This window comes from Variovorax sp. FW305-3-2-15-B-LB1 (genome assembly GCF_058787635.1).
Map to the genome: position 1 here is coordinate 1 of NZ_JBYSZY010000017.1, position 112553 is coordinate 112553.

A 112553-nucleotide genomic window follows, 5' to 3' on the forward strand; every position below is an offset into this window, starting at 1 on the left:
ATCGAACTCGTGCAAAAGCGCATCACGCGCGACGAGGTGTACGTGGCCGACGAGGCCTTCTTCACCGGCACCGCCGCCGAAGTGACGCCCATCCGCGAACTCGACCGCATCGAGATCGGCAACCGTGGCGACGGCGGCGCGCGCGGCCCGGTCACCGAGAAGATCCAGTCGGCCTTCTTCGACATCGTGAACGGCAAGAATCCCAAGTACGCCCACTGGCTCACGAAGGTCTGATTCCCTGCCGTCGCCGATGGCATGAGCGCATGCGTGTCACATCCGCATGACACCGACATGCGTCGGCCTCGGCACCACCACCGCATCGCATCTTCGAACATGCCGGATCACGGCAAGGGAGCAGGACGTTGATCTTCGCCGCACGACCGGTCTCTTGGGGTGGACGCGACACTCATGCAGTCGGTGCCCTTTCCAGCGTCTTGCCGAGAGCGTTTGCAGCCGTATGGCGGTAGGGCGCATGGCGCAGCCGCACTCGACCTTCGAGGACCTGGTCGCCCTGGGGGTCGGTGCACTGCTCATATCGCTGGGGCTGTCCTTGCTGAGCAGTGCAAGCCTGCTCACCAGCGGCATTTCTGGGGTGGTCTTTCTCGCTCACTATGCCTTCGGCTGGGAGATAGGGAAGTCGTTCTTCTTGATGAACCTGCCCTTCTACTTGCTCGCGTTTGCCCGGCTGGGAAAAGTGTTCGCGATCAAGACCTTGGCAGCAGTTGGGCTCATCTCGGTGCTCACAGCCAATGCACGACAGATGTATGGCCTCCAGTCGGTGCATCCTGCCTTTGCCAGCCTGGCTGGCGGTGTGCTTGTCGGCATGGGACTGCTGGCGCTTTTCCGGCATGCGGCCAGTGTGGGTGGGTTCAGTGTGCTGGCCGTGTACCTGCAGAACCGGCGTGGCTGGCGGGCCGGCCATGTACTGATGGCCGTCGACTGTGCCGTCTTGCTGACAGCATTCATGGTGATCGACCCGGTCCACGTGCTGTGGTCGGTGGTGGGTGCGGTCGTTCTGAATCTGATGGTCATGCTCAATCACAAGCCCGGGCGCTACATGACCTTGTGAATGCGCTCCTGCTTTCAAGGGGAGAACGCCTGCCGCTTCAATCACTCCGGAAGACCTGGATTTCAAGATGCAATGCGTGGCCTCTCGCAGGCACGCTGTCTTGGGCATTCATGGCGGGAAAAAGCCTTCATGGACAAACGGTAATGAAGCGCAGGCCTTTCCCGTTTCCACCTGGGCTAGCATTTGCATTGCAGGCCCCCGCGTCCCAGGGGGCGCAACGTGAGCACAACCGCACAGCCATCCATGGGTATTTCTTGCCGTGGCCGCACCGACTGACGTGCTCGGCCCCACCGTCATCTGGAACTGCCTCATCGTCGAGGACGATGCCGACAACGCGCGCTACATCGCCGAAGGCTTCCGTTCGCTCGGCCATGTGGCGGTGATCAGCCGCGACGGCGCGGATGCGTTCGCGCGCGCGACGGGCGAGACGTGGGACCTGGTCATCCTCGACCGCATGCTGCCCAACGACGTGGATGGCCTGTCGATCCTCACCACGATGCGCGCCCTCGGCAAGAAGACGCCGGTGCTGGTGCTCAGCGCATTGAGCGCGCTCGACGAGCGCGTGCGCGGGCTCAAGGCCGGCGGCGACGACTACCTGGCCAAGCCCTTCGCCTTTTCCGAACTCGCGGCGCGCGCCGAGGCGCTGGTGCGGCGCTCGCGCAGCGGGCCCGAGATCCGCACGCTGCAGCTGGCCGACCTCACGCTCGACCTGGCGCGCCGCCACGTGGAGCGCGGCGGCCGGCCCATCGCGCTGCAGCCGCGCGAGTTCAGGCTGCTGGCCTATCTCATGATGCATCCGGGGCAGGTGGTCACGCGCACCATGCTGCTCGAAGCCGTGTGGGACTACCAGTTCGACCCGCAGACCAACGTGATCGACGTGCAGGTGAGCCGCCTGCGCGGCAAGCTCGATGCGGGCGGCGCGCCGACGCTGATCCACACCGTGCGCGGCGTGGGCTACACGCTGGCCGCGCCGCAATGACCCGGGCCCTGCGCCAGCTGTGGCGCTCGGTCGGCTTCCGGCTCGCCTTCTACTACGGGCTGCTCGTCGCGATCACCATGCTGGCCGCGCTGGCCATCGTCTACATGCAGACCGTGGGCGTGCTGCAGCAACGCATGGTGCGGCAGGTGGCCGCCAGCATGCAGCAGCTGGTGGTGCGCTACGAAGCGCGCGGCGCCGAGGGCGTGGCGGGCGAGATCGCCCATGCGCTTTCCGACGGCCGCAACTCCGACAACGAGATCTACCTGCTCACCGACCGCGAGGGCCGCAAGCGCGCGGGCAACCTCGACCAGATGCCCTCGCTGGCACCCGACGCGGGCGACGGCGTGCACCGCCGCGTGGTGCGCGCGGGCCAGACCGTCATCGCCTACCTCGTGATGCGCCCGCTGCCCGACGGCGGCATGCTCGTGGTGGGGCACGACCTGCGTGATCAGGAGTCGATCGAATCATTGGTGGCCAGCGCCAGCGCGGCGGCGGGCATCGTGGCGGTGTTGCTGCTCATCGGCGGCACCTTCGTCTTCCGCCAGGAGCTGGAGCGCAGCGTGGGCGCGGTGCGGCGCACGGCCGCGCGCATCGCGGCGGGCGAGCTGCAGGAGCGCGTGGTGCCTTCGGGCCAGGAGGACGAGTTCGCGCTGCTGGAAGGCGACATCAACGCGATGCTCGACCGCATCCAGTCGCTGATGGACGGCGTGCGCCATGTGTCCAACACCATCGCGCACGACCTGCGCACGCCGCTCACGCGCGTGTTGGTGCGCCTGCGTGCGGTGGAGGCAGGGCTCGGCGACGCCCACCATCCGCAGCGCGAGCCCGTGGCTACCGCCATCCGCGAGCTCGAGGAGCTGGCGGTGATGTTCGAGAAGCTGCTGCAGATCGCCGAGGTCGAGGCCGGCGCGCGGCGCCAGCAGTTCGCGCCGGTGGCGCTGCACGTCATCGCCGACGACGTGGCGGAGCTGTACGAGGCGGTGGCCGAGGTGCGGGGCATCGCGCTGCTGCGCGAGCCCGCCGACCGCGCCATCGCGCTGGGCGATCGCGACCTGCTCGCGGGCGCGGCGGCCAACCTGCTCGACAACGCGCTGAAGTACGGCGGGGCCGGCGCCACCGTGCGCATCGGCACGCACACGGTCGACGGGCGCGCGCAGCTGTTCGTGCAGGACGACGGCCCCGGCATTCCGAGCGCCGAGTACGAGCGCCTGGGCGTGCGCTTCCATCGGCTGGACCACAGCACGCCGGGCCACGGCCTGGGGCTCGCGAGCGTGCAGGCGGTGGTGGCGCTGCATGGCGGGCGCCTGCAGTTCGGCGATGCCTGTCCGGGCCTGCGCGCCTGCATCGACCTGCCGGCGGCGGACGGCTGAGCGACGCCTTCTTCGCCTCGTCGCGCCTCGAACATTGCCGAATGGCAATGCTTTGTTCATACACACCGCGGCGCTGAATTCCTAGGATCGCTGACGCACATCCTGTGCCGATCAACGCAGTTCCAGGAGACATCAACGGTGAGAATCAAGAGTCAGAGAGACTTCTGCTCGGGCGTGCTTTTCAGCGCCTTCGGCGTGGCCTTCGCATGGGGCGCCACGACCCACAACGTGGGCACCGGCGCCCGCATGGGCCCCGGCTACTTTCCGCTCATCGTGGGCATCCTCATCGCGTGCATGGGCGTGCTGATCACGTTCAAGGCCCTCACGGTCGAGACCGCCGACGGCGAACCCGTGGGCCGCATCGCATGGAAGCCGCTGCTGTTCATCATCGGCGCCAACCTGGTGTTCGGCGTGCTGCTCGGCGGCCTGCCGAGCATCGGCTTGCCGTCGATGGGGCTCATCGTCGCGATCTATGCGCTGACCTTCATCGCGAGCCTGGCGGGCGACAGCTTCGGCTGGAAGGGCGTGACCCTTCTGGCGACCGTGCTCGCGCTCGGCAGCTACCTGGCCTTCGTGGTGGCGCTGAAGCTGCAGTTCCAGGTGTGGCCCACCTTCATCGCCGGCTGACCCGCGCAGAACAACAAGAAATCCAAGAGAACAATGGACCTGATTACCAACCTCTCGATCGGCTTCGGCGTGGCCTTCACCGCGCAGAACCTTGTCTATGCCTTCGTCGGCTGCCTGCTGGGCACGCTGATCGGCGTGCTCCCGGGCATCGGCCCGGTCGCGACCATCGCGATGCTGCTGCCCGCCACCTACGCGCTGCCGCCCGTGTCGGCGCTGATCATGCTGGCCGGCATCTACTACGGCGCGCAATACGGCGGCTCGACCACCGCGATCCTGGTGAACCTGCCGGGCGAATCGTCGTCGGTGGTGACCGTGATCGACGGCTACCAGATGGCGCGCAAGGGGAGGGCCGGACCAGCGCTCGCTGCGGCGGGCCTGGGCTCGTTCTTCGCGGGTTGCGTGGGCACGCTCATCCTGGCCGCCTTCGCACCGCCGCTGACCGAGCTGGCCTTCAAGTTCGGCCCCGCCGAATACTTCTCGCTGATGATCCTGGGCCTGATCGGCGCCGTGGTGCTGGCCTCGGGTTCGCTGCTCAAGGCGATCACGATGATCCTGCTCGGACTGGCACTGGGCCTCGTGGGCACCGACGTGAACTCGGGCGTGGCGCGCTACAGCTTCGACATTCCCGAGCTCACCGACGGCATCGGCTTCATCGCGATCGCGATGGGCGTGTTCGGCTACGGCGAGATCATCGCCAACCTGGCCGTGCCCGAGCATGAGCGCGAGGTGTTCACCGCCAAGGTCAAGGGCCTGTGGCCCACCAAGGAAGACTTCCGGCGCATGACGCCCGCCGTGCTGCGCGGCACCGCGCTGGGCTCGGCCCTGGGCATCCTGCCGGGTGGCGGCGCGCTGCTGTCGGCCTTCGCGGCCTACACCATCGAGAAGCGCATCAAGCTCAAGCAGGGCGAGGTGCCTTTCGGCAAGGGCAACATCCGCGGCGTGGCGGGGCCGGAGTCGGCCAACAACGCCGGTGCGCAGACCTCGTTCATTCCGCTCTTGACGCTGGGCATTCCGCCCAATGCCGTGATGGCGCTGATGGTCGGCGCGATGACGATCCACAACATCCAGCCGGGTCCGCAGGTGATGACCAGCAACCCCGAACTCTTCTGGGGCCTCATCGCCTCGATGTGGATCGGCAACCTGATGCTCATCGTGCTGAACCTGCCGATGATCGGCATCTGGATCAAGCTGCTGACCATTCCCTACAAGTGGCTCTTTCCGTCGATCGTGCTGTTCTGCGCGGTGGGCGTGTACTCCGAGAACAACAACACCTTCGACGTGTGGATGGTCGCGATCTTCGGCATCGTGGGCTACCTGTTCCTCAAGCTCAAGTGCGAGCCCGCGCCGCTGCTGCTGGGCTTCATCCTCGGGCCGATGATGGAAGAGAACCTGCGCCGCGCGCTGCTGCTGTCGCGCGGCGACTGGAGCGTGTTCGTCATGCGCCCGCTGTCGGCGGGGCTGCTGGCCGCGGCGGTGCTGCTGCTCATCGTGGTGCTGCTGCCTTCGGTGAAGGCCAAGCGCGAAGAGGCCTTCGTGGAGGAGTGACGCTGCGGTGGCGCGGCGTCAGAGCCGCGTCACCCGCCGAACAGCCGCCGCATCCAGCCCATCTTGACCTGCCCCGCGGCGCCGCCTTGCTGCACCGCCTTGCGCACCTGCGCGTGCACCAGCACTTCCGCTGAAGAATCCGTCGTGTGCAGGTGCGCTTTCACGGTCGGCACGTACGCGCCGTCTTCATGGCGGATGTGATTGAACAGCCAGCGCGAGAGCATGTCGTGCAGCTCCGCCAGCACCTCTTCGCCGTGCTCGAAGCGCGCGCGGAATTCGGTGACGCGGCGCACGAAGATCTCGTGCACCTTCCGGTGCGGGCCGGTGAAGGGGTAGCCCGCGTCCTCGATCATGGCCTCCTCGAACGCGAAGTGCGAGGCGGTGTAGTCGATGGTCTCTTCGATGATCCGGCCCACGACCTGGCGGTCGTTCGTGCGGCGGGCATCGTCCAGCGCATTGATGTACTGCACGATGCGCTGGTGCTGCGTGTCGATCTCATGGATCCCCGTATTGAGCTCGGTCTTCCATACAAGGTGGGCCATGGTCTTCAGAACTTTGCAGGTGGATGTAAAAGTCCAGTATCGGCAGCCGAAAGCGGCGCGCGGTTGATCTGAATCAAGCGCGTCGGTGCGGTGAAAGAGAAAGAAAGACAATCGGCCCGTGACCCCCGCCGAAGACCCCCAGAACCCGCCCGCTGCCGTGGAGCCCCGGCCGTTGCCGCTGGTCGTGCGCTGGCTGCTGATGGTCTTTGCCGCGCTGTGCCTGGTGCTGGCCGCCATCGGCGTGGTCGCGCCGGGCATGCCGACCACGGTCTTCGTGCTGATGGCCGCCTGGGCCGCGGCGCGCAGCTCGCCGCGGCTGCACCGCTGGCTGCTGAACCACCGGCTCTTCGGTCCGCTGCTGCGCAACTGGGAGAACGGCCGCACCGTGAGCCGGCGCGCCAAGTGGAGCGCCACCGCGGCGATGGCGTTCTGCGCAGTCGTCATCGTGTTGACGGCGCGCAAGCCGTGGCTCGCGGGCGTCGCCATCGGCTCGATGGCGGTCGTGCTGGCGTGGCTGTGGCGGCGGCCGGAGCCGCCGCAGGGCGGCTGATCAGCCCTTGGCCAGCTCGGCGCAGATCGCCGGGTTCCAGTGGAAGCTGCGCGCCTTGTAGGCCGTGTCGAAGATCACCTTGTAGCGGCAGCTCGTCGCACCGCCGCCCGAGCGGAAGTGAAAGACGTAGTCCCACTCGCGCACGGCGGCCATGCCTTCGTCGAAGTGCGGGCGGCCGATGAGCGCGTAGAGCTGGTCCTTGGTCGCACCGGGGCCGATGGCGCGCAGGTTCTCGCGGTTCGGAAAGCTGCCTTCGGTCTGCCACGTTTGCTGTTGATCAGCGCCGGGCCAGACGAGTTCGGTGGCCTTGCCGTCGCTGTCGATGCCGCGGCTCACGTACGAGGTGCAGCCGGCGAGCGTGAGCAAGGCCAGCAGCGCGGCGGTGGGCAGAAAAAAGGTGCGTGTCATGAAGGAAGAATGCGTGGGGCCTGGAGCGATGGCGGTGCTGTGGTTCATGCGGCTCACCACTGGTAGCCCGCGCCGGCCGAGACGCCGACGTTGCCGCGCGAGTTGGCCGAGCCGGTGAACTTCATCACCCACTTGCCGTTGTCCGAGATGCTCGAGAAGCCGACCGCGAGCGCGCTCTGGCCCTCGTAGCCGGCGATGCCGGCCGCGATCATGTTCTTGCCCGGCATGTAGGCCTGCGGCATGCCGGCCATGGCCATCGCACCGGCGGTGCCGGCGTTGGCGTCGCGCTGGTTCACGCGGATGGCGTCGCGCCACTGCGCGCTCTGTGCGTTCAGCTGGTTGACGTTCACGGCGTCGGTGCCGGCCACGCCGGGCGCCACGTTGGACACGGTGGTGCCGTTGGGCGCCTGTCCGTTGCCCAGCACGATCTGGTTGTGGTTCACGCTGCCGTCCACGTTGGTCACGTAGTTGACCGCGCCGGCCTGCACCGCCTGCAGCTGGCGCACGTTGACCGCGTCGGTGGCCTGCGTGCCGCCCGCCACGTTTGTGATCTGCCGTTCGCCACCCGCGCTGCCGACCGAGACCGCGCCCTGCGTGGAGCCCACGGCGATGTTCGAGAAGCGCTCCTGCTGGCCGTTCATGCCCGCGCGGTCGGCGACGGCGCCGGCGCCGAGTGCCACGCCGTTGACGGCGCTCGCCGTCGCGCCCGTGCCGATGGCCACGGCGGAGGCGGCCGAGGCCGTGCTCTGGCGGCCCACGGCCACGGCCGATTCGGCGCCCGCGGTGGCGCGGTCGCCCACGGCCACGGCGCTGTCGGCCAGCGCCTGCGTGTTCGCGCCCAGCGCGGCGGCGTTGATGCCGTCGGCGATCGCCTTGTCGCCGGCCGCGAGGCTGCTCTTCTTGCGCGCCTGCGTGTTGGCGCCGAGCGCGGTCGAATTGATGTCGCTCGCGGTGGCGCGGTCGCCCACTGCGACGCTGCTGGTGGCCACGGCCGTGCTATTGGCGCCGATGGCGGTGGCGTTGGTGCCGAAGGCCTGGGCCACGTTGCCCACGGCCGTGCTGCTGACGCCCGCGGCCACGGTGGTGGAGCCGATGGCGGTGGCGTAGGTTTCGGTGGCGCGTGCGTCGGAGCCCGCTGCCACGCTGCCGAAGCCGGTGGCCTTGGCGGCCGTGCCGCCGAGCAGCAGCGCCTCGCCGCCGAGGTTGCCGCTCACCATGCCTTGCAAGGCCGCGGCATCGGGGCCGCCGTTCACGGGGTCGGTCGGCACACCGGTGATGAGCGCGAAGCCGCCGCTGCCGTTGGGCACCTGGCAGGCCCATGTGGGACCGGCGCCGCCCGAGCTGCAGACCGCGCCCGAGCCAGTGGTGTAGCTGGTGCCGCCCAGGCTCACATCGGCCCAGGCCGACGGGCCTGCGAGGCCGGCGGCCAGTGCGAGCACGGCGCCCGCGATGCCTCGGGTTTTCTTCTTGCAGACGAATGCGGCGCGCGCACCGCCCCCCACGTGCTGTGTGACGTGTTCCATGGTTCTCTCTTCTCCCTGAGATGGCGCCTGATGGCGCGCTTGATGTGTGACGCTTCGACTGTATGAACCGCAGGGCGCGTGAACCTAGGACCTAATTCACAATAAATGTGAAGGTACCGAAAGCAAATGTTGCTTTCCATCCCGCATTCACACTTCAGGAGATCGCATGAAACCCCAGCCCATCGAGCACGCCGCCGCTTCCGACGAGGTCCGCGCGGTGTTCGACGACATCAAGGCCTCGCGCAACGTGCCCGACGTCAACAATTTCTGGAAGTACCTGGCCAACGATCCGGCCACGCTGAAGCGCACCTGGGCCAGCCTCAAGGAGGTGATGGCGCCGGGCGCGCTCGACCCGGTGGTCAAGGAAATGATCTATCTGGCAGTGAGCGTCACCAACAACTGCGGCTACTGCATCGCGAGCCACCACGCGGGCGCGGAAAAGGCCGGCATGACGCCGGCCATGTTCGCCGAGCTGATGGCCGTGGTCGGCATGGCGAACGAGACGAACCGGCTGGTGAACGGCTACCGCGTGCCCATCGACCCGGCGTTCGACAAATAAGCCCGTTCACCCGATCGTCATCAGGCTCGCATTGCCGCCGGCCGCGGCGGTGTTGACGCTGAGCGCGCGCTCCAGCACCAGGCTTTCGAGCGGAATGCCGGTGTCGCCGGGCGCGAAGCCGCGCACGCCGACGATGGGGCCGGGCCGCGCCGCCACTTGCTGCAGCACGCTGGCAAGGGGGCCGGCGTCGCCGTGGTGCAGCACGGCATCGAACACCACGGTGGGCGCGCGCCAGTCGTTGGCGAGCACGACCGCGTGGCGTGCCTCGTCGGGCAATGCGGCCAGCAGCGCGAGTGCGCCGGGCGCATCGGCGGGCCAGATGGCGGTGCTGCCAACCGAGAGCACGGCCGCCAGCTGCACGAGCCGGTCGGCTTCCGCATCGGCGAGGCACAGCACGGCCTCGCGCGGCTGCAGCGTGTAGACGTTGCGCTCGCCGGTCGGGCCGGCCAGCGTGCGTGCGCGGCCCACGTGCGCCAGGCCGGCGAAGCGGCGGCACTGCGCGGCCAGCGCGTCGCGGCCTGTGTCGCGCGCCCAGCCTTCGAGCGCCGCGAGGCCGGCCGACGGTGAGACGGGTGCGTCGTCGGCCACGGCGCGCGCGAGCACGTCGTCGGGCCGCGCCGACAGCAGGCGCGCCATGTACAGCGGCCCGCCGGCCTTCGGCCCGGTGCCCGACAGCCCTTCGCCGCCGAAGGGCTGCACGCCCACCACGGCGCCGACCATGTTGCGGTTCACGTAGACGTTGCCCGCCTGCGCCTGCGCCACCACCTGCGCAATGGTCTCGTCGATGCGCGTGTGCACGCCCAGCGTGAGGCCGTAGCCGCTGCCGTTGATCTGGCCGATAAGCGCGCCCAGGTCGCGGCGGCGGTAGCGCAGCAGGTGCAGCACGGGGCCGAACACCTCGCGCTGCAGCTCGCCCAGGTGCTCCAGCTCGACCAGCGTGGGCAGCACGAAGGTGCCGTGGCGCGTGTCGTGGCCGAACTCGCGGCCCTGGCGAAACACGCGCCGGCCGCGCCCGCGCATGCCGGCGATGTGGCGCTCGATGCCGTCGCGCGCCTCGTCGTCGATGACGGGGCCCACGTCCACCGCGAGCCGCGCGGGGTTGCCGATGCAGCTCTCGGCCATCGCGCCCTGCAGCATCGCCACGAGACGGTCGGCCGCCTCTTCCTGCACGCACAGCACGCGCAGCGCCGAGCAGCGCTGGCCGGCGCTGTCGAAGGCCGAGGCCATCACGTCGGCCACCACCTGCTCCACCAGCGCGGACGAGTCGACGATCATCGCGTTCTGCCCGCCGGTCTCTGCGATCAGCGGCACCGGCGCGCCGTGCGCACCGAGGCGCGTAGCCAGTGTCTTCTGCAGCAGGCGCGCGACCTCGGTCGAGCCCGTGAACATCACGCCCTGCACGCGCGCGTCGCCCACCAGCGCGGCGCCGACGGTCTCGCCGCGCCCCGGCAGCAGCTGCACCGCCGCGCGCGGCACGCCGGCCTCCCACAGCACGCGCACCGCTTCGGCGGCGACCAGCGGCGTCTGCTCGGCCGGCTTGGCCAGCACCGGGTTGCCGGCCGCGAGCGCGGCGGCCACCTGGCCGGTGAAGATCGCGAGCGGAAAGTTCCATGGGCTGATGCACACCACCGGCCCGAGCGGGCGGTGCGTGGCGTTGGCGAAGTCGGTGCGCGCCTGCGCCGCGTAGTAGCGCAGGAAGTCGACCGCCTCGCGCACCTCGGCGATGGCGTTGGCGCCGCTCTTGCCGGCCTCGCGCATCAAGAGGCCGAGCAGGCGCGGCAGCTGCGCTTCGAGCAGGGCGGCGGCGCGCTCGAGCGCGGCGGCGCGTTCGGCGGGCGGCGTGGCGGCCCATGCGCCGGCAACGGCTTCGGCCTGCGCAATGGCCGAGGCCACGTCGCCCGGCACCGCATCCTGCACCTGGCCGACGAGGTCGCGGCGGTCGGCGGGGTTGCGCACCTCGGCCCAGGTGCGACTGGCTTCGTCTTCGGCGCGCGGCGCGGCGAGCATCGGCGTGGCGCGCCACGGCTCGCTCGCGCTGGCTTGCAGCGTGGCGGCGAGCGCATGCAACGTGGTTTCGCTCGCGAGGTCCAGGCCCTGCGAGTTGGCGCGCTGCGCACCGTAGAGCGCGGCCGGCAGCGGAATGGCCGCGTGCGGCAGGCCCATCGCGCCTTCCTCTGCAGCCATGCGCTCCACGGTCGCGACCGGGTCTTCCACCAGCGTGTCGAGCGGAATCGACGCATCGGCGATGCGGTTCACGAACGAGGTGTTGGCGCCGTTCTCCAGCAGCCGCCGCACCAGGTAGGCCAGCAGCGTCTCGTGCGTGCCCACCGGCGCGTAGATGCGGCATGGCCGCCCGAGCGGGCCCACCACCTGCTCGTACAGCGGCTCGCCCATGCCGTGCAGGCACTGGAACTCGTACTGGCCCGGCGTGTAGCGCGACGGGTCGGCCATGGTGTAGATCGCGGCCAGCGTGTGGGCGTTGTGCGTGGCGAACTGCGGGTACACCGCGTCGGGCGCATCGAGCAGGCGGCGCGCGCACGCGAGGTACGACACGTCGGTGTAGGCCTTGCGCGTGTAGACCGGGTAGCCCGCCAGCCCGTCGAGCTGCGCGCGCTTGATCTCGCTGTCCCAGTAGGCGCCCTTCACCAGGCGCACCATGAGCCGGTGGCCGCTGCGGCGCGCGAGGTCGATCACCCAGTCGATCACGAAGGGGCAGCGCTTCTGGTAGCCCTGCACCACGAAACCGATGCCCTGCCAGCCCGCCAGCGCGGGCTCGAAGCACAGGCGCTCCAGCAGGTCGAGCGAGAGCTCGAGCCGGTCGGCTTCTTCGGCGTCGATGTTCAGGCCGATGTCGTAGTGCAGCGCCAGCAGCGCCAGGTCGCGCAGCACCGGGTACAGCTCGGCCATCACGCGCGTGTACTGCGCGCGGCTGTAGCGCGGGTGCAGCGCCGACAGCTTGATCGAGATGCCCGGCCCGCCGTACACGCCACGCCCGTTCGAGGCGCGGCCGATGGCGTGGATGGCGTCTTCGTACGCGGCGCGGTAGCGGCGCGCGTCGTCGGCCGTGAGCGCGGCCTCGCCGAGCATGTCGTACGAATAGCGAAAGCCCTGCGCCTCCAGCGTGCGCGCATGCGCCAGCGCCTGGGCGATGGTTTCGCCGGTGACGAACTGCTCGCCCATCATGCGCATCGCCATGTCCACGCCCTTGCGGATCAGCGGCTCGCCGCCCTTGCCGATCAGCCGCGTGAGCGTGGCCGACAGGCCCGTCTCGCTGTGCGTGGCCACCAGCTTGCCCGTGAGCAGCAGGCCCCAGGTGGCGGCGTTGACGAACACCGACGGGCTGTGCCCCGCGTGCGCCTGCCACTGGCCCTGCGCGATCTTGTCGCGGATGAGTGCGTCGCGCGTGTCGGCGTCGGGAATGCGCAGCAGCGCCTCGGCCAGGCACATCAGCGCCACGCCTTCCTGCGACGACAGCGCGTACTCCTGCAGCAGGCCCTGCACCAGGCCCGAGCGGCCGCCGCCGTTTTTGCGCTGGCGCAGCTGGTGGGCGATGCGATGGGCCAGGGCGTGGGCTTCGGCCGCCTGGCCGGCCGGCAGCCGGGCCTGCCCGAGCAGCGGTGCCAGTGCCTCCGATTCGGGCGGCCGGCAGGCGGCCGTGATGCGGGCGCGCAGCGCGGACGGCGCGCCCGGGCCGTCGGCGAAGGTGACGAAGGTCGAGGGCAGGGGGGCGGGATCGTTGGCGCTCATGGTGCGTCGGTGGTGGTGATGTGTTGGATGATTTCAGCGATCGGCATGAATATTTCTCCAAAGAACAGTCACTTCGACGAGCAAGTCTCTGCGGACTGGACGGCCGGCTTTCAGCCCGGGGTTGACTGAATTTCTATTTAATTGGATATTTCATCCAATATGAAAGAAGAATCAGCGTCATCCCCCAGCCTCAACGACCGCATCGCCCAGCGTGTGCGCGCCCTGCGCGCCGCGCGCGATCTCTCGCTCGACGCCCTGGCCACGCACTGCGGCGTCAGCCGCTCCATGATCTCTCTGATCGAGCGCGGCGAGAGCAGTCCGACGGCCGTGCTGCTCGAAAAACTCGCGACCGGCCTGGGCGTGCCGCTGGCCTCGCTGTTCGAGTCCGACGCGCCGGCCGCCAGCCCGGTGTCGCGCCGCGCCGACCAGCTCGAATGGCGCGATCCGCATTCGGGCTACCTGCGCCGCAACGTCTCGGCCGGCGGCGACGCCTCGCCGATCCAGATCGTCGAGGTGCTGTTTCCGCCCGGCGCGCGCGTGGCCTACGAAACCGGCGCGCGCGAGCCGCGCATCCACCAGCAGGTGTGGGTGCTCGAAGGCTGCATCGAACTCGCGGTCGGCGACCAGCAACACCGGCTCGAAGCGGGCGACTGCCTCGCGCTCGTGCTCGACCAGCCGACGAGCTACTTCAACCCCACCCGCGAGACGGCGCGCTACGCGGTCGTCATCACCAGCGCGCCTTCTCACGCCAACCGGAAATGACCATGACTGCTGCCACCACTCCGCGCCTGCGCGCCCTTTCTTCCGTCACTGAGGCCGAGCTGAACGCGCTGGCCGACGTGCTCATCGACTGCGTCGACGGCGGCGCCTCGGTGAGCTTCATGCAGCCGCTCACGCCCGAACGCGCACGGGCCTTCTGGCGCCACGTGGCCGACGGCGTGGCGCGCGGCGAGCGCGAGTTGCTCGTGGCCGAGGACGACGCAGGCATCGTCGGCACCGTGCAGCTGGTGCTGGCGCAGCCCGAGAACCAGCCGCACCGCGGCGAGGTCGCGAAGATGCTGGTGCACCGCCGCGCACGCCGCCACGGCCTCGGCGCGCTGCTGATGAAGGGCGCCGAACAGCGCGCGCGCGACCACGGCAAGACCCTGCTGGTGCTCGACACCTCCAGCCCCGAGGCCGAGCGGCTGTACACCCGCTGCGGCTGGCTGCGCGTGGGCACCATCCCCGGCTACGCGCTGCTGCCCGACGGCACGCCGTGCGGCACCACCTACTTCTATCGCGCGCTCGGCGACTGACGGCCGTGCGGTCTACAGTCGGCCGGTCCGTTCATTTCCCGTCGCCATGAAACACCCCTTCGCCGAACTGATCGACCTGCACTGCGAGCAAGCCACCGCCGGCGCCAGCACCATGACGCTGGTCGTCGCGCCGCAGCACCTGAACCCGCACGAGGTGGTGCACGGCGCCGTGCTGTATGCGCTGGCCGACACGGGCATGGGCACGGCGCTGTACCCCACGCTCGAGGCGGGCGAGATCTGCGCCACCATCGAGATCAAGATGAACTACTTCAAGCCCGTGTTCGAGGGCCAGGTCGTCTGCAGGACCACGCTGCTCAACCGCGGGCGCACCGTCGCCAACCTGGAGTCGCGGCTGTACGTGGGCGAGGTGCTCGTGGGCATGGCGAACGGCAACTACGCGATCTTCCGGCGCAGCCGCGCCGAGGGCTGACCGTTGTTCATGGCGTGACGCCGCAGGTGCGCTGACCTGGCGCCGGCACGCGGACCGGGGCCACCGGCGTCGCCGCCCGCTTCGTTGCCGCCACATGCAGCAGCAGCGCCACCACCACCATCGCCACGCCAACGATCTCGTGCGTCGCGGGCGGCTTGCCCAGCGCCACGCCCATCAGCAACGCTGACACCGGCACGAAGTTCAGGAAGGCCGTGCCCGTGACCGCGCCGAGCGCGCGCACGCCGTGGTTGAAGGCCAGCACCGCGAGCGCCGACGGCACCAGCCCCACGTACAGCAGCACCTGCCACGACAGGCGCAGCCCCTGCGCGTCGGGCGCGGGCGAGGCGCCCAGCACGGTCATGCCCACCGCCACGGCCAGCAGCAGCGGCCACGAAGCCAGCACCGTGAGCGCGGTGTAGTCCACCGTGTCCAGCGTCGGGAAGCGCGCCGCGCCGCGCGTGTAGACGACCCAGCCCAGCGTGCCGACGAAGGCGATGGCGTCGCCGAACAGCGTGTCGTGCGACAGGCCTGCGCCACCGGGCGACAGCAGCCCGGCCACCGTCGCCACGCCGGCCAGCGCCAGTGCGGCGGTCAGCAAGGTCGTGCGCGTCGGGCGCACGCCGTCGAGCCACCAGCGCAGCAGCTGCGTGGTGATCGGCGTGGTGGCGATCAGCACCGCGCCGTGCGAGGGCACCGAGTGCGAGAGCCCGACGAACAGCAGGATGCTGAACACGCCGAAGCCCGCAAAGCCGTGCAGCGCCAGCGGCACCGCATGCTGTCGCAGCTTGTGCCAGCCGCCGCTGCCGCGCAGGCCCAGCAGCGCGGCGAACACCAGCGCCGACAGGGTGTAGCGGATGAGCGTGAGCCACACCGGCGCCACGTGCTGCAGCACGCCCTTGCCGACGAGGAACAGGCTGCCCCAGCTGGCGGTGGCGAAGAGCAGGGCCGCGATGCCCGGCAGGCGTGAGGAAGGGGAGGACACGGGAAAACCTTTCAAGGAAACGCTGAGTGCGTGACCTGGAGGATGGGGATGCGCCGCCGCGAAGGCCATTCGTTTCTTTGGACAGGGGCTTCCGAAAAAGCGAACGGACGACTGCGTCGCACGCGCTCACAATCCGCGGTCATGGAGCTGTACCAACTGAAGACCTTCGTTGCCATCGCGAAGGAGGGCAACCTGACCCGCGCCGCCGAACGCGTGTTCACCAGCGCCCCGGCCGCCAGCGCGCAGCTCAAGGCGCTCGAAGACGAACTCGGCGTGCGCCTGTTCGAGCGCACGCCGCGCGGCATGTCGCCCACTGCGGCCGGCCGGCGCCTGCTCGAGGAGGCCGAGCGCACGCTGGCCTCCGCGATGCGCATGCAGTCGGCCGCCGACCAGCTGCGCGGCGCGGCGCAGGGCGTGGTGCGCTTCGGCACGGTGGTCGATCCGGTGGCGCTGCGCCTGGGCAGCGTGCTGGTCACGCTGGCGCAGCAGCATCCGCAGGTCACGCTGCAGCTCAAGCAGGGGCTGTCGTACGAAACCCTGGCGGCCGTGCAGCGCGGCGAACTCGACTGCGCCTATGTGCTCAGCGATGCCGAGCGGCTCGAAGGCTTCGAGCTGCGGCGCCTGGGCGTGGTCGACCTGGCCGTGGGCCTGCCGCCGGCGGTGGCGCAGGCGCACCCCGAGCTCACGCTCGCGCAGCTCACCGACCTGACCTGGGTCGGCACGCCGCCCTCGTGCATCCTGCGTGCGCACCTCGAGAAGCTGTTCGCCTCGGCCGGGCGCGACTACCGCCAGGGCGTCACCGCCGACGGCGAGAGCGCCATCCGCAGCATGGTCGCCAGCGGCATGGGCGCGGGCCTGATGCGGCTGGACCAGGCCGAGCAGGGCGAGCGCCAGGGCGAACTGAAGATCTGGAACGGTTGGCGCTCACACACCTGGCTGTGCTGGATCGCGCCGGCCGGCGGCCAGCGCTCCGCGGCGGTCGAGGCCGTGCGCGGCGCGGTGTTCGACGCCTGGGCCTGATCCGGGTCTGACGCCGCCCCGGATTTCCGCAGTGGCAGGCCGCGCCGTGGCCTGTCATCATTCGCGGCGCATGACTCACCAAGCTCCCGTTCTCCTCGCCGATCTGTTGAACCGCGCCAGGCAGGCCCTGGCCACCCCGGACGGGGCGCTGCCCCCGGCCCCGCCCGCCACCGATGAGGCCGGCTGCGTGGTGTTCCTCGCGATGGGCGAGGGCGAAAGCCGCGCCCGCGTCGTCATGGGTCGCGGCCCCGACACCGAGGCCGCCTGGCAGGCCGCCGCCGAGGCGCTGGCCGTGAAGGCGAAGCGTGCCGAGCGACCGGCGCAGCGGCTGCGCGCGGAGATCGTCGAGCACGCCACGCCCATGACCTGGGGCGAACTGAAGGCGCGGCTGGCGCAGACCAAGCGCAACTACTTCAACGAAGGCATCGCGCTCGACGCGCGCTTCGAGACCGCGCTGCTCGCGCAGGAGATGCACGGCAGCGCCGTGCTCTACAACGGCACGGTCGACCACGCGGAGCCCAACAACGGCAACCTGCGCACGCACACGAAACGCCGCTTCGGCGACGAGCACGACTTTCCCACCGACGACGCCGCGCCCGTGTGGTGCTTCACCACGCGCGCCGTGTACGTCGACGCCGACGGCGCCTGGCCGCTCACGGCCGAAGGACAAGCCGCGGGCTTTCGCACGCTCACCGACTGGAACGCGGCGCAGGTGCGCACGCTGGTCGACTCGGCGAGCGATTACCTGGCCGAACAGGTCAAGCCCACGGGCGAGTTCCACTACGGCTGGTTTCCCTGCTTCGACCGCGCGATTCCCACCTACAACACGCTGCGCCACGCCAGCTCCACCTACGCCATGCTCGAAGGCTGGGAGCTCACGCGCAGCGACGTGCAGAAGGCCGCCATCGACCGCGCGCTGGCCTTCCTGAGCCAGCGGCTGATCCGCCGCGCCACGCTGGCCGACGGCACGCAGGCCGCGTTCCTGGTCGACATCGGCAACGAGATCAAGCTCGGCGGCAACGCCGTGTGCCTGCTGGCGCTGGTGAAGTACACCGAGCTCACCGGCGATGCGCAGTACCAGCCGCTGATGGAGCAGCTGGCGCTGGGCATCCGCTCCATGCAGGACCCCGAGACCGGCCGCTTCGTGCACGTGCTCAACCACCCGGGGCTCGACGTGAAGGAGCCCTACCGCATCATCTATTACGACGGCGAAGCGGCCTTCGGGCTGATGCGGCTGTACGGCCTCACGCGCGACGCGCGCTGGCTCGCGGTGGTCGAGAAGGCCTTCGAGCACTTCATCGCGGCGGGCCACTGGCGCGCGCACGACCACTGGCTGAGCTACTGCGTCAACGAACTCACGCGCTTCAAGCCCGAGACGCGCTACTACCAGTTCGGCCTGCAGAACATGGCGGGCCACCTGGACTTCGTGCTCGAGCGCATCACCACCTTCCCCACGCTGCTCGAGCTGATGATGGCCGCGCGCGAGATGGTGCTGCGGCTCGAAGCCGACCCTGCCCTGCGCCCGCTGCTCGCGGGGCTCGATCGCCACAAGTTCGACCGCGCGCTGGAGCACCGCGCGCGCTACCTCGCCAACGGCCACTTCTGGCCCGAGCTGGCGATGTTCTTCCGCCACCCCGACCGCATCGCGGGCTCGTTCTTCATCAAGCACCACAGCTTCCGCGTGCGCATCGACGACGTGGAGCACTACCTGTCGGGCTACGTGGCCTACCACCGCCTGCTCGAGGCGCGCGAGGCGCAGCAGCAGAGCGCGCAGCTCACGCAGGCCACGGCCGAGCCGGCCGCGCCGCGCGGCGCCGAGGGCATCGTGCTGTGGGGCGGCGACGTCAACCTGGGCCGGCGCCAGCACTACCGCATGCACGACCTCGGCGGCCCCGCCCGCATGCTCGGCGACATCGCCGCGCTGCGCGAGGCCGACCTGCGCATCGTGAACCTCGAATGCGTGGTCGCCACCACGGGCGAGCAGGGCGTCGAGAAGGACGAGGGCGGCCCTTATTACTACCGCGCGCGCCCCGAGATGCTGTCGGTGCTGACCGAGGCCGGCATCGACATGGTCGCCACGGCCAACAACCACAGCGGCGACTACGGCCCCGAGGCGCTGCTGGAGCAGCACGGGCTGCTCAACGCCGCCGCCATCGCGTTCGCCGGCACCGGGCCCGACCTCGATTCGGCGCTGCGCCCCGCCTTCCGGCAAGCCGGTGGGCTGCGCGTGGCGCTGTTCTCGCTCGACGCCACGCAGCCACGCTTTGCTGCCACCGCGAAGCTCCCCGGCGCCGCCTGGCTGTCGCTCGACGACCCGGCGGCCTGGCGCGCCACGCTCGCGCCACGCATCGCCGCCGCACGCCACGAGGCCGACGTGGTGCTGGTGGCCGTGCACTGGGGCGAGAACCTGGAGACCGCGCCCTCGCGCGCCGAGATCGCTGTCGGCCATGCCATCGTCGAAGCCGGCGCCGACGCGGTGCTCGGCACCTCGGCGCACGTGCTGCAGGGCATCGAGGTCCATCAGGGCCGGCCGATCCTGCACGACGCGGGCGACCTGCTGTTCGACGCCATCCGCAACGACCTCGCGGACTCCGGCGTGTTCTCGCTGCGCCTCGGGCCGCATGGCGTGGAAGAGGTGGTGTTCACGCCGGTGGGCGTGGGCTTCGGCTTCTCGCAGCAGCTCGCGGGCGAGGCGGCGCAGGCCGCGAGCGCGCGCTTTGCCGAGCTGTGCCGCGCGCTCGGCACCGAGATGACGGCGCAGCCCGACGGGCGTTGCGCGCTGCAGCTGTCGCCGCCCGAACGCACCGCGCCGGCCGGGCGCCCGCCGCTGGCGCCGCTGTCGGCCTCGCGCCCGCCCGCGCTGGTCGGCCCCGTGCTCGCGCCCCGGCCCGAGTGGTCGGTCGATGCCGTGCCCGAGGACGCCAGGATTCGCCCGCTGCAGTTCGGCCCGCTGCGCCTCGTGGGCATCCGCCTCGCGCCGACGCAGATCATCGGGCGGCGCCTGCTGTGGGTCGAGTCGTTCTGGACCGCCGATGCGCCCGTGAGCGCCGACCTGCGTGTGCAGTTCCGCGCGCTGCCGATGCGCAGCACCACCATGCCGGCCTGGGGCGAGGCCATGGACCACGACCCCTGCGACTGGATGTGGCCCACCAGCCGCTGGACGCCGGGTCGCATCTACCGCGACCGCTACGGCCTGCGCGCGCCGCGCCTGGGCCTGCTCGAGAACGACGTGCTGCAGATCGAGGCGCGCGTGCGCGGCAGCATGCCCGACCTGCCGGGCGCGCGCCGGCTGCCCGTGTGGTGCGGCCTGCGCGTGCCGAAGTTTCCGACGCCGCTGCCCGAGCGCCCCGCGCCCGTGCTCGCGGCGCTGCGCCCCGGTGCCCCGGCGCAGCCGTCGCCTGTGTGGACCGCCGACGATCTGCAGCGTGTCACCGGCGGGCAGTGGCTGGTGCCGCCGCCTTCGGGCTGGTTCGTCAACGCGGTGGTGCGCGGACCGACGCACATGGCGCGGCTGCCCAAGCCGGCGCTGTTCATCGCGTCCGACTACCGCACGCTCGCCAAGCACGAGAACTACAGCAAGCCGCGCGCCGACAACCCCGACCGCCACGAAGACGTGCCCGTGCTGCAGCACGCGCTCGCGGGCGCCGTGGTCGCGCACCCGGTGGACGGGCTCGACCCGTCGTTCCCGCTGCTGCAGGTGGAGGACCCGATCCGCGCCATGATCGACCTGGGCGTGGCCGCGCGTGCGCGCTTCAAGGGTCGCGTGGTGGGCGTGACCGGCACCGTCGGCAAGTCCTCCACCATCGCCATGCTGCGCGACCTGCTGCCCGAGGCGGCGCGCGTGCACACCACCATCGACAACTACAACTCGCGCGTCGGCGTGCCGGCGATGCTGGCCAACCTCGCGGCCGACGCCGACGTGTGCGTGCTCGAGATGGCGCAGAGCGCGCTGTGGATGGACCGCGGCCCGATCTCGCTCGTGGCGCGCCCGCACGTGGCCATCCTCACCGAGATCGGCCTGTCGCAGACCCGCCAGACCGCCACGCTCGAACAGACGGCCGAGTTCAAGTCGCGCATCTTCCTCGGGCTGGAGCCCGGCGGCGTGGCCATCGTGCCCGACCACATCCCCTGCCTGATGCAGGTGGTGCGGGCGGCCGCGCGCACGGCGGGCGCCATCTGGGTGGTGGGCAGCAGCCCCGACGCCAACATCCGCATCGTCGACACGCGGCCCGAGCCCGACGGCGGCTGCCGCGTGCGCATCGCGCTGCCGGGGCGCACGGTCGAGTACCTGTTCCCGATCGCGAGTGCGGGGCTGGTGCGCAATTCGGCGCTGGCCTTTGCGGCGCTGCTGGCGCTGGGCTTCGATGCCGAGGCCGCGTGCACGCGCATGCCTTTCGTGCGCCTGCCGGCCTCGGTGATGCAGCTGCGTCCGCTGCGCACGCAGGGCGGCGTGCAGGCCACGCTGATCGACGACAGTTGGAACGCCGAGGTCATGTCGATGCGCAACGCGATGGAGTTCGTGCGCACCTGCCAGCATGCGGCGCACGGGCCGGTGACGCGCAAGATCGGCGTGCTCGGGCGCATCATCAACCTCGACAAGGAAGCCGAAGCGATGCACCGCAGCCTGGCCGCGCCGCTGCTGGCCTCGGGCATCCAGCACCTCGTGACGCACGGCGCCGAGATGCGCTGGCTGCGCGAGGAGGTGCCGGCCGAGCTGCTCGGCCCGCACTTCGAAGACGCCGCGCAGCTCACCGGCTACCTCGGCGAATTCCTGCGCGACGGCGACCTGGTGCTGGTGAAGGGCGACCGCCAGCAGTCCGACTTCGGCCTCATTTCCGAACTGCTGCAGAAGCTATGACCCCGCGCGCGCGCCTGGCCTGTGTGCTCCTTGCCCTCGTGCAGACGGCCTGCGCGCAGCGTGCCGATGCGCCGAAGGCCGCAGCGCCGCGAGAGCCCGCAGCCTCCGCGTCGGCCGAGGGCGCACTGCTGCACTGGAACCAGTCCGCCGTGCGCGCCAACTGCCCCGACCGCCCGGGCTTTCTCTGGGTGCAGGCGGTCGAGGGGCCGTCGTGCATCCGCTACTTCGCGAGCCGCGACATCGACGACGCGCGCATCGCCATCGTGCAGTTCTCGGGCGACCGCGACAGCGTGATGAACTTGTCGCCCACGCGCATCCCCGGCAACACCGAACCGCTGCGCACGCTCGACGCGCAGGCCGCGAGCGACCGCGCGGGCATGCCGTGGATCTTCATGGCGCGCCCCGGCACCTACGGCTCCTCGGGCGACCACCGCCAGCGGCGCGAGGCGGTGGAGTTCCATGCGCTCGATGCGGCGCTCGAAGCGCTGATGCAGCGCCACCGGCTGCAGCGCGTGGTGCTCTTCGGCCACAGCGGCGGCGCCACGGCCGGCGCGGCGCTGCTCACGCTCGGGCGCACGCGCGTGGCCTGCGCGGTGCTCACCTCGGGCGCCTTCGACCTGCTGGAGCGGGCGCGGCTGCTCGGCCGCTCGAAGAACGGGCGCACCGACACCACGGGCAGCATGCAGGTCTACGACCCGCTGGACCATGTGGCAGGCATCCCGCGCGACCCGCAGCGGCGCATCGTGCTCATCGGCAATCCCGGCGACCGCAACACGCCGTTCGCGCTGCAGCAGCGCTTTGCCGATGCGGTGGGCAAGGCAGGCCACCGCGTCGAAGTGATGACGCACGACGCCGAGCCACCGACCTTCCACGACCTGAAAGACCGCATCGGCCTGCGCACCGCATCGCAGTGCGCGCGCGAGGCGCTGCAGTCGCAAGCCCGATGATCGAACCCCTCACTTCGCGCCCCTTCGGCGCCATGCCCGACGGCCGCCCCGTCACCGAATACACGCTCGACAACGGCCACGGCCTGCGCCTGAGCGCCATCAACCTCGGCGGCATCGTCACCGCGCTGCACGTGCCCGACCGGCAGGGGCGCAGCGCCAACGTGGTGCTGGGCTTGCCCTCGCTGGCCGACTACCTGAAGCCGCATCCGCACTTCGGCACCATCGTCGGCCGCTACGCGAACCGCATCGCGGCGGGCCGCTTCACGCTCGATGGCACGGCTCACCAGCTGGGCCTGAACGACGGCGTGAACACGCTGCATGGCGGCGCCACGGGCTTCGGCAAGCGCTACTGGGAGATCGTGCCGGTGCCTCACGAACTCGCCCTCGAACTGCGCTACACCAGCGCCGACGGCGAAGAGGGCTACCCCGGCGAGGTGCAGCTGACGGTGCGCTACACCTTGAGTGCCACGGCCAACACCTGGCGCATCGACTACCGCGCCACCACCGACCGGCCCACGGTGCTCAATCTGAGCCACCACGACTACTTCAACCTCGCGGGCAGCGGTTCGGTGATGGACCACGTGCTGACGCTGCCCGCGAGCCGCTACTGCCCGGTGGACGCCACGCTCATTCCGCTCGGGCTTGACGAGGTGGCCGGCACGCCTTTCGATTTCCGCACGTCGACGCGCATCGGCGAGCGCATCCACGACGGCCACGAGCAGCTGCTGCGCGCGCATGGCTACGACCACAACTGGGTGCTCGATCGCAGCGGCACGGGCCTGGCGTTTGCGGCGCGCCTCGCCCACGAAGCGTCGGGCCGCGTGATGGACGTGCACACCACCGAGCCCGGCGTGCAGTTCTATTCGGGCAACTTCCTCGACGGCAGCCTGCTCGGCAGCGCGGGCGCGAGCCTGCGCCAGGGCGACGGCCTGTGCCTGGAGACGCAGCACTTTCCCGACGCGCCGAACAGGCAGGAGTTCGCGTCGACCGTGCTGCGCCCCGGCGAGGTGTTCGCCAGCGCGACCGAGCACCGCTTCGGCATCGGCTGACCACGGATCAGCGCTGCGGGCTCTGCACCGTCGCCGCCACGATCCGGCGCACCACCGGCAGCACCACGAGCAGCGAGGGAAACGCGGCCAGCCACGACACGCCCCATGCGGCCATCCACATCTGGAAGAGGCCCGAGGCCAGCCCCACGCTCTTGAGCGTGGAGATGCCCGCCACGATGCACGACATGAAGATCGACAGCAGGAAGGGCATGGCGATGCCCGCATAACGGGCTGGCAGTTTTCGGGTGGTCATGATGGGGCAAGCTCCTGGATGTCGTTGTTGTTCAAGGTGCGCGGATGAGGTTGCAGCCCCTCTGCGCCATCTGCGCCATCTGCGCCGTCGGCGCCGACCACCCGCACGGTGGGTCTGTGTCGTTGTTTCATGGAATGATTCCTTCGTTTGTGGCCATGCGGCCTGCGACCGCGAGGCCTCGAAGATACGAACGGCAGGCGCCATCGGGAAGCCACGCGCGCCGCCATAGACCTTCATCCAGACCGAGAGAATCCATGGACCAGATTCAGGACATCCGGGCCTTCGTGGCCATCGTCGACCACGGCAGCCAGAGCGCGGCGGCCCGGCACCTGGGGCGCTCGGTGCAGTCCATCAGCCGCTCGCTGAGCATGCTCGAGCGCAGCCTGGGCGTGCAGCTCCTTCGCCGCACCACGCGGCAGTCGTCGGTCACCGAAGTGGGGCTGGCCTACCACCGCCGCGTGCAGGCCGCGCTGGCGGAGTTCGATGCGGCGGCCGTCGAGGCCAGCAGCCAGCTCGCCTCGCCGAGGGGCCTGTTGCGCGTGGCCGCGCCGGTGCAGTTCGCGCCGGCCTTCGTGGTGCCGCTGATCGGCGCGTTCATGCAGCGCTACCCGGACATGGAGGTCGAGCTCACGGCCTCCGACCGTTTCGTGGACCTGATCGAAGGCGAGCTGGACCTGGCCATCCGCATCGGCGAGCTGCCCGATTCCGAACTGGCGGCCAAGCCGCTCGGCGAGCTGCGGCTGGTGGTGTTCGGCTCGCCGGCGTACTTCGCGCGGCACGGGCGGCCGCAGCGGCCCGAAGACCTGGCCGACCACCAGTGCGTGGTGCGCACCCCCCCCCCCCACGGCAGCGACGCGCACTGGCCCTTCACGGTCGACGGCACGCTGCAGCGCGTCAAGGTGACGGGGCGCTTCCGGGCCGACAACACCGCCGCGATCTATGCGGCCGTGCTGAGCGGGCTGGGCCTGTTCTTCACGCCGCTGTGGCAGATCCGCGACCTGCTCGACAGCGGGCAGGCCGAACTGGTGCTGACCGAGTTCGAGTCGCCGAGGATTCCGGTCCACGCGGTGTGGCCTTCATCCCGCGGCAGCTTCGCGCGGGCCCGGCTGTTCGCCGATTTCGCGGCGGCGCACCTGCCGTCGCTGCAGCCGCGCGAGGGGCCCGGGGCGGCCTAGCCCGCGAACAGCGCCGCCGGCACGCCCGGGCTGTCGATGCGCACCGAGAAGAGCCCACCGGCCAGCGGCTCGCTCTTCAGTTGATCTTCGGTGCGGCCGTTGCGCGCGGTCGTGATGTAGAGCGTCTGCATGTCGGCACCGCCGAAGGCGCAGTCGGTCACGTTGCTCGCGGGCAGCGCGATGCGGCACAGCTCGGCGGCGCTCACCGGGTCGTGGCAGGTGACGCAGGCGCCGTCCCAGTGCGCGATCCACAGGCAGCCGGCCGCGTCGGTGGTCATGCCGTCGGGCAGGCCGTCGCCCTTCGGGAAACGGTGCCACACACGCTTGTTCGACACCGCGCCGGCGTCCATGTCGAAGTCGTAGGCGTACATCGTGTTGATCGCCGTGTTGTTGAAGTACATGGTGCGGCCGTCGCCCGACCACGTCGGCCCGTTGGTCACCTCGAAGCCGTCGTCGTGCCGGGTGCATCGGCCCTCGGCGTCGAAGCGGTAGAGCGCGCCGGTGGGCGCCTTGCAGTCGAAGTCCATGCTGCCGGCCCAGAAGCGGCCGCGGCTGTCGCACTTGCCGTCGTTGAAGCGGTTGCCGGTGCGCTCGGGTTCGGGCTGGTGCAGGTAGCGCGGCTTCGTGGTGTCGCCGGGCGCGGTGGTGTCGAACAGCGCGAAGCCGCGGCGCAGCGTGAGGAACAGGCCCGGCGCCGACGCGCGCTCGGCGATGGCGGTGATCTCTTCGTCGAAGTGCCAGGTGCGCTGCGCGCCCGTGGCCGGGTCGTAGCGGAACAGGCGCGGCTGCAGGATGTCGATCCAGTACAGCGCCTGCTCGCGCACCGACCACAGCGTGCCTTCGCCGAGGTCGGCGGCGGCCGGCCAGAGGCATTCGGGGGTGCCGAGCACGCGGGGCGCTGCGAGCGGCGAAGAAGGGGCGCTTGTCTCTTGCATGTTCATTTGTTCTTTCTGTAGGTCATGTCGCCTTGACGCGGCGGATCGTATCAAGGCATATTGATAATAGAAATTGAAAATAACTGCATCGATTGATATGTGTTTTGCAATGTCATGAGATGCCTCCTGGAGACCTTTTCCTTGAATTCCCCCCAGCTTTCCATCCATCCCAGCCTGAAGGGCCGCACCGTGTTCGTCACCGGCGGCGGCAGCGGCATCGGCGCGGCCATCGTCGCTGCTTTCGCGGCGCAGGGCGCGCGCGTGGCCTTTGTCGATATTGCAGAAGCTGCCAGCGCGGCGCTCGCCGCGCAAATCGCCGAAGCCGGCCACGCCGCGCCGTGGTGGCGCGCCTGCGACGTGCGCGACATCGGCGCGCTGCAGCAGGCCATGGCCGACGCGGCCGCCGAGCTCGGCGACTTCGCGGTGCTGGTCAACAACGTGGCCAGCGACGACCGCCACACGCTCGCATCGGTCACGCCCGACTACTACGACAACCGCATGGCCATCAACGAACGGCCCGCGCTGTTCGCGATCCAGTCGGTGGTGCCGGGCATGAAGCGCCTGGGCTTCGGCTCGGTGATCAACCTCGGCTCCACGGGCTGGCAGACCAAGGGCTCGGGCTACCCCTGCTACGCGATCGCCAAGTCGTCGGTGAACGGCCTCACGCGCGGGCTCGCGGTGGAGCTGGGCCGCGATCGCATCCGCATCAACACCGTGTCGCCCGGCTGGGTGATGACCGAGCGGCAGGTGGCACTGTGGCTCGACGAGGAGGGCGAGAAGGCGCTGCACCGCAACCAGTGCCTGCCCGACAAGCTGATGCCGGAAGACATCGCGCGCATGGTGCTGTTCCTCGCGTCGGACGACGCGAAGATGTGCACGGCGCAGGAGTTCACGGTGGACGCCGGCTGGACCTGATCAGTCCATCTCGAGCTTGCGTCCGTAGACGCTCATGCTCGCCGTTTTCAAGGCCTTCATCATCACCTTCGCCGCCGGCGACAGCAGCCGGTCGGTGCGCGTGATGATGCCGAAGGCGTCCATGTGGCAGGGCATGTCCAGCGGCAGCAGCGACACGATGCCGTGCGCCGCGTAGTAGCGCGCCACGTCGGTCGCCAGCACCGCGACCATGTCGCTTTGCTGCAGCATGCGCGTGATGAACAGCAGCGCCGGGCTCTCGATGATGTTGCCCGGCGGCGCCAGGCCTTCCTCCTGGAACATCAGCTCGAAGCGGTGGCGCAGCACGCTGCCCGCGGGCGGCACGATCCAGCCGGCGCCCACCACGTCGCGCAGCGTGAGGCCGCTCACGCCCAGCAGCGGATGGCCGGGGCGCACCAGCGCGCACACGGGTTCCTCGGTGAGCGCCTCGTAGCGCAGCTGCGACTTGTCGTGCTCGGCGAACAGCCGCGCCACGAGGATGTCGAGCTTGCCCTGCTCGAGCCGCTCGAGCAGCACCGGGCTGGTCTCGATCTCCAGTGACACGCGCAGGTCGGGCTGCTCGCGCTTGACCATCGCCACGGCCGGCGGCATCAGCGTGAGTCCCGGCGCGGTGATGGCGCCCACGTTCACCTGGCCGAGGCGCCCGGCCTTCAGCGCGGTGAGCTCGTCGTGCGCCTGGTTCAGGCTGGCCAGCGCCACGCGGGCGTGGCGAATCATGGTCTCGCCGTACCAGGTGGGGCGCATGCCGCGCGGCAGCCGCTCGAACAGCGGCACCTCGAGCACGTCTTCCAGGTCCTTCAGCAATTTCGACGCGGCGGGCTGCGTCATGTTGAGCACCTGCGCCGCGCGGTGGATGTTGCCTTCCTCGGCCAGCGCCACCAGCAACAGCAGCTGGCGGGTCTTGAGGCGGGCGCGGATGAACCAGTGGTTGTAGGTGTTCATGAAGAGGGTGCGAACGAAGGTCTGACGGGGTTTTCCAGAATCCACCGATTGATATGCATTTTGTCTAAAAAACGATTGGATCGATATCGAAATCATTCCTAGACTTCCGCCCCAGTCCCATAACAACAGAGACAAGGCAACGCCACGGTGATCCACGGCGAGCTTCGGCAGAGCGTGCGCCAGTACATCAACGGCCGCTGGGAAACCAGCGCGACCACCGGTGTCAGCGTCAATCCATCGGACACCAGCGAAGTGGTGGCCGAGTACGCACGTGCCGACCGGCGCCAGGTCGAGCTGGCGATTCGCGCGGCCAGCGAAGCCTTCGTGCACTGGAGCCACAGCGCGCCGCAGCGGCGCGCCGACGTGCTCGACCGCATCGGCGCCGAGCTGCTGGCCCGCAAGGACGAGCTGGGCCTGCTGCTGGCGCGCGAGGTCGGCAAGACGCTGCCCGAGGCCGTGGCCGAGGTGGCGCGCGCGGGCCAGATCTTCAAGTTCTTCGCGGGCGAGGCCCTGCGCGGCGGCGGTGGCGAGAACGTGGCCTCGGTGCGCGCCGGCGTGCAGGTCGACGTGACGCGCGAACCGGTCGGCGTGGTGGGCCTCATCACGCCGTGGAACACGCCCTTCGCCGTGCCGGCCTCCAAGATCGCCGCGGCACTGGCGCACGGCAACAGCGTGGTCTTCAAGCCGGCCGAGCTGGTGCCGGCCTGCGGCTGGGCGCTCACAGACATCATCGGCCGCGCCACGCTGCCGGCCGGCGTGTTCAACCTCGTGATGGGCAGCGGGCGCGAAGCCGGCCAGGCGCTGGTCGACAGCCCGCTGGTCGATGCGCTGAGCTTCACCGGCTCGGCCGCCAATGGCGAACGCGTGCTGCAGGCCGCGGCCGCACGGCGCGCCAAGGTGCAGCTGGAGATGGGCGGCAAGAACGCGCTGGTGGTGCTGGCCGATGCCGACCTGGACCGCGCCGTCGATTGCGCGGTGCAGGGCGCCTACTTTTCCAACGGCCAGCGCTGCACCGCATCGAGCCGCCTCATCGTCGAAGCCGCCGTGCACGACGCCTTCGTGGCGCAGCTGCGCCAGCGCCTGAAGACGCTGAAGATCGGCCACGCGCTGGAGCGCGGCATCGACATCGGCCCCGTGGCCGACGAAGAGCGGCTGGCGCAGAACCTCGCGTGGATCGACATCGCACGCGAAGAGGGCGCGGAACACGTGTGGGGCGGCGAGGCGCTGCAGCGCGCCACCGCCGGCCACTACATGAGCCCCGCGCTCTTCCTGGCCCAACCCGAACACCGCATCGCACGCGAAGAAATCTTCGGGCCGCTGGCCTGCGTGCTGCGCGCCGCCGATTACGACGAAGCGCTCGTGCTGTGCAACGACACGCCCTTCGGCCTGTGCGCGGGCATCTGCACCAATTCGCTGAAGCACGCGATGCACTTCAGGCGCCATGCCGTGGTCGGCATGACGATGGTCAATCTGCCGACCGCGGGGGTGGACTTTCATGTGCCCTTCGGCGGCCGCAAGGGGTCGGGCTACGGGCCGCGCGAACAAGGGCGCCACGCCGCGGAGTTCTACACGACGGTGAAGACCGGCTACATGCTGGCCTGACCGAACACATCACAGACTCATCAAGAAGGAGACAACCATGACCATGAATCGCCGCACCCTCAACACCGCGCTCGCCGCCGCAGCCCTGGGCAGCCTGCTGCCCGTGTCCGCCCTCGCGCAGAAGAAACTCGTGCTGGGCTTCGCGCAGGTGGGCGCCGAGAGCGAATGGCGCACCGCCAACACCGAGTCGATCAAGTCCTCGGCCAAGGAGGCGGGCATCGAACTGAAGTTCTCCGATGCGCAGCAGAAGCAGGAGAACCAGATCAAGGCCATCCGCTCGTACATCGCGCAGAAGGTGGACGTGATCGCGTTCTCGCCCGTGGTCGAGTCGGGCTGGGAAACCGTGCTGCGCGAGGCCAAGGCCGCCAAGATCCCGGTGGTGCTGACCGACCGCTCCGTGAACACCAAGGACGACTCGCTCTACGTGACCTTCATGGGCTCCGACTTCACCGAGGAAGGCCGCAAGGCCGGCCGCTGGCTGGTCGAGAAGATGAAGGACCAGAAGGGCGAGGTGAACATCGTCGAGCTGCAGGGCACCGTGGGCTCGGCGCCGGCCATCGACCGCAAGAAGGGCTTCGAGGAAATCATCAAGGCCGACCCGAAGTTCAAGATCACCCGCTCGCAGACCGGCGACTTCACGCGCGCCAAGGGCAAGGAGGTGATGGAAGCCTTCCTCAAGGCCGAGGGCAAGAAGATCAACGTGCTCTACGCGCACAACGACGACATGGCCATCGGCGCGATCCAGGCCATCGAAGAGGCCGGCCTGAAGCCCGCAAAGGACATCACCATCATCTCCATCGACGGGGTGAAGGGCGCCTTCGAAGCCATGATCGCCGGCAAGCTCAACGTGTCGGTCGAATGCAGCCCGCTGCTCGGGCCGCAGCTCATGAGCGCGGTGAAGGACATCAAGGCCGGCAAGACGCTGCCCAAGCGCATCGTCACGGAAGAAGGCATCTTCCCCATGGAAGTCGCCGCCAAAGAGTTCCCCAACCGCAAGTACTGAGGACCGACCGACATGAAACGCAACTTCCTCAAGGCCTCGCTCGCGGGCCTGGCCTTCGCCGTCGTCGGCTTCACGCCGCTGGCCCACGCGCAGGACAAGGGCCTGATCGCCATCTCGATGCCCACCAAGTCGTCGGCGCGCTGGATCGCCGACGGCGCCAACATGGTCAAGTACTTCAAGGACAAGGGCTACAAGACCGACCTGCAGTACGCGGACGACGACATTCCGAACCAGCTCGCGCAGATCGAGAACATGGTGACGAAGGGCTCGAAGGTCTTGGTCATCGCGGCCATCGACGGCACAACGTTGTCCGACGTGCTGCAAAAGGCGGCTGACAAGGGCGTGAAGGTCATTGCCTACGACCGGCTCATCAAGGGCTCGAAGAACGTCGACTACTACGCCACCTTCGACAACTTCCAGGTCGGCGTGCTGCAGGCGCAATCCATCGAGGCGGCGCTGGGCCTGAAGAGCGGCAAGGGCCCGTTCAACATCGAGCTGTTCGGCGGCTCGCCGGACGACAACAACGCCTTCTTCTTCTACAACGGCGCGATGTCGGTGCTCGACCCGTACATCAAGAGCGGCAAGCTCGTGGTGCGCAGCAAGCAGATGGGCATGGACAAGGTCGGCACGCTGCGCTGGGACGGCGCGGTGGCGCAGGCGCGCATGGACAACCTGCTGTCGGCCTACTACACGAAGGACCGCGTCGATGCGGTGCTGTCGCCGTACGACGGCCTGTCGATCGGTATCCTGTCGTCGCTCAAGGGCGTGGGCTATGGCTCGGGCTCGCAGGCGATGCCGGTGGTGTCGGGGCAGGACGCGGAGATTCCCTCGGTCAAGTCGATCCTGCGCAAGGAGCAAAGCTCCACCGTGTTCAAGGACACGCGCGAGCTGGCGAAGGTGACGGTGGCGATGGTCGACGCCATGCTCTCGGGCAAGGCGCCCGAGGTGAACGACACCAAGACCTACAACAACGGCATCAAGGTCGTGCCCTCGTACTTGCTCAAGCCGGTGAGCGTGGACGGCTCCAACTGGAAGCAGGTGCTGGTGGACAGCGGCTACTACAAGGAAAGCCAGGTCAAGTGAGCCCGGCCGGCGAAGCGCGCACGATCCTCGCGATGCGCGGGATCACCAAGACGTTCCCGGGCGTGAAGGCCCTGAGCAACGTCAACCTCGCCGTGCGCGCGGGGGAGATCCACGCGGTGGTCGGGGAGAACGGCGCGGGCAAGTCGACGCTCATGAAGGTCTTGAGCGGCGTCTACCCGTGCGACTCCTATACCGGCGAGATCCATTTCGAAGGTGAGCTTCGCCGCTTCAAGGGCATCGCCGACAGCGAGAAGCTGGGCATCATCATCATTCACCAGGAGCTCGCGTTGGTGCCGCTGCTCTCGATTGCCGAGAACATCTTCCTGGGCAACGAGATCGCGAGCGGCGGCGTGATCGACTGGTTCGCCGCCTATGCGAAGACGCGCGAGCTGCTCGCCAAGGTGGGCCTGAAGGAGCTTCCCACGACGCTGGTGACCGACTTGGGCGTCGGCAAGCAGCAGCTCGTGGAAATCGCCAAGGCGCTGGCGAAGGAAGTGAAGCTCCTGATCCTCGACGAGCCCACCGCGAGCCTGAACGAGAACGACAGCGATGCGTTGCTCGCGCTGCTGCTCGAACTGAAGCGCCAGGGCATCGCGTCGATCCTCATCTCGCACAAGCTCAACGAGATCGCCAAGGTGGCCGATTCGATCACCGTGCTGCGCGATGGCTCGACGGTGGAAACCATCGACTGCCGCAGCGACCCGATCAGCGAAGACCGCATCATCCGCGGCATGGTGGGCCGCGACATGGAACACCGCTACCCGCAGCGCTCGCCGAAGATCGGCGAGACGGTGCTGGAGGTGCGCGACTGGCGCGTGCACCACGCGCTGCATGCCGACCGCGAGCAGATCAAGGGCGTGAACCTGCAGGTGCGCCAGGGCGAGATCGTCGGCATCGCGGGCCTCATGGGCGCGGGGCGCACCGAGCTGGCGATGAGCGTGTTCGGCAAGTCGTACGGCCAGCGCATCAGCGGCTTGGTGCTGATGCACGGCCAGCCGGTGGACGTGAGCACCGTGCGCAAGGCCATCGACCACGGCATCGCCTACGTCACCGAAGACCGCAAGGGCCTCGGGCTGGTGCTGGAGGAAGGCATCCGCAAGAACATCAGCCTCGCGAACCTCGATGCGATTGCCGAACGCGCGGTGATCGACGACGGCCGCGAGTTCAAGGTGGCCAACGACTTCAGGAAGGCGCTGAACATCCGCTGCGCGGGCGTCGAGCAGCTGGTGGTCAACCTGTCGGGTGGCAACCAGCAGAAGGTGGTGCTGAGCAAGTGGCTCTTCACCAAACCCGAGCTGCTGATATTGGACGAACCCACGCGCGGCATCGACGTGGGCGCCAAGTACGAGATCTACACCATCATCGACCAGCTCGCGAGCGAGGGCAAAGGCATTCTCATGATTTCTTCCGAACTGCCCGAGCTGCTGGGCATGTGCGACCGCATCTACGTGATGAACGAGGGGCGCTTCGTGGCCGAGTTCACCGCGGCCGAGGCGTCGCAGGAGCGCATCATGCATGCGATCGTGAGCGCAGGGAGTTCTGTTCATGTCGCCGCCTGAAGCCAACGCGGTGCAGGGCGCCGCACCCGTCACCCCGAAGCTCCATGTGGGCTTCCTGAAGAACAACCTGCGCGAATACGGCATGCTGATCTCGCTGGTCGCGATCATGGTGCTGTTCCAGGTGCTGACCGACGGCACGCTGCTGCGGCCGCTGAACCTCACCAACCTGCTGCTGCAGAACAGCTACGTCGTCATCATGGCGCTGGGCATGCTGCTGGTGATTGTGGCGGGGCACATCGACCTGTCGGTGGGTTCGGTCTGCGGCTTCATCGGCGCGCTCGCGGCGGTGCTGATGGTGGAGTACGAGTGGCACTTCGTGCCGACCGCGATCGTCAGCATCGCAGCCGGTGCGGTGATCGGCGCCGCGCAGGGCTGGTTCGTCGCGTTCCGCAAGATCCCGTCGTTCATCGTCACGCTCGCGGGCATGCTGGTGTTCAAGGGGCTCACGCTGGCGCTGCTGGCGGGGCAGTCGGTGGGGCCGTTTCCGGTCGAGTTCCAGCGCCTGAGTTCGGGCTTCATTCCCGATCCGCTCGGCGGCGACACCTTGCGCACCACCTCGCTGATCGTGGGCGCGCTGGCGGCCGCGGCGCTGGTGTTCTTCAAGCTGCGTGGGCGCGCCAAGCTCAAGGCGCACGGCATGGAACAGGAGCCGTATGCCTTCTTCCTCGTGAAGAACCTGTTCTTCGCGGCGATCATTCTTTTCTTCAGCTACCTGCTCTCCACCTACAAGGGCCTGCCCAACGTGCTGGTGGTGATGGCGGTGCTGATCGTGGTGTACGACTTCGTCACGAATCGCACGACCATCGGCCGGCGCATCTATGCGCTGGGCGGCAACGAGAAGGCGGCGCGGCTCTCGGGCGTGAAGACGCAGCGCCTCGCGTTCCTCACCTTCGTGAACATGGGCGCGCTGGCGGCGTTGGCAGGGCTCGTGTTCGCGGCGCGCCTCAACACGGCCACGCCCAAGGCGGGCCTCGGCTTCGAGCTCGATGTGATTGCTGCCTGCTTCATCGGCGGCGCCTCGGCCTCGGGTGGCGTGGGCCGCGTGATGGGCGCGGTGATCGGCGCCTTCATCATGGGCGTGATGAACAACGGCATGTCGATCCTCGGCATCGGCATCGACTACCAGCAGGTCATCAAGGGGCTGGTGCTGCTGGCGGCGGTGTTCATCGACGTCTACAACAAGAACAAGTAGCCGCATGACCGACAGCACCACCACCCCCGTGCTGGAGCTGCGGGGCATCCACAAGCAGTTCGGCGGCATCTCTGTGCTGAACGACGTGCAGCTGAAGCTCTACCCGGGCGAGATCCATGCGCTGATGGGACAGAACGGCGCGGGCAAGTCCACGCTCATCAAGGTGCTGACGGGCGTGCTGCCTTCGAGCGGCGGCGAGATGTTCCTGGGTGGCCAGGCCATCCGTCCCGCCTCGCCGCTGGAAGCGCAGAAGCTGGGCATCAGCACGGTCTACCAGGAGGTGAACCTGTGCCCGAACCTCTCGGTGGCGGAAAACGTGTTCGCGGGACGCTATCCGCGCTGCGGCGCGCTGCAGGGCTTTCGCATCGACTGGGCGGCGGTGAACCGCAGGGCGTCGGAGCTGCTGGCGCGCATCGGGCTCGACATCGACGTGACGCGGCTCCTGTCGAGCTATTCGGTCGCGGTGCAGCAGATGGTGGCGATCGCACGGGCGCTCGGCGTGTCGTCGAAGGTGTTGATCCTCGACGAGCCGACGTCGAGCCTCGATGACGATGAAGTCGAGAAGCTGTTCGAGGTGTTGCGGCGCTTGCGTGGCGAAGGCCTTGCCATCGTCTTCGTGACGCACTTCCTGAACCAGATGTACGCGGTGTCCGACCGCATCACCGTGCTGCGCAACGGCAACTGGGTCGGCGAGTGGAAGGCTGCGGACCTCGGCCCGCAGGCGTTGATCGCGGCGATGCTGGGTCGCGAGTTGGCGGCGCAATCGGCACGATCTGCCGCGCTGCCCGCGTTCGACGAAGCGGCGCCCGCGTTGCTGCAATCGGAAGGACTGGGGCAGGCCGGCCAGTTGCAGGCGACCGATCTGCGTGTGCGTGCCGGCGAGGTCGTCGGCATCGCCGGCCTGCTCGGCGCGGGCCGCACCGAACTGGCGCGCCTGTTGTTCGGCCTCGAATCGCCCGACCGTGGCGTGCTGAAGATCGACGGCCGCTCCGTCAGCTTTTCGAATCCCGCCGACGCGATCCGCGAAGGCCTCGCGCTGTGCCCCGAAGAGCGCAAGACCGATGGCATCGTGGCCGAGCTGTCGGTGCGCGAGAACATCGCGCTCGCGCTGCAGGCCCGGCTCGGCACGCGGAAATTTCTCTCGCATGCGGAGCAGACCGCGATGGCCGAGCGCTTCGTCGCCTCGCTGGGCATCAAGACCGCGAGCGTCGAAACCCCCATCGGCCTGCTCTCGGGCGGCAACCAGCAGAAAGCCATGATCGCGCGCTGGCTCGCCACCGAGCCGCGCCTGCTGATCCTGGACGAACCCACGCGCGGCATTGACGTGGCTGCCAAGCAGGAAATCATGGAAGAGATCCTGCGGCTCGCGCGCGCGGGCATGGCGGTGATCTTCATCTCGTCGGAGATGAGCGAGGTGGTGCGTGTCGCGCATCGCATCGTGGTGCTGCGCGACCGGCAGAAGGTGGGCGAACTGCCGGGCGGCTCGACCGAGGACGAGGTCTACGAAATGATTGCCGCCGCATGAACCGCCTTTCGTCCCTCATGAGCCACCGGCTCGCCTGGCCCGTCATCACGCTGCTGTTGCTGCTCGCCATCAACACCGCATTCAACGCGAGCTTCCTGCACCTCGAATGGCGCGACGGCCATCTCTACGGCAGCCTGATCGACATCGTGAACCGCGCGGCGCCGCTGGTGCTGGTCTCGCTGGGCATGACGCTGGTGATCGCCACGCGCGGCATCGACATCTCGGTGGGCGCGGTGGTGGCCATCGCGGCGGCGGTCGCGGCCTGGATGATCGGCGGCTCGGTGTCCAGCGACGTGAGCCGCTTCCCGATGCCGCTCGCGATCCTCGCGGCGCTCGGTGTCGCGCTGCTGTGCGGCCTGTGGAACGGCCTCTTGGTCGCCAAGGTCGGCATGCAGCCGATCATCGCGACGCTGATCCTCATGGTGGCGGGGCGCGGCATCGCGCAGCTGGTCGCGGACGGCCAGATCATCACGATCTACTACAAGCCCTTCTTCTTCCTCGGCAGCGGCTACCTGCTGGGGCTGCCGTTCTCGCTGTTCATCGTGGCGGCGGTGTTCGCGCTGCTGTATCTCGCGATCACGCGCACGGCGCTCGGCCTGTTCATCCAGGCGGTGGGCATCAACCCGACGGCGGCGCGTGTCGCGGGCATCCAGGCGCGGCGTCTCGTCGTCGGCGCGTATGCGTTCTGCGGCGTGTGCGCGGGCGTGGCGGGCCTGTTGATCAGCTCGAACGTGAAGAGCGCGGACGGCAACAACGCCGGCCAGCTGCTGGAGCTCGATGCGATCCTCGCCGTCACGCTCGGCGGCACGGCGCTCACGGGCGGGCGCTTCAGCCTCGTGGGCAGCGTGATCGGCGCGCTCATCATCCAGACGCTCACCTACGCGATCTATTCGCTGGGCGTGCCGCCGGAGATCAACCTCGTGGTGAAGGCGGTGGTGGTGTTCGTGGTGATGCTGATGCAGTCGCCGGAGTTCCGGGCGGAGGTTCGCACACTGGTGCTGCGGCCGGTGCATGACGGGAGCAGGGCATGAGCGCGGTGATCGAGGCCGCACCCTCGGCGCCAACCGCTTCCGCGCGTGGGAGCAAGGCAAGGCTCAATCCGAAATACCTGCCGCTCACCGCGACCATCTCGCTGTTCGTGCTGATGGCCACGCTGGGCTCGGTGTTCTACGACGGCTTCTTCTCGGCGCAGGTGTTCCTCAACCTGCTGATCGACAACGCCTTTCTCATCGTCGTCGCGGTCGGCATGACCTTCGTGATCCTCTCGGGCGGCATCGACCTCTCGGTGGGCTCGGTGATCGCGCTCACGACGATGGTGTCGGCCTCGCTGGTCGAGAAGCACGGGTGGAGCCCGACCATCGTGATCCCGCTGGTGCTGGCGATGGGCACGGCCTTCGGCGCATTCATGGGCCTGCTCATCGAACGCTTCCGGCTGCAGCCCTTCATCGTCACGCTCGCGGGCATGTTCCTCGCGCGCGGGCTGTGCTACCTCATCAGCATCGACTCGATCAGCATCACCAACGATTTCTATTCGGAGGTCTCGCAGATCCGCATTCCGATCTGGGGCGAGGCCTCGGTGTCGGTCAGCGCGGTGATCGCCATCGCCGTGCTGCTGGCCGCGGTGTTCATCGCGCACTGCACGCCGTTCGGCCGCGCGGTGTACGCCATCGGCGGCAGCGAGCATTCGGCGATGCTCATGGGCCTGCCGGTGCGCCGCACGCTGGTGGGCGTGTACACGCTCTCGGGTTTCTGCTCGGCGCTGGCGGGTGTGATCTTCACCTTCTACATGCTCTCGGGCTACGGCCTGCATGCGCTCGGGCTGGAGCTCGACGCCATCGCGGCGGTGGTGATCGGCGGCACGCTGCTCACGGGCGGCGTGGGCTACGTGGCCGGCACGCTCTTCGGCGTGCTGATGCTCGGGATCATCCAGACGCTGATTTCCTTCGACGGCACGCTGAGCTCGTGGTGGACGCGCATCGTGGTCGGCGCGCTGCTCTTCGTGTTCTGCCTGCTCCAACGCTTCTTCACCTCGCGCGCCCCGCGCCGCTGACCACTTCCCCATGACAAAGAAACTGCGCTCGACCGAATGGTTCGGCTCCGCCGACAAGAACGGCTTCATGTACCGCAGCTGGATGAAGAACCAGGGCATCCCCGACCACGAGTTCGACGGCCGCCCCATCGTCGGCATCTGCAACACCTGGTCGGAACTCACGCCCTGCAACGCGCACTTCCGCAAGATCGCCGAGCACGTGAAGCGCGGCATCTCGGAGGCGGGCGGCTTCCCGGTCGAGTTCCCGGTGTTCTCGAACGGCGAATCGAACCTGCGGCCCACCGCGATGCTCACGCGCAACCTCGCGAGCATGGACGTCGAAGAAGCCATTCGCGGCAACCCGGTCGATGCGGTGGTGCTGCTCACGGGCTGCGACAAGACCACGCCCGCGCTGCTGATGGGCGCGGCCAGCTGCGACATCCCGGCCATCGTGGTCACGGGCGGGCCGATGCTCAACGGCAAGCTCGACGGCAAGGACATCGGCTCGGGCACGGCCGTGTGGCAGCTGCACGAATCGCTGAAGGCGGGCGAGATCAACCTGCACCAGTTCCTCTCGGCCGAAGGCGGCATGTCGCGCTCGGCGGGCACCTGCAACACGATGGGCACGGCCTCCACCATGGCCTGCATGGCCGAGGCGCTGGGCACCTCGCTGCCGCACAACGCGGCGATTCCGGCGGTCGATGCGCGGCGCTATGTGCTCGCGCAGATGTCGGGCGCGCGCGCGGTGCAGATGGCCAAGGACGGGCTCACGCTGTCGAAGATCCTCACGCGCGAGGCCTTCGAGAACGCGATCCGCGTGAACGCGGCCATCGGCGGATCGACCAATGCGGTGATCCACCTGAAGGCGATCACGGGGCGCATCGGCGTCGAGCTCGAACTGGAAGACTGGACGCGCATCGGCAGCCACACGCCGACCATCGTCGACCTCATGCCGTCAGGGCGCTTTTTGATGGAAGAGTTCTATTACGCGGGCGGCCTGCCCGCCGTGCTGCGCCGCCTCGGCGAGCACGGGCTGCTGCCGCACCCCGGCGCGCTCACCGTCAACGGCCAGTCGCTCTGGGACAACGTGCGCGAGGCGCCGAGCCTCAACGACGAAGTGATCCGCCCGCTCGACAACCCGCTGATCGCCGACGGCGGCATCCGCATCCTGCGCGGCAACCTGTCGCCGCGTGGCGCGGTGCTCAAGCCCTCGGCCGCCACGCCCGAGCTGCTCAAGCACCGCGGCCGCGCCGTCGTGTTCGAGAACCTGGAGCACTACAAGGCGCGCATCGTCGATGAAGACCTCGACATCGACGCGAGCTGCGTGATGGTGCTGAAGAACTGCGGCCCCAAGGGCTACCCCGGCATGGCCGAGGTCGGCAACATGGGGCTGCCGCCGAAGCTGCTGCGCCAGGGCGTGAAGGACATGGTGCGCATCTCCGACGCGCGCATGAGCGGCACGGCCTACGGCACGGTGGTGCTGCACGTCGCGCCCGAAGCGGCCGACGGCGGGCCGCTCGCGGCGGTGCGCGATGGCGACTGGATCGAGCTCGACTGCGATGCGGGGCGGTTGCACCTGGACATCAGCGACGAGGAGCTGGCGTCGCGGCTCGCCTCGTTGTCCGCATCCGATGCGCAACCCATGAGCACGCGCGGCGGCGGCTACCAGAAGCTCTACGTGAACCACGTGCTGCAGGCCGATGAAGGCTGCGACTTCGATTTCCTCGTCGGTTGCCGCGGCGCCGCCGTTCCCCGCCACTCCCACTGACCCCACACCATGACCCCCCGATACCGCGGCATCTTCCCGGTGGTGCCCACCACCTTCACCGAACAGGGCGCGCTCGACCTGGAAAGCCAGAAGCGCTGCGTCGATTTCATGATCGACGCGGGCTCCGACGGGCTGTGCATCCTCGCGAATTTCTCCGAGCAGTTCGTGCTGTCCGACGAGGAGCGCGAGGTGCTCACGCGCACCATCCTCGAGCACGTGAAGGGCCGCGTGCCGGTGATCGTGACGACCACGCACTACAGCACCCAGGTCTGCGCCGAACGCAGCCGCCGCGCGCAGGACATGGGGGCGGCGATGCTGATGGTGATGCCGCCGTACCACGGCGCGACTTTCCGCGTGCCCGAGCCGCAGATCTACGAGTTCTACGCGCGGCTCTCGGATGCGGTGACGATTCCGATCATGGTCCAGGACGCGCCCGCCAGTGGCACGGTGCTGTCGGCGCCGTTCCTCGCACGCATGGCGAAAGAGATCGAGCAGGTCGCGTACTTCAAGATCGAGACCGCCGGCGCCGCGTCGAAGCTGCGCGAGCTGATCCGTTTGGGCGGCGATGCCATCGAAGGGCCGTGGGACGGCGAAGAAGCGATCACGTTGATGTCCGACCTCGATGCCGGCGCGACCGGTGCGATGACCGGCGGCGGCTACCCCGACGGCATCCGCCCGATCATCGAGGCGCACCGTTCAGGCGATCGCGACCAGGCCTTCGCGCTGTACCAGCGGTGGCTGCCGCTCATCAACTGCGAGAACCGCCAGGCGGGCCTGCTGGCCTGCAAGGCGCTCATGAAGGAAGGCGGCGTGATCGCCTGCGAAGCGCCGCGGCATCCGCTGCCCGCGCTGCATCCCGAGACGCGCGCGGGCCTCATCGAGACCGCGCGGCGGCTCGATCCGTTGGTGTTGCGCTGGGGGAAATGAAAAAAGGCGGGCCCGGGTACGCCAGGTACCGGACCGCCATGGGACGGGCTCAGGAAGCGGCGCTGTTGCCCGCTTCGAGCTCGGTGACTTGCAGCGAGAGATCGAACAGCTTGGACTTGCTGGCGTAGTAGCGGTCCAGGCGCCACTCCTTCAGGATGTCCATCGCAAGCTGGAAGCTCTTGTAGTCGAGGCTGTAGAGCGTGATCAACTCGAAGCTGCGTTCGGCTTCGAGCGCCAGCACGAGTTGGGCAAGGATCTTGGCCGATTCGTTGGCCGGGTCCGTTTCAATGAATCGGCGAGCGACCTTGATGGCATTCATGGGAAAGTGTTCCTCGGTTGGCAGGGACCGGGAACTATAGCTAGCACATGCCTGTATTTTGTGACGATTTGATGACAAACGAGGGCATCGCCCGCGAACGTGTCGTCGGTGTTATCACCGAGGCGCATTCCGGGCGATGCGCACCGGGTCACTGCACCGGCACGGGGCGCGGCATGGGCATGGGCATCGGTTCCGCAGGCATCGGGGCCGGCATCGGGGCGGCCATCGGCGGCGGCAATGTTGCGGCCGGTATGTTCACCACGCGGGTCGAGACCGATTCGCGGATCACGCCGCCGCCCATCACGCTGCCATCGACATTGCTGCGGATGTTGCCCGCGCTGCCCAGCACGCGGGCTTCGCAGTCGGCACGCTCGGCCGGCGGCTGCAGGCCGCAGCGGGCCACGGCGTTGGCGCGGTAGTCGGGCGCGGAGGTGAGGCCGCCGCGCGCCGCGGCCTGGCGCGCGGCGCCGGCTTCGCGGATGCAGGCGGCACGGTCCTGCTGGTTGTGGCCGCAGACCGCAATCTCCTGCTGGTAGGTGCTGCCGCCGCCGTCGCCACGGGCGGCCGTGGCGATGGTGGTGGTGGCCAGCCCGCTGAGTGCGAGCAGGGCAAAGATCATCGAACGCGCATTGTTTGGCATGGTGTGCTCCTTGTCTGGCGTATCGGGGTGAAGGCCGGCCTCGCGCGATCAGCGCGCCGGCTGCACGGGCTGCGGCGGCAGCGGGGTGACGGTTTCGCGGATCACGCCGCCGCCCATCACGCTGCCTTCGGTGGAAGTGCGCGCACCGCCGCGGATGCGCGCTTCGCAATCGGCGCGGTCGGCCACGGGTTGTTCGCGGCAGCGTGCGAGGGCGTTGGCGTCTTCGCGTTCCGCACCGGGGGTGGTCAGGCCGTGGCGACCGGCTTCCTGGCGCGCGGCGCCGGCTTCGCGCAGGCAGGCCGCGCGGTCCTGTTGCACGCCGTCACAGGTGGCGCGTTCCTTTTGCATCCGCGCGTCGCTGCCGGGCGCCTGGGCCGAGGCCAGCGGCGCGCCGGCCATGAAGAAGCCACCGACGGCCACGAGGGCAGCGGTTGAAAGCGTGGAACGGAAGGTGTGGGTCGTCATCGGGGCTCCTGAAGGGGCGCGCCGTGCGAACAGAAAACAGAAAACAAAAGAACGCAGGGCGCGACCGGTGACCCAGTGTGGGCCGGCCGGTGGCGCGGGGCTGTGGGACAAGCCGCACGCCGTGGAGCGGGCCGGACGCGCCCCTGCGTGTGGGACACGTCCGTCAGCGCCAGGAGGGCGGGCCTCCTGCGCTGCGGGGCGGGCGGATCAGCCCTGCGCGATGCGCTGCGCGAGGTGGGCCAGCGCCTCTTCGACCTGGTCGACGAGGATGAGCGACAGGTCGCCCGGCTGCAACCGCGCCAGCGCCGTGTCGATGGCGACGAACTCGCCGCGGATCTCGTCGATCTGGCGCGTGCGCGACGCGCCCTGCAGGCCCTGGCGCAGCAGCGCCATGACTTCGCCGTCGGCCCGGCCGCGCTGCGCCGCGTCCTGGTACAGGATCACGTCGTCGAAGGCCTGGCCGAGGATCGCGGTCTGGTCGCGGATGTCCGAATCGCGCCGGTCGCCCGCACCGCTGATGACCACCGAGCGCTTGTTGGCGGGCATGGTGTCCACGGCCGACACCAGCGCCTTCATGGCGTCGGTGTTGTGGCCGTAGTCGGCGATCACGGTGGCGCCGCGGTAGTCCATGACGTTGAAGCGCCCGGGCACGCCGGCCGCGTCGTTCATGAAGCTCGACAGGCCGCTGCGGATGGTGTCCCAGTCGAGGCCGACGGCCCACGCGGCGGCCACCGAGGCCATCACGTTGTCGACCTGGAAGCCGATGGTGCCGCCGCGCGTGATCGGCACGTCGCGCAGCGCGATGCGTTCGCGCCACGAGCCTTCGGCGGCCACCAGCGTGTCCTGGTCGACGTACACGGTGCGCTTGCCCTGCGCGCGGTGCGTGGCCATCACCGGGTGCATGCGGTCGGCGGTGAAGAAGATCACGTTGCCGGGGCAGCCGGCCGCCATGGCGGCGACGTTCACGTCGGCCGCGTTGAGCACCGCGTAGCCGTCGGGGGCCACGTTGCGCACGATCACGCGCTTGAGCACCGCGAGGTCTTCGACCGTGGTGATGTAGTTCAGGCCCAGGTGGTCGCCGCTGCCGATGTTGGTGACCACGGCCACCTCGCAGCGGTCGAAGCCCAGGCCTTCGCGCAGCACGCCGCCGCGGGCCACTTCGAACACGGCCGCGTCGACGTCGGGGTGCATCAGCACGTTGCGCGCGCTCTTGGGGCCGCTGCAGTCGCCGCTGTCGGTCTGGCGGCCGTTGACGTACACGCCGTCGGTGTTCGTCATGCCGGTGCGCAGGCCGCTGGAGGCAATGATGTGGTTGATCAGGCGCGCGGTGGTGGTCTTGCCGTTGGTGCCGGTGACGGCCACCACGGGAATGCGGCCGTCGTCGCCGGGGGCGAAGAGCGTGTCCATCACCGCTTCGCCGACCGCGCGGCCGCGGCCGAACGAGGGCGAGATGTGCATGCGCAGGCCGGGCGCGGCGTTCACTTCGACCACGCCGCCGTGCTGCTCTTCGAGCGGGCGCAGCACGTTCTCGCAGACCATGTCGACGCCGCAGATGTGCAGGCCGACCATCTGTGCCGCATCGACCGCGCGCGCGGCCACTTCGGGGTGCACGGTGTCGGTGACGTCGGTGGCGGTGCCGCCGGTCGAGAGGTTGGCGTTGTTGCGCAGCACCACGCGCTGGCCCAGCTCGGGCACGCTCTCGGGCGTGAGGCCCTGCGACTCGAGCCGGCCGATGGCGATGTCGTCCAGGCGGATCTTGGTGAGCGAGGTGGCGTGGCCTTCGCCGCGGCGCGGGTCGAGGTTCACGGTGTCGACCAGCTGGCGCACGGTGGAGCTGCCGTCGCCGATGACCTGCGGCGGGTCGCGGCGCGCGGCGGCCACGAGGCGGTCGCCCACCACCAGCAGGCGGAAGTCGAAGCCGGGCAAGAATTTCTCGACCATCACCTCGCCGTACACGGCGGCCGAGTCGTAGGCCGAATTCAGCTGCTCGCGCGTGGTGATGTTCACCGTCACGCCCTTGCCCTGGTTGCCGTCCTGCGGCTTGACCACGACCGGCAGGCCGATTTCTTCGGCGGCGGCCCAGCCGTCGTCGGCGCTGCTCACGGGGCGGCCCAGCGGCACCGGCACGCCGGCGGCGTTGAGCAGCTGCTTGGTGAGTTCCTTGTCCTGCGCGATCGATTCGGCCACGCCGCTGGTGCTGTCGATCTCGGCGGCCTGGATGCGGCGCTGCTTGGAGCCCCAGCCGAACTGCACCAGGCTGCCGCTGGTGAGGCGGCGGTACGGAATGCCGCGCGCCACGGCGGCGTCGACGATGGAGCCGGTGCTCGGGCCCAGGCGCTCCGATTCGTCGAGGTCGCGCAGCTCGGTGATGGCGGCGTCGGCGTCGAAGGCGGTGTCGGCCAGCGCGGCCTGGATCAGCTCTTCGGCCAGCGCGAGGGCGCGGCGGCCCACGTCTTCCTCGGTGTACTGCACGGTGACCTGGTAGACGCCTTCTTCGGTCGTGGGCGCGGTGTTGCCGAAGTTGACGGCGCAGCCGGCCTGGGCCTGCAGCGCCACGGCGGCGTTCTCGAGCACGTGGGCCAGCGCCAGCGGCTGGCCGAGCACCATCGGGTGCAGCTCGCCGATGGTCGGGAAGCGGGCGCGCAGGCGGGCTTCGAACCCGTCGAGCTTGCCGACGGCGTTCTCGTCGCCTTCGCAGGCCACGACGGCCTCGATGGTGGTGTGGCGGCTCCAGAGATTGGGGCCGCGCAGGGCGCGGATGCGGGTGACTTTCATGGGGCTACGGCACGGGGCGCGCGGTTGCGGTGATCTTGCGGTGTGACCAGGGCGCCGGCCCCGCGGGTGGCGGGGCGGCGCATCGTGTCATGCCAGTTGTAGTTGGGGCGAAAGGGGCGAGGCCTGCGACAGCTGCAGCGAGGCCAGGGCCGCCTGCAGGTCGGCTTCGAAGGCTTCGACACCGGCGCCGATCAGGTTGAGCGGAATGCCCATTGCCCAGGCGGCGGCCACGGCGGCCAGCAGGCTTTCGAGGCTCACGCCGACGTGGGTCGCGCGCCAGATGGTCAGGCGGCCCAGGCCGGGCAGGAACGATTCGCTCGTGCCGTTGGCCAGGACCACGCGGTCCTGGCGCACCAGCACGGCCTTGCCGCCTTCGGCCTGGTGCGCGGCGAGCGCGGCGGCCTGCGGGTCGGCCGCATAGAGGATGACGGCGCCATCGCACAGCGGCGCCAGCGCGGCGATGCGCGGCTCGTCGGCGTTGAGCACGGCCGTGCCTTCGCCCAGCACCACGTCGACCTGGGTGCGCAGAACCTTGACCATCTGGTCGCTCTCGGTAATGTCGTAGTCGGCCAGGGCTTCGCAGCCTTCGAGGTCGGTCACGATGCCGACTTCGCAGCGGTCGTAGGCCAGGCCGTCGCGCAGGATGGTCTCCGCGCCGTTCTCGATCACCACGGCCTCGACGGCGCGGTTCACGAGCAGGCGGTGGCCGGCGTCCCAGTTGGCGCTGTCGCGTGCGTCGACGCGGCGGCGTTCCAGGAACAGGCCGTCGCGGCAGGCCAGGCCGGTGTGGCGCCCGCCGAGGTTGATGAGCCATGCCACCAGCCGTGCGAGCACGGCGGTGTCGCGCGAACCGGCCACGCCGACCACGGGGATGCGGCCCGGTGCGTCGTTCGGGAACAGGTGGTCGCAGATGGCGCGGCCCACGGGGCGCGGCGAGCCGATGGCCGGCTTCAGGTGCATCAGCAGGCCGGGGCCGGCGTTCACCTCGACGATCGCGCCGCCCTGCGGGCCCAGCGGCTTGGAAATATCTTGCGCGACCATGTCGATGCCCGCGATGTCCAGGCCGACCACGCGGGCGGCGAGCACGGCGGCGTGCGCCACCTCGGGGTGCACGAGGTCGGTGCAGTCGTAGGCCATGTTGCCGTTGCGCTGGATCGTGACCACGCGCCCGGCGGCGGGCACCGAGTTGCCGTCCAGTTCCTGGCGCTTGAGCTCCAGCTGCAGCTTGGCGTCGGTGGCCAGCACGATCACGTCGAGCGGGAATTCTTCTTCGGCGCCGCGGCGCGGGTCGCTGTTGAGCTGCTTGTCGATCAGCCCGGCCACGGTGTTCGTGCCGTCTCCGGTCACGGTGATGATCTCGCCGCGCGCGGCTGCCACCACCTCGCCGCCTACCACCAGCAGGCGGTGTTCGTGGCCGCGGATGAAGCGCTCGACCATCACGTCGCTGCCTTCGGGCTCGGCGACCGCGAAGGCGGCCATGACTTCCTCGCGCGTGGTCAGCTCGAGCGACACGCCGCGGCCGTGGTTGGCGTCCGACGGCTTCACGACCACGGGCAGGCCGATGTCCTCGGCGGCTTCCCAGGCTTCTTCGGGCGACTCGACCACCTGGCCGTGCGGCACGGGCACGCCGCAGCTGGCGAGCAGCGACTTGGTGAGTTCCTTGTCGCTGGCGATCGATTCGCCGATGGCGCTGGTGTAGTCGGTCTCGGCGGTCCAGATGCGCTGCTGGTTGGCGCCGTAGCCCAGCTGCACCAGGTTGCCGCTGTTCAGGCGCATGTGCGGAATGCCGCGGTCGGTGGCGGCGGACACGATGGCCGCGGTGCTCGGGCCGAGGTAGCAGTCTTCGACCTTGGCCTTGACGGCCTCGACGGCGGTCTGCACGTCGGCCGCGGTGAACGGGTCGTTGTTGATGGCCGCCATCAGCAGGCGGTGGCCTTCGGTGAGCGCCACGCGGGCGACCTGCTCGTCACGCGCGCGGAACACCATGCGGTACACGCCGTGCTCCGAGGTGCTGCGGGTCTGGCCGAAGCCGGTCGGCATGCCGGCCAGGTTCAGCAGTTCGATCACGACGTGCTCCAGCACGTGGCCCGACCAGGTGCCTTCGGTGAGCCGCTGGATGAACCCGCCACGCTCGCCCACGCCGCAGTGGTGCTCGATGAGCGCCGGCAGCAGGGTGGTCAGCCGGTCGGTGAAACCGTCGATCTTGTTGGAGGGGAAGTCTTCCAGTTGGCCCAGGTCGAGCCAGACTTCGAGCACCGGACGGTAGGTCCAGAGGTTGGGACCGCGCAAATAGTTGATGCGCAGCAATTGGATGTCGTCGAAACGGGTCATGCAAACGTTCGATGTGCTTTGGCCGAGCACCACGGCGCCTTCAAGCGCACCCATGGCGATCGGTCAGAATCGGCGCCCGACCAAGGACGCCATGACGCGGTCCCAGCGGCCCGCGACGGGCAAGAGTCAAATAAACACAATGCAACATCACGATCCAGTCGGCGCCCAGGCGGGCGAAACGGAGGCGGTCTCAGGCGTGCTGAAAAGCCGACTCGCAGGCGCTGAAAACGTTTCGGTAACACTTGCGGTTGACCTCGACGACCAACTTCGCTTCGCCACGGGCCTCGTCGCCCTGACCGATCAGCGGCTCATCGCCCTGGAACCCGGCGGCGAGTGGCGTGAGTGGCCACTCACCGATCAGGCCTTGGAAATGCGTCTTTCCGACCATGCAGGCGTCGGAACCCTCGACCTCATCGGCCCCGCCGGACAGCTCGCCCGCTGGCGCTACACCCTGGCCGGCCAGCCGGCGGCGCTCAAGCTGCTCAAGCTGTTCGGCCAGCGCGCCGCGCCCGCTGTCGCGAAGGCGACAGAAGAGGTGCCCGAACTTCTCGACGTGGACGGCACCGACACCGAGCTGCAGACCCCGCCCTCGACCTGGGTGCTGCTGCGCCTGGGCCGCTTTGCCGGGCCGTACCGCAAGCAGCTGATCCTCGGGTTTGTCCTGACCCTGATCTCCACCGCCGCCACGCTGGTGCCGCCGTACCTGACCATCCCGCTGATGGACGACATCTTGATCCCGTTCCAGAACGGGCAGAAGATCGATTCCGGCCGGGTCGGCCTCTACCTGGGCGGGCTGCTGATCGCGGCGCTGGTCGGCTGGGGGCTGGGCTGGGCGCGCACCTACCTGCTGGCGCTGGTCTCGGAACGCATCGGCGCCGACCTGCGCACCACCACCTACGAACACCTGCTGACCCTGCCGCTGGACTACTTCGGCGGCAAGCGCACCGGCGACCTCATGGCGCGCATCGGCTCCGAAACCGACCGCATCAACGTCTTCCTGTCGCTGCACGCGCTCGATTTCGCCAATGACGTGCTGATGATCGTCATGACGGCGGCCATCCTCATTTCGATCAACCCGCTGCTGGCCGTGGTCACGCTGGTGCCGCTGCCCTTCATCGCCTGGATGATCCACGTCGTGCGCGACCGCCTGCGCACCGGCTTCGAGAAGATCGACCGCGTCTGGTCCGAAGTGACCAACGTGCTGGCCGACACCATCCCCGGCATCCGCGTGGTGAAGGCCTTTGCGCAGGAGCGCCGCGAAGCCGAGCGCTTCCGCGTCGCCAACGCCTACAACCTGCAGGTCAACGACAAGCTCAACCGCACCTGGTCGCTGTTCACGCCGACCGTGTCGCTGCTGACCGAAATCGGCCTGCTCGTGGTCTGGGCCTTCGGCATCTGGCAGGTGGCGCGCGGCAGCATCACGGTGGGTGTGCTCACCGCCTTCATCGCCTACATCGGCCGCTTCTACACGCGGCTCGATTCGATGAGCCGCATCGTCTCGGTCACGCAGAAGGCCGCCGCCGGCGCCAAGCGCATCTTCGACATCCTCGACCACGTGAGCAACGTGCCCGAGCCCGCCAACCCGGTGAAGGTGGAGCGCGTGCAGGGCCGCATCGAGATGAGCGGCCTCGGTTTCCGCTACGGCTCGCGCGCCGTGATCCACGACCTCGACCTGACCATCGAGCCCGGCGAAATGATCGGCCTCGTGGGCCACAGCGGCTCGGGCAAGAGCACGCTGGTCAACCTGATCTGCCGCTTCTACGACGTGACCGACGGCGCCATCAAGGTCGACGGCACCGACATCCGCCGCTTCGCCGTGGCCGACTACCGGCGCCACGTCGGCCTGGTGCTGCAGGAGCCGTTCCTGTTCTTCGGCACCATCGCGCAGAACATCGCCTACGGCAAGCCCGACGCCACGCGCGAAGAAGTCGTCGCGGCGGCCCGCGCGGCCCACGCGCACGACTTCATCCTGCGCCTGCCGCACGGCTACGACTCGCTGGTGGGCGAGCGCGGCCAGGGCCTGTCGGGCGGCGAGCGCCAGCGCATCAGCATCGCGCGCGCACTGCTCATCGACCCGCGCATCCTGATCCTCGACGAGGCCACTTCGGCGGTGGATACCGAGACCGAAAAGGAAATCCAGAAGGCGCTCGACAACCTCGTGCAGGGCCGCACCACCATCGCCATCGCCCACCGTTTGTCCACGCTGCGCAAGGCCGACCGCCTCGTGGTCATGGACCGCGGCGAGGTGGTCGAGGTCGGGCCGCACGACGCGCTCATGGCCAAGCAGGGCGCCTACTGGCGCCTCTACCAGGCGCAGCTGCGCCAGGGCGATGAAGACGACGTGAGCGAAGGCGCCGCCGATGAGCGCGCCAACGCCCAGGCGCCGCTGGCCGTGAGCCACGCCGCCCATCCGGCAGGGGACGTGTGATGAGCAGCACCAATACCAACAACATCAGCTTCGAACTCGCACGCGACACCTTCGGCCGCCTCGTGCTGACCGACGCGCAGGGCGAGCACCACGTGGGCGTGACGCCCGTGCGCGCCTTTCCGCTGAGCGCGCCCAACGAGGGCGTGTCGCTCGTCGGCAGCGAAGGCCGCGAACTCGTGTGGGTCGACCGCGTCGACCAGCTGCCCGCGCCCACCCAGGCGTTGCTCACCGAAGAACTCGCCGTGCGCGACTTCGCGCCCACCTTGCTGAAGCTGCACGGCGTGTCCAGCTTCGGCGTGCCCAGCACCTGGACCGTGAGCACCGACCGCGGCGACACCAGCTTCGTGCTCAAGGCCGAGGAAGACATCCGCCGGCTCGAAGGCGGCGCGCTGCTGATCGCGAGCGCGCATGGCGTGCAGTTCCGCATCCCCGACGCGAAGGCGCTGGACCGCGCATCGCGCAAGCTGCTGGAGCGCTTTCTCTAGAAGCAGCGCAGAACAGGGCGGCCCGCAGCATCGATCGGCTGCGAAAATCGCGCATTTGCACTACAACGGCCCCGCCGTTGACGGACATGCCCCTGCACACCACCGCCCTCGTTCTCTTCTCCGGCGGCCAGGACTCGGCCACCTGCCTGGCCGAGGCCCTGTCCAAGTACCAGCGGGTCGAAACCCTGGGCTTCGACTACGGCCAGCGCCACCGCGTCGAACTCGACGTGCGCGGCACCGTGCTCGCCAAGATCCGCGAGCGCTTTCCCGAATGGGCGCCGCGCCTGGGCGAAGACCACGTGCTCACGCTGGCCGCGCTGGCGCAGCTCGGCGGCTCGTCGCTCACCGAGGAAGTCGCCTTCGCCATGCAGGCCGACGGCCTGCCCAACACCTTCGTGCCGGGGCGCAACCTGCTGTTCCTCACGCTCGCGGGCGCGCTGGCCTACCGGCGCGGGCTGCAGGTGATCGTGACCGGTGTCTGCGAAACCGACTTCTCGGGCTACCCCGACTGCCGCGACGACACCATGAAGGCCATGCAGCTGGCGCTGTCGCTCGGGCTGGAGCGCCGCCTCGTGATCGAGACGCCGCTCATGTGGATCGACAAGGCCGAGACCTGGGCGCTGGCCCACCGGCTGGGCGGCCAGCCGCTGGTCGACCTGATCGTGGAAGAAACCCACACCTGCTACCTCGGCGACCGCGAACACCGCCAGGCCTGGGGCTACGGCTGCGGCGAATGCCCGGCCTGCGATCTGCGCAAGAAGGGCTGGGAGCGCTACGCCGCCGCCGCTGCGGGCTGAGCAGCCGCAGAGGTATCGAGCCGGTAGCGCGCGCCGCCGGCTGCACTTTCGTCCTGCGGCACCAGCGTCCACCGCTGGCCGTGGAAATCGCCCACCGCCGGGCGGTGCGCGATCGACACCATCGCGCCGCCGCCCGCGCGCACCGTGTCGGCCAGCCGCTGGTAGAGCACGGCTTCGGCCGGTGCATCGAGCGCGCTGGTCACTTCGTCGGCGAAGAGCCACGCCGGTTTCTTCAGCAGCACCCGCGCGATGGCCAGCCGCTGCTGCTCGCCGCCCGAGAGCTTCTGGCTCCAGGCGTCGCTGTCGTCGAGCCGGTTCACCAGGTCGGGCAACAGCGCATCGGCCAGGGCCTGGCGCAGCTGGTCGTCGCTGAAGCCGGCGGCCGGGTGCGGGTAGGTCAGCGCCTCGCGCAGCTTGCCGTCGGGCAGGTAGGGGCGCTGCGGCATGAAGACCGCGTCGGCCGGGGCCTGCACCTTGCCGCTCGCGAACGGCCAGATGCCCGCGAAGGTGCGGAACAGCGTCGACTTGCCACTGCCCGACGGGCCTTGCAGCAGCACGCTGTCGCCGGGGCGCACCGCCAGCGCGGCGCCGGCCAGCAGCTGCGTGCCGTTGGGCAGCGCGAGCGTGAGGTCGCTGGTGCCCAGCGCGGCGGCGCCTTCTTCGCGTTGCAGGCCGTCTTCGCGCGCGGCGTGGGCGCGCATCGCGTCGTCGAAGCTGATCAGGCGGTCGGTGGTGGCGCGCCAGACGGCCACCTTGTCGTAGTTTTCGACGAACCAGCTCAGCGATTCCTGCACCTTGTCGAAGGCCGAGGAAATCTGCATGAGGGCACCCAGCTGGATGGCGCCGCTGAAGAAGCGCGGCGCTGACACGAGGAACGGGAAGATCAGCGAGGCCTGACCGAACATCGCGGTGAAGGTGACCAGGTTCTTCCGCTTCTTGATCAGCTGCAGGTAGTTGCGCAGCACCGCGCCGAAGCGCGTGTCGAGCTGGCCACGCTCCACTGTTTCGCCGTGGTCGAGTGCGATCGCTTCGCTGTACTCGCGCACGCGCACCAGGTGGTGGCGGAAGTCGGCCTCGAAGCGCTGCTGGCGGAAGTTCAGGCCGATCAGCGGCCGGCCGATGAAATGCGTGATGACCGTGCCGACCACGCAGTAGACCAGCGCCAGCCACACCATCGAGCCGGCGACCTGGTAGGTGCTGCCGCCCAGCGACAGGTCGAAGGTGCCCGACAGGCCCCACAGGATGCCGATGAAGCTCAGCAGCGTGACCACCGCGTTCAGCAAATCCATCGACAGCACCATCGTGGCATTGGTGAACATCTGCATGTCCTCCTGGATGCGCTGGTCGGGGTTGTCGGGCGTGACGCCGTCGGCCTGCGCGTAGCGCGCCAGCTCCAGGTGATAGAAGGTCCGGTCGGCCATCCAGCGGTCGAGGTAGTTCCGGGTCATCCAGGCGCGCCAGCGCAACTGGAGCATCTGCGTCACGTAGAACTTCGCCACCTGGATCGCGATGTTGAAGAAGGCCAGCACGGCGAACACGCGGATTTCGCGCCAGAAGACCACCGCGTCCTTGTTCTGCAGCGCATCGTAGAAACGGCCGTACCACTGATTGAAGAGCACCAGCGCGTACACGTACGCCAGGTTCAGCGCCACGATGCCAGCGAACATCAGGCGCGCCCGCCATTTCTCCTCGTCCGAGTTGAAGTAGGGCGCCGCGAGCCGCAGCACGCGGCGCACGACCTGGACGAACGTGCTGACACGCGCCGCGACAGTGGGGGATGGAGCAGATGACATGCGGATTTCCTCGCAGGCGCCGATGCGCCGGACCTCGTGAGGCGCCCATCGTAGACAAGTGCGTCTTAAGCGGGGCTGAAGGCGGCTCCCGCCGCCCCGCCAGCCCTCAGCGCAGCATCACGCGCGCCGCCGTCGCCAGGAAATGCGCCAGCGGCGGCGTTCGCAGCCCCTCGGCCTTGGCGGCCTCGTCCCACAGCCGCAGCCGCACCGCGTCGCCCGACCACGGCAGGCCCGCAAAGCGCTGCGCCGCCTCGTCGTCCATCACGCCGCCCTGCAGCGCCAGGCTGCGCACCGAATCGGGCGAGAGCATCGACACGTAGCCCGGGCGCGTCGCGCACAGGTAGCGCTTGGCGTCCACATGCAGGCGGATCGGTTCGCGCACCGCCACGTCGAAGGCGCCGCGCAGCAGCGGCAGCGCGATGTACTGGAGGCGGTCGTCAATGCCCAGTTCGGTGGGCGAGAGCGACAGCGTCTGGTGCTCGGCGATCAGCAGGTGCCCCAGGTCGTGCAGCAATGCAGCCGTCACGAGCGTGTCGCCGGCGCCGGCCTGTTCGGCCAGCCAGGCGCATTGCAACGCGTGTTCGAGCTGCGACACCGGCTCGCCCGCGTACGCCAGCGCGCCGCGTTCGGCGAACAGGCGAGCGATCTCGGCGAGGTCGAGTGTCATGAGATTGCAAAAGAACGGGTGCGACAGCCTGTACAGGCTCGCGCCGCTCGATGACAGCCGTGTGACGAAAGTGCAAACGCCGCAGCGCGGGTACGGCCGTGTGACAAACCTTTGTCACATAGCGCTGCGAGCATCGCTGCGTTCACGGCCCCGGCCGTGTTTTCTTTTTGCGTACACCGCCTGTTCTTACCTCGAGGGAATCTCCCATGCTGCATCGTCGTCTGATGTGGGCCGCCGTGCCCGCCGCCTTGTTCTCGCTGGCTTTCGCCGCCTCGGCCCAAGGCCGCACCGAGCTGCTGGTCTACACCGCGCTCGAAGCCGACCAGGTGCAGGCCTACAAGGCCGCCTTCGAAAAGGAGAACCCGGCCATCGAACTGAAGTTCGTGCGCGACTCCACCGGCATCGTGACCGCCAAGCTGCTGGCCGAAAAGGCCAACCCGCAGGCCGACGTGGTGTGGGGCCTGGCCGCCACCTCGCTGATGCTGCTGGACAAGGAAGGCATGCTCCAGCCCTACGCCCCCAAGGGCCTGGACGCCATCAAGCCCACCATGCGCGACACCGCCAACCCGCCCAAGTGGGTCGGCATGGACGTGTGGTCGTCGGCCATCTGCTTCAACACCGCCGAAGCCACGAAGAAGAACCTGCCCAAGCCCACGAGCTGGGCCGACCTGACCAACCCGGTCTACAAGGGCCAGATCACCATGCCCAACCCCGCGGCATCGGGCACCGGCTACCTCATGGTGTCGGGCTGGATCCAGATGATGGGCGAGGACAAGGCCTGGAAGTACATGGACGCGCTGCACCAGAACATCGGCGTGTACAGCCTGTCGGGCAGCAAGCCCTGCCGCCAGGCCGGCGCCGGCGAGTTCGCGCTCGGCATGTCGTTCGAATACCGCGCCAACAAGACCAAGCGCGACGGCGCGCCCATCGACATCGTGCTGCCCAAGGAAGGCCTGGGCTGGGACATGGAAGCCACCGGCATCATGAAGACCAGCAAGAAGCAGGACGCCGCCAAGGCGCTGGCCGACTGGGCCGTGACGAAGCAGGCCAACGAGCTGTACGCGAAGAACTTCGCCGTGCTCGCACTGCCGGGCATCCAGGAAAAGCTGGAGTTCGTGCCGGGCGACGTCGAGAAGCTGCTGGCCAAGAACGACTTCAACTGGGCTGCCGCGAACCGCGACCGCATCCTGACGGAATGGTCGAAGCGCTACGACGCCAAGGCCGAGAAAAAGCCGATGTGATCCGGGTTCCGGGCAGCCGCACATGACCAGCTTTCTTTCCCTTCGCGGCATCGGCAAGTCCTTTGGCGCCACGCGCGTGCTCGACGGCATCGACCTGGACATCGAGCCCGGCGAGTTCGTCTGCCTGCTCGGTCCTTCGGGCTGCGGCAAGACCACGCTGCTGCGCATCGTGTGCGGCATCGAGCGCGCCGACAGCGGGCAAATTTTGCTCGGCGGCCAGGACATCGCGGGCCTGCCGCCCGCGGCGCGCGGCTTCGGCGTGGTGTTCCAGTCGTACGCGCTGTTCCCCAACCTCACGGCGGCGCAGAACATCGCCTACGGCCTGCACCCCACGGGCGCCTTGGCGCGCGAGATGGCCAAGCGCTCGCGCGAGATGCTCGATCTTGTCGGCCTCACCGCGCATGCCGACAAGTACCCCGTGCAACTCTCGGGCGGCCAGCAGCAGCGCATCGCGCTGGCGCGCGCCCTGGCGCCCAACCCGCGCCTGCTGCTGCTCGACGAGCCGCTCTCCGCGCTCGACGCGCAGGTGCGCGCCACGCTGCGCAGCGAAATCCGCGCGCTGCAAAAGCGCCTGGGCATCGTCACCATCATGGTCACGCACGACCAGGAAGAAGCCCTCTCGATGGCCGACCGCGTGGTGCTGATGCACAACGGCCGCATCGAGCAGGCCGGCACGCCCGACGAGCTGTACCGCAAGCCACGCACCCGCTTCGTGGCGGGTTTCGTGGGCCGCATGAACATGCTGCCCGCCACCGTGCTGGCCGACGGCAAGGTGCGCGTGCGCGACAGCGAACTGTTCTGCGCGCCCGGCAGCCTCAGCGTGGGTTCGCAGGCCACCGTGGGCATCCGCCCCGAGCATGTGGTGGTGAAGCGCTTCGGTTCCGAACTCGGCACCAACAGCTTCGCCGCGCGCCTGCTCGACACCGAGTTCTTCGGCAACCGCACCTCGGCCCGCCTGGCCTGCGAGCCGCTGGGCATCGAGATCGAGGCCGAACTGCCCGCCGATGCACGCAGCGGCGGCGAAGAGCCGCTGGTGCCCAGCAGCATGGTGCACATCCAGCTTCCCTTGAACGCGCTGTCGGTCCTGGCGCAATGAAATGACATCGGGCTTGTCGGTGCCTTGTCGTTGGGAGCGCAGTCCTTCAGGGCGCGCTCCCGCCGACGGGGTACCTTGCTCCGCGAATGTCCCCCGCCCTTCGGGCTCCTCCTTGATTTCGCTGGGCAAGGCACCCCATCGACGTGAGCGTTGTCAGCAGCGGTCGTTGATCGGCTGCGAATGCAGAGCGTGCCCTGGTGCGCAGGGCACTGGGTGCTCCCCGCAGCGAAATCAAGGAGGAGGGCGAAGCCCGGGGGACATTCGCGGAGGGGAGTACCCGGTGTCCTGTGCACGCGCCCCGAACAACGAAACAAGAAGAACAACATGAGCACTCCCTCCGAAGCCCTCGCCCCGATCGCAATACCGCGCACGATGCACTTCGACCGCGAACGCTGGCTCACCGGCGCCGCCGTGCTGCTCGTCGTGCTGCTGCTCGTCGTGATCGTCGCGCTCCCCGTAGGCGCGCTCGTCGGCCAGAGCTTCTACGACCGCGCAGGCAACTTCGTCGGCCTGACCAACTTCGCGCGCTACCTCGAGAGCCCCGCGCTCGTGCAGTCGGCCTTCAACAGCGTGCTGCTCGCGGTGATCAGCGCCGTGCTGTGCACCGCCATCGCCTATGTGTACGCCTACGGCCTCACGCTCTCGTGCATGCCCGCCAAGGGCCTGCTGCGTGCCGTGGCGCTCATGCCGCTGCTCGCGCCCTCGCTGCTGCCGGCCATCAGCCTGATCTACCTGTTCGGCAACCAGGGCCTGTTCAAGGGGCTGCTGGGCGACCTGTCGATCTACGGCCCGCTGGGCATCGTGCTCGGCTCGGTGTTCTGGACGCTGCCGCATGCGTTGCTGATCCTCACCACCGCCATGGCCACGTCCGACGGGCGTTTGTACGAAGCCGCGCAGACGCTGGGCGCTTCGCGCTGGCGCATCTTCCGCACCGTCACGCTGCCCTCGTCGCGCTACGGCCTCATCGTGGCTGCGATGGTCGTGTTCGTGCTCGTCATCACCGACTTCGGCGTGCCCAAGGTCGTGGGCGGCCAGACCGGCGTGCTCGCGACCGACATCTACAAGCAGGTGGTCGGCCAGCAGAACTTCCAGATGGGCGCGGTGGTCGGCCTCGTGCTGCTGATTCCGGCCGTGCTGTCGTTCCTCGTCGAGCGGCGCGTGCGCCGCAAGCAGGCCGCGGCGCTGTCGGCGCGCGCCACGCCCTACCAGCCCGAGCCGGTGAAATCGCGCGACCGCGCACTGCTCGTGTTCTGCACGCTCACCGCCATCGCCATCGTCGTGATGATCGGCATGGCCGTGTTCGCCTCGCTCGCCAGCTACTGGCCCTACAAGCTCACGCCCTCGCTGAAGAACTACGACTTCAGCAACATGGACGGCGGCGGCTGGGGCAGCTACGGCAACTCGCTGCGCCTGGCGCTGTGTGCGGCCGTGGCGGGCGCGCTCGCCACCTTCGTGTCGGCCTACTTCGTGGAGAAGCCGCGCCACTTCGGCCTGATGCGCGAGCTGCTGAACCTGCTGGCCAACCTGCCGCTCGCGGTGCCGGGGCTCGTGCTCGGCGTGGGCTACATCTTCTTCTTCAACTCGGCGGCGAACCCGCTGCACGGGCTGTACGGCGGCATGGCGATCCTCGTGATCTGCACCGTGGCGCACTTCTTCTCGGTGGCGCACCTCACCTCGCTCACCGCGCTGCGCCAGCTCGACCGCGAGTACGAGCTGGTGTCCGAGTCGATGGGCGTGCCGTTCTGGCGCACGCTGTGGCGCGTGCACCTGCCGGTGGCGCTGCCCACCGTGCTCAACGTGGCCGGCTACTTCTTCGTCAACGCGATGACCACCGTGTCGGCCGTCGTGTTCCTCTATTCGCCGCAGACCACGCTGGCCGCCATCGCCGTGCTCAACATGGACGACGCCGGCGACGTGGCACCCGCCGCCGCCATGGCCTCGCTCATCATGCTCACGGCCGCCGTCGGCCGCGGCCTGTTCGCGCTGGCCGGGCACTGGGCGCTGAAGCGCACGCAAGCCTGGAGACAACGTTGATGAACCCCAGCATGTCCGTCGACAGCTTCGACGTGATCGTGGTCGGCGCCGGCATCGTCGGCCTGGCCCATGCCTACACCGCCGCGCAGCGCGGCCTGCGCGTGTGCGTGGTCGAGCGCGATGCCGCGTGCCTGGGCGCATCGATCCGCAACTTCGGCTTCATCACCGTCACCGGCCAGGCGCCGGGCGACATGTGGCGCCGCGCCATGCATTCACGCGACGTGTGGCAAGCCATCGCGCCGCAGGCCTGCATCGACATCGTGCACCGCCACCTCTGGCTCGCGGCCTACCGCCCCGAGGCGCATGCCGTGCTCGAAGCCTTCCTGCGCACGCCGATGGCCGAGGCTTGCGCACTCATCGACGCCACCGATGCCCAGGCGAGGGCGCCGGGCCTCAACCTCGCGCAGGCGCGCTCGGTGCTGTTCAGCCCGCACGAGTTGCGCGTCGAATCGCGCACCGCCGTCGGCCTGCTCGCGCGCTGGCTGGCCGAGGCGCACGGCGTCGTGTTCCGCTTCGGCGAGACCGTGCACGAGGTCGAAACCCCGCGCGTGCGCACCTCGCGCGGCACCCTGCGCGGCGAGCGCGTGGTGGTCTGCACCAACACCGAGCTGCACGGCCTGTTCGCCGGCCGCATCGCCGCGCACGACCTCACGCTGTGCCGCCTGCAGATGCTGCGCGTGCAGCCCGAAGCGGGCTTTCGGCTGCCGGGCGCGGTCATGACCGACCTGAGCCTCGTGCGCTACGAGGGCTACAGCCGCTTGCCCGAAGCGGCGGCGCTGCGCGCGCGGCTGATGCAGGAAGAAAGCGCATCGCTCGACCACGGCATCCACCTCATCGTCGTGCAGAGCGCCGACGGCTCGCTCGTGGTCGGCGACTCGCACCACTACGGCGACGCGCCCGAGCCCTTCGCCATCGAGGCGGTCGACCAGCTCATCCTGCGCCACCTGCGCAGCACGCTCGACCTCGAGACCGCGCAGGTCACCGAACGCTGGACCGGCGTGTACCCGTCGTCGAAGACCACACCTTGCGTGATCGACGCGCCCGACGACGCCACGCGCGTGGTGCTGGTCACCAGCGGCAGCGGCGCGAGCACCGGCTTCGGCATTGCCGCCGACGTGTTCGACGCGTGGTGAGAACGACCGCCCCTTTCTTCATTCTTCTTCTTCTTTCCTCGCCATGAACGCCCACCCTCATGCCAGGCTGCAGGCCGTCGTCTTCGACTGGGCCGGCACCATCCTCGACTTCGGTTCCTGCGCGCCCATGGGCGCCTTCGTGAAGCTGTTCGCACAGTTCGGCATCGACATCACCATCGACGAGGCGCGCGCCCCGATGGGCATGGCCAAGTGGGACCACATCAAGGCCCTGGGCACGCAGCCGCGTATCGCCGCGCAGTGGGAAGCCAGGCACGGCCATGCCTTCAGCGACGCCGACGTCGACCGCCTGTACGAGGTGTTCACGCCGATGAACGCGGCCAGCGTGCGTGACCACACCGACTTCATTCCGGGCGCGATCGAGGCCGTCCACGCGGCGCGCGAGCGCGGCCTGAAGATCGGTTCGACCACCGGCTACAACCGCCCGATCATGGACGTCGTCACGCCGCTCGCCGCAGCCGGCGGCTACGAGCCCGACAACCTCGTGTGCGCGGGCGACCTCGCGGCGGGGCGCCCGTCGCCGCTCATGATGTACCGCTGCTTCGCGGACCTCGGCGTGTGGCCGCCGCACACCGTCGTCAAGGTCGACGACACCGGCGTGGGCCTGCAGGAAGGCCTCAACGCCGGCACCTGGGCCGTCGGCGTGTCGGTCAGCGGCAACGTCAACGGCCTGACGCTGGCCGAGTGGCAGGCGCTCGACGCCGACAGCCAGCAGGCCCGCCGCGCCCGCGCCACCGCCGAGCTGCAGGCCGCCGGCGCGCACTATGTGATCGACAGCGTGGCCGACCTGCCGAACGTGCTCGAAGACATCGAGCGCCGCCTGCAGGCCGGCGAGCGGCCGGAAGTCCTTTTGCGCTGAAGCAGAAAGCTCGCTTTACCGACGGTGGCTGGCGCTGCCGTCCGACTTGACGCGCCACTTCGCGGGCTTAGCATGCGCCGCATGCGAAGCACAGCCTTTGTTCTTCTGCTCTGTCTCGGCCTGCTGACCGCGGCCTGCGACGGCAAGCGCAAGCCCGGCATTCCGATGCCGAAGGCCTTCTTGTCGTCGAGCGTCGTGGTGGTGATGGCACCTGCGCCGTTCGTGGGTTGAGGCTGCCGGAGCGTTCAGCGCACCGGCCGCGGCGAACGTCTCAGGACGGGACGTACGCCAGCACTTCATCGCCCGCCGCATCGAAGGCCCCCGTGGGCTTCCAGCCCAGGTGCCGGTAGAAGCCATGCGAGCGCACCCGCGGATCGGGCGAGCAGCCCAGGAAGAGCCGCTGGAAGCCCAGCCCCTTGAACTCTTCGACCATCAGCGCGAGCAGCGCCTTGCCGATGCCTTGGCCTTCGTACGCAGGCAGCAGCGCCAGCACGCCGATCTCGCCGGTGTCCCGCTCGCCGAAGCAGTAGCCGGCCAACGTGCCATCGACGAGCGCAACGTAGCCGGGCAGGGAGCCGTCGGCGATGCCGGCTTGCCAGCTCTCCAGAGTGATGCCGAGCGCCTCGAGCTCGGCGACGGAGAAGGCGTTCTCTCGCGTGCGGCCGCGCAGGTCGAGGCACGCGGGAGTGTCTTCGGGAATGGCTTGTCTGTAGGTGATGGGCATGCGTCGGGTGCTCGAGGGCACGCGCAGCAGGCGGCGCGGCCTTCCGCGAGAATGCCACACGACGTGCGCCACCCGATGCACGCGTGGAGACAAGAAGAATGAAGACGACCCCAGAGACAACCATCGTCCACCAGCCCGACTCGCGCTACGCCATGGTGCGCCTGGCGCTCACGCTGCTGGTCATGACGGTCGGCAGCAGCGGCATGTACGTGGTGTCGGTCATGCTGCCCGCGGTGCAGGCCGAGTTCGGCGTGGCGCGCGCCGATGCCTCCATGCCCTACACGCTGCTGATGCTGGGCTTCGGTTTCGGCGGCGTGCTCATGGGCAAGCTGGCCGACCGCATCGGCGTGATGAAGCCGCTGCTGATGGGCTCGGTCTTCCTGGCCGCCGGCTACATCGCCACGGGCCTGTCGGAAGGCATCGTGTCCTTCACCGTCGCGCAGGCGCTGCTGGTCGGCCTGCTCGGCAGCTCGGTGGCCTTTGCGCCGCTGGTGGCCGACACCTCGCTGTGGTTCGTCAAGCGGCGCGGCATCGCGGTGGCGGTGTGCGCCAGCGGCAACTACCTCGCGGGCGCCGTGTGGCCGCCCATCGCGCAGCACTTCGTCGAGCAGGTGGGCTGGCGCCAGACCTACATCGGCATGGGCATCTTCTGCGGCGTGACGATGGCGCTGCTGGCGCTGTTCTTCCGCGCACGGCCGCCCGCACTGGCCGAGGTGGCGCCGGTGTCGCAGGTGGCGGGCAGCACCCTGGTGCGCGACATGACACGGCCCTTCGGCCTGAGCATGGGCACGGCGCAGGGTCTGCTGTGCGTGGCGGGCGTGGCCTGCTGCGTGGCGATGGCGATGCCGCAGGTGCACATCGTGGCCTACTGCGGCGACCTGGGCTACGGCCCGGCGCAGGGCGCGATGATGCTGTCGCTGATGCTGGGCTTCGGCATCGTGAGCCGGCTGGTGTCGGGCGCCATCTGCGACCGCATCGGCGGGCTGCGCACGCTGATGCTGGGCGGCGTGCTGCAGTGCGTGGCGCTGCTGCTGTTCCTGCCCTTCGACGGGCTGGTGCCGCTGTACGTGATCTCGGCGCTGTTCGGCCTGTTCCAGGGCGGCATCGTGCCCTCGTACGCGATCATCGTGCGCGAGCACTTCCCGCCCAAGGAAGCCGGCGCGCGCGTGGGCACGGTGCTGATGTTCACGCTGTTCGGCATGGCGCTGGGCGGCTGGATGTCGGGCAAGGTGTTCGACCTGACGGGCAGCTACCACGCGGCCTTTTTGAACGGCATCGGATGGAACCTGGTGAACGTGAGCATCGCGGCGTTCCTGCTGTTCAGGGTGAGCCGGATGCGGCGGGGTGGGGTGGCGGTGGCGGCTTGAGGCCGAGAAAGATCGCGCCGCCTAGCTCTCGCACCACGTGATCGATTCGGGCCGCGCGCCGTCGCGGTCGCGGAAATCGACGAGGGCCTGAAGGCACTGTGCAAGATCGATGCACCACGCGCGCGGGTACTCGTCGACCTGTCCGTTGCCCAGCGTGAAGACTTCCACGCCCGGCCGGTGCGTGTCGCCCACCGACCTGAAGCCGCTGTCGCCCGGCTCCCACAGGTACATGAGCCAGGCGCTCTCGCCGTTGCGCAGCATGCACATCGAAGGGCCGTCCGGCACGCTGACCCACAACTCGAACCGGGAGGTCGACTGGATCAGATCGAGCGCACGGGCCCATGGGCCCGGCGCCGAAATGTCCAGCGAGCGATCGTCGAGCGTCATCTGAATCACGTGCGGCATCTCGTGTCTTGCGTCCGGACGGGCGTTCCTAATTCATCGTCGGCTGCTGCGGCGGCGACGTGATGAAGAACCGGATCGGCACCTCCCGCCACACCACCGTCCCATCGTCCGGCGTCGGCTTGAATCGCCATTTGCGGACGGTCTCGACGGCCGAGCGGTCCAGCCGTGCATGGCCGCTCGATTCCTTCACCTCGACGCTCGCGGGCAGGCCGTCCGGCGTGGTGCGCACGCGCAGCAGCACCATGCCTTGCTCCCCGTTCATCCGCGATTCGGCCGGGTAGGGCGCGTTCGGGTTGGGGGGCTGCGGCGACCATTCGCCGGGCGCCGGCGGCGGCGGTGCCGCGCAGGCGGCGAGCAGCGCGGCGGTGGTGGCGACCGCCAGGAGCGCGTGTCGGGGAGCGTGGCGTGGTGTCTTCATCGGTGTTCCGCAATCCTTCGAAAGGAGGCCCCGCGCATTGTGACCCGGGCGCGTTCGCCGCCTTCGCGCCCGGTACGTAGTTCCCCTCGCGGCGTCGTCAGATTCCGATCAGCTTGCAAAAAGAGCATCGATCCGTCCGGAACTTCCCTCCGGACGGAGACACGTCCGCACCGGTTTTGCCGGTCGCGGGCGCATTCGAATCACAACATTCCGTGAGCGTATGAATGAAAAATAGAAACCTTGTCAGAGGTCTGTTCCTCATGGCGATCGCGCTGGGCTTCGGCCTGACCGCGCTGCGCTATCCCATCGGCGACTTCAGCCGGGCGGGGCCGGGCCTGTTCCCCGTGATGGTGAGCAGCCTGCTGCTGCTGATCGGCGTGGCCACCGTGGTCCGGTCGTTCGTGGTGGCGCCGGTGACGCTGGACCTGAACTTCAAGAACATCGGACTCATCCTGTCGAGCCTGTGCGGGTTCGCGCTGATCTCGATGTACGTGAACATGATCGCGGGCATCGTCTTCATGGTGTTCTGTTCGGCCTTCGCGGGCAGTTCCAACTCGTGGCTGCGCAACGTGAAGATCTCGGCGGGCCTGATCGCCATGGCGCTGGCGCTGCAGAAGCTGCTCGGCCTGAACCTGCCGCTGTTCTGAGGCCACGACCATGACGGAAGTCCTGAACAACCTGGCGTTCGGTTTCTCGCACGCCCTGACACTGCACAACCTGATGTACTGCGCCATCGGCTGCACGGTGGGCACGCTGGTCGGCCTGCTGCCGGGCCTGGGACCGCTGGCCACCATCAGCCTGCTGCTGCCGCTGACGTACTCGATTCCCACCACCGGCGCGCTGATCATGCTGGCCGGCATCTACTACGGTGCGCAGTACGGCGACAGCGTGAGCGCGATCACGATGAAGATCCCGCACGCCAGCAGCATCGTGGCCTGCATCGACGGCTACGCGATGACGCTCAAGGGCAAGACGGGCCTGGCGCTGTTCACGGCGGGCTTCTCCAGCTTCATCGGCGGCACGGTCGCGATCCTGGTGCTGTCGTTCCTGGCGCCGACGCTGGGCGAGGTGGCCTTCCTGTTCGGCCCGGCGGACTACGTCGCGATGATGCTGGTGGGCTTCGTGTGCGTGAGCTTCGTGACCACGGGCAGCCTGCTGAACGGGCTGGCGATGTGCATGATCGGCGTGCTGCTGGGCACCATCGGCACCGACGTGAACAGCGGCATGGCGCGCTTCACGATGGACATGCCGTTCCTGACCGACGGCGTGGGCATCGTGAGCATCGCGCTGGGCTGCTTCGGCATCGCCGAGATCACGAAGAACCTCGACTCGCGCGAGGAGCGCTCGCCTTTCAACGGCAAGATCAACCTCATCCCGACCTGGGCGGAGTTCAAGCGGATCATTCCGAGCGCGCTGCGCGGCAGCGTGGTCGGCTCCATCCTGGGCATCCTGCCCGGCGGCGGCCCGACCATTGCGCAGTTCGCGGCGTACGCGCTGGACAAGAAGGTCAGCAAGTACAAGCACGAGATCGGCACCGGCTGCATCGAGGGCGTGGCCGGCCAGGCGGCGGCCGACGAGGCGGCGGCGCGCACGAGCTTCATTCCGCTCATGAGCATCGGCATTCCCGAGAACGCGGTCATGGCGCTGATGCTGGCGGCCTTCATCATCAAGGGCATCCAGCCGGGCCCGAACATGATCGCCAGCCACCCCGAGCTGTTCTGGGGCCTGGTGGCCAGCATGTGGATCGGCAACGTGTTCCTGCTGGTGCTGAACGTGCCGCTGGTGCGTTACTGGCTGTCGGTGTTCAAGATCCCGTACAGCGTGCTGTTCCCGTCGATCCTGTTCTTCTGCTGCATCGGCACCTACAGCGTGAACAACAACCTGCAGGACGTGTTCATCACCGCCGCGTTCGGCTTCATGGGCTACATGTTCATGCGGCTGGAGCTCGACGCCGCGCCGCTCATGCTGGGCTTCATCCTCGGGCCGATGCTCGAGGAGAACTTCCGCCGCGCGATGCTGCTCAGCCGCGGCGGCTTCGGCACCTTCGTCTCGCGGCCTATCAGCGGCACGCTGCTGGGGCTGATCGCGATCTTCGTGGTGTGGCAGCTGGTGGCGTTCGTGCTGCAGGCGCGCAAGAAGAACAGGGCGCGGGCTGCAGTCGCGCTGGAACCGCAAGAGTAGCTCGACAGGCCCGGACAACGCCCGCCCCTTCGGCGGGCGTTGTCGTTTCAGCTCGCTAGCTCGCTTGTGCCACCAGCCGCCCCAGCGTCTGCAGGGCCTGCTCGCTGTGCGCGTCCCACGCGTGGCCGTAGTTCAGCCGCAGGCAGTTCGAGAACGCACGCGTGGCCGAGAAGATCGGGCCGGGCGCGACGCTGATGCCGCGCTCCAGCGCCAGGCGATGGATCTCCAGCGCATCCACCTGCGGCGGCAGTTCCACCCACAGGAAGTACCCGCCCAACGGCCGCGTGGCGCGCGTGCCCGCCGGAAAGTAATGCCCCACGGCCTGCGTGAAGCTGGCCTGCTGCATCGCGAGCGTCTGGCGCAGCTTGCGCAGGTGCTTGTCGAAGCCGCCCTTCTCGAGGTAGTCGGCCAGCGCCAACTGCGCGGGCACCGAGGTGCTGAGCGTGGTCGTGAGCTTCTGGCGCGCCACCTTGCGCGCGAAGCGCCCGGCCGAGGCCCAGCCGATGCGGTAGCCGGGCGCGAGGCTTTTCGAGAATGACGAGCAGTGCAGCACCAGCCCCTGCGTGTCGAAGGCCTTGGCCGGCGGCGGGCGGCGCTCGCCGAAGTAGAGCTCGGCGTACACGTCGTCCTCGATCAGCGGCAACTCATGGCGCGCGAGCAGTTCGACCAGCGCCTTCTTCTTCGCATCGGGCATGAGGCTGCCCAGCGGGTTCTGGAAGGTGGTCATGAGCCAGCAGGCGGTCGGCTTGTGTGCGGCGATGGCCTGCGCCAGCGCGTCGAGGTCGATGCCTTCGCCCGGGTGCGTCGGCACCTCGATGGCGCGCAGGCCCATGCGTTCGAGCGCCTGGAGCGCGGCATAGAAGGTGGGCGACTCGACGATCACCGCGTCACCGGGCCGCGTCACGGCCGAGAGGCACAGGTTGAGCGCCTCGAGCGCGCCGTTGGTGACCACGATCTCCTCGGCCGGCACCGGCAGGCCGTCGGCCAGGTAGCGCAGCGCGATCTGCCGGCGCAGGGCCGCGCTGCCGGGCGTGAGGTCGTCCACGGTGCGCCACGGGTCCAGCGCCTTGGCGCTGGCGGCCATGAACTGGCCCAGCCGCGCCAGCGGAAACAGCAGCGGGCTCGGAAAGGCCGAGCCGAAGGGCACGACCTGGCGCGACATGCTGGCTTCGAGGATGTCGAACACCTGGTCGCTCACCTCGAGCGCGCGCGGGCCTTCGGCCGGGCGCGAGGTCAGGGTGGTCTCGGGCGGCGCGTCGCGCAGGCCGCCGCCGGCCACGTAGTAGCCCGAGCGGTCGCGCGCGCGCACCAGCCCGCGCGCCTCCAGCAGGTAGTAGGCTTGGAACACGGTGGAGGCGCTCACGCCGCGGCTGCTGCCCGTGTGGCGCACGGAGGGCAGGCGGTCGCCGGTCTTGAGGGTGCCGTTGCGGATCGAGGCCTCGATGTCCGAGGCCAGGGCTTCATAACGCTTCATCGGGGGGCCGTTGTCATTCGCGGGGACTCTAATCTGATATGGTGAATCGAGCTGGATCTGCATCTGTTTTTTTTGACCCGTTTGCGCGACAGTGGACCCATGTTCAATCTGATGCGCGCGGTGCGCGCCGTACTCTGGAGCTTCATCGGGCTGGGCGGCCGCCGGGCCGACGCCGACAAGCGGACCGCCCAACTGGGCATCCTGCCGCTGATCGGCGTGGGGCTGTGCATGGCCCTGCTGCTGATCGCGGGCCTGCTGGCCCTGGCGCATTTCGCGGCAGGCACGTGATGAAGGCCGTGCTCCACCGGGCAGCGCTGGCCTTGGCGCTGCTGTTGCCGCTTGCGCCCATCGCCGCGCAGGCCGCCACCACCACCGTGCCCGACACCATCGAGCAGCGCGTGGCCGCCTGCATCGCCTGCCACGGGCGCGAGGGCGCCACCACCAACGCCGGCTTCTTTCCGCGCCTGGCGGGCAAGCCGGCGGGCTACCTGTTCAACCAGCTCGTGAGTTTTCGCGACGGGCGCCGTTTCAACAGCGACATGACCTACATGGTCCAGCACCTGTCGGACGACTACCTGCGCGAGATGGCCGAGTACTTCGCCAACCTGTCGCTGCCGTACGCGGCGGTCTCGCCGCAGAGCGACGCCTCGCCTGAGCAGCTGCGCCGTGGCCGGCAGCTGGCGCTCGAAGGCGACGCCGCGCGCAACATCCCGGCCTGCGTGCAGTGCCACGGCGCCGCGCTCACGGGCGTGCAGCCGGCCATTCCGGGCCTGCTGGGCCTGCCGCGGCTGTATGTGTCGTCGCAGCTCGGCGCTTGGCTCACCAAGGAGCGCCACGCGCCCGCGCCCGACTGCATGGCGCAGATCGGCCAGCGCATGACCACCGCCGACATCAACGCCGTGGCCAGCTGGCTGGCCGTGCAGCCGATGCCGGCCGACACCCGCCCGGCGGCCTCGCTGCCCGCGCCGCTGCCCGTCACCTGCGGCGGCATGCCGACCGCAGCGAAACCCTGAGAACCCGATGACTGCGCGATTGAGACATTTCGGCTGGGCCCTGCTGGGCCTGGTCACCCTGGCGGCCGTGTTGGCCGGCATCGTGCTGGCGCTGAACCTGCGCGGCGAAGACCCGCTGCCCGAACGCGCCGAAGCCTTCGAAGCCACGCCGCAACTGATCGAGCGCGGGCGCTACCTCGCGCTGGCGGGCAACTGCGCCGGCTGCCACACCACGCGCGGCGGCCAGCCCTATGCGGGCGGCGTGCCGCTCGAAACGCCCTTCGGCACCATCTACGCGACCAACCTCACGCCCGATGCGACGCACGGCATCGGCGGCTGGAGCAGCGCGCATTTCTGGCGCGCCATGCACAACGGCCGCAGCAAGGACGGGCGCCTGCTGTACCCGGCCTTCCCGTACCCGAACTTCACGCAGGTCACGCGCGAGGACTCCGACGCCCTGTACGCCTACCTGCGCAGCGTGGCGCCCGCCACCACGGAAAACAAGGCGCACCGCCTGCGCTTCCCGTACGACACGCAGGCCGCGCTCGCGGTGTGGCGCGCGCTCTCGTTCAAGCCGCAGCCCTTCGTGGCGAACGCGAACAAGCCCGCCGAATGGAACCGCGGCGCCTACCTGGTCGGCGGGCTGGGCCATTGCATCGCCTGCCACGGCAGCCGCAACTCGCTGGGCGCGACCGAAACCAAGCTCGGGCTCTCGGGCGGCCTGATCGCGGTGGAGAACTGGTACGCGCCCTCGCTGGCCGATCCGCACGAAGCCGGCGTGGCCGACTGGCCCGCGGCCGATGTCGTGGCGCTGCTCAAGAGCGGCACCGCCCCGCGTGGCTCGGTGATGGGCCCGATGGCCGACGTCGTGTTCCGCAGTACGCAGTACCTGAGCGACGCCGACCTGGGCGCCATGGCCATCTACCTGAAGGACCTGCCCGAGGCCGTGAAGAAGGACGCCCCCGAAGCAACCAAGGCCCCCGCCGCGCCGGTGCGGCGCGACGCTGGCGCGATGGTGCGCGGCGCGAAGATCTACGACCAGCGCTGCGCCTACTGCCACGGCGACCAGGGCCAGGGCGCGGCCGGTGCCTACCCACCGCTCGCCGGCAATCGCGCGGTGACGATGGCGCGGCCCACCAACCTGATCCAGGTGGTCGCGCACGGCGGCTTCCTGCCTGCCACAGCCGGCAACCCGCGCCCCTACGGCATGCCGCCGTTCGGGCACGCGCTCGACGCCACCGAGGTGGCCGAGGTGCTCACCTACATCCGCGGGTCGTGGGGCAACAACGCCGCGCCGGTCACGCAGCTGGACACGATGCGTCGCTGACGCGCACGGCGCACCGCTTTTTCAGGCGGTGTGCGGATGGCGCGCACTCTCGTACAGCGTGCGCGCCAGGTCGCGGTGCGTGGCCAGCAGCGGCGCCAGCTCGAAGCCCGTGAAGCGCCCGTCGCGGATGCGGACCACGCCGTCGATCACGCTCAGCGCCGCCGCCACCGGTGTGCAGAACACCAGCGCCGCCACCGGGTCGTGCCAGGCGCCCGCGTGGTCGACGCCGCGCATGTCGAAGGCCACGAGGTCGGCCGACATGCCCGGCGCCAGCGCGCCGATGTCGTCGCGCCCGAGCACGCGGGCGCCGCCGAGCGTGGCGATCTCCAGCGCCTCGCGCGCCGTCATGGCGGCGGGGCCGTAGCCCACGCGCTGCAGCAGCATGGCCTGGCGCGCTTCGCCCAGCATGTGCGCGCCGTCGTTCGACGCGCTGCCGTCCACGCCCAGGCCCACGGGCACGCCTGCGCGCCGCATCGCCCCGATGGGCGCGATGCCCGAGGCCAGCCGCATGTTCGAGCACGGGCAGTGTGCCACGCCGGTGCCGGTGCGCCCGAAGAGCGCGATGCCCGCGTCGTCCAGCTTCACGCAGTGCGCGTGCCACACGTCGTGGCCGACCCAGCCCAGGTCTTCGGCGTACTCGGCCGGCGTCATGCCGAACTTCTCGCGCGAGTAGGCCACGTCGTTGTCGTTCTCGGCCAGGTGCGTGTGCAGCGACACGCCGCGTGCGCGCGCCAGCTCGGCCGACAGCCGCATCAGGTCGCGCGACACCGAGAACGGCGAGCAGGGCGCCAGCACGATGCGACGCATCGAATGGCGCGCGGGGTTGTGCCAGCGGTCGATGAGGCGTTCGCTGTCGCGCAGGATCGCGGCCTCGGTCTCCACCACCTCGTCGGGCGGCAGGCCGCCGGCGCTGCGGCCCACGCTCATGCTGCCGCGCGCCGCGTGGAAGCGCATGCCCATGGCGTCGGCCGCCTCGATCGAGTCGTCGAGCCGCGAGCCGTTCGGGAACAGGTAGAGGTGGTCGCTGGTGGTGGTGCAGCCCGAGCGCATCAGCTCGGCCATGGCGGTCTGCGTCGACACGCGGATCATCTCGGGCGTGAGCCGCGCCCACAGCAGGTACAGGTTGGTGAGCCAGCCGAAGAGCTCGGCGTCCTGTGCCTCGGGCACGGCACGCGTGAGGCTCTGGTACATGTGATGGTGCGTGTTCACCAGCCCGGGCATCACGACATGGCCGTGCATGTCGATGGCCTCGGCCTGGCCGCTGCGCAGCGCGTCGAGGTACGCCGCCGGCAGCTCGGCCGTGGCGCCCACCCAGGCGACGGCGGGGCCGTTCATCACCACGGCGCCGTCGGCGATCTCGCGCCGCGCGGCGTCCATGGTGACGAGCACGTCGGCGTGCCGGACGATCAGCAGCGGCGGACGCTGCGGCGAAGAGGACGAGGGGTTCTGGAAGGTCATTCGGTACCGTGTGAAGTGCGCGCCGCCATCGCGAAGGAGCGTTCCTTCGACAGCACGCCGTTGTAGAAAAGATTGAGCAGCACCGCGGCCAGCGTGCCCAGCACGATGCCGCTGTGCGTCAGCGGATGGGTCCAGGCGGGGAAGTGCTGGAAGAAGTTGGGCGACAGCGTCGGGATCAATCCGAGCCCGATGGAAATCGCGATCACGTACAGCGCGTGGCGGTTGTGCGCATAGTCGATCGCGCCCAGGATGCGCACGCCCGTGGCGGCCACCATGCCGAACATCACGATGCCCGCGCCGCCGAGCACGAACTGCGGCACCGAGGCCACGATGTGCGCGATCTTCGGAAAGAGCGCCAGCGCGATCAGCATCAGGCCACCGCCCGCCGCCACGTAGCGCGAGCGCACGCCCGTCACCGTGACCAGTCCCACGTTCTGCGAGAACGAGGTGTAGGGGAAGGTGTTGAACACACCGCCGATGACCGTGCCCAGCCCGTCGGCACGCAGCCCGCGCGTGAGCGCATCGGTCGTCACCTTGCGGCCGGTGATCTCGCCCAGCGCGAGGAACATGCCGGTCGATTCGACCAGCGTGATGAGCATCACGATGCACATCGAGGCGATGGCCGTGAGCTCGAAGCGCGGCAGGCCGAAATGAAAGGGCGTGGTCACGGCCATCCAGCTCGCTTCCTCGAGCCCGTCGAAATGCATGCGCCCGAGCGCCAGCGACAGGCCCACGCCGAACACGATGCCCAGCAGCACCGCGATGTTGGCGATGAGGCCCCGGCCGAAGCGCGTGATCGCGATGATCACCGCCAGCACGGCCGCGGCAATCGCCAGGTTCACCGGCTCGCCGTAGGCCGGGTTGGCCACCGCGTGCGCCACGCCGTCGACCATGCGGGTCGCGGTGGGCTGGCCGCCGGCCGCCCAGTTGATGGCCACGCCCATGAGCGACACGCCGATCAACGTGATGACCGTGCCCGTGACCAGCGGCGGAAACACGCCCAGCACGCGCCCCATGAGCGGCGCGACCAGCATGCCGAACACGCCCGCCACGATGGTCGCGCCGTAGATCGCGGGCAGCCCGAGCGAGGGGTCCATGCCGATGGCAATCATCGGCCCGACGGCCGCGAAGGTCACGCCCATCATCACCGGCATGCGAATGCCGAAGCGCCAGAAGCCGATGGCCTGCACCAGCGTGGCGATGCCGGCGGCGAACAGGTCGGCGTTGATGAGGAAGGCGATGTCGGCCTTCGAGAGGCCGAGCGCGCCGCCCACGATGAGCGGCACGGCCACCGTGCCCGCGTACATCACGAGCACGTGCTGCAGGCTCAATGCGCCGCAACGTGCGAGCGGAAGCTTCTGGTCGACCCCTTCGCCGTCTCCTGCGGGGGTCTTTTTATCGTTCGAGAACATGGGAACCTTTCCTGCCGATGAACCGGCGCGGCAGTCTAGGAGCGATGTCTTTGCACATGCAAAGTCAATAAATGACGCGCCCTGTGCACAAAAAGTGGACGGTCTTTCGGGGGTGAACTTCAGGGCGCCAGCAGGTCGTCCAGGCAGGCCACGACATGGTTCGCGAACAGCTCGGCCGCGGCGCTCGGCGCCTGCGCGGCGCGGGTCTCGAGCGTGAGCGTCTGGGCGCGCAGCGTGGTGTCGCGCAGCGGCACGAAGACGAGGGTGCCGTCGTTGCGCTCCTCGTCCACGTCCAGGCGATTGAGCAGCGTGATGCCGCCACCGTCGCGCACCAGCCGGCGCATCAGCGCGGTGGAGGTGGTCTCGACCACCGGCGACACGCGGATGGCTGAGCGCTCGAACGCGGCATCGAGGATCGGGCGGATCGACAGCGAAGGCGCGGGCAGGATCAGCGGGTAGCCCACGCACTCCGCCAGCAGCGCGGTCGCATGCGCCGTGAGCGGATGGCCCGGCGGCACCACCGCGCCGATCGGCCACTCGCTGCTGAACAGCGTGCGAAAGCCGGCCGTGCCGGGCACGTCGTAGGCCAGCGCCAGGTCGGCATCGCCTTCGGCCACGCTGCGCAGCACGGCCGCGATGGGCAGGCCGAGCAGCTTGAGCTGGATGCCGGGGTGCGCGGCACGAAAGCGCTGCACCACGGCCGGCAGGAAGGCGTCGGCCAGGCCGGCCGTGGTGGCCAGCGTGACCTCGCCCTGGCGCAGGCCGCGCACGTCCTCGATGCGCTGGCGCACGAGGTCGAACTCGCGCAGCGTGCCGCGCGCATGCGCCAGCACGATCTCGCCCACGGGCGTGAGCTTGAGCGTGTTGTGGATGCGCTCGAACAGCGGCGCGCCCAGCTCTTCCTCGAGGTTGAGGATCTGGCGGTTGACGGCCGTGGGCACCACGTGCAACTGCTCGGCCGCCTTGCGGATCGAGCCCGCGCGAACCACTTCGACGAAGTACCGGATGACCTTGGCGTGCATGAATTCCCCCGCGCCGCTAGCGGGCGCGGGGGGATCATGCCTACGTCTTCAGAGGTCGGGCAAGCCCATGGCCGGATCGCTGACCGTGTGCTTGCCGGTTTCCACGCGGCCGGCGAAGCGGCGGTAGAAGGCCGGGTCGCTGTCGCAGGTGACGGCGAAGTCGTACCACTGGCCGCTGGCGGCGAGCTCCCAGTGCTGCTCGGCCTTGGTACCGCCGGCCACGGTGGCCGTCCAGGGGCCGTCGTTGCGGTAGGCCTTGGCGTGCATCGTGAACTTGCAGGCGTTCTTGCCGTCGTTGCGCATTTCCAGGTAGACGTTGCCGTTCGTGATGTCGTAGCAGACACGCACCTCGGGCACGGCCGCACCGCCGGCACGCAGGCTGTTCAAGTCGCCCTTGAAGTGACGGTGATAGCCGTTGGGGCCGAGCACCCAGAGGTCGTAGGCGGTTGCGCTGCTGCCCGCGAGGTCCCAGGTGTCGTCCAGCAGCTTGCCCGGCTCGACCATGTAGCGACGCGGCAGGCGGTCGAGGTTCTTCTTGTCGTAGACATGGAACACGGCCGCGGCCTTGCCCGTGTTGGAGAACAGCAGCTGGACCTTGCCACCGGCGGCATCGGCGCGCGCGCTCGTGTGCAGCTCGTAGGGCAGCGCGCGCGAGGGGCGCGTGCCGGTGGGCTGGCTCGGCAGCTGCGGGTCGGTCGGCAGCGGAACCTGCGGCCGCTTCGTCTTGCCGTCGGCCTCGAACTCCTGCGTCTTGCGCAGCGTGTCGGCGTCGGTGCGGGTCGTGCGACCCGTCAGCGTCGGCAGCGTCTCGCCGTTGGGCGTGGCGAAGTTGAAGGCGCTCGTGAGGTCGCCGCACACCGCGCGGCGGAACGGCGAGATGTGGGGCTCCTTGACGCCGAAGCGTGCCTCGATGAAGCGCAGCACCGAGGTGTGGTCGAACACCTGAGAGTTCACCCAGCCACCGCGGCTCCATGGAGAGATCACGTACATCGGCACGCGCGGGCCGGGGCCGAACACGCGGCCGTCGGGCGCGGGTTGCGAGCTGCTGCCTTCGGGGGGCGGCTGCGTGAAGTACTCGGCCTTCAGGTCGTCGGCGGCGAGTGTCGTCTTGCCAGCCGGGGTCTTGTCAGCGTTGAGCGAGGGTGCCGACGGCGAGGGCACGTGGTCGAAGTAGCCGTCGTTCTCGTCGAAGTTGACCAGCAACACGGTCTTGCTCCAGACCTCGGGCACGGCGGTAAGCGCGTCCAGGATCTCTTGCAGGAACCACGCGCCCTGCACGGGGCTCGACGGGCCGGGGTGCTCGCAGTAGATCGACGGTGCGTTGATCCAGCTCACCTGCGGCAGGCGCCCGGCCTTGATGTCGCGCCGGAAGGCGTCCAGGTACTCCTCGGGCTGGGTGCCCGGCAGGGTGTTGGCGATGCCCTTGTACAGCGGGTTGCCCGGGTTATCGCTGACCGGGTCGTAGGCGTGGTAGGGCACCGCCTGGCCGCTGTCGGAGTAGGGTGCGTTGGGGTCGCCGCTGGACACGGGGTAGGCCGACGCGCGGTTGGCGCGCCGGAACTGGCGGAAGGCGCCGAGCATGTTGTCGCCCCACTCGTCGGGCATGTTCTGGTAGCAGATCCAGCTCACGCCGGCATCTTCCAGGCGCTCGGCGTATGTCTTCCACGTGTAGCCGGTGTTCACCGCGGCGGCGCGTCCGTCGAGCCAGTCCCATTCGTTGTTGACGTAGGCCACGCCCTGCGCGGTCGCGCCGTTGGTGCCGGTCAGGTGGAAGGACCGGTTGGCGTCGGTGCCCGTGTGCATGGCGCAGTGGTAGCTGTCGCACAGCGTGAAGGCGTTGGCCAGCGAGAACTGGAACGGGACTTCGGCCTCCTTGAAGTAGCCCATCGCCGCATTGGTCTTGTAGCGCGGCCATTGCGAGAGGCGGCCACCGTCCCAGGCGTTCTGGCTGTCGACCCACGAGTGCGGCGTGCCGCTCACGCGCTGCGCGTTGCCCTTGCTCTGGTCCAGGTGGTAGGGCATGAGCAGCTTGCCGTTGGCGTCGGCCTGCTGCCACACGCTGCGCCCGCCGGGCAGCGGGATGCCGAAGCGGTCGCCGAAACCGCGCACGCCCTTGAGCATGCCGAAGTAGTGGTCGAACGACCGGTTCTCCTGCATCAGGATGACGATGTGCTCGACGTCCTTGATGGTGCCGGTCTTGTTGTGGGCCGGAATGGCGAGCGCACGGCGGATGCTCGGCGGAAAGGCCGAGAGCGCGAGCGCGGCGGCACCGGTGGTGGCAGTGCCGGTGAGAAAGTTGCGACGGGAGGTCATGGTGTGCGTCAGAGGTCGCCCATGCCCATGGCTGGGTCGCTCACCGTGTGCTTGCCGGTTTCCACGCGACCGGCGAAGCGGCGGTAGAAGCTCGGGTCGGCATCGCAGGTGACGGCGAAGTCGTACCACTGGCCGCTGGCGGCCAGCTCCCAGTGCTGCTCGGCCTTGGCGCCGGCGGCGACGGTGGCCGTCCACGGGCCGTCGTCGCGGTAGGCCTTGGCGCGCACCGTGAACTTGCAGGGCGTCTGGCCGCCGTTGAGCATCTGTAGGTAGACATTGCCGTTGGCGATGTCGTAGCACACGCGCACCTCGGGGTTCTTCGGCGCGCTGCCCTGGCGCAGGTTGTTCAGGTCGCCCTTGAAATGGCGGTGGTAGCCGTTGGGGCCGAGCACCCACAGGTCGTAGGCACCCATGTTGTCGGTGGCCACGGTCCATGCGTCGTCGAGCGTCTTGCCCGGCTCGACCATGTAGCGGCGCGGCAGGCGATCGAGGTTGAGCTTGTCGTACACATGGAACACGGCGGCGGCCTTGCCGGTGTTGGAGAACAGCAGCTGGACCTTGCCGGTCACCGTGTCGGCGCGCGCGCTCGTGTGTAGCTCGTACGGCAGTGCGCGCGAAGGGCGTGTGCCGGTGGCCTGGCGCGGCAGCTGCGGATCGAGCGGCAGCGGCACCTGGGCCAGCGCCTGCTGGTCGGCGCGCAGCTTGTCGGCGTTGGCCTTGGTGGTGCGTCCTGCCAGCGTCGGCAACGTCTCGCTGTTCGGCGTGGCGAAGTTGAAGGCGCTCGTGAGGTCGCCGCACACCGCGCGGCGAAACGGCGAGATGTTGGGCTCCTTGACGCCGAAACGCGCCTCGATGAAGCGGATCACCGAGGTGTGGTCGAAAGCCTGCGAGTTCACCCAGCCGCCGCGGCTCCAGGGCGACACCACGTACATCGGCACGCGCACGCCGGGGCCGTACACACGGCCGTCGGGCGCGGGCTGGCTGCTGGTGCCGGGCGGGCTCGGGTGCGTGAAGCGCTCGACCGCGAGGTCGGCCTCGGGCAGCGTGGTCTTGCCGGCCATTGAGCCGTCGGCGTTGAGCGAAGGCGCGGCCGGCGAGGGGTAGTGGTCGAAGTAGCCGTCGTTCTCGTCGAAGTTGATGAGCAGCACGGTCTTGCTCCACACCTCGGGCACGGCGGTGAGCGCATCGAGCGTTTCCTGGATGTACCAGCCGCCCTGCACCGGGCTCGACGGGCCGGGGTGCTCGGAGTAGGTGGCGGGTGCCACGATCCACGACACCTGGGGCAGCTTGCCGTTCTTGATGTCCTGGCGGAATTGCTCGAGGAAGCCGCCGTCGGGCATGGTGTTGGCGATGCCCTTGTACAGCGGGTTGCCGGCATCGTCGCTCGCCGGGTCGTAGGCCGGCGAAACGCCGCCGTTGCTCACCGGCTTGCCCGAGGCCTCGTTCGCCTTGCGGTAGTGCTTGAAGCCCGCGAGCGGGTTGTCGCCGTAGTTCTCGGGCATGTTCTGGTAGGTGATCCAGCTCACCTTGGCTTCCTGCAGCCGCTCGGGGTACGTCTTCCATTCGTAGCCGAGGGTGGAGGGGCCGATCTCGTCCCACTCGTTGTTCACGGTGGCCACGCCCGCGCCGGTCGGGCCGTTGGTGCCGGTCCAGTGGAACATGCGGTTCGAGTTGGTGCCCGTGTGCATGCTGCAGTGGTAGTCGTCGCACAGCGTGAAGGCATTGGCCAGCGCGAACTGCAGCGGCAGCTCGGCTTCCTTGAAATAGCCCATCGAGACGTTGTTCTTGTAGCGCGGCCACTGGTAGGTGCGTCCGCCGTCCCAGGCGTTCTGGCCGTCGATCCACGAGTGCGGCGTGCCGCTCACGCGCTGCGCGTTCCCCTTGCGGCTGTCCAGGTGGTAGGGCAGCACGGGCTTGCCGGTGGCATCGCTCTGCTGCCAGACGTTCAGGCCCTTGGGCAGCGGAATGGTGAAGCGGTCACCGAAGCCGCGCACGCCCATGAGCGTGCCGAAGTAGTGGTCGAACGAGCGGTTCTCCTGCATCAGGATGACGATGTGCTCGACGTCCTTGATGGTGCCGGTCTTGTTGTTGGCCGGAATGGCGAGGGCGCGGCGGATGGCCGGCGGAAAGGCCGAGAGTGCGAGCGCGGCGGCACCGGTGGTGGCGGTGCTGGTGAGGAAGTTGCGACGGGAATTCATGGGGGTGTCGTGTTTGCCGGACATGGGTGTGGGTCTTCCTTCGGGTCGCGTCAGGGCGCGCAGCGCATCTCGGGCTTGACGCTGGTGTCGGGCGGGGGCGTGGTGCCCGTGGGCGGCACGATGATCGGGGCGCTGCCGCCGCCATCGCTGCCGCCGCAGGCGGACAGGACGCAGGCCAGCATCAATGCAACGGCGAGCCGTGCGGGCGTGGGCAGGAGGGAGAGAGTGCGCATGGTGGGGTCCTCTGGAATCGTCGTTGTGGAGAAGAAGGTCATGGGGCAAGGGTGGACAGCGGCTGTCCGGACTTGAAGAGGCTGGCCAGCTCGTCGCTGGTGAGCGCGCGGTTCCAGACAGCGAAGTCGTTGAAGTCCATCGCGCCGCGCGGCGAGCTGCTCTCGCGCTGGTAGTACTGGCCGGTGCCGTCCTCGTTCAAGCCGAGGCCGTTGCCCAGGCCGCCGAGCTTGGCCACGAGGTCGGAGGTGATCGCCACGCTCTTCGTCTGCGTGGCCCGGGCCGGATCGAACACGTAGCCGGTCATCTGCAGGGCGGCCTTGTCGATCACCACCGCCACATAGGCCCACTGGCCGGCGCTCAGGCTGTAGCCGTTGCTGTCGGCGCGCGCGCTGCCGGTGCCCACGTTGAAGCGGATCTCGCAGCTGCTGAACAGGCCGATGGCCAGGCCCGCGTTGCCGCCGCTGGTGTAGTTCTTGTTGGCGATCACGGTGCCGCCGTTGCTCACGCCCTGGCTGCAGGTGTCGTCGGTGCGCATCCAGAAGCCGATGGTGAACGCGGTGACGCCCGCGTCGGTGGTCACGTCGCGGGTCTGCACGAGGCGGTGGCCGGCCGTGCCGGCGGCGTTCTTCACCCGCGCGTCGACGCGCAGTGCCTTGGCCTTGTACAGGGCCTTGAAGCCGTCATCGACCAGCGTGCCGCCGTTGGCATCGGCGGCCCACGGTGCGAGCGTGGACGCGCCCTTGACGTCCACCGCCGGCAGGACGTCGAGCGGGTAGTAGGCGGCGAGGCCGTTCAGCAGCGTTGGTGCCAGCGTGGCCGGCTTCAGGTAGGCGGCCTGCGCGGTGAGCGCGGTGACGGCTTCACCCGCGGCGATCGTGTACTGGTAGGTGTAGACGCCGTCGCTCGCGGCCGTGACGGGGTCGTTGTACGCGGTGCTGCCGGCCGGCAGCGTGGCCACCAGCTTGCCGTCGCGCAGCACCTTCACGGGGGCGCTCTTGTCGCCCGTGAGCGTCCACGATAGGTCCACGCTCGTCTTGTCGGCGCCGGTGCGGGCCGTGAGGTCGCGCAGCAGCGACGCCGCTTGCAGCGGCTGGCCGTTCAGGCCGTAGGCCTCGGCCGCCGGCAGTGCGCCGAGGTGGCGCAGCACGGTGGGCGTGATGTCGGTCGCGGCGGCCAGCTGCTGCAGCGAGGCATCGGTGGGCGCGTCGGCGCCCACGCCCGGCAAGGCCGCGAGTGTCTTGTTGCTGGCGATGAAGATGGTCTTGCCCTCGGCGTTCTGCAGGCCGGTGGTGGTGCCGAAGGTGTCGATGCCGTGGCCGGAGGTCACGATCACGAGCCAGTCTTCCTTGGCGTCGTTGGCGGTGCGCTGCGCGATGCGCGCCAGCAGCCGGCCCACGGCCGCCGAGGTGTCGGCGACCGCGCGCCGGTAGGGCTCGTTCTTCAGGCCGCTGTTGGCCACGGCTGCCGTCGCGGGGGCGCCGTACTGGGCCACCAGCAGGTCATAGCCCGCGCCGATGAGCTGTGTGGTGCGCTCGGTCACACAGGCGTCGGCGCCTGCGCAGTCGACTGCGGTGTCCACCGTGCCCGTTTCGCCCGCCATCAGGCCGGGGTAGCGCGTGTTCGCGGTGACCGCGGCTGTCTTGTAGCCGGCCTCCTTGCGCAGGCGTGCCAACGCGAAGACCGAAGGTGCGAGCTGCGCGTCGATGCGCTGGTCGGCGGTGTCCCAGCGCACGCCGTGGCGCGACACCCAGGTGCCTGTGACCAGCGAGGCCCAGCCGGGGCCGTCGGTGGTGCGTTGCTCGGTCGGTGTGCCGTTCGTGCCACCGGTCCAGGCCGGGGCGAGGCGCAGGGCCTGCAGGGCCGGGGCCTTGTTCTGCGCGATGGCTTCGCGCAAGGCCGCATGCGTGAGCCCGTCGATCTCGACGATCAGCGCCTTGGGGCCGCTCTTGCCTTCGTTGGGCGTGCTGCTCGGGGGCGGCGTCGGGGTGCCGCTGATGGGGGGAAAGGCAACGCCACCGCCGCCTCCACCGCCGCAGGCCGCGAGCGCGGCGGAAATCGCAAGGGGCAACAGCCAGCGCGTGAGGGGCGCGGCGTGCGTGGAAGGAGTCGGACGCATCGGAAAAGCCGTTCGGTTCTTGTTGTCTGTCGAAGGAGGTGAAAGCCCGGCGCGAAAAAAAAGTGCCACGAAGGCACTGCGCACCGGACAGGCGACAAGACTAGGGAGAACCCGTTACTCGGCAGTGAACGAGCGATGACAGTGGGACGAAACGCGTGTGACAACGCGCTGGTCTGCGGCTTTGTGGAGACCGCGAAAGAGGGGCTGGGGCGCGTGCCCAGGGCACCGGGTACTTCCCTCCGCGAATGTCCCCCGGCCTGCGGCCTCCTCCTTGATTTCGCTGCGGGAAGCACCCGGTGCCCTGGGCACGGGAAGCAGCGCGGGTGCGCGGCCGATCAGCGACCGCACTGCCCATCGATCACGTCGATGGGGTGCCTTGCGCAGCGAAATTAAGGGGGAGGCCGCAGGCCGGAGGACATTCGCGGAGCAAGGTGCCCCGTCGGCGGGATCGCGCCCTGAACGGCGTCAGGACTCGTTGCTGATGCCGCTAGACACATGCCCCGCAGGCACATGCCGCGAGGCCGCGTCGACGTGACCGGTCTGGTCGTCAAAGAAGAAGTCGGGCTCGAACTCGCGCAGGAACTCGCCCTTGGGCAGGCCGCCGAGGAACATCGCTTCGTCGACGCGGATGTTCCACTTCATGAGCGTGCGGATCGCGCGCTCGTGCGCCGGTGCACTGCGCGCCGTGACCAGTGCGGTGCGGATGCGCATCTGCGCATTGCCCGCCATCTGCAGCCGGTGCAAGGCCATCAGCAGCGGCTTGAACGGGCCTTCGGGCAGGGGCAGGTCGGCCTTGCTGAGTTCGTGCGCCTGGAAGGCGTCGAGGCCCTCGGCCTGGAACACGCGCTCGGCCTCGTCGCTGAACAGCACGGCATCACCGTCGAAGGCGATGCGCACTTCGTTCGGCCAGGCATCGCTGGCCTTCACCGATTCGACCAGCACGCGCGCGGCGGGAAAGCCCGCGGCGAGCGCTTCGCGCACGTCCTGTGCGTTGACCGACAGGAACAGGTGTGCGCGCAGCGGGCGCAGGTAGCCGAAGGGCGGGCGGCCCTGGGTGAACACGCCGCGCTGCAGCTTGATGTCGGCCGCCGCGCTCGACTTGAAGATGCGCATGCCCGACACCGGGTCGTTGCGCGACAAGATGACCACCTCGACGCGCTGCACGCCGTCTTCGTTGAAGCGCAGCAGCTTGCGGATCAGCGACGACGCGATGCCGGGGGCGGCCGGTTCATCGATGCGGTCGAGCTGCAGCTTCATGTAGCCCTCGTTGTCGCCGGCCTCGAAGATCTTGTTTTCTTCTTCGAGGTTGAACAGGGCCCGCGAGGAGATCGCGACCACGAGTTTGTCTTCGAGCGTTACGGGCATGTGAGGGGCTCCCCGTCCGTCGTCACTTGACGAACTGGTTCAGCTGAATGATGGGCAGCATCACGGCCAGCACGATGAGCATCACCACGCCGCCCATGGCGACGATGAGCAGCGGCTCGAGGATGGTGGCCAGGTGCATGGCGCGGCGCTGCACTTCGGCGCCGAGCTGGTTGGCGGCGCGTTGCAGCATCACGGGCAGCGTGCCGGTCTGCTCGCCCAGGCGCGCGAACATCGACACCAGCCCCGGAAAGCGTTTCTTCTGCGCCAGCGCGGAGGCCAGCGGCGCGCCCTCGCGCACCAGCACCAGCGCGTCGAGCGCGTCGGCGCGCATGGCGCGGTTGCCCAGTGTTTCGGAGGCCGCCTGCAGCGCACGCAAGATGGGCACGCCGGCCGTGGCCAGCATGGCGAGCGTGCTGGCAAAACGCGCCGCGTTGTAGCCGCGCGCGAGCTTGCCGACCAGCGGCAGCTTGAGCCAGGCGGCGTCGAACTTGAGGCGGAAGGCTTCTTGTGCCAGCGCGACACGCACGCCGATGGCTGCGATCACGATGGCACCCAGCATCCACCAGCCGTAGTTGCGCACGGCCGCGCTCAGCGACAGCATCACGGTCGTGAGGAAGGGCAGCGAGCGCTTGGTGCCCGCGAACACCTGCGCCACCTGCGGCACCACGTAGCTCACGAGGAAGATCACGATCACGATCGCGACCAGCGTGACGATGGCCGGGTACAGCGCCGCGCCGATCAGCTTCTGCTGCAGCACCTGGCGCTCCTCGAGGTCGTCGGCGAGGCGTTCGAGCACGAGCCCGAGGTTGCCGCTTTGCTCGCCGGCGCCGATCACGGCGGTGTAGATGGGCGAGAACTCGCGCGGGTGCGCCGACAGCGCGCGCGCGAAGGGCGAGCCCGCGTTGACCTCGGCGCGCAGCGAGGCGACGAGGTTGCGCTGCGGTTCCGATTCAGCTTCGTCGGTGAGGGCCGTGAGCGCCCGTTCCAGCGGCAGGCCGGCGGAGATGAGGCCGGCGAGCTGGCGCGTCCACACGGCGAGGTTCGTCGAGTTGAAGACCCGCTTGCCACCCCCGAGCCAGCGCGTGAGCGCGTTGCTGCCGGCACCGCCGCCGCCGGCCGCATCGCCACTGCCGACCGGCTTGACCGACAGCGGAATGAGCGCCTGCGCCCGCAGCAGGCCGCGTGCGGCGCGCGCGGTGTCGGCCTCGAGCACGCCCTCGCGCGACTGGCCGCTGGCATCGATGGCTTCGAAGGAATAGGCGGGCATCGCGGGTCGCTACTCGCGGGTGACGCGCAAGAGTTCGGCGCGCGAGGTGATGCCGGCCTGCACCAGCCGTTCGCCGTCTTCGCGCATGGAGCGCAGGCCGCCGCGTGCGCCGGCTTCGAACAGCGCGCTCTCGGCGGCCTTGCCGTGGATGAGTGCCTGCACCTCGTCGTCGGCCACGAGCAGCTCGAAGATGCCGGTGCGGCCCTGGTAGCCGGTCTGGCCGCAGACCTCGCAGCCCGGGCCGCCGCAGGCGGTGCAGACCTTGCGCACGAGGCGCTGGGCCAGCACGCCGAGCAGCGACGAGCTCAGGAGGAAGGGCTCCACGCCCATGTCGGTCAGGCGCGTGACGGCGCTCACCGAATCGTTGGTGTGCAGCGTGGCCAGCACGAGGTGGCCGGTGAGCGAGGCCTGGATGGCGATCTGCGCGGTCTCGAAGTCGCGGATTTCGCCGATCATGATCACGTCGGGGTCCTGCCGCAGGATGGCGCGCAGGGCCTTGGCGAAGGTGAGTTCGATCTTGGCATTGATCTGCGTCTGGCCCACGCCCGGCAGCTCGTACTCGATGGGGTCTTCCACCGTCATGATGTTGCTGCGGCTCGCGTCGAGCCGGGCCAGTGCGGCATACAGTGTGGTGGTCTTGCCCGAGCCCGTGGGGCCGGTCACGAGGATGATGCCGTGCGGTTGCGCAATGAGCTTTTCGAAGCGCGCCAGCGAGTCGCCCTGCATGCCCACCGATTCGAGCGTGAGCTTCGATTCGCTCTTGTCCAGGAGGCGCAGCACGGCGCGTTCGCCGTGCGCGCTGGGCAGCGTCGACACCCGCACGTCGACCGCGCGCGTGCCGATGCGCAGGCTGATGCGCCCGTCTTGCGGCAGCCGCTTCTCGGAGATGTCGAGGTCGGCCATGATCTTCAGGCGCGAGATCAGCGCGGCGTGCAGCGCGCGGTTGGGCTGCACCACCTCGCGCAGCGTGCCGTCGATGCGAAAGCGCACGGACGACGTGCGCTCGTAGGGCTCGATGTGGATGTCGCTGGCGCCGTCGCGCGCGGCCTGCGTGAGCAGCGCGTTCAGCATGCGGATGATGGGCGCGTCGCCGGCGCTGGCCAGCAGGTCTTCGACCGCGGGCAGCTCCTGCATCATGCGCGAGAGGTCGGCGTCGTTCTGCACTTCGCTGACCACCGCGGCGGCGCTCGATTCGCCCTGCGCGTAGGCGGCGCTGATGCGCTGCGCGAGCGGGCCGTCGTCGAGCACCTCGAAGGCCTGCACGCCGTACTTGCGGGTCACTTCACCGACCGCGCTGCGTGCCGGGTGGGAAGACATCCACAGCGTGTGGCGGCCATCGTCCGTGGCTTCGAGCAGCAGTTGCTGGCTGCGTGCGAACGCGTAGGGCAGGGGATAGCGCATGGGGGGATGGCGTGTGCGGGACGGGGCTCAGGGCAGCTCGCGCGAGCTGGTCGGGTCGGCGGTGGGCGGCAGCGCGCCGCGCAGCGGGCTGGGCGCGAGCCGGCGGTTGTCGGTGGCAGGGCGCGGCGGCGGGATGAGCTGCGTGCCTTCCATGCGGGTCTCGCTGTTCTTCTTGCCGCTGTCGTTGCTGTTCAGGCGGTTGATGCGCACCAGCGGCGCCTCGGGCAGCACGGGCGCCGAGTCGACACCGCGCAGCATGATGTTGTCGGTGTTGGGCTGCGTGCGCTGCTGCATGCCGCGGATCTCGTCGTAGCGGTCGTAGGCAAAGGCTTCGGTGGAGGCGCCGTCGCGCATCACGGCGGGGCGCAGGAACATCATGAGGTTGCTCTTGTCGCGCGTGCGCACTTCGTTCTTGAACAGGTTGCCGAGCACGGGGATGTCGCCGGCCACGGGCACCTTCTCGACGGTGTTGCCGTAGTTGTCCGACAGCAGGCCGCCGAGCATCACGAGGCCGCCGTCTTCCACCAGCACGCTGGACTCGATGGAGCGCTTGTTGGTGGTCGGGCCGTTGGGGTCCTTGGCCGTGTTCTGGTCGACCGTGGAGGTCTCCTGGAAGATGGTCATCTTCACGGTGCCGTTCTCGTTGATGGTCGGGCGCACGCGCAGCGTGAGGCCCACGTCCTTGCGCTCCACCGTGGTGAACGGGTTGATGCCGACCGAGCCCGAGGTGCTGGCGTACTGGCCGGTCACGAAGGGCACGTTCTGGCCGATGACGATCTTGGCTTCTTCGTTGTCCAGCGTCAGCAGGTTGGGCGTGGACAGCACGTTGGCGTCGCCGTCGCTGTTGAAGAAGTTGGCGATGGCACCCAGGATGTACTGGCCGCCGATCTTGCCGGCGATGCCCAGGTTCAGCCCGGTGGAGGGGCGGATGCCGGCCACGTCGCGCGTGGCCAGGGCCTGCGTCAGCGCCAGGATGTTGGCGCTGGCCAGGCTGGAGTTGGTGCCGATGACGGCGTTGTTGCCCAGCGCGCTTTGCCACTGCACGCCGAAGTTGGCGGCCTTCTTGGCGCTGACCTCGACGATGAGCGCCTCGATCATCACCTGCGCGCGGCGCCCGTCGAGCTTGTCGATCACGGCGCGCATCTGGCGGTACTGCGGCTCGGGCGCGGTGATGATGAGCGAGTTGGTGCTCGGGTCGGCCTGGATCTGGCCGCCGGTGGACGGCTGGTTGGCGTTGTTCAGCGGCGCGTTGGCCGCGGCCGAACCGCCGCCCTGGGTGTTGTTGCCGCCGAAGCTGGCCTGCGTCATCGGCATGCTGGCCGGCGGCACCGACGAACCGGCGCTGCCCGCGGCGCCGGGCGCGCCCGGCACCTGCGACTGCTGCTGGCTCGCGGCCATCGCGGCGCGCAGCGTGGCCGCCAGGCGCACCGCGTCGGCGTTCTTCAGGTAGACCACGTAGATGTTGCCGGCCGCGCCGTTGCTGCTTTCGGCCGGCGCACGGTCGAGCTTCTCGACCAGCGTGCGCACGAGTTGCGCGCGCGCGGGGTTGGCGGCGCGAAGAATCAGCGAGTTGCTGCGCGGGTCGGCCATCAGCGTGGTGCGGAACGAGGCGTCGGCACCGCCCGGTGCGGCCGCGCCCGGCGCCCCCGCTCCACCGCCTTCAACCAGCCGCGTGACCAGCGGCACCATGTCGGTGGCGACCGAGTGCTTGAGCTGGATGACCTCGATGTCGGACGCGTTGGGCACGTCGAGCGACGCGATGATGCGCGCCAGCCGGCGCATGTTGTCGGCGTAGTCGGTGATCACGAGCGAGTTGTTGCCCGGGTTCACGTTGATGGTGTTGTTCGGCGGGATCAGCGGGCGCAGCACCGGCAGCAGGCTGTTGGCCGACTCGTAGTTCAGGCGGAAGATCTGCGTGACGATCTGGTTGCCCGCGGCCGCGCTGGCGCCGCCGATGGAGGTGTTGACGGTGCTGGTCTGCAGCTTGGCGTCGGCCTCGGGCACCACCTTGTACAGGCCGTCGGCTTCCACCACCGCGAAGCCCTGCAGGCGAAGCGCGGCGGCAAACTGGTTGAACGCGGCGGCCGGCGCCAGCGGGCGGTCGGTGACCAGGTTCATGGTGCCCTTGACGCGCGGATCGACCACCACGTCGCGCCCCGTGACCACGGCCATGGTGCGGGCCACGGCCTCGATGTCGGCGGCGGCAAAGTTCAGCGTGATCGGTTCGCCGCGCCGCGGGGCGTCGCCGGTCTGCGCGTAGGCGGGCGGCAGCACCGGCACGAACGACGCCGCGATCAGCAGGCGCACCGCGAGCGCGACGAGGCCGGGGCGGGTGCCGGACGAGGACAGAGGCTTCTTCATGGTCGGATCAACCCAGGGTGATGATCGAGCGCGCACCGTCGCGCCGCCCGATGATGTTCAACAAATTGGAAAGTGCGTCTTCGCGGCCCGGTGCCGCGCTGGCTTCGCCGTTGAAGCGCAACGCGGTGCCGCTCCAGTCGCCGCTGCCGTTCAGTTCGAGGCTGCCTTCGCGCGTGCTCAGCAGCAGCGTGGGGCGCGTGCCGCCTTCGAGCGACAGGCGGTAGCTGCCCATCGGCCGCAAGGTCGACAGGGCGGATGACACATCGGTGGCGTCGAGCGTGGCCTGGCCCTCGATGCGCAAGGCGGGGCCGTCCCACTGCATGGCGAAGGCGCGGGTGTTGAGGTCGAGCGCGCCTTCGAGCTTGAGCGTGTTCCAGGGCGCACCCAGGCCGGTGAGCAGCGTGGCGGGCCAGCGCGAGCGGGCGTCCTGCCAGGCAAGCTGCAGGCCGTTGGCGCGCGGGCTGGCTTGCAGGCCCAGCGGTTGCGCTGCGCAGCAAGAGAGGTCAAGTCGCGCCGAAAGGCCGCGCCAGTTCGGCCACATGCGCCAGTTCAAGAGGCCGGGCAGCGAGACGGCCTGCGTGCCGCCGGCGCCGCTGGCGAACACGACGGCGGCGGTGCCGTTCCAGACCGTGCCGCGCGGGTTGACCAGCAGCAGACGGCCCTGCGTCCAGCCCGAGAGCGCCGAGGCCAGCCAGCGCGCCGGTGCGAACAGCACGACCGCGACCAGCATACCGGTGGCGGCGCCGAGCACGGCCCAGCGCCAGCTGCCGCGGCGCGGGTGGAGGTCGGGGACCGGGGGACGTCTCGCCATGCCGTGCGGTGCGTGGGGCTGCTTCAGCGCGGGGCGGGCAGCGCCATCACGAGCGTGCCGTCCCAGCGGGGTTGCGGAGGTTGGTCGGGCGTGGCGGGCGCGGGCTTGGCGCCCGGCGGCGGCGGTGCGACGGGCGCGCGCGTCAGGTGCACTTCGCGCGGCACGGCGTGGGCGTTGCCGCGCGCCTGTGCGAGCCATTGCGCCAGGTTCTGGGCGGGCGCGCCGCGCAGCGTGACGGTGGCGGCGCCGTTGCCACCGGCCGTCATGAGCTGGGCGTTCGTGACGCCGAGGCCGTCGCGCACCGAGCTTTCGAGCGCGCGCAGGGCGTCGTCGCGCGCCAGGCGCGGTTGCGACTGCAGCGCCTTCGCGCGGTTCTGCAAGGTGGCCATCTGCTGGAGCTGGGCGTCGAGCCGTGCGTGTTCGGCCGGTGCCGCGGCCAGCGTGCGCAGCGCGGGGGCGAGCGCGATCCACCAGAGCAAGGCCAGTGCCACCAGCGCGACGGCGCCGATGACGAGGCGGCGCTCGCGCATCCCGAGGACGGCCCAGCGGGCCTTGAGTTGTTCGCTGAAGTTCATCGGTTGGCCTCGGCCTGTACCAGCAGCAGGTCGCCTTCGGTGCGCACCTGGTAGCCGCGCGGCGACAGCGCGGCGGTGATCTGCGTGACCTCCTGCGGCTGCAGCCCGAGGCCGCGCAGACGCAGCTGGCCGGCGCTGAAGTCGATGGCGCTCGGGGAGCGCCCGGGCGGCAGGGCGGTGGCGATGGCGCCGACCATGGGTTCGAAATCGCTCGGTGCCACGTCGCCCACGGCCTGCTGCAGCGCGGCCACTTCGCGGCCCATCTGCAGCGGTGCGTCGACCACGATCTTCACCGAGGGAAAGGTCTGCGTCAGGATGGCGCGCGTGGCCTGGCGCTTGGACTCGAGCGCGTTGCGCTCCTTCCAGGCCCAGGCGTTCAGGCCGATGAGCTGGGTCAGCAACAGCACCACGATGCCCCAGCGCGCGGCGCGCCATTCGGGCGCGAAGCGCAGCGTTTGAAGCACCGAGGCGAACTTCTTGCCGGCGCGCGCGCGGCCCGTCACGGCGAGGTCGAACTGCGCGAGCTCCCAGGGCGTGCGCGTGGCGTGCAGCCAGCGCTGCGGCGCCTGCACGATCGGCACGCGGCGCTGCAGCAGGTGCTCGGCGGCCTCGGCAACGGCGGGTTCGGTGGCGATGACTGCGGTGTCCAGCGGCAGACCGTTCGACAGGGCCAGGCCCGCGCCGGCCAGCGGCAGCGAGACCACGCCATCGCCGTCGCAGACCGTGAGCTGCGGCGCCTCGGGCTCGCCCGTGACCTGCAGCAGCGGCGGCGCGTCGGCCGGCTGCGGCGTGAATTCGGGAACGATGCGCACGACGCGCCGGCCGGCGGCTTCGAGCCCCTGCACGACGCTGCGCAGCCAGATGCGGTTGCAGGCCGCGACCCACACCGGCTCGCCGGCCTTGGCGTCGGGCGCGAGCGCGAAGTGCAGGGCTTCCGGGTCGTCGAGCAGGTGCTCTTCGAGCAGGCCGTCGAGCACGGCGCGCAGCTTCGAGGTGCTGCCCATGCTGCCCTTGGGCAGCGTGACGCGGTGCCACGAGAGCGCCGAGGACGGGATGCCGAGCGTGACCTCGGGGCCCGACGGCAACAGCGTCAGCAGCGCGCGGCCCTGGTCGCGCAGGGCGATGCCGTCCTCACCGGCCTGGGCCCAGTCGTACTCGCCCGCGGCGTCGGCCGGAGGGAGGGGGGCAAGGAGCAGCAGCGGGGTCATGTCGGGGGTGTCGGAAAAGCCGGTGATTGTAGGAGGGTGGCTTACAAGTTGTTGCTATTGTTTGAATAGCATATCTTGCAGAGACTACGTGCGTTTGACGGTGTTTTGATCAGAGAAAAGCAAACCGGCCTCAGGGTTTTGCCGGGGGCATGGTGGCGCCCGCGCCACGGGTGCGCCAGACGGTGGTCACGGCCAGGCCCTTGCGAAAGAGCAGCGAGTGCTCCTCGACCCAGGTGCGGTCCAGCCGCAGCCGGCCATACACCTCGAAATACTGGGTGCCCACGCCGTGCTGCGCCGCGTTGAAACGCGAGCCGCCGCTGGGCAGGCCGGCGTTGGCTTCCTCGATGTTCTTGAAGAAGGAGCGGGTGCGCCGCTCCACCAGCTGGCGCGCGCTGGCGATGCCCAGCGATTCGACGCTCGCGCTGATGGCCTCGGCGCTGGCCGTGTTGAGGTTGAGCGTGGTGCGCTCCGGCAGGATCGTCACGTAGGGCTCGAGCGCGGCGGCGGTGGCGGGCGAGAGGCCGAGCCACACCAACTGCGCGACCTCCTGCGGCATCAGCGGGGCGGCGCCGGTGTCGGCGCTGGCATCGCCACCGCCGCTGCTGCCGCCACCGCCGCTACCGCCTGAGGCGGCGTCGGTGCTGCCGGTGTGCAGCGCGCTCGCGAGCCGCGCGGTCATCTGGGTCAGCTCGCCCGCCGGCAGGCCGAGCAGGTTGAAGAGGCGCGTGAAGGTGGCAACGCTGGCCGGCACCGGCTTGCCGGCGTCCACCAGCGACAGCACGTTGAGCTTGGACTGCGCATCGACGATGCGGCCCGACAGGAAGGCGTCGGGCAGGCCTTCGAGGTTGTCGCTGGCCACGTTCTTCTCCGCCGAGAGAAAGCTCGTGAGGCGGGCTTCTTCGAGCGGCACGGCCCACGGCTCGCCGAGGTGGTCGGGGCCGCCGGCGCGGCCGTCTTCGCCGAGGATCAGGCGCGACCAGTCGAGCGCGCCGATCAGCACCCAGGCCGCCTGCACGCGCGCGCGCTCGGCGCCTTCGACTTCGGCGGAGCGCCACTGCTGCCAGAGCGCGGCGGCGGAAAAGGTGGCGACCAGCATCACGGTCAGCATGGCGGCGAGCAGCGCGGCGCCGGACTGGCGGCGTGTGCTTGCCGTGCGACTTGGTCGCGGCGCGGTCATGAGCGCGGCCCTCCGAGCGTCGGCCGGACCCAGTCGCGCGTGAGCGTGCCCGAGAGCCCGTCGCCGGGCGGCAGGTTCAGCACGAGCCGCACGCCGTCGGGCATGGCGACGAGTGCGCCGGCCGGGTTGGACGGGTTCGCCGCCGCCACGGGCAGCGGCTCCGCCGGCACCCAGGCGTTGTTGCGGAAGTACGCGAGCTGCCAGCTGTTGACCGGCATCAGCGCGACATCGGTGGCGCCGCCGGTGGGCGCGGCGCCATCCTGCGCCCACGCGGCCGCGAGGTTCCAGGCCTGCACCCATTCGCCGCGCGTGGCGAAAGGCGCCGACTGCCAGCGCCGCCAGCGCGTGCCGTCGGCGCCGGGGCGCAGCGTCCAGGCGACGACCTGCACGGTCGGCGTGCTGGTGTCGCTGCCGCGGCGCGTCATGCGCAGCACGCGGCCGTCCCAGTCGATCGGGCGGGTCTGCGCGAGCAGGGTGATGGCGTCGAGGTCGGCGCTCCACTGCGCGAGCGTGGCCTGCAGCGTGAGCACCGCGTCGGCGCGCTGCTGGTTCTGCGTGGTGGCGCGCGACATGCTGTCCAGGCCGCGCCAGCTCACGAGCGCGAGCAGCGCCATCACCGCGATGGCGACCAGCAGCTCGATCAGCGTGAAGCCGCGTGCGCGCGAAGGCTTCGTCATCAGACGCGCCCCACCACAGTCGACACGCGCAGCAGCGGTGCGCTGCCTTCGTCGCGCACCTGCACGTCGACGCGCCGGAAATTCGGGTTGAGCGTGGGCACCGTCGTGGTCGTCACCAGGAAGGTGAGACCGGCCTGCAGGCAGATGGAGCCCGAGTCGCCGACGGCCGGCATCTGCCGCGACAGGCGCGCCTTGGCGAGTTCGTTTTCGGCGCACAGGCCGGCCAGCACGAGGTCGGACTGGCGCTGCGCATTGCGCGTGAGCGACATCGTGGCCTGCGAGCCGGCCGCCAGCGCGAGCGCGACGATGCCCAGCGCGATCAGCACCTCGACCAGCGTGAAGCCATGGCTGGAGCTGGCGCGCCGCAGCCGTTGCGTCATGGCACGGCGAACACGGTGAAGGGCCGCAGCCCGTCGGTCGCGACGCGCAGCACGCGCGCGGGCGGGCCGTCGCTGTGCAACATGACCTGCTGCGCCGGAATGATGGGGTCGGGCCCGAGCTGCAGCGCCGCCACCGGCGTGTCGCCGCCCAGCATGGGCTGGGCCGTGATGCCTGCGTGGGTCCAGCCGGTGGGCAGCGCGTCGGCGGGCAGGCCGTCGAAGACGAAGCCGCCGCCTTCGACGAGGCGCCAGCGCACCATGACGCCGCTGGCGCGCGACTGGGCGCGGGCCGATTCGAGCAGGGCGGCGAGGCGGTCGGCCTCGCGGTCGAGCGCGGCGGCGTTGGTGTCGCGCATCGCGAAGCTCACGCTGGCGGTCGCGATGGCGATGATCGCGATCACCACGATCAGCTCCAGCAGCGTGAAGCCACGCGCTGCGCGAGGCGGTGGCAGCACCACGCGGCCGGGGGCGATGCGCTTACTGCCAGCTGCCGATGTCGGCATTCTTGCCCTCGCCGCCGCTCTGTCCGTCGGCGCCGAAGGAGAGCACGTCGATTTCGCCCTTGATGCCGGGGTTCATGTACTGGTACGGATGGCCCCAGGGGTCGTTGGGCAGCTTCTCGACGTAGGGCTTCCAGTTGGGCGCGGCCGGGCCCGCGGTGGGGCGGGTCAGCAGCGACTGCAGGCCCTGCTCGGCGGTCGGGTAGCGCTGGTTGTCGAGGCGGTAGAGCTTGAGGGCCTGCATCAGGTTGTTGATGTCGGTGCGGGCGGCGGTGACGCGGGCGTCGTCGGCGCGCTCGATCACGTTCGGCACGATCAGCGCAGCGAGCACGCCGATGATGACAAGCACCACCATGAGTTCGATCAGCGTGAAGCCGCGTTGTGCGGTGCGGGAGACGGAACGAAGGAGTTTGTTCATAGCTTGCGGGGACATGAGGCGGTAAGCGCGCTGCATGATAATCCGCGGCCATGACAAGTCCTTACTCCGCAGCCCGCTGGCATGCCCCACTTGCAACGACGGGGCTTTGGGCGTTGGCCGCGGGCGCCGCGGTGTTCTGGGCGCTGCGGCTGGCCTCGCCGGCCGACGCCGTGGCTGCGGCGGCCACGATGCCGCGCGCACCGGTCGCGGCCGATGCCGAGGCGGTGGCCCGGTTGCTGGGCGTGGTCACGGTGACGTCGAACGCGCCCGTGGCGCCGGAGGCCGCGAGCCGCTTCGCGCTGTCGGGCGTGGTGGCGGACCCGTCGAACCAGGGCGCGGCGCTGATCTCGATCGACGGCAAGCCGCCGCGGCCGTTCCGCGTCGGCTCGAAGGTCGGCGAGAGCTATGTGCTGCAGTCGGTGGGCGTGCGCGCGGCCACGCTCGGTGCCCAGCGCGACGGGCCGGCGGCGTTCACGCTGCAGCTGCCGGTGCGTGCGCCGCTGAGCATGGGGCTTCCGACGCCACCTGCTGGTCTGCCGTCGGTGTCGCCGGCTGTGCCTGCCGGCCCGTTGCCGGCCACGATGCCGGCAGTGGTGATGCCGCCGCAGCAGCAGTTGCAACCTGCCGCCACGGCGGGCGCCGCGATGGAGCCACCGCCGCAGGCGCAGACCCCTGCGCAGTAAGCGCAGCGGTCGCTTTCTTTCTCTTTTCTTCTTTTCTTCAGGCCTGAAGGAACAGGCGGTAGGCCGGGTTGGCCGTTTCCTCGACGCAGGGATAGCCCAGCGTTTCGAGGAAGCTGTCGAAGGCCGCCGACTCTTCGGCCGGCACCTGCAGGCCCACGAGGATGCGCCCGTAGTCGGCGCCCTGGTTGCGGTAGTGGAACAGGCTGATGTTCCAGTTCGGCCGCATCAGGCTCAGGAACTTGAGCAGCGCACCCGGGCGCTCGGGGAACACGAAACGCAGCAGGCGCTCGTCGTGCGCCAGCCCGGTGCGGCCGCCCACCAGGTGGCGCAGGTGCTCCTTGGCGAGCTCGTCGTGCGTGAGGTCGAGCGCGTCGAAGCCGTGCTCGATGAAGACCTTCGCGATGGTGGCCGACTCGCCACGCGCCGAGGTCGTGAGGCCGACGAACACGTGGGCCTTGGCGGCATCGCTGATGCGGTAGTTGAACTCGGTCACGTTGCGCGGCGCACCGCCGGCGGGCAGCTGGCTGATGAGTTCGCAAAAGCGACGGAAGCTGCCGCGCTCTTCGGGGATGGTCACGGCGAACAGCGCTTCGCGTTCCTCGCCGACCTCGGCCCGCTCGGCCACGAAGCGCAGCCGGTCGAAGTTCATGTTGGCGCCGCACAGGATCGCCGCGTAGGTTTCGCCTTGCCGGCCATGCTCGGCCGCGTACTGCTTGATGGCGGCCACGGCCAGCGCGCCGGCCGGCTCGACGATGCTGCGCGTGTCGACGAACACGTCCTTGATGGCGGCGCAGACCGCATCGGTGTCGACCGAGATGTAGCTGTCGACCAGGTTCTGCGCGATGCGGAAGGTTTCCTCGCCGACCAGCTTGACGGCCGTGCCGTCGGAGAACAGGCCGACGTCGGGCAGGTTCACGCGCTGGTGCGCGGCGACCGATTGCATCATCGCGTCGGAGTCGTTCATCTGGACGCCGATCACCTTGATCTCGGGCCGCACGGCCTTGATGTAGTTGGCCACGCCGGAGATGAGGCCGCCGCCACCGATCGCCACGAACACCGCGTCGAGCGGACCTTGGTGCTGGCGCAGGATTTCCATCGCGATGGTGCCCTGGCCCGCGATGACGTCGGGATCGTCGAAGGGATGGACGAAGGTCAGGTTCTGCTGCGTCTGCAATTCGAGCGCATGCAGGTAGGCGTCGGAATAGCTGTCGCCATGCAGCACGATCTCGCCGCCGAAACCACGCACTGCATCGATCTTCAATTGCGGCGTGGTCACGGGCATCACGATCACGGCGCGCGTGCCGAGCTTGCGCGCACCGAGCGCAACGCCTTGCGCGTGATTGCCGGCCGATGCGCAAATCACCCCGCTCGCCAATTGCGCTTTGCTCAGGTGCGCCATCTTGTTATAGGCACCGCGCAGTTTGAAACTGAATACGGGTTGCTGGTCCTCGCGCTTGAGCAACACGGTATTGCCGAGCCGCTCGCTGAGCGCGCGCGCCTTCTCCAGAGCGGACTCGACGGCCACGTCGTAGACCCGCGCATTGAGGATTTTTCTGAGATAGTCGGCGGGCGTTAACGCCGCTGTAACGGGTGCATTGCGCAAGATCTTTTCCAGGGAGTTTTCATTTGCTAACCATCAATCATAAGAGGCATCGGTATTGCATGCGGGGAATGGCATGGACACAAATGTCATAAACCTATTCCGCAAGGCGCCTGCTGCAAATGATTCCGGTTTTTTTGCGCGCACCTATCCCGCGATTCATACGCCCGCTAATTCACTAACAGTTGGGCAGAATTTGTTATCAGTTTCTGTCAGTGACCTTTCGAAGGGACTGATGCAGGCCGAGGCCGCGCGCGTGCAACGCGGCGAAATCGGACGGCCCACATGGCAGGTCATGGGCAACAGATTGCGTGCGCACATCGTTCCGTTGCTGGGCGATGTGCCGGTGGCTGTGTTCACGACTACGGACGTGCAGCGCCTGATCGATCACCTCGGCGAACAAGGCTTCACCAGCACGACGATCGCGCAATACCTCGTGTTGCTGCGCAAGGTGGTCATGCATGGCGTGCACGTCGGTGCGTTGCGCGAGGCCCCCGTGTTCCCGAAGGTCAAGGTGCGCAGCCAGCCGCGCGGCAGCTTCAGCGTGGCGGAGTACCGTGCGCTGATCGCGGCGGCGCGCAGCTTGCGCGGCCATTCGCACCCGGTGCTGGATCGGCTGACGGCCGGCGAACGTTTCTGGATCGCTCGCGAATTGCTTGTCATGCCCGACGAGCTGCCGTGGCTGATCCGCTGGATGGTCAACACCTTCGTGCGCCCCAGTGACATCAAGCTCATGAAGCACAAGCACATCGAGGTGGTGCGAGGCAAGCATGTCTACCTGCGGATGAACCTGCCGGAGACCAAGCGGCACAGCCAGCCCATCGTGAGCCTGCGACCTGCCGTTCGTGTCTATGAATGTCTGCGCGCGTACCGCGAGACGCATGGCTGCGGCGGGGCGGAAGACTACATCTTCATGCCGCACCTGAAGAACCGCGAGCACGCGCTGGCGGTTCTCAATTTCTTCTTTCACTGGGTGCTCGAAAAGACCGGGCTCGAGAAAGGACCGCTGGGTCAGTCGAGGACGCTGTACTGCTTGCGCCATACGGCCATCACGTTGCGGCTCTTGTATGGGCAGGGGATCGACATGCTGACGCTGGCGCGCAACGCGCGAACGAGCGTCAACATGGTCGAGCGTTTCTACGCATCGGTGCTGAGCGGAGAAATGAATGTGGGGCTGCTGCAGAGCAGGCGTGGCCGGATGAATTGAGGAAGGACAAAAAGCCGCCCGGCTTGAACCGGGCGGCTTGAGTGTTTGCAGATTCAAACTGGCGTGGGCCAGCATGTGAATCGACAGTGAACGATCAGAAGGCGTGACGGATGCCGAAGTCGTAGCCCGTCGAGGTCTTCGGCGTGAAACCGTTGCCGGTGCCTTGGAAGCTCGGGCCACCGACGGTCAGCGATGCGCCGTTCTTGTTGCTCACGCGAGCAACGGTGGCGTACAGGGCCGTGCGCTTCGACAGGTTGTGCACGTAGCCGATCGCCAGCTTGTTGGCCTTCTTGTCGGCGGGCAGCACTTCCCACGGGTTGCGGGCAACCAGGTTCTCGTCGTACTTGACGCTCGAGTACGAAGCGCGGATCAGGCCAGCACCGACCGGCACGGTCACGCCGAGCAGGTAGCCGGTCAGGTCGATGTCGGGACGGCCGCCGAGGTACGGTTCGACTTCGTAGTCAACCTTGTTCTTGGCGCGCGACAGTTCACCGAACAGCTTCACGGGACCGAAGTCGTACGAAGCGCCCAGGTTCAGCGTGTTGACCTTGGTGGTCGTGCCGACGTAGAACTGGTCACCCACGGTGCTGCTGCCATAGGCCAGCGCAACGTCCAGGGGGCCGTTGGCGTAGCCGAAGCGACCGCCGACATAGCGACCGGTGCGCGAGGCGTTTTCCGCGAGGGGCGTTGCGGTGCCGGGGCTGTACTTGGTCTTCTCGTGGAAGCCGTACATCACCTGGCCGTAGAAACCGCCCAGGTTCGGCGGCAGGAAGTAGCCGATGCTGTTGCCGGCGCGAACGTAGTTGCTGCCACCAGCATCGGGGAGCTGCGGAACGTTCTTGAGGGCATCGGGAAGCTTCTTGCCGTCGGCATAGCCGGTGAAGCCGCCGAATGCGCCATTGGCTGTGTTGACCAGGTTGGAGCCGACGCCATTGGTGCCGAACGGGTCGAACACGGTGTCGTTCCAGAACGTCGGGGTGTAGTCGCGGCCGAGGCGGACTTCACCGAACCCGCCCGACAGGCTCACGGTCGAACGGCGCGTGAATGTCGAGACGCCCGTCTGGCCGTCGTCGTTGCTGATCGGGGCTTCGAGCCAGAAGCTGGCGGCCAGGCCACCACCGAGGTCTTCCGTGCCACGGAAGCCCAGGCGGCTGGAGTTGTAGCCCGAGTGAGCCAGTTCGCGGCGGCTTGCCTTGATGCTGCCGCGGTTCAGGTAGAACGGGTTGTAGATGGGGAAGCCCAGCCTGTCGTACGTGACGCCATTGCCCAGGTCCCGCGAGGTGGACGAGTAGCCGCTGATCGACGCGTCGACCACACCAAACAGCGTGACGGACGACTGAGCCGAGGCAACACCGGCAACAGCCAGGGCAGCCAGAGCAGCTGCCCTTTCGCAGTGGACGGCTAGAGTGGTGCGGCCATCGAGGCGCACAAAGAAAAAAGCCCCGAGTCTTGCGACTCGGGGCTAAATCCACCAATTGGAAGGGTGGAGGAGACAACTGGGTGCGCACCATGAAGTGCGCAGCAATGAAATAGAGTATACCCACCCTTTGTTGCGATGCAACAAGCAGGCGATGCTTTTCCCACACACAAGTTGATGTTTGGTGCGCATTTTTCCGCACGAATTCATCCCAATTGGAGCTGAACACCATGGAATGCACAGTAAGTTGGACCGGTGACGCAGGCACCCGATCGGCCATGGGCTTCGTGGCCGAGACCGGCAGCGGCCATGTCCTGATGATGGACGGCGCCCCGGATGCGGCCAAGCCCGAGAACGGCGGCCAGAACCTGGCCGCGCGGCCGATGGAAACCGTGCTCGCTGGCACGGGTGGTTGCACGGCCTACGACGTGGTGCTCATATTGAAGAGGGGGCGTCATCGCGTCGAGCGCTGCAGCGTCAAGCTGACCAGCGAGCGCGCCGAGAAGGATCCCAAGGTCTTCACGAAGATCCACATGCACTTCACCGTGGCGGGCAAGGGCATTCCGGCCGCCGCCGTGGAGCGGGCGATCGCCCTCAGCCACGAAACCTACTGCTCCGCCAGCATCATGTTGGCGAAGACGGCGGAAATCACGACCAGCTTCGATCTGATCGAGACCTGAAACTCCGGGTGGCGGTGCGCCGGAGCCTCAGATCCGGTGCGCGACGGTCGTCATGACCCGCGATGCCAGGCGCATCAGGGCCTTGGCCGGGGCCGGCAGTTCCGCGGCGCCCGCGTCGACGGCCTGCGTGGCATGGCGGGCTTCGTCGATCTTCATTTGCTCGACCACGGCGCGGGACGCGTGATCGGTCGACGGCAGGCGGTCCAGGTGGCTTTCGAGGTGTGCTTCCACCTGCCGTTCGGTCTCGGCGACGAAGCCGAGACTCAAGGGATCGCCCAGGCGTCCGGCAATCAGGCCAAGACCGAAGGCGCCTGCATACCAGAGTGGATTCAGCAGGGACGGGCGGGCGCCCAGGTCGTCCAGCCGTTGCCGGGTCCAGGCCAGGTGATCGGTTTCTTCATGCGCGGCTTCCAGGAAGTGCGCGCGCAACGCCGGGTCCCGCGCCACGGCGGCCTGGGCGGTGTACAGCGCCTGGGCACAGACTTCGCCGACATGGTTCACGCGCATCAGCGCACCGGCCTCGCGGCGCTCCGATTCGCTCAATTCACCTTGCGGCTGGATCGCGGGCGGAAGCGCCCGGGTGGCGTGAGATCGGGCAAAAAGCGTGCGCAAAGCCGCATCGGCGGCAGTCAGGGCGGGGTCGAGCAGGGCGGTCATGGGTCTATTTGAACGCACCTGTCCGGGGATGCAAGGACAGCACATTTCGTTTCATATCGTGGCAAAACCACCCGTCTAAGTCCTTTGTTGCACGACTGCAACGAAACACACGGGGCTTCCAAGATTTAGGGCGATTTGTTTTGCCCTGCCGCAGCGGCTCTGGTGCAATAGCATCAACTTCCCAAAAGGAGGTTGGCCCGGGGTCCGGTGGGAGCACAAAAGTGCCAGTCACGGTGAGCCCTTCGCACCGGAGCCCTATGTTTAACCTTGGAGAAACTTGCAATGAAAAAATCTCTAGTTGCTCTGGCTGCCCTGGCTGTTGCCGGTGTTGCCTCGGCTCAGTCGTCCGTCACGCTGTTTGGTGTGGTCGACGCGTCGATCAGCGGCTACTCGTCCACCTCGCGTGACCTGAACGGTGCCACCTTCCTGAACCCGTTCTACCTGAACAAGGGCAGCGTCAAGGCAAGCCGTCGCGAACTGGCTAACTCGGGCTACAACTCCAGCCGTCTGGGCTTCCGTGGTACGGAAGACCTGGGTGGTGGCCTGGCAGCCAGCTTCTGGCTCGAAGCCCCGATCACCAACGACAACGGCCAAGAAGGTGTTGCAACGTTCGCACGTCGCTCGACCGTGAGCCTGTCGGGTGGTTTCGGTGAAATCCGCCTGGGTCGTGACTACACCCCGACGTTCTGGAACGACACCGTGTTCGATCCGTTCGGCACCAACGGCGTTGGCACCAACCTGATCTCGACGGCTAACGGCGGCTTCGGTGGCTTCGGTACCCCCGCTGCTTCGACCGCTCCGTTCGCCAACGTTGGCAACAACAACTACGTGCGCGCCAGCAACACGATCGGCTACTTCCTGCCGCCGAACCTGGGTGGTTTCTACGGTCAAGTGATGTATGGCTTCGCTGAGAAGACCAAGTACAGCCCTGGCCTGGCAACGCCTGATGTGGCTAACAGCCAGCGTCAAGGTCGTTACGTCGGCGGCCGCTTCGGCTACGCCAACGGTCCCCTGGACGTTGCGCTGGCTTATGGCAGCAGCACCGTGGGTGACAACTACTACCCCGGCACGACCGACAAGGTCAACACGCTGAACCTGGGCGCTTCGTACGACTTCGGTCCCGTGAAGCTGTTCGGTGAACTGTCGCGCGCCAAGAACAAGCGTGACTACGAAGTCACCCCGTTCGCTGGCGGCCGTGCTGACACGGACCTGACCGGCTACCTGCTCGGCGTGACCGTGCCGGTTGGCGCTGGCCTGATCCGCGCTTCGTACTCGAGCGTCAAGTACGACCTGAACCAGCCTGCAGTGCTGTTCCAGCCCGCAGTTGCTGACCCGAAGGCCAACAAGCTGGCTATCGGCTACGTGCACAACCTGTCGAAGCGCACGGCTCTGTACGCTACCGTTGCTCGCGTGAGCAACAAGAACGGTGCTTCGCTGACCGTCGGCGGCCCGGCTTTCGTGACCACGGGTGGCTTCACCCCGAAGACCTCGACCGGCTACGACTTCGGTATCCGTCACGCTTTCTAATTTGATGCTGGCGCAAGCCAGCTTCGAATCGAAAGACTGAAAGCCACCCGGCGCAAGCCGGGTGGCTTTTTCTTTTGGCGCGCGCCTGTTCTCACTCGTAAAAATTGCGCCTCCACCCCCGGGGAACCCCCGTGCGGGCACGCTGCTTGCACTGCTAGCATGCCGCGATCACTCTTGTTGCTGAATGACTGCCTTTGTACTGCGCCGCCTGATCCAGGCCGTGATCGTGATGATCGCGGTTGCGTTCATTGCCTTCCTCCTCTTTCAATATGTCGGCGACCCGGTCGTGTTCCTGCTGGGGCAGGATGCCAAGCCCGACCAGATCCGTGAAATGCGCGCCGCATTGGGGCTCGACCGACCCTTCTTCGTGCAGTTCTGGCACTTCCTCGTCAACGCCGCACAGGGCGAATTCGGACTGAGCCTGCGCCAGGGCGCCAAGGTGTCGCGCCTGATCGGCGAGCGCTTCCCGGCCACGCTCGAACTCGCACTCGTGGCCGCGGCCCTGGCCCTGTTCGTCGGCATTCCGATGGGCGTATACACCGCCCTGCGCCGTGGCACCTTCATGAGCCAGGTGTTCATGACCGTGTCGCTGCTCGGCGTGTCGCTGCCCACCTTCCTCATCGGCATCCTGCTGATCCTGGTCTTCGCGGTGACGCTGGGCTGGTTCCCGAGCTTCGGGCGCGGTGACACGGTGCAGTTCGGCTGGTGGACCAGCGGGCTCTTCAAGGCCGACGGCTGGCACCACATCATCCTGCCGGCGGTGACGCTGGCGATCTTCCAGCTCACGCTGATCATGCGGCTGGTGCGCGCCGAGATGCTCGAGGTGCTGCGCACCGACTACATCAAGTTCGCGCGCGCACGCGGCCTGTCGAACCGCGCGATCCACTTCGGCCACGCGCTCAAGAACACGCTGGTGCCGGTCATGACCATCACCGGCCTGCAGCTCGGTGGCCTGATTGCCTTCGCGATCATCACGGAGTCGGTGTTCCAGTGGCCCGGCATGGGGCTGCTTTTCATCCAGGCCGTGACCTTCGCGGACATCCCCGTGATGGCCGCCTACCTGTGCCTGATCGCGCTGATCTTCGTGGTGATCAACCTCGTGGTCGACCTGTTGTACTTCGTGGTCGATCCCCGGCTGCGCGTGGGCAAGGCGGGAGGCCATTGAGGTGAGTGTCGCAACAGCTGCCGCAGCGCCGCGCCTGCAGGCCTCCGGCCGGGCCTTCGCGCACATCGCCAGCTTCTATCCCGAGATCACGGCCTTTCGCCGCGACCTGCACGCCCACCCCGAGCTCGGCTTCGAAGAGGTCTACACGGCGGGCCGCGTGCGCGAAGCACTGCGAGCTTGCGGCGTGGACGAGATCCACGAGGGCATCGGCAAGACCGGTGTCGTCGGCGTCATTCGTGGCAAGTCGACGGCCAGCGGCCGCATGATCGGCCTGCGCGCCGACATGGACGCGCTGCCCATGCGCGAGGACAACGACTTCGGCTGGCGCTCCGCCAACGACGGCCTGATGCACGGCTGCGGCCACGACGGCCACACCGCCATGCTCGTCGGCGCCGCGCGCTACCTGGCCGAGACGCGCGACTTCGACGGCACCGCCGTGCTGATCTTCCAGCCCGGCGAAGAAGGCTTGGCCGGTGCGCGCGTGATGATCGAAGACGGCCTGTTCGACCGCTTCCCGGTGAACGCCGTCTACGCCATGCACAACTGGCCCGCGATGCCGGCCGGCACCGTCGGCATCAACCGCGGCGCGATGATGGCCGCGGCCGATCGCGTGACGATCGAGATCAAGGGCAAGGGCGGCCACGGCGCGCATGCCTACCAGACCATCGACCCCGTCGTGGTGGCCGCGCACATCATCACCGCGGCGCAGACCATCGTGTCGCGCAGCGTGCGTCCCATCGACGCGGCCGTCGTCAGCATCTGCGCCGTGCAGGCCGGCGACCTCGGCGCCATGAGCGTGATCCCGGGCGAGGCCACGCTGGTCGGCACCGTGCGCACCTTCAGCGCGCGCGTGCAGGCGCAGGTCGAGCAGCGGCTGAGCGAGCTGTGCACGGCCATTGCTGCCGGCTTTGGCGCGACCGCGACGATCAAGTACGAACGCATCTACCCGGCCACGATCAACACCGCGCCCGAAGCGATGTTCGCGGCCGACGTGGCGCAGGCGCTGGTCGGCGCGAAGAACGTCGATCGCAACCTGGAGCCCAGCATGGGCGCCGAAGATTTCTCTTTCATGCTGCAGAAGAAGGCCGGTGCCTACCTGCGCATCGGCCAGGACGCCCGCAGCGGCGCCTTCCTGCACAACAGCCGCTACGACTTCAACGACGAGATCCTGCCGCTGGGCGCCGCATTGCATGCGGGCCTGATCGAGCAGGGCATGCCGCTGGCTGCTACCCGCAGCCTGCAGCCAGGGAAAGCCGCCGCCACCGCGGCGCCGTGATGTGTTCGATTTCAACCCGAGGAGTGTTCCCATGAGTTTCAAGAAGCAAGCGGCTGCGGTCGCTGTCCTGTGCGCTCTGAGCGCCGTCAGCATGGTCGCCAGCGCGCAGACCATCCGCATCGCGAACCAGGGCGACGCCCTGTCGCTCGACCCGCACTCGCTCAACGAGTCGCTGCAACTGAGCGTCACCGCCAACGTCTATGAAACTCTCGTGGGCCGCAACAAGGACCTGAGCCTGGCACCGCTGCTGGCCACGAGCTGGAAGCAGACCTCGCCGAACGTGTGGCGCTTCGAACTGCGCAAGGGCGTGGTGTTCCACGACGGCACGCCGTTCAGCGCCGACGACGTGGTGTTCAGCTTCGCGCGTGCGCAGGGCGACGGCTCCGACATGAAGGCCACGCTCAGCGAGATCAAGGCCGTGCGCAAGGTCGGCGACCTCGCCGTCGAAATCGAAACCAACGGCCCCTTCCCGATCCTGCCCGACGTGATCTCGCTCACCATGATCATGAGCAAGAAGTGGTGCGAGGAAAACCAGGCCACCAAGCCCGTCGACCGCCGCAAGGGCATCGAGAACACCGCCTCGTTCAAGGCCAACGGCACCGGCCCGTTCCGCGTGCGCGAACGCCAGCCCAACGTGCGCACCGTGTTCACGCGCAACGGCACCTACTGGGGCAAGATCGACGGCAACGCGCAGGAGATCGTGTTCACGCCCATCGCCAACCCCGCGACCCGCGTGGCCGCGCTGGTCTCCGGCGAAGTCGACGTGATGGAGCCCGTGCCCGTGCAGGACATCGCGCGCATCAACGCCGCGCCCAACGCCCGCGTCATCACCGGCCCCGAGATGCGCACCATCTTCCTGGGCATGGACCAGAAGCGCGACGAGCTGCAGTACTCGAACGTGAAGGGCAAGAACCCGTTCAAGGACAAGCGCGTGCGCCAGGCCTTCTACCAGGCCATCGACATCGCCGGCATCCAGCGCACCGTGATGCGCGGCGCCTCCAAGCCCACCGCGCTGCTCGTCGGCCCGGGCATCAACGGCTGGACCGCCGACCAGGACAAGCGCTTGCCTTTCGACGTCGATGCCGCCAAGAAGCTGCTCACCGAAGCTGGCTACCCCAACGGCTTCGAAGTCTCGATGAACTGCCCGAACGACCGCTACGTCAACGACGGCCAGATCTGCCAGAGCGTGGCCGCCAACCTCGCGAAGATCGGCGTCAAGATCAACCTCGTGGCCGAGACCAAGGGCACCTACTTCCCGAAGATCCTGCGCCGCGACACCAGCTTCTACATGCTGGGCTGGACCCCGACCACCTACGACTCGCACAACGCGCTGAGCTCGCTCACCTCGTGTCCCGACGACAAGGGCACGGGCCAGTTCAACCTGGGCGCCTACTGCAATCCGAAGCTGGACGAGCTGACCAAGAAGATCCAGTCCGAGTCGGACAAGGCCAAGCGCAACGAGATGATCAAGGAAGCCTTCAAGGTCCACACCGACGACATCGGCCACCTGCCGCTGCATCAGCAGTCGCTGGCCTGGGGCGTGAGCAAGAAGGTCGAGCTGGTGCAGCTGGCCGACAACTTCATGTACTTCAAGTGGATGAGCATCAAGTAAGTCGACCGTGGGCCGCTGCCTGAGCGGCCCGACCATGGGCCCGCTTCTTGCGGGCCCATTCTTTTTTGCTTCACGATGAAAAATAACTCCCACGCGGCCCGGCGATGAAAAAAACCCTTGCTCGCTGGCTCGACAGCGATGTCGGCTACAGCTTCCGCACCTCACCGGTGGCGATCGCAGCCGCCGTCATTGCGCTGGTGTGCGTCTTCTGTTCGGTGTTCGCCGGATGGGTGTCGCCGCACAACCCCTTCGACCTCGCCACCCTCGAACTCGGCGACGCCCGCCTGCCACCGGCGTGGAGCGCCGAAGGCTCCACCAAATACATCCTCGGCACCGACGACCAGGGCCGCGACATTCTTTCGGCCGTGATCTACGGCGCCCGCATCTCGCTGATCGTCGGCGTGGTGTCGGTGGTGCTGTCGGTCGTCGTCGGCGTGGTGCTCGGCCTGCTGGCCGGCTTCTTCGGCGGCTGGCTCGATTCCTTCCTCATGCGCGTGTGCGACGTGATGCTGTCGTTCCCGCCCATCCTGGTCGCGCTGCTCATCGCCGGCGTCGGCCGCGCGCTCTTTCCGGGCGCGCACGAGTCGCTGGCCTTCGGCGTGCTGATCATCTCGATCTCGCTCACGGGCTGGGTGCAGTACGCGCGCACCGTGCGCGGCTCCACGCTGGTGGAGCGCAACAAGGAATACGTGCAGGCCGCGCGCGTCACTGGCGTGGCGCCGCTGCGCATCATGCTGCGCCACGTGCTGCCCAACGTGATGGGGCCGGTGATGGTGCTGGCCACCATCCAGGTCGCGACCGCGATCATCACCGAGGCCACGCTCTCGTTCCTGGGCGTCGGCGTGCCGCCGACCTCGCCTTCGCTGGGCACGCTCATCAGCATCGGCAACCAGTACCTGTTCTCGGGCGAATGGTGGATCACGGTGTTCCCGGGCCTGATGCTGGTGCTCATCGCACTCAGCGTGAACCTGCTCGGCGACTGGCTGCGCGACGCGCTCAATCCGCGCTTGCGCTGAACAGAAAAGGAGAACGCCTCATGACGCTGCTCCAGGTCAAAGACCTCGTCGTCGAATTTCCGAACCGCCGCGGCACGCTGCGCGCGCTCGACCGCATTTCCTTCGACATCGCGCCCGGAGAAATCCTCGGCGTGGTGGGCGAATCAGGCGCGGGCAAGTCGCTCACCGGCGCGGCCATCATCGGCTTGCTCGAGCCGCCAGGCCGCGTGGCCGGCGGCGAGATCCTGCTCGAGGGCCAGCGCATCGACAACCTCGGTTTCGATGCGATGCGCCCCATCCGCGGTCGCAAGATCGGCGCGATCTTCCAGGATCCGCTGACCTCGCTGAACCCGCTGTACACCGTGGGCCGCCAGCTCATCGAGACCATCCGCACCCACCTGCCCGTGACCGAGTCGGAAGCGCGCAAGCGTGCCATCGGCCTGCTGCAGGACACCGGCATTCCCGCCGCCGAACAGCGCATCGACCACTTCCCGCACCAGTTCTCGGGCGGCATGCGCCAGCGCGTGGTGATTGCCCTGGCGCTCGCGGCCGAGCCCAAGCTCATCGTGGCCGACGAGCCGACCACCGCGCTCGACGTGTCGATCCAGGCGCAGATCATCCAGCTGCTCAAGCAGGTCTGCAAGGAACGCGGTGCGGCGGTGATGCTCATCACACACGACATGGGCGTGATCGCCGAAACCTGCGACCGCGTGGCCGTGATGTATGCGGGCCGCATCGCCGAGATCGGCCCGGTGCACGAAGTGATCCACCAGCCCGCGCACCCCTACACCTCGGGCCTGATGGCGTCGATCCCCGACATGACGAGCGACCGCGAACGGCTCAACCAGATCGACGGCGCCATGCCGCGGCTCAATGCCATCCCCACCGGTTGCGCCTACAACCCGCGCTGCCGGCGCACCTTCGCACGCTGCCTGACCGAACGGCCCGAGCTGATGCACGCGGGCGCCACGCGTGCCTCCTGCTGGCTGCACGACGCCGCCGACCCGCATGCGGGGCAGGCCGAGATCGCCGCGCAGCACCACGACGCCCTGGCGGCCGGCGAGCGCGCCACGCCCGAGGCGGCCGAACCCCTCGCAGAGGTGACCCGATGAGCGCCGTGATCGAACCCCGCAAGGACGCTGCGGCAGCAAAGACCAAGACCGGCGAGCCGCTCGTGGTCGCGCACGACCTCGCGCGCACCTTCGACGTGTCGCCGCCCTGGCTCAACCGCGTGCTCGAACGCAAGCCGCGCGTGCTGCTGCATGCTGTGGACGGTGTGAGCTTTTCCATCGAGCGCGGCAAGACGCTCGCACTGGTCGGCGAATCGGGCTGCGGCAAGAGCACCGTGGCGCGCCTTCTGGTGGGCCTGTATGCGCCCACGCGCGGCGGCCTGCAGTTCGACGGGCAGGACGCGCACGCCGCGTTCAAGACGCCTGAAGGCCGTCAGCTGCGCCGCCGCATCCAGATGATCTTCCAGGACCCCTACGCGAGCCTCAACCCGCGCTGGATCGTCGAGGACATCATCGGCGAGCCGCTGCGCGAGCACGGCATCCTGAGCGACAAGGACGCGCTTCGCCAGCGCGTGGGCGAGCTGCTGCAGTCGGTCGGCCTTTCGCCGCTGGACATGAGCAAGTACCCGCACCAGTTCTCGGGCGGCCAGCGCCAGCGCATCTCCATCGCGCGCGCGCTCGCCACGCAGCCCGAGTTCCTTGTGTGCGACGAGCCCACCTCGGCGCTCGACGTGAGCGTGCAGGCGCAGGTGCTCAACATCATGAAGGACCTGCAGCGCGAGCAGGGCCTGACCTACCTCTTCATCTCGCACAACCTCGCCGTGGTGCGCCATGTGGCCGACCAGGTCGGCGTGATGTACCTGGGCCGGCTGGTCGAGGTGGCCGACAAGCAGAAGCTCTTCGCCGAGCCGCAGCATCCGTACACCCGCATGCTGCTCGACGCGATCCCGCAGATGAAGCACACCGGCCGTGCGCGCACGCCGGTGCAGGGCGAAGTGCCGAATCCGCTGAACCCGCCGACCGGTTGCGCCTTTCATCCGCGCTGCCCGCATGCCAATGCGCGCTGCTCGTCGGAGCGGCCTTCGCTGTTGAGCCTGAAGGGCGTGCAGGTGGCTTGCCATGCCGTGGAGGAAGGCCGTTTGTGAGTGAAGGCGGCAGTCCGCAGGGCTGGCCGGCGGACAATTTTCCGTACCGGCCGCACCTGCGCTTCTGCTCGCTGGGCAATGAGAACGTGCGGGAGGTGATGGAGGGCTTTCGCCTCGCCTGCGAACGCCTCGGCTACACCACGAGCATCGCGCCGGGCCCGGGTGTCGACAACGACGACATCAACCTCTTCTTTTTCGCGATGGGCCTGAGCCTGCCCTCGGACGACGAGCTGCCGCCGAACGCGATCGTCGTCAACTTCGAGCCGGCCTTGCCCGCGTTGCTCGCGGAGATGCCCGGTTATCGACGGTTGCTGCAGCGTGCCCACGTGTGGGAGTACAGCCTCGAGAACATGGTGCACCACCCGGCGCTGGGCATCTACCGATCCGACTACGTGGGCCCGGGCTTCGAGCCGCTGGCCACGCCGCTGCTGCCGGAGTCCGAAGTGCTGGACGACGCACAGCAGGACATCGACGTCATCTTCTTCGGTGAGACGACGCCCCGGCGGCTGCAGGTGCTGGAGGCGCTGACTGCTGCGGGACTGCGCGTGGCCTATCCCTTCGGCACCGCCTGGACGCCGGCGCAGCGCGACGCTTTGCTGCCGCGCGCCAAGGTCGGGCTGAACATGCGCAAGGCCGACCACTCCAGCACGGTGGAGCTGCCGCGGCTGTCGATCCTGCTGCGGCATCGCAAGGCCGTGGTGTCGGAGCTGTATCCGCATTCCGAGATTCCGCAGGTGCTGCGCGATGCGGTCGAAGGGTGCACGAAGGACGAGCTGGTCGACCGCGTGTGCGCGCTGGTGGCCGATGCGCCACGGCGGCGCGCGCTGGAAGTCGCCGGGCCGCGGGCGTTGCAATCCTTGCCGCTGCAGCATGAGGTGCTGGCGGGGGCGATGCAGCGTTATCTTTCGGCGGCCCGGCAGCGATGGGTGGGACAGCAGGCACGGAATACGGCTGAGCCTGCCTCGCAGGTGTCCGTCCTGATGGTGATGCGAGACGACGAAGCGAACGTTGCGGAGGCTTTGGCATCGATCGCCGAGCAGAGCCTTGCACCGCACCAGATCATCGTGGTGGACGACGGCTCCACCGACGCCACCGTCGACGTGGTTCGCGCGCGCATGGCCGCCGACCCGCGGCTGGCGGGGTTGCAGCTGTTGCAGGCGCCCGTCCCGATGGGATGGGCAGCGGCTGCGCAGTGGGGGTTGATGCAGGCGCGCGGCGACACGCTGGCGCTGTGGGCACCGACCGTGCGCTGTGCGCCCGAGCGCCTGCAGGTGCAGTCCGCGTTCCTGCGGGCGTCGCCGGAGATCGGCGCGGTCGGCGCCTGGTACACCCGCGACGGCGACGCGGAACCGCCGACGCAGCGCCTGCCGGAGATGCACGACCAGATCCTGGCCGCGTTGCTGGCGCATCTGCCGCACGAACAACCGCTGCTGATGGGCGGCCTGATGCTGTCGCTGCCGCGCATCCAGCAACGCGGGCTCGGCTTCGACGCCACACTTGGCCGGTTCGCATGGCTCGGCCTGCTGCTGGAACTGGTGCGCGGCGGTGTGCGGCTCGCCAACCTCGGCATGAACCTGAGCCACCTGACGCGCCGCCATGCCGAGGGCCTCACGGAAACCGATGTGACGGCGCTGACCCGTGTGCGAGAGCGTCTGCTGCCCCTGGTCTTCCCCGACGTACCGTCCGCCGATGCGCAGCGGCTGGCCCGGCTCTACGGCCAGCAATGGGCGCCCGATGCCGACGATGCCACGGCGCTGCTGCGCGACATGGCGAGCGCCTGCGAGCGGCAGGGCGACGTCCACGCGACCACCGTGCTGCGCGGTGAGAGCCTGCGCGTGTTGGCGGTGTATGCGGAGAACAGGCGACTGGCGCCGGGCTACCTCGACACGCTGATGCGCGAGCCCTTGCTGCGCGATTTCCTGGCGCCGCTGGGCGAACGCCTGCGTGCATTCGTGCCGTGAACCATGGTGCTTGCGCCGGGCGGTGTGCGTAAACGCACTTTCCCAGCCCTCACTCTGTTGCACAGTCCCGGGTTGGCCCCGAATCCACACCCCCTGACACGATGACCTCCACCCCGATGACCCGCCTGCTCGGCCGCCGCGGCTTTCTCATGGGCTCGGCGCTGGGCGCCACCGCCGCGCTGGCGTCGATGACCGAGATCGCGTACGCGGCCGGCGCGTCATCCGCGCGCCGCATGCCCGTCATCTTCATCGGCCACGGATCGCCGATGAACGCGCTCGCGGACAACGCCTTCACGCGCCGCCTTGCGGCCTGGGGCCGCGAGCTGCCGCGCCCCACGGCGATCCTCAGCGTGTCGGCGCACTGGCTCAGCCAGGGCGCGACCGGGGTCACGGTGCAGACGCGGCCCAAGACGATCCACGACTTCGGTGGCTTTCCGCAGGCGCTGTTCGACATCGAGTACCCCGCACCGGGCCACCCTGCACTCGCGCGCGAAACGATCGGCGCCGTCAAGCAGGCGCCGGTGATCGCCACCGAGCAATGGGGGTTGGACCACGGCACCTGGACCGTGCTGAAGCACCTGTACCCGAAGGCCGACGTGCCGGTTTTCCAGCTCAGCATCGACTACGACAAGCCGGCGGCGTTCCACCATGCGGTGGGGCGCGACTTGGTGGCCTTGCGCGACCGGGGCGTGCTCGTGATGGGCAGCGGCAACGTGGTGCACAACCTGCGCGCCACCGACCGCGGCACGCCCGATGGGCTCAAGGCCAGCCGCCCGTGGGCGCAGTCGTTCGACGAGGCGGTGAAGGCCGCGCTGGCCGGCCGGGACGACCGCGCGCTGATCGGCTACGAGAAGCTCGAAGGGGCGTCGACCGCCGTGGCCACGCCGGACCACTACTTCCCCTTCCTGTATGCCCTGGGCGCTGCGGCGCCGGGCGAGCGTGCGAAGACGGTCTACGAAGGCTTCCAGTCGGGCACGCTCAGCATGCGCTGCCTCCAGTTCGGCTGAACGAAGGCCGCGCAGCCTTGCTGCGTTACTGCTCCTCGCCCCAGGCGAAGCCGTCGCGCGCAATCATGGCGCTCGACGCGCTGGGGCCCCAGGTGCCGGCCGCATAAGGGCGCGGGCCGCCGTCGGACTCCCAGGAGTCGATGAGCGGCTCGACCCAGCGCCAGGCTTCTTCCTGCTCGTCGCTGCGCACGAACAGGTTGAGGCGCCCGTCGATCACGTCCAGCAGCAGGCGTTCGTAGGCACCCACGCGCTCGGCGCCGAAGCGCTTGTCGAAGTCGAGGTCGAGCTGCACCGGTGCCAGTTGCGCGGCGCTGGCGTGGCCGTTGCCGCCGCGCTGGCGGTTGTCCTGCGCCTGCGCGAGCATGTGCAGCTCCAGGCCGTCTTTCGGCTGCAGGTTGATCACCAGCTTGTTCACGTTGCCCGCCGGTGCACGGTAGATGGCGTGCGGCGTGGGGCGGAAGTTGACCTCGATGCGCGCGTCGCGCGAGGCCAGCCGCTTGCCGGTGCGGATGTAGAAGGGCACGCCGGCCCAGCGCCAGTTGGCGATTTCGGTGCGCAGCGCCACGAAGGTCTCGGTGCGGCTGTCGGGGTTCACGCCCGGCTCGTCGCGGTAGCCCTGCACCCGCTCGCCGTAGGCCGTGCCGGCCGTGTACTGGCCGCGCACCGCGTGCAGGCCCAGGCTCTCGGGCGTCCAGGGCTTGAGGGCGCGCAGCACCTTGAGCTTCTCGTCGCGGATGGCGTCGGCGTGCGCGTTGATGGGCGGCTCCATGGCCACCGCGCACAGCAGCTGCAGCGCGTGGTTCTGCACCATGTCGCGCAGCGCGCCGGTCTGGTCGTAGAAGGCGCCGCGCTTTTCCACGCCCAGGTCCTCGGCCATGGTGATCTGGATGTTGGCGATGTGCTCGCGGCGCCAGATGGGCTCGAAGAGGGCATTGCCGAAGCGCATCGCGAACAGGTTCTGCACCGAAGGCTTGCCCAGGTAGTGGTCGATGCGAAAGACCTGCTTTTCCTCGAGCACCTTGCCCACCGCGGCGTTGATCGCGCGATTGGAGGCCAGGTCGTGGCCCAGCGGCTTCTCGAGCACGACGCGGGTGCGCGGGCCGTTGAGCCCGGCGGCGGCGATCTGCTCGACCACCTGCGTGAAGAGCGCGGGCGCCGTGGCCACGTACATCACGACCGTCTTGGCGTCGCGCTGCTTGAGCAGGTCGGCCAGGCTGGCGTAGTCGGCGGGCTTGGACAGGTCCATGCGCAGGTAGTGCAGCATGGACGCGAACTTCTTGAACTCCTCGGGGGTGGGGCGCTTGGCGCCTTCGACGGCGCTGAAGCGCGACTGGATCAGCTCGCGGTACTGGTCGTCCGACAGGTCGTCGCGCGCCACGCCGACGATGCGCCCGTCCTGCGGCAGGCTGCCGTGCCTGAAGGCCTGGAACAGCGCGGGCATCAGCTTGCGCCACGCAAGGTCGCCAGTACCGCCGAACAGAACGAGATCGAAGCTCATGAGAAAACTTTCCTTTGTCTGAATGCCGAGCAGGCAACGTGCCAGTCGCGATGGTACTTGTACCGATTCGGCACACCTGTACTAAAGCTACGCTGTCCCATGGCCGCGAGGCCTTTTTTTATTGCCGAGGCAGGGGAATACCAATGAAGAAGCTTTTCACGGCAGCCGCGCTGCTGGGTCTGTCGGCCGCCGCGTCGGCGCAGACCGTCAACGTCATCTGCTCGGTGCAGGCCGAGTGGTGCAACGTGATCTCCACCGTCTACGCCCGCACCACGGGCGTGCGCATCAACATGGCGCTCAAGGGCTCGGGCGAGGCGCTGGCCCAGCTCATCGCCGAAAAGGACAACCCCAAGACCGACGTCTGGTTCGGCGGCACGGGCGACCCGCACCTGCAGGCGGCCGAGCAGGGGCTCACGCTCGAATACAAGTCGCCCACGCTCACGCAGCTGCATCCCTGGGCCCAGCAGCAGGCCAAGCAGTCGGGCTACAAGACCGTGGGCATCTACTCGGGCCCGCTGGGCTTCGGCTACAACCCCGAGCTGCTCGCCAAGAAGAAGCTGCCCGTGCCCAAGACCTGGGCCGACCTGCTCAAGCCCGAGTACAAGGGCGACATCCAGGTGGCCAACCCGGCCTCCAGCGGCACGGCCTACACCATGATCGCCACGCTGGTGCAGCTCATGGGCGAGGACAAGGCCTTCGACTACCTCAAGGCGCTGCACAAGAACGTGGGCCAGTACACCCGCTCGGGCACCGGCCCGATCAAGGCGGTGGCGCGCGGCGAAACGGCCGTGTCGATCAGCTTCGTGCACGACGGCCCGGGCGAGAAGATGCAGGGCTTCCCCGTCGAAACCATCACGCCCGCCGACGGCACGGGCGCCGAGATCGGCTCCATGAGCGTCATCAAGGGCGCGCGCAACCTCGACGCCGCCAAGAAGTTCTACGAATGGGCGCTCACACCCGCCGCGCAGGAACTGGGCGCCGCCAACAAGCAGTTCCAGCTGCCCAGCAACGCGAGTGCCAAGCTCGATCCGCGCATTCCCGACTTCAAGAAGATCAAGTTCATCAACTACGACTACGCCAAGTACGGCGCCAGCGCCGAGCGTCGCCGCCTGATCGCGCGCTGGGAAAAAGACGTCAACTCGCTGCCGCGCTAAGTGCAGGCGCGTTCCAACGAAGGCGCGCCGGCCAACCCGGCGTCCCTGGCCGCCGCCCGGCGCGCGCGGCGATGGATCTGGGCCTGGGTCGCGCTGGGCCTGGCGGCCTATCTCGTGCTGCCCTGGTATGCGATCCAGGATGCGACCTGGTACGAAGCCGTTCCGCAGGTCTTCGGGCAGGCGGAAGGCGCCAACGGCCTGATGCAGGCGGCCACGCAGGGCCGCAGCTGGCTCTTCATCGGGCTGGCCGGGTTGCTGCTGTGCGCTGTCGGCGCTGCCTTGCCCGCCGGCAAGGCGCAGGGGCGCTGGCTGCTGGCGGGCGGCGCGATCGGCGCCATCGGCCTGGCCGTGGCGGGCTTCACCATCGGCGCGCGCGGCTGGAGCGTCGCGGCGCTCAACACCCAGTTCGGCGAGCTGGCCGTGAACCAGTTCGGCATCGGCGCGGGCGGCTTCGTGGCGCTCACGGCGCTGGTGCTGCTGGCGGCCTTCGGCATGGCGCGGCTCGGCCTGTTCAAGGGCGACCTGTTCGTCTCTGCCTCGGTGGTCGGCTGCGGCGTGCTGATGGCGCTGTTCATCGCCTACCCGGTGAGCCGAGCGCTGTCGGGCGCCTTCTTCAATGAAGACGGGCAGTGGTCGATCACGGCCTTCGCGGCGCGCGTGTTCACCGAGCG

Annotated in this window: 98 protein-coding genes and 1 pseudogene (1 of these 99 running past the window's edge); 56 read left to right on the plus strand and 43 right to left on the minus strand. The window is 68.9% G+C overall.

Annotation, left to right across the window (positions count from 1 at the left end):
* The 6 genes and pseudogenes from AC3WQR_RS13045 to AC3WQR_RS13070 all read left to right on the plus strand — a co-directional run.
* Window positions 1-234: pseudogene (locus AC3WQR_RS13045) on the plus strand (branched chain amino acid aminotransferase); the annotation flags it as partial.
* A gap of 238 nt (window positions 235-472) precedes the next feature.
* Window positions 473-1069, plus strand: a complete 597-nt coding sequence (locus tag AC3WQR_RS13050; protein ID WP_492742309.1) for a YitT family protein — start codon at window positions 473-475, stop codon at window positions 1067-1069.
* A gap of 295 nt (window positions 1070-1364) precedes the next feature.
* A complete protein-coding gene (locus tag AC3WQR_RS13055) occupies window positions 1365-2048 on the plus strand; it encodes a response regulator transcription factor (RefSeq protein WP_159274070.1) in 684 nt (227 codons plus the stop codon).
* Window positions 2045-3418 carry a sensor histidine kinase gene (locus AC3WQR_RS13060; protein ID WP_492742310.1) on the plus strand — a complete coding sequence of 458 codons (1374 nt, stop codon included), beginning with the start codon at window positions 2045-2047 and terminating at the stop codon, window positions 3416-3418. Before AC3WQR_RS13055 ends, AC3WQR_RS13060 begins: the two co-directional genes overlap by 4 nt.
* A gap of 138 nt (window positions 3419-3556) precedes the next feature.
* Window positions 3557-4045 carry a tripartite tricarboxylate transporter TctB family protein gene (locus AC3WQR_RS13065; protein ID WP_492742311.1) on the plus strand — a complete coding sequence of 163 codons (489 nt, stop codon included), beginning with the start codon at window positions 3557-3559 and terminating at the stop codon, window positions 4043-4045.
* 33 nt (window positions 4046-4078) lie between these two features.
* Window positions 4079-5590, plus strand: a complete 1512-nt coding sequence (locus AC3WQR_RS13070; protein WP_492742312.1) for a tripartite tricarboxylate transporter permease — start codon at window positions 4079-4081, stop codon at window positions 5588-5590.
* A 29-nt stretch (window positions 5591-5619) separates the two neighbouring features.
* Here the strand turns inward: AC3WQR_RS13070 and AC3WQR_RS13075 are convergent, their stop codons facing one another.
* A complete protein-coding gene (locus AC3WQR_RS13075) occupies window positions 5620-6132 on the minus strand; it encodes a bacteriohemerythrin (protein WP_070060061.1) in 513 nt (170 codons plus the stop codon).
* 118 nt (window positions 6133-6250) lie between these two features.
* On the opposite strand from AC3WQR_RS13075, the gene AC3WQR_RS13080 reads away from it, so the two are divergent.
* A complete protein-coding gene (locus AC3WQR_RS13080; protein WP_492742313.1) occupies window positions 6251-6682 on the plus strand; it encodes a YbaN family protein in 432 nt (143 codons plus the stop codon).
* Here the strand turns inward: AC3WQR_RS13080 and AC3WQR_RS13085 are convergent, their stop codons facing one another.
* Together AC3WQR_RS13085 and AC3WQR_RS13090 are read right to left on the minus strand one after the other, a co-directional pair.
* Window positions 6683-7090 (minus strand): outer membrane protein assembly factor BamE, encoded by a 408-nt coding sequence (locus AC3WQR_RS13085; RefSeq protein WP_062481176.1) that lies wholly within the window; start codon window positions 7088-7090, stop codon window positions 6683-6685.
* Between the two features lie 53 nt (window positions 7091-7143).
* Window positions 7144-8613, minus strand: coding sequence for a YadA family autotransporter adhesin (locus tag AC3WQR_RS13090; protein WP_492742314.1), 1470 nt, complete (start codon window positions 8611-8613; stop codon window positions 7144-7146).
* A gap of 166 nt (window positions 8614-8779) precedes the next feature.
* Here AC3WQR_RS13090 and AC3WQR_RS13095 point away from each other — a divergent pair, with 166 nt between their 5' ends.
* On the plus strand, window positions 8780-9172 hold the full coding sequence (locus tag AC3WQR_RS13095; protein WP_062481171.1) for a carboxymuconolactone decarboxylase family protein: 393 nt from the start codon (window positions 8780-8782) through the stop codon (window positions 9170-9172).
* 6 nt (window positions 9173-9178) lie between these two features.
* Here AC3WQR_RS13095 and putA read toward each other — a convergent pair whose 3' ends face one another.
* Window positions 9179-12919: a trifunctional transcriptional regulator/proline dehydrogenase/L-glutamate gamma-semialdehyde dehydrogenase gene (gene putA, locus AC3WQR_RS13100; RefSeq protein WP_492742315.1), complete on the minus strand. Its 3741-nt coding sequence runs from the start codon at window positions 12917-12919 to the stop codon at window positions 9179-9181.
* Between the two features lie 159 nt (window positions 12920-13078).
* Here putA and AC3WQR_RS13105 point away from each other — a divergent pair, with 159 nt between their 5' ends.
* Genes AC3WQR_RS13105 through AC3WQR_RS13115 form a run of 3 tightly spaced genes read left to right on the plus strand, consistent with a single transcriptional unit; the run spans window position 13079 to window position 14644 of the window.
* A complete protein-coding gene (locus tag AC3WQR_RS13105; RefSeq protein ID WP_492742316.1) occupies window positions 13079-13681 on the plus strand; it encodes a helix-turn-helix domain-containing protein in 603 nt (200 codons plus the stop codon).
* A gap of 2 nt (window positions 13682-13683) precedes the next feature.
* A complete protein-coding gene (locus tag AC3WQR_RS13110; RefSeq protein WP_492742317.1) occupies window positions 13684-14214 on the plus strand; it encodes a GNAT family N-acetyltransferase in 531 nt (176 codons plus the stop codon).
* 46 nt (window positions 14215-14260) lie between these two features.
* Entirely contained in the window at window positions 14261-14644 is a 384-nt protein-coding gene (locus AC3WQR_RS13115) for a PaaI family thioesterase (protein ID WP_095743667.1), read from the plus strand.
* A 7-nt stretch (window positions 14645-14651) separates the two neighbouring features.
* Here the strand turns inward: AC3WQR_RS13115 and AC3WQR_RS13120 are convergent, their stop codons facing one another.
* The gene (locus tag AC3WQR_RS13120) at window positions 14652-15626 is read right to left on the minus strand and encodes a DMT family transporter (protein WP_492742318.1); all 975 of its coding nucleotides are present in this window, start codon (window positions 15624-15626) and stop codon (window positions 14652-14654) included.
* A 141-nt stretch (window positions 15627-15767) separates the two neighbouring features.
* On the opposite strand from AC3WQR_RS13120, the gene AC3WQR_RS13125 reads away from it, so the two are divergent.
* The 4 genes from AC3WQR_RS13125 (at window position 15768) to AC3WQR_RS13140 (ending at window position 23500) form a co-directional block, all read left to right on the plus strand.
* Window positions 15768-16646, plus strand: a complete 879-nt coding sequence (locus AC3WQR_RS13125) for a LysR family transcriptional regulator (protein WP_492742319.1) — start codon at window positions 15768-15770, stop codon at window positions 16644-16646.
* 70 nt (window positions 16647-16716) lie between these two features.
* The gene (locus tag AC3WQR_RS13130) at window positions 16717-21504 is read left to right on the plus strand and encodes a CapA family protein (RefSeq protein WP_492742320.1); all 4788 of its coding nucleotides are present in this window, start codon (window positions 16717-16719) and stop codon (window positions 21502-21504) included.
* Window positions 21501-22451: an alpha/beta hydrolase family protein gene (locus AC3WQR_RS13135; RefSeq protein ID WP_492742321.1), complete on the plus strand. Its 951-nt coding sequence runs from the start codon at window positions 21501-21503 to the stop codon at window positions 22449-22451. Before AC3WQR_RS13130 ends, AC3WQR_RS13135 begins: the two co-directional genes overlap by 4 nt.
* A complete protein-coding gene (locus AC3WQR_RS13140; RefSeq protein ID WP_492742322.1) occupies window positions 22448-23500 on the plus strand; it encodes an aldose epimerase family protein in 1053 nt (350 codons plus the stop codon). The genes AC3WQR_RS13135 and AC3WQR_RS13140 overlap by 4 nt, the downstream gene beginning before the upstream one ends.
* Window positions 23501-23507: 7 nt before the next feature.
* Here AC3WQR_RS13140 and AC3WQR_RS13145 read toward each other — a convergent pair whose 3' ends face one another.
* Window positions 23508-23753, minus strand: a complete 246-nt coding sequence (locus AC3WQR_RS13145; RefSeq protein WP_070060049.1) for a DUF2798 domain-containing protein — start codon at window positions 23751-23753, stop codon at window positions 23508-23510.
* Window positions 23750-23884: a hypothetical protein gene (locus AC3WQR_RS13150; protein ID WP_492742323.1), complete on the minus strand. Its 135-nt coding sequence runs from the start codon at window positions 23882-23884 to the stop codon at window positions 23750-23752. The genes AC3WQR_RS13145 and AC3WQR_RS13150 overlap by 4 nt, the downstream gene beginning before the upstream one ends.
* Window positions 23885-24007: 123 nt before the next feature.
* On the opposite strand from AC3WQR_RS13150, the gene AC3WQR_RS13155 reads away from it, so the two are divergent.
* Entirely contained in the window at window positions 24008-24928 is a 921-nt protein-coding gene (locus AC3WQR_RS13155) for a LysR family transcriptional regulator (RefSeq protein ID WP_492742324.1), read from the plus strand.
* Here the strand turns inward: AC3WQR_RS13155 and AC3WQR_RS13160 are convergent.
* On the minus strand, window positions 24925-25869 hold the full coding sequence (locus AC3WQR_RS13160; RefSeq protein ID WP_492742325.1) for an SMP-30/gluconolactonase/LRE family protein: 945 nt from the start codon (window positions 25867-25869) through the stop codon (window positions 24925-24927). The two genes, AC3WQR_RS13155 and AC3WQR_RS13160, sit on opposite strands and share 4 nt — an antisense overlap.
* Window positions 25870-25977: 108 nt before the next feature.
* Here AC3WQR_RS13160 and AC3WQR_RS13165 point away from each other — a divergent pair, with 108 nt between their 5' ends.
* Complete coding sequence (locus tag AC3WQR_RS13165) at window positions 25978-26778, plus strand: SDR family NAD(P)-dependent oxidoreductase (RefSeq protein ID WP_492742326.1); 801 nt, start codon at window positions 25978-25980, stop codon at window positions 26776-26778.
* Here the strand turns inward: AC3WQR_RS13165 and AC3WQR_RS13170 are convergent, their stop codons facing one another.
* Window positions 26779-27738 (minus strand): LysR family transcriptional regulator, encoded by a 960-nt coding sequence (locus AC3WQR_RS13170; RefSeq protein WP_062480583.1) that lies wholly within the window; start codon window positions 27736-27738, stop codon window positions 26779-26781.
* A 147-nt stretch (window positions 27739-27885) separates the two neighbouring features.
* Between AC3WQR_RS13170 and AC3WQR_RS13175 the strand changes: the two genes are divergently transcribed.
* From AC3WQR_RS13175 to AC3WQR_RS13220, 10 genes are read left to right on the plus strand one after another with little or no spacing between them, the layout of a single operon-like run.
* Window positions 27886-29340, plus strand: a complete 1455-nt coding sequence (locus AC3WQR_RS13175) for an aldehyde dehydrogenase family protein (RefSeq protein WP_492742327.1) — start codon at window positions 27886-27888, stop codon at window positions 29338-29340.
* 37 nt (window positions 29341-29377) lie between these two features.
* On the plus strand, window positions 29378-30343 hold the full coding sequence (locus tag AC3WQR_RS13180) for an ABC transporter substrate-binding protein (RefSeq protein WP_492742328.1): 966 nt from the start codon (window positions 29378-29380) through the stop codon (window positions 30341-30343).
* A 12-nt stretch (window positions 30344-30355) separates the two neighbouring features.
* Complete coding sequence (gene chvE / locus AC3WQR_RS13185; RefSeq protein WP_492742329.1) at window positions 30356-31426, plus strand: multiple monosaccharide ABC transporter substrate-binding protein; 1071 nt, start codon at window positions 30356-30358, stop codon at window positions 31424-31426.
* A 32-nt stretch (window positions 31427-31458) separates the two neighbouring features.
* Entirely contained in the window at window positions 31459-32985 is a 1527-nt protein-coding gene (mmsA, locus tag AC3WQR_RS13190) for a multiple monosaccharide ABC transporter ATP-binding protein (RefSeq protein WP_492742376.1), read from the plus strand.
* The gene (mmsB, locus tag AC3WQR_RS13195) at window positions 32972-34177 is read left to right on the plus strand and encodes a multiple monosaccharide ABC transporter permease (RefSeq protein WP_492742330.1); all 1206 of its coding nucleotides are present in this window, start codon (window positions 32972-32974) and stop codon (window positions 34175-34177) included. The genes mmsA and mmsB overlap by 14 nt, the downstream gene beginning before the upstream one ends.
* Window positions 34178-34181: 4 nt before the next feature.
* Complete coding sequence (locus AC3WQR_RS13200; RefSeq protein WP_492742331.1) at window positions 34182-35702, plus strand: sugar ABC transporter ATP-binding protein; 1521 nt, start codon at window positions 34182-34184, stop codon at window positions 35700-35702.
* Entirely contained in the window at window positions 35699-36733 is a 1035-nt protein-coding gene (locus AC3WQR_RS13205) for an ABC transporter permease (RefSeq protein WP_492742332.1), read from the plus strand. Before AC3WQR_RS13200 ends, AC3WQR_RS13205 begins: the two co-directional genes overlap by 4 nt.
* Window positions 36730-37752 (plus strand): galactofuranose ABC transporter, permease protein YjfF, encoded by a 1023-nt coding sequence (gene yjfF / locus AC3WQR_RS13210; RefSeq protein ID WP_492742333.1) that lies wholly within the window; start codon window positions 36730-36732, stop codon window positions 37750-37752. Before AC3WQR_RS13205 ends, yjfF begins: the two co-directional genes overlap by 4 nt.
* 10 nt (window positions 37753-37762) lie before the next feature.
* Window positions 37763-39499, plus strand: a complete 1737-nt coding sequence (locus AC3WQR_RS13215) for an IlvD/Edd family dehydratase (protein WP_492742334.1) — start codon at window positions 37763-37765, stop codon at window positions 39497-39499.
* Between the two features lie 9 nt (window positions 39500-39508).
* The gene (locus AC3WQR_RS13220; RefSeq protein WP_492742335.1) at window positions 39509-40426 is read left to right on the plus strand and encodes a dihydrodipicolinate synthase family protein; all 918 of its coding nucleotides are present in this window, start codon (window positions 39509-39511) and stop codon (window positions 40424-40426) included.
* A gap of 49 nt (window positions 40427-40475) precedes the next feature.
* On the opposite strand, the gene AC3WQR_RS13225 is transcribed toward AC3WQR_RS13220, so the two are convergent.
* From AC3WQR_RS13225 to AC3WQR_RS13245, 5 genes are all read right to left on the minus strand, one after another.
* Complete coding sequence (locus AC3WQR_RS13225) at window positions 40476-40745, minus strand: hypothetical protein (RefSeq protein WP_062480564.1); 270 nt, start codon at window positions 40743-40745, stop codon at window positions 40476-40478.
* A 148-nt stretch (window positions 40746-40893) separates the two neighbouring features.
* Window positions 40894-41385: a hypothetical protein gene (locus AC3WQR_RS13230; protein ID WP_095747442.1), complete on the minus strand. Its 492-nt coding sequence runs from the start codon at window positions 41383-41385 to the stop codon at window positions 40894-40896.
* A 48-nt stretch (window positions 41386-41433) separates the two neighbouring features.
* Complete coding sequence (locus AC3WQR_RS13235) at window positions 41434-41850, minus strand: hypothetical protein (protein WP_307695526.1); 417 nt, start codon at window positions 41848-41850, stop codon at window positions 41434-41436.
* Window positions 41851-42057: 207 nt separating this feature from the next.
* Window positions 42058-44625 (minus strand): cyanophycin synthetase, encoded by a 2568-nt coding sequence (gene cphA / locus AC3WQR_RS13240; protein WP_492742336.1) that lies wholly within the window; start codon window positions 44623-44625, stop codon window positions 42058-42060.
* A gap of 87 nt (window positions 44626-44712) precedes the next feature.
* A complete protein-coding gene (locus AC3WQR_RS13245) occupies window positions 44713-46956 on the minus strand; it encodes a cyanophycin synthetase (protein WP_235944232.1) in 2244 nt (747 codons plus the stop codon).
* Between the two features lie 139 nt (window positions 46957-47095).
* Between AC3WQR_RS13245 and AC3WQR_RS13250 the strand changes: the two genes are divergently transcribed.
* The 3 genes from AC3WQR_RS13250 to queC all read left to right on the plus strand — a co-directional run bounded on the left by AC3WQR_RS13250 (window position 47096) and on the right by queC (window position 50666).
* A complete protein-coding gene (locus tag AC3WQR_RS13250; RefSeq protein WP_492686239.1) occupies window positions 47096-49384 on the plus strand; it encodes a cyanophycin metabolism-associated ABC transporter in 2289 nt (762 codons plus the stop codon).
* Window positions 49384-49869, plus strand: a complete 486-nt coding sequence (locus AC3WQR_RS13255; RefSeq protein ID WP_492742337.1) for a cyanophycin metabolism-associated DUF1854 family protein — start codon at window positions 49384-49386, stop codon at window positions 49867-49869. Before AC3WQR_RS13250 ends, AC3WQR_RS13255 begins: the two co-directional genes overlap by 1 nt.
* Before the next feature lie 86 nt (window positions 49870-49955).
* Window positions 49956-50666 carry a 7-cyano-7-deazaguanine synthase QueC gene (queC, locus tag AC3WQR_RS13260; RefSeq protein WP_492742338.1) on the plus strand — a complete coding sequence of 237 codons (711 nt, stop codon included), beginning with the start codon at window positions 49956-49958 and terminating at the stop codon, window positions 50664-50666.
* Here the strand turns inward: queC and AC3WQR_RS13265 are convergent.
* Both AC3WQR_RS13265 and AC3WQR_RS13270 read right to left on the minus strand, forming a co-directional pair.
* Window positions 50642-52459, minus strand: a complete 1818-nt coding sequence (locus AC3WQR_RS13265) for an ABC transporter ATP-binding protein/permease (RefSeq protein ID WP_492742339.1) — start codon at window positions 52457-52459, stop codon at window positions 50642-50644. The genes queC and AC3WQR_RS13265 overlap by 25 nt on opposite strands.
* A gap of 106 nt (window positions 52460-52565) precedes the next feature.
* Window positions 52566-53126: a phosphonate degradation HD-domain oxygenase gene (locus AC3WQR_RS13270; protein WP_492742340.1), complete on the minus strand. Its 561-nt coding sequence runs from the start codon at window positions 53124-53126 to the stop codon at window positions 52566-52568.
* 206 nt (window positions 53127-53332) lie between these two features.
* Here AC3WQR_RS13270 and AC3WQR_RS13275 point away from each other — a divergent pair, with 206 nt between their 5' ends.
* The 6 genes from AC3WQR_RS13275 (at window position 53333) to AC3WQR_RS13300 (ending at window position 59738) form a co-directional block, all read left to right on the plus strand.
* Entirely contained in the window at window positions 53333-54367 is a 1035-nt protein-coding gene (locus AC3WQR_RS13275; protein ID WP_095948258.1) for a putative 2-aminoethylphosphonate ABC transporter substrate-binding protein, read from the plus strand.
* Between the two features lie 22 nt (window positions 54368-54389).
* On the plus strand, window positions 54390-55463 hold the full coding sequence (locus tag AC3WQR_RS13280; protein ID WP_070060031.1) for an ABC transporter ATP-binding protein: 1074 nt from the start codon (window positions 54390-54392) through the stop codon (window positions 55461-55463).
* A gap of 324 nt (window positions 55464-55787) precedes the next feature.
* On the plus strand, window positions 55788-57497 hold the full coding sequence (locus AC3WQR_RS13285) for a putative 2-aminoethylphosphonate ABC transporter permease subunit (protein WP_492742341.1): 1710 nt from the start codon (window positions 55788-55790) through the stop codon (window positions 57495-57497).
* The gene (locus tag AC3WQR_RS13290; RefSeq protein WP_492742342.1) at window positions 57497-58630 is read left to right on the plus strand and encodes a TIGR03364 family FAD-dependent oxidoreductase; all 1134 of its coding nucleotides are present in this window, start codon (window positions 57497-57499) and stop codon (window positions 58628-58630) included. The genes AC3WQR_RS13285 and AC3WQR_RS13290 overlap by 1 nt, the downstream gene beginning before the upstream one ends.
* A 43-nt stretch (window positions 58631-58673) precedes the next feature.
* The gene (phnX, locus tag AC3WQR_RS13295) at window positions 58674-59507 is read left to right on the plus strand and encodes a phosphonoacetaldehyde hydrolase (RefSeq protein ID WP_492742343.1); all 834 of its coding nucleotides are present in this window, start codon (window positions 58674-58676) and stop codon (window positions 59505-59507) included.
* Between the two features lie 81 nt (window positions 59508-59588).
* Entirely contained in the window at window positions 59589-59738 is a 150-nt protein-coding gene (locus tag AC3WQR_RS13300) for a hypothetical protein (RefSeq protein ID WP_167394971.1), read from the plus strand.
* A gap of 40 nt (window positions 59739-59778) precedes the next feature.
* Here AC3WQR_RS13300 and AC3WQR_RS13305 read toward each other — a convergent pair whose 3' ends face one another.
* Window positions 59779-60231: a GNAT family N-acetyltransferase gene (locus AC3WQR_RS13305; protein ID WP_492742344.1), complete on the minus strand. Its 453-nt coding sequence runs from the start codon at window positions 60229-60231 to the stop codon at window positions 59779-59781.
* A 98-nt stretch (window positions 60232-60329) separates the two neighbouring features.
* On the opposite strand from AC3WQR_RS13305, the gene AC3WQR_RS13310 reads away from it, so the two are divergent.
* On the plus strand, window positions 60330-61598 hold the full coding sequence (locus AC3WQR_RS13310; RefSeq protein WP_492742345.1) for an MFS transporter: 1269 nt from the start codon (window positions 60330-60332) through the stop codon (window positions 61596-61598).
* Window positions 61599-61619: 21 nt separating this feature from the next.
* Here AC3WQR_RS13310 and AC3WQR_RS13315 read toward each other — a convergent pair whose 3' ends face one another.
* Window positions 61620-62003 (minus strand): Imm1 family immunity protein, encoded by a 384-nt coding sequence (locus AC3WQR_RS13315; RefSeq protein ID WP_492742346.1) that lies wholly within the window; start codon window positions 62001-62003, stop codon window positions 61620-61622.
* Between the two features lie 28 nt (window positions 62004-62031).
* Window positions 62032-62421: an energy transducer TonB gene (locus AC3WQR_RS13320; protein ID WP_492742347.1), complete on the minus strand. Its 390-nt coding sequence runs from the start codon at window positions 62419-62421 to the stop codon at window positions 62032-62034.
* A gap of 224 nt (window positions 62422-62645) precedes the next feature.
* Here AC3WQR_RS13320 and AC3WQR_RS13325 point away from each other — a divergent pair, with 224 nt between their 5' ends.
* Both AC3WQR_RS13325 and AC3WQR_RS13330 read left to right on the plus strand, forming a co-directional pair.
* Window positions 62646-63068: a tripartite tricarboxylate transporter TctB family protein gene (locus tag AC3WQR_RS13325; RefSeq protein WP_363135737.1), complete on the plus strand. Its 423-nt coding sequence runs from the start codon at window positions 62646-62648 to the stop codon at window positions 63066-63068.
* Window positions 63069-63078: 10 nt separating this feature from the next.
* Entirely contained in the window at window positions 63079-64602 is a 1524-nt protein-coding gene (locus tag AC3WQR_RS13330; RefSeq protein ID WP_492742348.1) for a tripartite tricarboxylate transporter permease, read from the plus strand.
* Between the two features lie 55 nt (window positions 64603-64657).
* Here AC3WQR_RS13330 and AC3WQR_RS13335 read toward each other — a convergent pair whose 3' ends face one another.
* On the minus strand, window positions 64658-66076 hold the full coding sequence (locus tag AC3WQR_RS13335) for an aminotransferase-like domain-containing protein (protein ID WP_492742349.1): 1419 nt from the start codon (window positions 66074-66076) through the stop codon (window positions 64658-64660).
* A gap of 99 nt (window positions 66077-66175) precedes the next feature.
* On the opposite strand from AC3WQR_RS13335, the gene AC3WQR_RS13340 reads away from it, so the two are divergent.
* The 3 genes from AC3WQR_RS13340 to AC3WQR_RS13350 are packed head-to-tail and all read left to right on the plus strand — an operon-like array spanning window position 66176 to window position 68395.
* The gene (locus tag AC3WQR_RS13340) at window positions 66176-66364 is read left to right on the plus strand and encodes a DUF2970 domain-containing protein (protein WP_056573062.1); all 189 of its coding nucleotides are present in this window, start codon (window positions 66176-66178) and stop codon (window positions 66362-66364) included.
* Window positions 66364-67089, plus strand: a complete 726-nt coding sequence (locus AC3WQR_RS13345) for a c-type cytochrome (protein ID WP_492742350.1) — start codon at window positions 66364-66366, stop codon at window positions 67087-67089. The genes AC3WQR_RS13340 and AC3WQR_RS13345 overlap by 1 nt, the downstream gene beginning before the upstream one ends.
* Before the next feature lie 7 nt (window positions 67090-67096).
* Window positions 67097-68395, plus strand: a complete 1299-nt coding sequence (locus tag AC3WQR_RS13350) for a c-type cytochrome (protein WP_492742351.1) — start codon at window positions 67097-67099, stop codon at window positions 68393-68395.
* A 21-nt stretch (window positions 68396-68416) separates the two neighbouring features.
* On the opposite strand, the gene AC3WQR_RS13355 is transcribed toward AC3WQR_RS13350, so the two are convergent.
* The 19 genes from AC3WQR_RS13355 to gspG all read right to left on the minus strand — a co-directional run bounded on the left by AC3WQR_RS13355 (window position 68417) and on the right by gspG (window position 91288).
* Window positions 68417-69853 carry an 8-oxoguanine deaminase gene (locus AC3WQR_RS13355; protein WP_492742352.1) on the minus strand — a complete coding sequence of 479 codons (1437 nt, stop codon included), beginning with the start codon at window positions 69851-69853 and terminating at the stop codon, window positions 68417-68419.
* Window positions 69850-71265 (minus strand): nucleobase:cation symporter-2 family protein, encoded by a 1416-nt coding sequence (locus tag AC3WQR_RS13360; protein WP_492742353.1) that lies wholly within the window; start codon window positions 71263-71265, stop codon window positions 69850-69852. Before AC3WQR_RS13360 ends, AC3WQR_RS13355 begins: the two co-directional genes overlap by 4 nt.
* A gap of 119 nt (window positions 71266-71384) precedes the next feature.
* On the minus strand, window positions 71385-72287 hold the full coding sequence (locus tag AC3WQR_RS13365; protein WP_139700918.1) for a LysR substrate-binding domain-containing protein: 903 nt from the start codon (window positions 72285-72287) through the stop codon (window positions 71385-71387).
* A 48-nt stretch (window positions 72288-72335) separates the two neighbouring features.
* Window positions 72336-74600, minus strand: a complete 2265-nt coding sequence (locus AC3WQR_RS13370; protein ID WP_492742354.1) for a phosphocholine-specific phospholipase C — start codon at window positions 74598-74600, stop codon at window positions 72336-72338.
* A gap of 8 nt (window positions 74601-74608) precedes the next feature.
* Window positions 74609-76798, minus strand: a complete 2190-nt coding sequence (locus AC3WQR_RS13375; protein WP_492742355.1) for a phosphocholine-specific phospholipase C — start codon at window positions 76796-76798, stop codon at window positions 74609-74611.
* A 50-nt stretch (window positions 76799-76848) separates the two neighbouring features.
* Complete coding sequence (locus AC3WQR_RS13380) at window positions 76849-77031, minus strand: hypothetical protein (protein ID WP_062472685.1); 183 nt, start codon at window positions 77029-77031, stop codon at window positions 76849-76851.
* Between the two features lie 38 nt (window positions 77032-77069).
* Window positions 77070-79148, minus strand: coding sequence for a LamG-like jellyroll fold domain-containing protein (locus tag AC3WQR_RS13385; protein WP_492742356.1), 2079 nt, complete (start codon window positions 79146-79148; stop codon window positions 77070-77072).
* A gap of 465 nt (window positions 79149-79613) precedes the next feature.
* On the minus strand, window positions 79614-80513 hold the full coding sequence (locus AC3WQR_RS13390) for a 5'-nucleotidase (RefSeq protein WP_099795206.1): 900 nt from the start codon (window positions 80511-80513) through the stop codon (window positions 79614-79616).
* A gap of 22 nt (window positions 80514-80535) precedes the next feature.
* Window positions 80536-81780, minus strand: coding sequence for a type II secretion system inner membrane protein GspF (gene gspF, locus AC3WQR_RS13395; protein WP_492742357.1), 1245 nt, complete (start codon window positions 81778-81780; stop codon window positions 80536-80538).
* A 9-nt stretch (window positions 81781-81789) separates the two neighbouring features.
* Window positions 81790-83181: a GspE/PulE family protein gene (locus AC3WQR_RS13400; protein WP_095948274.1), complete on the minus strand. Its 1392-nt coding sequence runs from the start codon at window positions 83179-83181 to the stop codon at window positions 81790-81792.
* 27 nt (window positions 83182-83208) lie between these two features.
* A complete protein-coding gene (gene gspD, locus AC3WQR_RS13405) occupies window positions 83209-85542 on the minus strand; it encodes a type II secretion system secretin GspD (RefSeq protein WP_492742358.1) in 2334 nt (777 codons plus the stop codon).
* Window positions 85543-85549: 7 nt separating this feature from the next.
* Window positions 85550-86353 (minus strand): type II secretion system protein N, encoded by an 804-nt coding sequence (gene gspN / locus AC3WQR_RS13410; RefSeq protein ID WP_492742359.1) that lies wholly within the window; start codon window positions 86351-86353, stop codon window positions 85550-85552.
* Between the two features lie 23 nt (window positions 86354-86376).
* Window positions 86377-86928: a type II secretion system protein M gene (locus AC3WQR_RS13415; protein ID WP_492742360.1), complete on the minus strand. Its 552-nt coding sequence runs from the start codon at window positions 86926-86928 to the stop codon at window positions 86377-86379.
* A complete protein-coding gene (gene gspL / locus AC3WQR_RS13420) occupies window positions 86925-88136 on the minus strand; it encodes a type II secretion system protein GspL (RefSeq protein WP_492742361.1) in 1212 nt (403 codons plus the stop codon). The genes AC3WQR_RS13415 and gspL overlap by 4 nt, the downstream gene beginning before the upstream one ends.
* 130 nt (window positions 88137-88266) lie before the next feature.
* Window positions 88267-89313, minus strand: a complete 1047-nt coding sequence (gspK, locus tag AC3WQR_RS13425; RefSeq protein WP_492742362.1) for a type II secretion system minor pseudopilin GspK — start codon at window positions 89311-89313, stop codon at window positions 88267-88269.
* Window positions 89310-89990 (minus strand): PulJ/GspJ family protein, encoded by a 681-nt coding sequence (locus tag AC3WQR_RS13430; protein WP_492742363.1) that lies wholly within the window; start codon window positions 89988-89990, stop codon window positions 89310-89312. The genes gspK and AC3WQR_RS13430 overlap by 4 nt, the downstream gene beginning before the upstream one ends.
* On the minus strand, window positions 89990-90370 hold the full coding sequence (gspI, locus tag AC3WQR_RS13435) for a type II secretion system minor pseudopilin GspI (RefSeq protein ID WP_492742364.1): 381 nt from the start codon (window positions 90368-90370) through the stop codon (window positions 89990-89992). The genes AC3WQR_RS13430 and gspI overlap by 1 nt, the downstream gene beginning before the upstream one ends.
* Window positions 90367-90873, minus strand: coding sequence for a prepilin-type N-terminal cleavage/methylation domain-containing protein (locus tag AC3WQR_RS13440; RefSeq protein WP_070060010.1), 507 nt, complete (start codon window positions 90871-90873; stop codon window positions 90367-90369). The genes gspI and AC3WQR_RS13440 overlap by 4 nt, the downstream gene beginning before the upstream one ends.
* On the minus strand, window positions 90848-91288 hold the full coding sequence (gene gspG, locus AC3WQR_RS13445; RefSeq protein WP_056573020.1) for a type II secretion system major pseudopilin GspG: 441 nt from the start codon (window positions 91286-91288) through the stop codon (window positions 90848-90850). The genes AC3WQR_RS13440 and gspG overlap by 26 nt, the downstream gene beginning before the upstream one ends.
* A 50-nt stretch (window positions 91289-91338) precedes the next feature.
* Between gspG and AC3WQR_RS13450 the strand changes: the two genes are divergently transcribed.
* Entirely contained in the window at window positions 91339-91971 is a 633-nt protein-coding gene (locus tag AC3WQR_RS13450; RefSeq protein WP_159278465.1) for a type II secretion system protein N, read from the plus strand.
* A gap of 37 nt (window positions 91972-92008) precedes the next feature.
* Here the strand turns inward: AC3WQR_RS13450 and ilvA are convergent, their stop codons facing one another.
* Window positions 92009-93574 (minus strand): threonine ammonia-lyase, biosynthetic, encoded by a 1566-nt coding sequence (gene ilvA / locus AC3WQR_RS13455; RefSeq protein ID WP_253252430.1) that lies wholly within the window; start codon window positions 93572-93574, stop codon window positions 92009-92011.
* Window positions 93575-93647: 73 nt separating this feature from the next.
* On the opposite strand from ilvA, the gene AC3WQR_RS13460 reads away from it, so the two are divergent.
* Window positions 93648-94778 carry a site-specific integrase gene (locus AC3WQR_RS13460; RefSeq protein WP_492742365.1) on the plus strand — a complete coding sequence of 377 codons (1131 nt, stop codon included), beginning with the start codon at window positions 93648-93650 and terminating at the stop codon, window positions 94776-94778.
* Between the two features lie 94 nt (window positions 94779-94872).
* Here the strand turns inward: AC3WQR_RS13460 and AC3WQR_RS13465 are convergent, their stop codons facing one another.
* Window positions 94873-96153, minus strand: a complete 1281-nt coding sequence (locus AC3WQR_RS13465) for a porin (protein ID WP_260685211.1) — start codon at window positions 96151-96153, stop codon at window positions 94873-94875.
* A gap of 272 nt (window positions 96154-96425) precedes the next feature.
* On the opposite strand from AC3WQR_RS13465, the gene AC3WQR_RS13470 reads away from it, so the two are divergent.
* The gene (locus AC3WQR_RS13470) at window positions 96426-96875 is read left to right on the plus strand and encodes an OsmC family protein (RefSeq protein ID WP_012746235.1); all 450 of its coding nucleotides are present in this window, start codon (window positions 96426-96428) and stop codon (window positions 96873-96875) included.
* A gap of 27 nt (window positions 96876-96902) precedes the next feature.
* Here the strand turns inward: AC3WQR_RS13470 and coq7 are convergent, their stop codons facing one another.
* Window positions 96903-97532 (minus strand): 2-polyprenyl-3-methyl-6-methoxy-1,4-benzoquinone monooxygenase, encoded by a 630-nt coding sequence (gene coq7, locus AC3WQR_RS13475; RefSeq protein WP_095948284.1) that lies wholly within the window; start codon window positions 97530-97532, stop codon window positions 96903-96905.
* Window positions 97533-97814: 282 nt separating this feature from the next.
* On the opposite strand from coq7, the gene AC3WQR_RS13480 reads away from it, so the two are divergent.
* The 9 genes from AC3WQR_RS13480 (at window position 97815) to ygiD (ending at window position 109230) form a co-directional block, all read left to right on the plus strand.
* Window positions 97815-99059 (plus strand): porin, encoded by a 1245-nt coding sequence (locus AC3WQR_RS13480; protein ID WP_492742366.1) that lies wholly within the window; start codon window positions 97815-97817, stop codon window positions 99057-99059.
* Between the two features lie 184 nt (window positions 99060-99243).
* A complete protein-coding gene (locus AC3WQR_RS13485; RefSeq protein ID WP_056573001.1) occupies window positions 99244-100224 on the plus strand; it encodes an ABC transporter permease in 981 nt (326 codons plus the stop codon).
* A 1-nt stretch (window position 100225) separates the two neighbouring features.
* On the plus strand, window positions 100226-101500 hold the full coding sequence (locus tag AC3WQR_RS13490) for a M20 aminoacylase family protein (protein ID WP_492742367.1): 1275 nt from the start codon (window positions 100226-100228) through the stop codon (window positions 101498-101500).
* 31 nt (window positions 101501-101531) lie between these two features.
* Entirely contained in the window at window positions 101532-103112 is a 1581-nt protein-coding gene (locus tag AC3WQR_RS13495; protein WP_062472636.1) for an ABC transporter substrate-binding protein, read from the plus strand.
* Between the two features lie 104 nt (window positions 103113-103216).
* Window positions 103217-104128, plus strand: coding sequence for an ABC transporter permease (locus AC3WQR_RS13500; protein ID WP_095948286.1), 912 nt, complete (start codon window positions 103217-103219; stop codon window positions 104126-104128).
* A 20-nt stretch (window positions 104129-104148) separates the two neighbouring features.
* Window positions 104149-105219 carry an ABC transporter ATP-binding protein gene (locus AC3WQR_RS13505; RefSeq protein WP_492742368.1) on the plus strand — a complete coding sequence of 357 codons (1071 nt, stop codon included), beginning with the start codon at window positions 104149-104151 and terminating at the stop codon, window positions 105217-105219.
* Window positions 105216-106262: an ABC transporter ATP-binding protein gene (locus tag AC3WQR_RS13510; protein WP_492742369.1), complete on the plus strand. Its 1047-nt coding sequence runs from the start codon at window positions 105216-105218 to the stop codon at window positions 106260-106262. Before AC3WQR_RS13505 ends, AC3WQR_RS13510 begins: the two co-directional genes overlap by 4 nt.
* Window positions 106259-108223 (plus strand): glycosyltransferase family 2 protein, encoded by a 1965-nt coding sequence (locus AC3WQR_RS13515; RefSeq protein WP_492742370.1) that lies wholly within the window; start codon window positions 106259-106261, stop codon window positions 108221-108223. Before AC3WQR_RS13510 ends, AC3WQR_RS13515 begins: the two co-directional genes overlap by 4 nt.
* Window positions 108224-108324: 101 nt before the next feature.
* Complete coding sequence (gene ygiD / locus AC3WQR_RS13520; RefSeq protein WP_492742371.1) at window positions 108325-109230, plus strand: 4,5-DOPA-extradiol-dioxygenase; 906 nt, start codon at window positions 108325-108327, stop codon at window positions 109228-109230.
* Between the two features lie 25 nt (window positions 109231-109255).
* Here the strand turns inward: ygiD and zwf are convergent, their stop codons facing one another.
* Entirely contained in the window at window positions 109256-110728 is a 1473-nt protein-coding gene (gene zwf / locus AC3WQR_RS13525; protein ID WP_492742372.1) for a glucose-6-phosphate dehydrogenase, read from the minus strand.
* A gap of 143 nt (window positions 110729-110871) precedes the next feature.
* On the opposite strand from zwf, the gene AC3WQR_RS13530 reads away from it, so the two are divergent.
* A complete protein-coding gene (locus AC3WQR_RS13530) occupies window positions 110872-111882 on the plus strand; it encodes an ABC transporter substrate-binding protein (protein WP_492742373.1) in 1011 nt (336 codons plus the stop codon).
* Window positions 111883-112553: the start of an ABC transporter permease gene (locus AC3WQR_RS13535; RefSeq protein WP_307695486.1), read on the plus strand. The gene runs 1603 nt beyond the window's last position; only the first 671 of its 2274 coding nucleotides appear in the window; the start codon lies at window positions 111883-111885; its stop codon lies beyond the right edge, outside the window.

What these genes read in the sequence shown, in the direction of transcription:
- AC3WQR_RS13050 (WP_492742309.1), top strand. Translation starts at nt 473, where the DNA reads ATGGCGCAGCCGCACTCGACCTTCGAGGACCTGGTCGCCCTGGGGGTC.
- AC3WQR_RS13060 (WP_492742310.1), top strand. Translation starts at nt 2,045, where the DNA reads ATGACCCGGGCCCTGCGCCAGCTGTGGCGCTCGGTCGGCTTCCGGCTC.
- AC3WQR_RS13070 (WP_492742312.1), top strand. Translation starts at nt 4,079, where the DNA reads ATGGACCTGATTACCAACCTCTCGATCGGCTTCGGCGTGGCCTTCACC.
- AC3WQR_RS13075 (WP_070060061.1), bottom strand. Translation starts at nt 6,132, where the DNA reads ATGGCCCACCTTGTATGGAAGACCGAGCTCAATACGGGGATCCATGAG.
- AC3WQR_RS13085 (WP_062481176.1), bottom strand. Translation starts at nt 7,090, where the DNA reads ATGACACGCACCTTTTTTCTGCCCACCGCCGCGCTGCTGGCCTTGCTC.
- AC3WQR_RS13090 (WP_492742314.1), bottom strand. Translation starts at nt 8,613, where the DNA reads ATGGAACACGTCACACAGCACGTGGGGGGCGGTGCGCGCGCCGCATTC.
- AC3WQR_RS13095 (WP_062481171.1), top strand. Translation starts at nt 8,780, where the DNA reads ATGAAACCCCAGCCCATCGAGCACGCCGCCGCTTCCGACGAGGTCCGC.
- putA (WP_492742315.1), bottom strand. Translation starts at nt 12,919, where the DNA reads ATGAGCGCCAACGATCCCGCCCCCCTGCCCTCGACCTTCGTCACCTTC.
- AC3WQR_RS13105 (WP_492742316.1), top strand. Translation starts at nt 13,079, where the DNA reads ATGAAAGAAGAATCAGCGTCATCCCCCAGCCTCAACGACCGCATCGCC.
- AC3WQR_RS13110 (WP_492742317.1), top strand. Translation starts at nt 13,684, where the DNA reads ATGACTGCTGCCACCACTCCGCGCCTGCGCGCCCTTTCTTCCGTCACT.
- AC3WQR_RS13115 (WP_095743667.1), top strand. Translation starts at nt 14,261, where the DNA reads ATGAAACACCCCTTCGCCGAACTGATCGACCTGCACTGCGAGCAAGCC.
- AC3WQR_RS13125 (WP_492742319.1), top strand. Translation starts at nt 15,768, where the DNA reads ATGGAGCTGTACCAACTGAAGACCTTCGTTGCCATCGCGAAGGAGGGC.
- AC3WQR_RS13130 (WP_492742320.1), top strand. Translation starts at nt 16,717, where the DNA reads ATGACTCACCAAGCTCCCGTTCTCCTCGCCGATCTGTTGAACCGCGCC.
- AC3WQR_RS13135 (WP_492742321.1), top strand. Translation starts at nt 21,501, where the DNA reads ATGACCCCGCGCGCGCGCCTGGCCTGTGTGCTCCTTGCCCTCGTGCAG.
- AC3WQR_RS13140 (WP_492742322.1), top strand. Translation starts at nt 22,448, where the DNA reads ATGATCGAACCCCTCACTTCGCGCCCCTTCGGCGCCATGCCCGACGGC.
- AC3WQR_RS13145 (WP_070060049.1), bottom strand. Translation starts at nt 23,753, where the DNA reads ATGACCACCCGAAAACTGCCAGCCCGTTATGCGGGCATCGCCATGCCC.
- AC3WQR_RS13150 (WP_492742323.1), bottom strand. Translation starts at nt 23,884, where the DNA reads ATGAAACAACGACACAGACCCACCGTGCGGGTGGTCGGCGCCGACGGC.
- AC3WQR_RS13155 (WP_492742324.1), top strand. Translation starts at nt 24,008, where the DNA reads ATGGACCAGATTCAGGACATCCGGGCCTTCGTGGCCATCGTCGACCAC.
- AC3WQR_RS13160 (WP_492742325.1), bottom strand. Translation starts at nt 25,869, where the DNA reads ATGAACATGCAAGAGACAAGCGCCCCTTCTTCGCCGCTCGCAGCGCCC.
- AC3WQR_RS13165 (WP_492742326.1), top strand. Translation starts at nt 25,978, where the DNA reads ATGAGATGCCTCCTGGAGACCTTTTCCTTGAATTCCCCCCAGCTTTCC.
- AC3WQR_RS13170 (WP_062480583.1), bottom strand. Translation starts at nt 27,738, where the DNA reads ATGAACACCTACAACCACTGGTTCATCCGCGCCCGCCTCAAGACCCGC.
- AC3WQR_RS13180 (WP_492742328.1), top strand. Translation starts at nt 29,378, where the DNA reads ATGACCATGAATCGCCGCACCCTCAACACCGCGCTCGCCGCCGCAGCC.
- chvE (WP_492742329.1), top strand. Translation starts at nt 30,356, where the DNA reads ATGAAACGCAACTTCCTCAAGGCCTCGCTCGCGGGCCTGGCCTTCGCC.
- mmsA (WP_492742376.1), top strand. Translation starts at nt 31,459, where the DNA reads ATGCGCGGGATCACCAAGACGTTCCCGGGCGTGAAGGCCCTGAGCAAC.
- mmsB (WP_492742330.1), top strand. Translation starts at nt 32,972, where the DNA reads ATGTCGCCGCCTGAAGCCAACGCGGTGCAGGGCGCCGCACCCGTCACC.
- AC3WQR_RS13200 (WP_492742331.1), top strand. Translation starts at nt 34,182, where the DNA reads ATGACCGACAGCACCACCACCCCCGTGCTGGAGCTGCGGGGCATCCAC.
- AC3WQR_RS13205 (WP_492742332.1), top strand. Translation starts at nt 35,699, where the DNA reads ATGAACCGCCTTTCGTCCCTCATGAGCCACCGGCTCGCCTGGCCCGTC.
- yjfF (WP_492742333.1), top strand. Translation starts at nt 36,730, where the DNA reads ATGAGCGCGGTGATCGAGGCCGCACCCTCGGCGCCAACCGCTTCCGCG.
- AC3WQR_RS13215 (WP_492742334.1), top strand. Translation starts at nt 37,763, where the DNA reads ATGACAAAGAAACTGCGCTCGACCGAATGGTTCGGCTCCGCCGACAAG.
- AC3WQR_RS13220 (WP_492742335.1), top strand. Translation starts at nt 39,509, where the DNA reads ATGACCCCCCGATACCGCGGCATCTTCCCGGTGGTGCCCACCACCTTC.
- AC3WQR_RS13225 (WP_062480564.1), bottom strand. Translation starts at nt 40,745, where the DNA reads ATGAATGCCATCAAGGTCGCTCGCCGATTCATTGAAACGGACCCGGCC.
- AC3WQR_RS13230 (WP_095747442.1), bottom strand. Translation starts at nt 41,385, where the DNA reads ATGCCAAACAATGCGCGTTCGATGATCTTTGCCCTGCTCGCACTCAGC.
- AC3WQR_RS13235 (WP_307695526.1), bottom strand. Translation starts at nt 41,850, where the DNA reads ATGACGACCCACACCTTCCGTTCCACGCTTTCAACCGCTGCCCTCGTG.
- cphA (WP_492742336.1), bottom strand. Translation starts at nt 44,625, where the DNA reads ATGAAAGTCACCCGCATCCGCGCCCTGCGCGGCCCCAATCTCTGGAGC.
- AC3WQR_RS13245 (WP_235944232.1), bottom strand. Translation starts at nt 46,956, where the DNA reads ATGACCCGTTTCGACGACATCCAATTGCTGCGCATCAACTATTTGCGC.
- AC3WQR_RS13250 (WP_492686239.1), top strand. Translation starts at nt 47,096, where the DNA reads ATGCAACATCACGATCCAGTCGGCGCCCAGGCGGGCGAAACGGAGGCG.
- AC3WQR_RS13255 (WP_492742337.1), top strand. Translation starts at nt 49,384, where the DNA reads ATGAGCAGCACCAATACCAACAACATCAGCTTCGAACTCGCACGCGAC.
- queC (WP_492742338.1), top strand. Translation starts at nt 49,956, where the DNA reads ATGCCCCTGCACACCACCGCCCTCGTTCTCTTCTCCGGCGGCCAGGAC.
- AC3WQR_RS13265 (WP_492742339.1), bottom strand. Translation starts at nt 52,459, where the DNA reads ATGTCATCTGCTCCATCCCCCACTGTCGCGGCGCGTGTCAGCACGTTC.
- AC3WQR_RS13270 (WP_492742340.1), bottom strand. Translation starts at nt 53,126, where the DNA reads ATGACACTCGACCTCGCCGAGATCGCTCGCCTGTTCGCCGAACGCGGC.
- AC3WQR_RS13275 (WP_095948258.1), top strand. Translation starts at nt 53,333, where the DNA reads ATGCTGCATCGTCGTCTGATGTGGGCCGCCGTGCCCGCCGCCTTGTTC.
- AC3WQR_RS13280 (WP_070060031.1), top strand. Translation starts at nt 54,390, where the DNA reads ATGACCAGCTTTCTTTCCCTTCGCGGCATCGGCAAGTCCTTTGGCGCC.
- AC3WQR_RS13285 (WP_492742341.1), top strand. Translation starts at nt 55,788, where the DNA reads ATGAGCACTCCCTCCGAAGCCCTCGCCCCGATCGCAATACCGCGCACG.
- AC3WQR_RS13290 (WP_492742342.1), top strand. Translation starts at nt 57,497, where the DNA reads ATGAACCCCAGCATGTCCGTCGACAGCTTCGACGTGATCGTGGTCGGC.
- phnX (WP_492742343.1), top strand. Translation starts at nt 58,674, where the DNA reads ATGAACGCCCACCCTCATGCCAGGCTGCAGGCCGTCGTCTTCGACTGG.
- AC3WQR_RS13300 (WP_167394971.1), top strand. Translation starts at nt 59,589, where the DNA reads ATGCGAAGCACAGCCTTTGTTCTTCTGCTCTGTCTCGGCCTGCTGACC.
- AC3WQR_RS13305 (WP_492742344.1), bottom strand. Translation starts at nt 60,231, where the DNA reads ATGCCCATCACCTACAGACAAGCCATTCCCGAAGACACTCCCGCGTGC.
- AC3WQR_RS13310 (WP_492742345.1), top strand. Translation starts at nt 60,330, where the DNA reads ATGAAGACGACCCCAGAGACAACCATCGTCCACCAGCCCGACTCGCGC.
- AC3WQR_RS13315 (WP_492742346.1), bottom strand. Translation starts at nt 62,003, where the DNA reads ATGCCGCACGTGATTCAGATGACGCTCGACGATCGCTCGCTGGACATT.
- AC3WQR_RS13320 (WP_492742347.1), bottom strand. Translation starts at nt 62,421, where the DNA reads ATGAAGACACCACGCCACGCTCCCCGACACGCGCTCCTGGCGGTCGCC.
- AC3WQR_RS13325 (WP_363135737.1), top strand. Translation starts at nt 62,646, where the DNA reads ATGAAAAATAGAAACCTTGTCAGAGGTCTGTTCCTCATGGCGATCGCG.
- AC3WQR_RS13330 (WP_492742348.1), top strand. Translation starts at nt 63,079, where the DNA reads ATGACGGAAGTCCTGAACAACCTGGCGTTCGGTTTCTCGCACGCCCTG.
- AC3WQR_RS13335 (WP_492742349.1), bottom strand. Translation starts at nt 66,076, where the DNA reads ATGAAGCGTTATGAAGCCCTGGCCTCGGACATCGAGGCCTCGATCCGC.
- AC3WQR_RS13340 (WP_056573062.1), top strand. Translation starts at nt 66,176, where the DNA reads ATGTTCAATCTGATGCGCGCGGTGCGCGCCGTACTCTGGAGCTTCATC.
- AC3WQR_RS13345 (WP_492742350.1), top strand. Translation starts at nt 66,364, where the DNA reads ATGAAGGCCGTGCTCCACCGGGCAGCGCTGGCCTTGGCGCTGCTGTTG.
- AC3WQR_RS13350 (WP_492742351.1), top strand. Translation starts at nt 67,097, where the DNA reads ATGACTGCGCGATTGAGACATTTCGGCTGGGCCCTGCTGGGCCTGGTC.
- AC3WQR_RS13355 (WP_492742352.1), bottom strand. Translation starts at nt 69,853, where the DNA reads ATGACCTTCCAGAACCCCTCGTCCTCTTCGCCGCAGCGTCCGCCGCTG.
- AC3WQR_RS13360 (WP_492742353.1), bottom strand. Translation starts at nt 71,265, where the DNA reads ATGTTCTCGAACGATAAAAAGACCCCCGCAGGAGACGGCGAAGGGGTC.
- AC3WQR_RS13365 (WP_139700918.1), bottom strand. Translation starts at nt 72,287, where the DNA reads ATGCACGCCAAGGTCATCCGGTACTTCGTCGAAGTGGTTCGCGCGGGC.
- AC3WQR_RS13370 (WP_492742354.1), bottom strand. Translation starts at nt 74,600, where the DNA reads ATGACCTCCCGTCGCAACTTTCTCACCGGCACTGCCACCACCGGTGCC.
- AC3WQR_RS13375 (WP_492742355.1), bottom strand. Translation starts at nt 76,798, where the DNA reads ATGAATTCCCGTCGCAACTTCCTCACCAGCACCGCCACCACCGGTGCC.
- AC3WQR_RS13380 (WP_062472685.1), bottom strand. Translation starts at nt 77,031, where the DNA reads ATGCGCACTCTCTCCCTCCTGCCCACGCCCGCACGGCTCGCCGTTGCA.
- AC3WQR_RS13385 (WP_492742356.1), bottom strand. Translation starts at nt 79,148, where the DNA reads ATGCGTCCGACTCCTTCCACGCACGCCGCGCCCCTCACGCGCTGGCTG.
- AC3WQR_RS13390 (WP_099795206.1), bottom strand. Translation starts at nt 80,513, where the DNA reads ATGCCCGTAACGCTCGAAGACAAACTCGTGGTCGCGATCTCCTCGCGG.
- gspF (WP_492742357.1), bottom strand. Translation starts at nt 81,780, where the DNA reads ATGCCCGCCTATTCCTTCGAAGCCATCGATGCCAGCGGCCAGTCGCGC.
- AC3WQR_RS13400 (WP_095948274.1), bottom strand. Translation starts at nt 83,181, where the DNA reads ATGCGCTATCCCCTGCCCTACGCGTTCGCACGCAGCCAGCAACTGCTG.
- gspD (WP_492742358.1), bottom strand. Translation starts at nt 85,542, where the DNA reads ATGAAGAAGCCTCTGTCCTCGTCCGGCACCCGCCCCGGCCTCGTCGCG.
- gspN (WP_492742359.1), bottom strand. Translation starts at nt 86,353, where the DNA reads ATGGCGAGACGTCCCCCGGTCCCCGACCTCCACCCGCGCCGCGGCAGC.
- AC3WQR_RS13415 (WP_492742360.1), bottom strand. Translation starts at nt 86,928, where the DNA reads ATGAACTTCAGCGAACAACTCAAGGCCCGCTGGGCCGTCCTCGGGATG.
- gspL (WP_492742361.1), bottom strand. Translation starts at nt 88,136, where the DNA reads ATGACCCCGCTGCTGCTCCTTGCCCCCCTCCCTCCGGCCGACGCCGCG.
- gspK (WP_492742362.1), bottom strand. Translation starts at nt 89,313, where the DNA reads ATGACCGCGCCGCGACCAAGTCGCACGGCAAGCACACGCCGCCAGTCC.
- AC3WQR_RS13430 (WP_492742363.1), bottom strand. Translation starts at nt 89,990, where the DNA reads ATGACGAAGCCTTCGCGCGCACGCGGCTTCACGCTGATCGAGCTGCTG.
- gspI (WP_492742364.1), bottom strand. Translation starts at nt 90,370, where the DNA reads ATGACGCAACGGCTGCGGCGCGCCAGCTCCAGCCATGGCTTCACGCTG.
- AC3WQR_RS13440 (WP_070060010.1), bottom strand. Translation starts at nt 90,873, where the DNA reads ATGCCGACATCGGCAGCTGGCAGTAAGCGCATCGCCCCCGGCCGCGTG.
- gspG (WP_056573020.1), bottom strand. Translation starts at nt 91,288, where the DNA reads ATGAACAAACTCCTTCGTTCCGTCTCCCGCACCGCACAACGCGGCTTC.
- AC3WQR_RS13450 (WP_159278465.1), top strand. Translation starts at nt 91,339, where the DNA reads ATGACAAGTCCTTACTCCGCAGCCCGCTGGCATGCCCCACTTGCAACG.
- AC3WQR_RS13460 (WP_492742365.1), top strand. Translation starts at nt 93,648, where the DNA reads ATGGACACAAATGTCATAAACCTATTCCGCAAGGCGCCTGCTGCAAAT.
- AC3WQR_RS13470 (WP_012746235.1), top strand. Translation starts at nt 96,426, where the DNA reads ATGGAATGCACAGTAAGTTGGACCGGTGACGCAGGCACCCGATCGGCC.
- coq7 (WP_095948284.1), bottom strand. Translation starts at nt 97,532, where the DNA reads ATGACCGCCCTGCTCGACCCCGCCCTGACTGCCGCCGATGCGGCTTTG.
- AC3WQR_RS13480 (WP_492742366.1), top strand. Translation starts at nt 97,815, where the DNA reads ATGAAAAAATCTCTAGTTGCTCTGGCTGCCCTGGCTGTTGCCGGTGTT.
- AC3WQR_RS13485 (WP_056573001.1), top strand. Translation starts at nt 99,244, where the DNA reads ATGACTGCCTTTGTACTGCGCCGCCTGATCCAGGCCGTGATCGTGATG.
- AC3WQR_RS13495 (WP_062472636.1), top strand. Translation starts at nt 101,532, where the DNA reads ATGAGTTTCAAGAAGCAAGCGGCTGCGGTCGCTGTCCTGTGCGCTCTG.
- AC3WQR_RS13500 (WP_095948286.1), top strand. Translation starts at nt 103,217, where the DNA reads ATGAAAAAAACCCTTGCTCGCTGGCTCGACAGCGATGTCGGCTACAGC.
- AC3WQR_RS13505 (WP_492742368.1), top strand. Translation starts at nt 104,149, where the DNA reads ATGACGCTGCTCCAGGTCAAAGACCTCGTCGTCGAATTTCCGAACCGC.
- AC3WQR_RS13510 (WP_492742369.1), top strand. Translation starts at nt 105,216, where the DNA reads ATGAGCGCCGTGATCGAACCCCGCAAGGACGCTGCGGCAGCAAAGACC.
- ygiD (WP_492742371.1), top strand. Translation starts at nt 108,325, where the DNA reads ATGACCTCCACCCCGATGACCCGCCTGCTCGGCCGCCGCGGCTTTCTC.
- zwf (WP_492742372.1), bottom strand. Translation starts at nt 110,728, where the DNA reads ATGAGCTTCGATCTCGTTCTGTTCGGCGGTACTGGCGACCTTGCGTGG.
- AC3WQR_RS13530 (WP_492742373.1), top strand. Translation starts at nt 110,872, where the DNA reads ATGAAGAAGCTTTTCACGGCAGCCGCGCTGCTGGGTCTGTCGGCCGCC.